Origin of the sequence: Catenulispora yoronensis, assembly GCF_039531695.1 — a bacterium.
In the GTDB taxonomy this organism is placed as follows: Bacteria; Actinomycetota; Actinomycetes; order Streptomycetales; family Catenulisporaceae; genus Catenulispora; species Catenulispora yoronensis.
In genome coordinates, this window is sequence record NZ_BAAAQN010000027.1 from 1 (window position 1) to 115343 (window position 115343).

General features: G+C 70.5%; 90 protein-coding genes and 1 tRNA gene (1 of these 91 running past the window's edge). 47 read left to right on the forward strand and 44 right to left on the reverse strand.

Features of this window, described 5'->3' with window-relative positions; genetic code table 11:
• Positions 1–84: 84 nt before the first annotated feature.
• A tRNA-Arg gene (locus ABD481_RS22090) sits at positions 85–157 on the forward strand.
• Positions 158–622: 465 nt separating this feature from the next.
• Here the strand turns inward: ABD481_RS22090 and ABD481_RS22095 are convergent.
• From ABD481_RS22095 to ABD481_RS22110, 4 genes are all read right to left on the reverse strand, one after another.
• The gene (locus tag ABD481_RS22095; protein ID WP_344667624.1) at positions 623–1405 is read right to left on the reverse strand and encodes a hypothetical protein; all 783 of its coding nucleotides are present in this window, start codon (positions 1403–1405) and stop codon (positions 623–625) included.
• Between the two features lie 1118 nt (positions 1406–2523).
• On the reverse strand, positions 2524–3165 hold the full coding sequence (locus ABD481_RS22100; protein WP_344667625.1) for a hypothetical protein: 642 nt from the start codon (positions 3163–3165) through the stop codon (positions 2524–2526).
• A 29-nt stretch (positions 3166–3194) separates the two neighbouring features.
• The gene (locus ABD481_RS22105; protein WP_344667626.1) at positions 3195–3362 is read right to left on the reverse strand and encodes a hypothetical protein; all 168 of its coding nucleotides are present in this window, start codon (positions 3360–3362) and stop codon (positions 3195–3197) included.
• A gap of 713 nt (positions 3363–4075) precedes the next feature.
• A complete protein-coding gene (locus tag ABD481_RS22110) occupies positions 4076–4795 on the reverse strand; it encodes a GDSL-type esterase/lipase family protein (protein ID WP_344667627.1) in 720 nt (239 codons plus the stop codon).
• A 68-nt stretch (positions 4796–4863) separates the two neighbouring features.
• Between ABD481_RS22110 and ABD481_RS22115 the strand changes: the two genes are divergently transcribed.
• A complete protein-coding gene (locus ABD481_RS22115) occupies positions 4864–5346 on the forward strand; it encodes a MarR family winged helix-turn-helix transcriptional regulator (RefSeq protein ID WP_344667628.1) in 483 nt (160 codons plus the stop codon).
• Positions 5347–5444: 98 nt separating this feature from the next.
• On the opposite strand, the gene ABD481_RS22120 is transcribed toward ABD481_RS22115, so the two are convergent.
• A complete protein-coding gene (locus ABD481_RS22120) occupies positions 5445–6431 on the reverse strand; it encodes an RNA polymerase subunit sigma-70 (RefSeq protein WP_344667629.1) in 987 nt (328 codons plus the stop codon).
• 201 nt (positions 6432–6632) lie between these two features.
• On the opposite strand from ABD481_RS22120, the gene ABD481_RS22125 reads away from it, so the two are divergent.
• The gene (locus ABD481_RS22125; protein WP_344667630.1) at positions 6633–8153 is read left to right on the forward strand and encodes an MFS transporter; all 1521 of its coding nucleotides are present in this window, start codon (positions 6633–6635) and stop codon (positions 8151–8153) included.
• A gap of 425 nt (positions 8154–8578) precedes the next feature.
• On the opposite strand, the gene ABD481_RS22130 is transcribed toward ABD481_RS22125, so the two are convergent.
• Positions 8579–12124, reverse strand: coding sequence for a lectin (locus tag ABD481_RS22130; protein WP_344667631.1), 3546 nt, complete (start codon positions 12122–12124; stop codon positions 8579–8581).
• 1039 nt (positions 12125–13163) lie between these two features.
• Here ABD481_RS22130 and ABD481_RS22135 point away from each other — a divergent pair.
• A complete protein-coding gene (locus ABD481_RS22135; RefSeq protein ID WP_344667632.1) occupies positions 13164–14870 on the forward strand; it encodes a S53 family peptidase in 1707 nt (568 codons plus the stop codon).
• Between the two features lie 182 nt (positions 14871–15052).
• Here ABD481_RS22135 and ABD481_RS22140 read toward each other — a convergent pair whose 3' ends face one another.
• A complete protein-coding gene (locus ABD481_RS22140; RefSeq protein WP_344667633.1) occupies positions 15053–18856 on the reverse strand; it encodes a nidogen-like domain-containing protein in 3804 nt (1267 codons plus the stop codon).
• A gap of 680 nt (positions 18857–19536) precedes the next feature.
• Between ABD481_RS22140 and ABD481_RS22145 the strand changes: the two genes are divergently transcribed.
• The 3 genes from ABD481_RS22145 (at position 19537) to ABD481_RS22155 (ending at position 23846) form a co-directional block, all read left to right on the forward strand.
• Positions 19537–21405 carry a M28 family peptidase gene (locus ABD481_RS22145; protein WP_344667634.1) on the forward strand — a complete coding sequence of 623 codons (1869 nt, stop codon included), beginning with the start codon at positions 19537–19539 and terminating at the stop codon, positions 21403–21405.
• A 123-nt stretch (positions 21406–21528) separates the two neighbouring features.
• Complete coding sequence (locus ABD481_RS22150) at positions 21529–22509, forward strand: N-acetylglucosamine kinase (protein ID WP_344667635.1); 981 nt, start codon at positions 21529–21531, stop codon at positions 22507–22509.
• Entirely contained in the window at positions 22506–23846 is a 1341-nt protein-coding gene (locus tag ABD481_RS22155; RefSeq protein WP_344667636.1) for a hypothetical protein, read from the forward strand. Before ABD481_RS22150 ends, ABD481_RS22155 begins: the two co-directional genes overlap by 4 nt.
• On the opposite strand, the gene ABD481_RS22160 is transcribed toward ABD481_RS22155, so the two are convergent.
• The 5 genes from ABD481_RS22160 to ABD481_RS22180 form a co-directional block, all read right to left on the reverse strand.
• Complete coding sequence (locus ABD481_RS22160) at positions 23832–25130, reverse strand: magnesium transporter MgtE N-terminal domain-containing protein (protein WP_344667637.1); 1299 nt, start codon at positions 25128–25130, stop codon at positions 23832–23834. The two genes, ABD481_RS22155 and ABD481_RS22160, sit on opposite strands and share 15 nt — an antisense overlap.
• Positions 25131–25647: 517 nt before the next feature.
• Positions 25648–27018, reverse strand: a complete 1371-nt coding sequence (locus ABD481_RS22165; protein WP_344667638.1) for a DUF4407 domain-containing protein — start codon at positions 27016–27018, stop codon at positions 25648–25650.
• On the reverse strand, positions 27008–28483 hold the full coding sequence (locus tag ABD481_RS22170) for a hypothetical protein (RefSeq protein WP_344667639.1): 1476 nt from the start codon (positions 28481–28483) through the stop codon (positions 27008–27010). The genes ABD481_RS22165 and ABD481_RS22170 overlap by 11 nt, the downstream gene beginning before the upstream one ends.
• Positions 28476–30563, reverse strand: a complete 2088-nt coding sequence (locus ABD481_RS22175; protein ID WP_344667640.1) for a hypothetical protein — start codon at positions 30561–30563, stop codon at positions 28476–28478. The genes ABD481_RS22170 and ABD481_RS22175 overlap by 8 nt, the downstream gene beginning before the upstream one ends.
• A gap of 7 nt (positions 30564–30570) precedes the next feature.
• Positions 30571–31380 (reverse strand): nucleotidyl cyclase domain-containing protein, encoded by an 810-nt coding sequence (locus ABD481_RS22180; protein ID WP_344667641.1) that lies wholly within the window; start codon positions 31378–31380, stop codon positions 30571–30573.
• A 287-nt stretch (positions 31381–31667) separates the two neighbouring features.
• On the opposite strand from ABD481_RS22180, the gene ABD481_RS22185 reads away from it, so the two are divergent.
• Complete coding sequence (locus tag ABD481_RS22185; protein ID WP_344667642.1) at positions 31668–32339, forward strand: Pycsar system effector family protein; 672 nt, start codon at positions 31668–31670, stop codon at positions 32337–32339.
• 71 nt (positions 32340–32410) lie between these two features.
• On the opposite strand, the gene ABD481_RS22190 is transcribed toward ABD481_RS22185, so the two are convergent.
• The 3 genes from ABD481_RS22190 to ABD481_RS22200 form a co-directional block, all read right to left on the reverse strand.
• Positions 32411–33112, reverse strand: coding sequence for a Crp/Fnr family transcriptional regulator (locus ABD481_RS22190; protein ID WP_344667643.1), 702 nt, complete (start codon positions 33110–33112; stop codon positions 32411–32413).
• Positions 33113–33203: 91 nt separating this feature from the next.
• On the reverse strand, positions 33204–33674 hold the full coding sequence (locus ABD481_RS22195) for a toll/interleukin-1 receptor domain-containing protein (RefSeq protein WP_344667644.1): 471 nt from the start codon (positions 33672–33674) through the stop codon (positions 33204–33206).
• Between the two features lie 4 nt (positions 33675–33678).
• Entirely contained in the window at positions 33679–34962 is a 1284-nt protein-coding gene (locus tag ABD481_RS22200; RefSeq protein WP_344667645.1) for a helix-turn-helix domain-containing protein, read from the reverse strand.
• A gap of 172 nt (positions 34963–35134) precedes the next feature.
• On the opposite strand from ABD481_RS22200, the gene ABD481_RS22205 reads away from it, so the two are divergent.
• Complete coding sequence (locus ABD481_RS22205) at positions 35135–35332, forward strand: hypothetical protein (protein ID WP_344667646.1); 198 nt, start codon at positions 35135–35137, stop codon at positions 35330–35332.
• A gap of 18 nt (positions 35333–35350) precedes the next feature.
• Here the strand turns inward: ABD481_RS22205 and ABD481_RS22210 are convergent, their stop codons facing one another.
• The 6 genes from ABD481_RS22210 to ABD481_RS22235 form a co-directional block, all read right to left on the reverse strand.
• Entirely contained in the window at positions 35351–36889 is a 1539-nt protein-coding gene (locus ABD481_RS22210) for a GMC family oxidoreductase (RefSeq protein WP_344667647.1), read from the reverse strand.
• Between the two features lie 77 nt (positions 36890–36966).
• Positions 36967–37437 (reverse strand): effector-associated constant component EACC1, encoded by a 471-nt coding sequence (locus ABD481_RS22215; RefSeq protein ID WP_344667648.1) that lies wholly within the window; start codon positions 37435–37437, stop codon positions 36967–36969.
• Positions 37434–39539 (reverse strand): SPFH domain-containing protein, encoded by a 2106-nt coding sequence (locus ABD481_RS22220; protein WP_344667649.1) that lies wholly within the window; start codon positions 39537–39539, stop codon positions 37434–37436. Before ABD481_RS22220 ends, ABD481_RS22215 begins: the two co-directional genes overlap by 4 nt.
• 11 nt (positions 39540–39550) lie before the next feature.
• Positions 39551–40924, reverse strand: coding sequence for a caspase, EACC1-associated type (locus ABD481_RS22225; protein WP_344667650.1), 1374 nt, complete (start codon positions 40922–40924; stop codon positions 39551–39553).
• A gap of 101 nt (positions 40925–41025) precedes the next feature.
• Positions 41026–42309: a sensor histidine kinase gene (locus ABD481_RS22230; protein ID WP_344667651.1), complete on the reverse strand. Its 1284-nt coding sequence runs from the start codon at positions 42307–42309 to the stop codon at positions 41026–41028.
• On the reverse strand, positions 42306–42956 hold the full coding sequence (locus tag ABD481_RS22235; protein WP_344667652.1) for a response regulator transcription factor: 651 nt from the start codon (positions 42954–42956) through the stop codon (positions 42306–42308). Before ABD481_RS22235 ends, ABD481_RS22230 begins: the two co-directional genes overlap by 4 nt.
• An 86-nt stretch (positions 42957–43042) precedes the next feature.
• Between ABD481_RS22235 and ABD481_RS22240 the strand changes: the two genes are divergently transcribed.
• The 8 genes from ABD481_RS22240 to ABD481_RS22275 all read left to right on the forward strand — a co-directional run bounded on the left by ABD481_RS22240 (position 43043) and on the right by ABD481_RS22275 (position 54567).
• A complete protein-coding gene (locus tag ABD481_RS22240) occupies positions 43043–44518 on the forward strand; it encodes a S41 family peptidase (RefSeq protein WP_344667653.1) in 1476 nt (491 codons plus the stop codon).
• 130 nt (positions 44519–44648) lie between these two features.
• Positions 44649–45002: an effector-associated constant component EACC1 gene (locus tag ABD481_RS22245; protein WP_344667654.1), complete on the forward strand. Its 354-nt coding sequence runs from the start codon at positions 44649–44651 to the stop codon at positions 45000–45002.
• Between the two features lie 155 nt (positions 45003–45157).
• Positions 45158–46570, forward strand: a complete 1413-nt coding sequence (locus ABD481_RS22250; RefSeq protein ID WP_344667655.1) for a hypothetical protein — start codon at positions 45158–45160, stop codon at positions 46568–46570.
• 88 nt (positions 46571–46658) lie between these two features.
• A complete protein-coding gene (locus ABD481_RS22255; RefSeq protein ID WP_344667656.1) occupies positions 46659–47846 on the forward strand; it encodes an acyltransferase family protein in 1188 nt (395 codons plus the stop codon).
• A gap of 147 nt (positions 47847–47993) precedes the next feature.
• Entirely contained in the window at positions 47994–48905 is a 912-nt protein-coding gene (locus tag ABD481_RS22260) for a glycosyltransferase (RefSeq protein ID WP_344667657.1), read from the forward strand.
• Complete coding sequence (locus ABD481_RS22265) at positions 48902–50737, forward strand: DUF6798 domain-containing protein (protein WP_344667658.1); 1836 nt, start codon at positions 48902–48904, stop codon at positions 50735–50737. Before ABD481_RS22260 ends, ABD481_RS22265 begins: the two co-directional genes overlap by 4 nt.
• A gap of 107 nt (positions 50738–50844) precedes the next feature.
• A complete protein-coding gene (locus ABD481_RS22270) occupies positions 50845–53604 on the forward strand; it encodes a cell wall-binding repeat-containing protein (RefSeq protein ID WP_344667659.1) in 2760 nt (919 codons plus the stop codon).
• Positions 53605–53646: 42 nt separating this feature from the next.
• Entirely contained in the window at positions 53647–54567 is a 921-nt protein-coding gene (locus ABD481_RS22275; protein WP_344667660.1) for an NAD-dependent epimerase/dehydratase family protein, read from the forward strand.
• A gap of 8 nt (positions 54568–54575) precedes the next feature.
• Here the strand turns inward: ABD481_RS22275 and ABD481_RS22280 are convergent, their stop codons facing one another.
• From ABD481_RS22280 to ABD481_RS22300, 5 genes are all read right to left on the reverse strand, one after another.
• On the reverse strand, positions 54576–55358 hold the full coding sequence (locus tag ABD481_RS22280; RefSeq protein WP_344667661.1) for a response regulator: 783 nt from the start codon (positions 55356–55358) through the stop codon (positions 54576–54578).
• A gap of 47 nt (positions 55359–55405) precedes the next feature.
• A complete protein-coding gene (locus ABD481_RS22285; protein WP_344667662.1) occupies positions 55406–56626 on the reverse strand; it encodes a sensor histidine kinase in 1221 nt (406 codons plus the stop codon).
• A 139-nt stretch (positions 56627–56765) separates the two neighbouring features.
• On the reverse strand, positions 56766–57095 hold the full coding sequence (locus ABD481_RS22290; protein ID WP_344667663.1) for a hypothetical protein: 330 nt from the start codon (positions 57093–57095) through the stop codon (positions 56766–56768).
• 154 nt (positions 57096–57249) lie between these two features.
• Complete coding sequence (locus ABD481_RS22295; protein ID WP_344667664.1) at positions 57250–58098, reverse strand: GDSL-type esterase/lipase family protein; 849 nt, start codon at positions 58096–58098, stop codon at positions 57250–57252.
• Between the two features lie 161 nt (positions 58099–58259).
• Complete coding sequence (locus tag ABD481_RS22300; RefSeq protein ID WP_344667665.1) at positions 58260–58838, reverse strand: hypothetical protein; 579 nt, start codon at positions 58836–58838, stop codon at positions 58260–58262.
• A 226-nt stretch (positions 58839–59064) separates the two neighbouring features.
• On the opposite strand from ABD481_RS22300, the gene ABD481_RS22305 reads away from it, so the two are divergent.
• The 4 genes from ABD481_RS22305 (at position 59065) to pgm (ending at position 63483) form a co-directional block, all read left to right on the forward strand.
• The gene (locus ABD481_RS22305; protein WP_344667666.1) at positions 59065–59760 is read left to right on the forward strand and encodes a TetR/AcrR family transcriptional regulator; all 696 of its coding nucleotides are present in this window, start codon (positions 59065–59067) and stop codon (positions 59758–59760) included.
• Between the two features lie 40 nt (positions 59761–59800).
• A complete protein-coding gene (locus tag ABD481_RS22310) occupies positions 59801–60739 on the forward strand; it encodes a beta-ketoacyl-ACP synthase III (protein ID WP_344667667.1) in 939 nt (312 codons plus the stop codon).
• A 255-nt stretch (positions 60740–60994) separates the two neighbouring features.
• Positions 60995–61831, forward strand: a complete 837-nt coding sequence (locus tag ABD481_RS22315; protein WP_344667668.1) for an HAD-IIB family hydrolase — start codon at positions 60995–60997, stop codon at positions 61829–61831.
• A gap of 5 nt (positions 61832–61836) precedes the next feature.
• Positions 61837–63483: a phosphoglucomutase (alpha-D-glucose-1,6-bisphosphate-dependent) gene (gene pgm, locus ABD481_RS22320; protein WP_344667669.1), complete on the forward strand. Its 1647-nt coding sequence runs from the start codon at positions 61837–61839 to the stop codon at positions 63481–63483.
• Positions 63484–63614: 131 nt separating this feature from the next.
• On the opposite strand, the gene ABD481_RS22325 is transcribed toward pgm, so the two are convergent.
• The 3 genes from ABD481_RS22325 to ABD481_RS22335 all read right to left on the reverse strand — a co-directional run bounded on the left by ABD481_RS22325 (position 63615) and on the right by ABD481_RS22335 (position 70361).
• Positions 63615–65306, reverse strand: a complete 1692-nt coding sequence (locus ABD481_RS22325; RefSeq protein ID WP_344667670.1) for a methyltransferase — start codon at positions 65304–65306, stop codon at positions 63615–63617.
• 95 nt (positions 65307–65401) lie between these two features.
• The gene (locus ABD481_RS22330) at positions 65402–66610 is read right to left on the reverse strand and encodes a 4-hydroxybenzoate 3-monooxygenase (RefSeq protein WP_344667671.1); all 1209 of its coding nucleotides are present in this window, start codon (positions 66608–66610) and stop codon (positions 65402–65404) included.
• A 349-nt stretch (positions 66611–66959) separates the two neighbouring features.
• A complete protein-coding gene (locus ABD481_RS22335) occupies positions 66960–70361 on the reverse strand; it encodes a DUF4132 domain-containing protein (RefSeq protein ID WP_344667672.1) in 3402 nt (1133 codons plus the stop codon).
• Positions 70362–70899: 538 nt separating this feature from the next.
• Here ABD481_RS22335 and ABD481_RS22340 point away from each other — a divergent pair.
• The 12 genes from ABD481_RS22340 to ABD481_RS22395 all read left to right on the forward strand — a co-directional run bounded on the left by ABD481_RS22340 (position 70900) and on the right by ABD481_RS22395 (position 86511).
• Complete coding sequence (locus ABD481_RS22340) at positions 70900–71181, forward strand: hypothetical protein (protein WP_344667673.1); 282 nt, start codon at positions 70900–70902, stop codon at positions 71179–71181.
• 340 nt (positions 71182–71521) lie between these two features.
• Complete coding sequence (pstC, locus tag ABD481_RS22345) at positions 71522–72571, forward strand: phosphate ABC transporter permease subunit PstC (protein WP_425559250.1); 1050 nt, start codon at positions 71522–71524, stop codon at positions 72569–72571.
• 1 nt (position 72572) lies between these two features.
• Entirely contained in the window at positions 72573–73754 is a 1182-nt protein-coding gene (locus tag ABD481_RS22350) for a PstA family ABC transporter permease (protein ID WP_344667674.1), read from the forward strand.
• Complete coding sequence (locus ABD481_RS22355; RefSeq protein ID WP_344667675.1) at positions 73751–75751, forward strand: substrate-binding domain-containing protein; 2001 nt, start codon at positions 73751–73753, stop codon at positions 75749–75751. The genes ABD481_RS22350 and ABD481_RS22355 overlap by 4 nt, the downstream gene beginning before the upstream one ends.
• Positions 75748–78393 (forward strand): hypothetical protein, encoded by a 2646-nt coding sequence (locus ABD481_RS22360; RefSeq protein WP_344667676.1) that lies wholly within the window; start codon positions 75748–75750, stop codon positions 78391–78393. Before ABD481_RS22355 ends, ABD481_RS22360 begins: the two co-directional genes overlap by 4 nt.
• 16 nt (positions 78394–78409) lie before the next feature.
• Positions 78410–79402, forward strand: coding sequence for a hypothetical protein (locus ABD481_RS22365; RefSeq protein ID WP_344667677.1), 993 nt, complete (start codon positions 78410–78412; stop codon positions 79400–79402).
• A 29-nt stretch (positions 79403–79431) separates the two neighbouring features.
• Positions 79432–81021 carry an Ig-like domain repeat protein gene (locus ABD481_RS22370; protein WP_344667678.1) on the forward strand — a complete coding sequence of 530 codons (1590 nt, stop codon included), beginning with the start codon at positions 79432–79434 and terminating at the stop codon, positions 81019–81021.
• 187 nt (positions 81022–81208) lie between these two features.
• On the forward strand, positions 81209–82531 hold the full coding sequence (locus tag ABD481_RS22375) for a WxL protein peptidoglycan domain-containing protein (protein WP_344667679.1): 1323 nt from the start codon (positions 81209–81211) through the stop codon (positions 82529–82531).
• Complete coding sequence (locus ABD481_RS22380; protein WP_344667680.1) at positions 82528–83604, forward strand: sortase; 1077 nt, start codon at positions 82528–82530, stop codon at positions 83602–83604. Before ABD481_RS22375 ends, ABD481_RS22380 begins: the two co-directional genes overlap by 4 nt.
• A 9-nt stretch (positions 83605–83613) precedes the next feature.
• A complete protein-coding gene (locus ABD481_RS22385; protein WP_344667681.1) occupies positions 83614–84528 on the forward strand; it encodes a phosphate ABC transporter ATP-binding protein in 915 nt (304 codons plus the stop codon).
• 31 nt (positions 84529–84559) lie between these two features.
• Positions 84560–84799 carry a hypothetical protein gene (locus ABD481_RS22390; RefSeq protein ID WP_344667682.1) on the forward strand — a complete coding sequence of 80 codons (240 nt, stop codon included), beginning with the start codon at positions 84560–84562 and terminating at the stop codon, positions 84797–84799.
• Positions 84800–85278: 479 nt separating this feature from the next.
• A complete protein-coding gene (locus ABD481_RS22395; RefSeq protein ID WP_344667683.1) occupies positions 85279–86511 on the forward strand; it encodes a porin PorA family protein in 1233 nt (410 codons plus the stop codon).
• Positions 86512–86562: 51 nt separating this feature from the next.
• Here the strand turns inward: ABD481_RS22395 and ABD481_RS22400 are convergent, their stop codons facing one another.
• Together ABD481_RS22400 and ABD481_RS22405 are read right to left on the reverse strand one after the other, a co-directional pair.
• Positions 86563–86877, reverse strand: a complete 315-nt coding sequence (locus tag ABD481_RS22400; RefSeq protein ID WP_344667684.1) for a DMT family transporter — start codon at positions 86875–86877, stop codon at positions 86563–86565.
• A 28-nt stretch (positions 86878–86905) separates the two neighbouring features.
• Complete coding sequence (locus tag ABD481_RS22405) at positions 86906–87241, reverse strand: DMT family transporter (RefSeq protein ID WP_344667685.1); 336 nt, start codon at positions 87239–87241, stop codon at positions 86906–86908.
• A 108-nt stretch (positions 87242–87349) separates the two neighbouring features.
• Between ABD481_RS22405 and ABD481_RS22410 the strand changes: the two genes are divergently transcribed.
• Positions 87350–87847, forward strand: coding sequence for a GNAT family N-acetyltransferase (locus ABD481_RS22410; protein ID WP_344667686.1), 498 nt, complete (start codon positions 87350–87352; stop codon positions 87845–87847).
• Between the two features lie 68 nt (positions 87848–87915).
• Here ABD481_RS22410 and ABD481_RS22415 read toward each other — a convergent pair whose 3' ends face one another.
• From ABD481_RS22415 to ABD481_RS22430, 4 genes are all read right to left on the reverse strand, one after another.
• Entirely contained in the window at positions 87916–90330 is a 2415-nt protein-coding gene (locus tag ABD481_RS22415) for a lamin tail domain-containing protein (protein WP_344667687.1), read from the reverse strand.
• Positions 90331–90481: 151 nt separating this feature from the next.
• Positions 90482–90970 carry a hypothetical protein gene (locus ABD481_RS22420; protein WP_344667688.1) on the reverse strand — a complete coding sequence of 163 codons (489 nt, stop codon included), beginning with the start codon at positions 90968–90970 and terminating at the stop codon, positions 90482–90484.
• An 87-nt stretch (positions 90971–91057) separates the two neighbouring features.
• Positions 91058–93436: an ATP-binding protein gene (locus ABD481_RS22425; protein WP_344667689.1), complete on the reverse strand. Its 2379-nt coding sequence runs from the start codon at positions 93434–93436 to the stop codon at positions 91058–91060.
• A gap of 211 nt (positions 93437–93647) precedes the next feature.
• Complete coding sequence (locus ABD481_RS22430; RefSeq protein ID WP_344667690.1) at positions 93648–93881, reverse strand: hypothetical protein; 234 nt, start codon at positions 93879–93881, stop codon at positions 93648–93650.
• 226 nt (positions 93882–94107) lie between these two features.
• Here ABD481_RS22430 and ABD481_RS22435 point away from each other — a divergent pair, with 226 nt between their 5' ends.
• Positions 94108–95781: an NsdA family TPR-like regulatory protein gene (locus tag ABD481_RS22435; protein WP_344667691.1), complete on the forward strand. Its 1674-nt coding sequence runs from the start codon at positions 94108–94110 to the stop codon at positions 95779–95781.
• 211 nt (positions 95782–95992) lie between these two features.
• The gene (locus ABD481_RS22440; protein WP_344667692.1) at positions 95993–96853 is read left to right on the forward strand and encodes an SAM-dependent methyltransferase; all 861 of its coding nucleotides are present in this window, start codon (positions 95993–95995) and stop codon (positions 96851–96853) included.
• Here the strand turns inward: ABD481_RS22440 and ABD481_RS22445 are convergent.
• Positions 96823–99150, reverse strand: a complete 2328-nt coding sequence (locus ABD481_RS22445) for a ThiF family adenylyltransferase (protein ID WP_344667693.1) — start codon at positions 99148–99150, stop codon at positions 96823–96825. The two genes, ABD481_RS22440 and ABD481_RS22445, sit on opposite strands and share 31 nt — an antisense overlap.
• Positions 99151–99265: 115 nt before the next feature.
• On the opposite strand from ABD481_RS22445, the gene ABD481_RS22450 reads away from it, so the two are divergent.
• On the forward strand, positions 99266–100273 hold the full coding sequence (locus ABD481_RS22450; protein WP_344667694.1) for a beta-ketoacyl-ACP synthase III: 1008 nt from the start codon (positions 99266–99268) through the stop codon (positions 100271–100273).
• A gap of 27 nt (positions 100274–100300) precedes the next feature.
• Here ABD481_RS22450 and ABD481_RS22455 read toward each other — a convergent pair whose 3' ends face one another.
• Both ABD481_RS22455 and ABD481_RS22460 read right to left on the reverse strand, forming a co-directional pair.
• Positions 100301–100969: an FMN reductase gene (locus tag ABD481_RS22455; protein WP_344667726.1), complete on the reverse strand. Its 669-nt coding sequence runs from the start codon at positions 100967–100969 to the stop codon at positions 100301–100303.
• Between the two features lie 380 nt (positions 100970–101349).
• Positions 101350–102534, reverse strand: a complete 1185-nt coding sequence (locus tag ABD481_RS22460) for an LLM class flavin-dependent oxidoreductase (protein WP_344667727.1) — start codon at positions 102532–102534, stop codon at positions 101350–101352.
• A gap of 268 nt (positions 102535–102802) precedes the next feature.
• On the opposite strand from ABD481_RS22460, the gene ABD481_RS22465 reads away from it, so the two are divergent.
• The 4 genes from ABD481_RS22465 to ABD481_RS22480 all read left to right on the forward strand — a co-directional run bounded on the left by ABD481_RS22465 (position 102803) and on the right by ABD481_RS22480 (position 104813).
• Positions 102803–103051, forward strand: coding sequence for a hypothetical protein (locus tag ABD481_RS22465; protein WP_344667695.1), 249 nt, complete (start codon positions 102803–102805; stop codon positions 103049–103051).
• Positions 103048–103560, forward strand: coding sequence for a DUF6879 family protein (locus ABD481_RS22470; protein ID WP_344667696.1), 513 nt, complete (start codon positions 103048–103050; stop codon positions 103558–103560). The genes ABD481_RS22465 and ABD481_RS22470 overlap by 4 nt, the downstream gene beginning before the upstream one ends.
• Positions 103561–103627: 67 nt before the next feature.
• Positions 103628–104422, forward strand: a complete 795-nt coding sequence (locus ABD481_RS22475) for a helix-turn-helix domain-containing protein (protein ID WP_344667728.1) — start codon at positions 103628–103630, stop codon at positions 104420–104422.
• A gap of 64 nt (positions 104423–104486) precedes the next feature.
• Positions 104487–104813: a hypothetical protein gene (locus ABD481_RS22480; RefSeq protein ID WP_344667697.1), complete on the forward strand. Its 327-nt coding sequence runs from the start codon at positions 104487–104489 to the stop codon at positions 104811–104813.
• On the opposite strand, the gene ABD481_RS22485 is transcribed toward ABD481_RS22480, so the two are convergent.
• Positions 104808–105866, reverse strand: coding sequence for an FUSC family protein (locus tag ABD481_RS22485; RefSeq protein WP_344667698.1), 1059 nt, complete (start codon positions 105864–105866; stop codon positions 104808–104810). The two genes, ABD481_RS22480 and ABD481_RS22485, sit on opposite strands and share 6 nt — an antisense overlap.
• Before the next feature lie 181 nt (positions 105867–106047).
• On the opposite strand from ABD481_RS22485, the gene ABD481_RS22490 reads away from it, so the two are divergent.
• From ABD481_RS22490 to ABD481_RS22510, 5 genes are all read left to right on the forward strand, one after another.
• Positions 106048–106362, forward strand: coding sequence for an L-rhamnose mutarotase (locus tag ABD481_RS22490; protein ID WP_344667699.1), 315 nt, complete (start codon positions 106048–106050; stop codon positions 106360–106362).
• Between the two features lie 3 nt (positions 106363–106365).
• On the forward strand, positions 106366–107205 hold the full coding sequence (locus ABD481_RS22495; protein WP_344667700.1) for an amidohydrolase family protein: 840 nt from the start codon (positions 106366–106368) through the stop codon (positions 107203–107205).
• A gap of 31 nt (positions 107206–107236) precedes the next feature.
• On the forward strand, positions 107237–108196 hold the full coding sequence (locus ABD481_RS22500; protein WP_344667701.1) for an ABC transporter ATP-binding protein: 960 nt from the start codon (positions 107237–107239) through the stop codon (positions 108194–108196).
• Positions 108193–109278, forward strand: coding sequence for an ABC transporter permease (locus tag ABD481_RS22505; protein ID WP_344667702.1), 1086 nt, complete (start codon positions 108193–108195; stop codon positions 109276–109278). Before ABD481_RS22500 ends, ABD481_RS22505 begins: the two co-directional genes overlap by 4 nt.
• Positions 109279–109698: 420 nt before the next feature.
• Positions 109699–110082 (forward strand): hypothetical protein, encoded by a 384-nt coding sequence (locus tag ABD481_RS22510; RefSeq protein ID WP_344667729.1) that lies wholly within the window; start codon positions 109699–109701, stop codon positions 110080–110082.
• Position 110083: 1 nt separating this feature from the next.
• Here ABD481_RS22510 and ABD481_RS22515 read toward each other — a convergent pair whose 3' ends face one another.
• Positions 110084–110854 (reverse strand): VOC family protein, encoded by a 771-nt coding sequence (locus ABD481_RS22515; RefSeq protein ID WP_344667703.1) that lies wholly within the window; start codon positions 110852–110854, stop codon positions 110084–110086.
• A gap of 9 nt (positions 110855–110863) precedes the next feature.
• Positions 110864–111733, reverse strand: a complete 870-nt coding sequence (locus tag ABD481_RS22520) for a TrmH family RNA methyltransferase (RefSeq protein ID WP_344667704.1) — start codon at positions 111731–111733, stop codon at positions 110864–110866.
• A gap of 17 nt (positions 111734–111750) precedes the next feature.
• Here ABD481_RS22520 and ABD481_RS22525 point away from each other — a divergent pair, with 17 nt between their 5' ends.
• A complete protein-coding gene (locus ABD481_RS22525) occupies positions 111751–112632 on the forward strand; it encodes a class I SAM-dependent methyltransferase (protein ID WP_344667705.1) in 882 nt (293 codons plus the stop codon).
• Between the two features lie 72 nt (positions 112633–112704).
• Here ABD481_RS22525 and ABD481_RS22530 read toward each other — a convergent pair whose 3' ends face one another.
• The 3 genes from ABD481_RS22530 to ABD481_RS22540 form a co-directional block, all read right to left on the reverse strand.
• Entirely contained in the window at positions 112705–113511 is an 807-nt protein-coding gene (locus ABD481_RS22530) for an NAD(P)-dependent oxidoreductase (protein WP_344667706.1), read from the reverse strand.
• An 84-nt stretch (positions 113512–113595) separates the two neighbouring features.
• Positions 113596–114381, reverse strand: coding sequence for a hypothetical protein (locus ABD481_RS22535; protein WP_344667707.1), 786 nt, complete (start codon positions 114379–114381; stop codon positions 113596–113598).
• A protein-coding gene (locus ABD481_RS22540) for a globin domain-containing protein (protein ID WP_344667708.1) crosses the window boundary here: on the reverse strand, positions 114378–115343 show its 3' portion. It continues 156 nt past the right edge of the window; the window shows 966 of its 1122 coding nt (coding positions 157–1122); its start codon lies off the right edge, out of view; its stop codon occupies positions 114378–114380. Before ABD481_RS22540 ends, ABD481_RS22535 begins: the two co-directional genes overlap by 4 nt.

Genomic DNA, 115343 nt, shown 5'->3' on the forward strand with positions numbered 1-115343 from the left:
CCCAACGACCCCCCAACGACCCCTCTCCCGCAATACCGATTTTCGACCAGAGCCCCCGGGCGTGTACTATCGAGGACGTCGCAAGCGCGCGTAGCTCAACGGATAGAGCATCTGACTACGGATCAGAAGGTTAGGGGTTCGAATCCCTTCGTGCGCACTCGATAGAACCCCAGTTCACCCTCGGTGAGCTGGGGTTTTTCGTTGCAGCGAGTCGAGGTCGGGCGACTCGTGGAGCAGACGTTCGAACTTCGGGCCCGGAAGGCGGGAAAATTCCCTGAGTCCGGGCACGAACCGGGCACGCCCGTACCGACTCCGTACATGATCTTGGTTTTGGGGCCGATTTCAATGCCGGGTTCTGTCGCACTGTCTTCAGTAGCTCGGCACCCGGGCATCGCAGGCCGGCTGCGCCCTGCAGCCCAGGTAGTCGTTTGTCCGGGCTGGTGTCAGGCTGCTGCGGACCGACGGTGGGGGTCTGCATAACGCGGCTCCGAACCACCTTTGTTTGCGCGGAGGTGGGTCGGTCGGCTCGACGCGCAAGACGCTGGACGAGCTGTTCTCTGAGCAGAGTCTCCGATCAGCCCCGACCCTTCATTGCGCCTAACGGATCTTTGTCTGGAATCTGTCAGCCGGGAAGATTCTCGAACAACTTCCAGTCTCTCCGCCTCAGTTGGCCCTCGACCTGGAACCGCCGACGCCAGACCGGTTTGGACTGCGCGCGAACCGTGTCTGCGACGGCTGACGGCCAGATGGTGTTCAAGTTCCAGACGGCGCCAGCCGCAGCCCCGGCGTCCGGGATAGACATTCCAGACAGATCGAGATCGCGGACATCAAGCACGATTACGCGCAGCCAGCACTCGATGGCCCGCGCGAAGTGAGCGCTCATTGCGATCACGGCGGCTAGCGTGGGCCGGGTGAACAGTGGGGCGATTCCGACTCGCGCCAGGGCCATGGCTGCGCGGACGTCATCGTGGGGGGAGAGTGCGCCGAGTACCTCGAGGTGTCGTTTGTACAGTGCAACAGCCGAATCCACGGTGTCCCGCGGATCGTCGCTCTCGGCAGGGTTCATCGCAAGGCTGTCCCGAGTTGCCTCGTCCAGTTCCGCCCACCGATCGGGTGGCAGGAGAGGATGGTCGATACCAGCGTGTTTGATTGTGTATATCAGGGTTTGGCCGTACAGGTTCGCCACCTGACTCGCCCCGTGGATCTCCTTCTTCGGGGCGAGTAGTCCGCCTCCGTCCGGCGCGAACTTCTCCGCCTCGCCCATCGCCGCTCGTACTGCCGACTCGTGCGCGAAGACGTGGACGATGTTTTCCTCGTGTACTGCGGCTCGAAGGTGTGTACGAGCAGTAAACACCGCAGCTGCCAAGCAGGCCCGCCGTTGCGGGTCGTCGGGGACGAGTCTCACTTGCGCCTCCCACAGCGATCAGCCGACGCCAACCCAACGTGGCCGCCCAATATATCAGGGCTCGAATTCAGGCGGCGCTGTCCGGCCGCGGTTCGTCGCAGCTGGTAGAGGTGGGCGTCGCCGATGAACGGCAGGTGGGGTCGACCAGCACCATGCTGTCGCCGGCGGCGGCGAAAGCGGCGGCGGTGGCTTTGGCGTGGCAAACGATAGCGACAAGGCTGAGCGTCGGAGTGGCGGCTCTTGGAAAGAGGTACAGCAGTGGGGGAGAGCCCTCCCTGAGGGAGCTATGCGAGGCGTAGGATTCAAGCTCGGCACCACAGCAATCGGCCTATTGATTGTCTGGTGGCAGTCAAGGCACTAATGCATCGCGCCTCGCACGCAACCCACGAGATGGTGAAAGCGATCACACTCTGTCCGACCCTGCGCAACTCGCCCCGGGGGCGAACGACACCCCAGGTGGAGTTCTCGGTGGCGAGCCGAATGATCAGTGCCACTACGTAGTCTGGGGTCGACGGCGTCCCAGTAGCTTGCGCCGGCGCCACTCCGCTCAAAGGGGCGACGGCGCCAACGCAGGCGTGGCAAGAAATGACGGTGCTGCACGCAGCCGTTAGGCAGCAGCCGAGACACCATGGCGTGCACCCCGGTCCGTCCACCCGATCCGCAGCGCCGCGACCAGTGACCTACCAGAACCCGTCCGGTTGGTCGAGGCGGTGATCAAACAACGGCGCGACCACCTCCATTCATGCGGAGAGAAGGTCTCCCGTCGGGATCTTCGGCGCGGCCTTCTCGAACAACCTCCGCGCAGGCGGGGGTGGATCGGTTACACCGGTGGCTACGCGAAGCGTCTTACGGTTCTCATCGTGCCAGTGGCGGTGGCTCGATCCCCAGGGCCAGGGCGGGGAAGGCTGCGCGGGCCTGTCCTCGCTGAAAACGCTGGTATCGACACTGGCTTGGGCCTCCGTGCTGCGGGATGGTAACTCGTTGAGCAGCCCTCCGAGGTGTCCCATTCGCTGAATTTGGTCGATCTGGGTGGGAAATCGAGGTATCGCAGTGTCATCGTCGGGTAAGCGTAGTGTGCCATGCCGTGACCTTGGTGGGATCGGCCGTTGTCCGCCGTCTCAGCGACGGCGGCCGGCCCACAGGCGAACCCATTCGATGAAGTTGTCCTCCGGCGAGTATTCCTCCACGTCTGTCAGTAGGGCCTCGATGTCGTCGGGTGCTGTGTCGTCGACGAGCAGGATGGCTTCGAGGCGCGCTTTACCGCTCATGCCGGGGATGTAGTCGGCGTCTGGGTCGCGGACTTCGGCAAGTAGTTCCTGGCGGTTCAGCAGACGTGTCGCCTTCGGTACGACCTCCTCGATGAGGACTTGGGCGAGGACTTGGCCGCACTTGTCGGCGCTGGAATCATCGTTGTATGACCACCGCTGGTTCATGGGTGCGATGTCGTCCGGCCGGTGTGCAACGGCTCGCGGTGCGGCGATCGGGTATCTGACGAGGCCGCCTGACATGTCGGGGTGGCCGATGTCGTCGGCCCGCCGCATCACCCACTGCCAGTAGGGGGCCGGGCAGACAGCCAGGCTTGCTGTGAAGACCACGCTCGCGTCGAGTGGATACGGCCGGATGCCGATAAGGGATGAGTCGCCGCGTGGCGAGGTCAGGCAGAACAGGCCGTCCACGATCTCGAATCCGGATGATTCCAGGACCGGCTGGGCGTGTTTCGCAATGAACTGAGGCAGCGTGTCGATGATCGGTCTCCTCATCTGGGAACCAACTGCGCCGGCGGGCGGGGCTAGGCCGCCAAACCGTATTTGTCCTGAAGGCGGACGACGGTTGTGGCCCCTATGACCACGACTTCGACCGTGGCGCCCTCGGCCGCCGCCCCGACGACCGCGGTCGCCAACAGCGCGGCCCCGACCCCGAGCCCGATGCCGAGCATCACCTTGTCTTTCGTCGACAACGGTCCGAGTGGGAATGTGCCATAGCCGACTTGGTAGCCCGTCCCAGGGTATTCCCCCGCCGCCGGGCCAGGCTGCGCGTTCGGAGTCGCGGTCGGCTGGGGTTGAGGAACCGCTGTGGGGCCACCGGTGGGCGTAGGAGCAGGCGGAGGAGCCTGCGTCTTCACCTTCCGGTACCGGGAATCGCCATATGCGACGACGCCTTCGCCTTCACCCCATACTGCGTTGCCGTCGACAACCGGGTACGGTCCACCGATGTTCCATCCCAGAACGGCCCGACCGAAGGTACGGTCCAGTGGCTGTCGACGTCCGAACACGGCCGGGAACCACTGCCCGGAATGACACGACGCGACATGGTCTAGGGGCGGTCCGGGAACGGACGTCCCGGCAGAGATCAACAGTGGACGATCTCCAAGAAGGACCTAGCATTTTTACGTCATAAAAGACCTGACACCGATAGTCACACGGAGGCATAATTTAACCCTTATATAAAGGTCCTGGTTGGCCGCTACGGATCAGAAGGTTAGGGGTTCGAATCCCTTCGTGCGCACATAGGAAAGGCCCCAGGTTGGTTCACTGACCTGGGGCCTTTCGTTTTCCGTAGAGACGCTGGAGCGTCACCGCACAGTCCACGTGAGGGAAGTTTGTTGTCAGGATCGTCTCTGCGTGGGCGCACTCCTCGCTGATCGGCGGCCGATCCCTGCTGGTTCAAGACTCACGCGCTAAAGCTCGAAGGAGTCTCACAGAGCACTGGTTCCCGGCCGGCCTCGTCGAGGGCCGTCGCGTCGAGGACCGTCGCATCGAAGGCCCCGGCGATGGCCTGGTGCCCAGCGTCGTTGGGGTGCAGGCCATCTCCGTAGTCGAAGGCGGGAGCGATACGGTCGGCATGCTCTGAATCGCGCAGCGCCAGATCGATGTCCAAAACCGCCGCGAAGCACCCCGTGTTCCGGATCCAGGCGTTGACCGCCTGGCGGGTCCGTTCGCCGTCCTCCGAGAAGAAGCCGGGGTAGCGCGTGCCGCGGTTCGGTGTGAGTGTCGCCCCGATAGCGACGATCCCGGCCGCCGTGGCCTGATCAGCCAGAGCGCCGAGTCCCTCGATGATCGTCTCAGCAGTGGGGGCGGTGGTTCCCTCGACGCCTGCCAGTCCGATGTCGTTGACGCCGAGTTCGAGGATGACGTGGGTGATGTCGGGATCGGCGAGGACGTCGGCGGCGAACCGGGACAGGCCGGATGGCCCGTATCCGTCGCACAGGAGCCGGTTGCCGCTGATCCCGCGATTGCGGATTGGGATCCCGAGGCGGCGTGCGAGCACGTCGACGTAGGCGGACGAGGTCTCCGGCGTGCTGCCGTCGCCCCTGGTCAGGGAGTCGCCGAAGGCGGCGATCACGGGGTTCTTGGCGGAGGGGGAAGCGGAGCGCGAGGCCGTCTCTGTCATAAGGCAGTTATACCAACGATTGGCATTGCCAGTAAATAGGTGATCCAGCTATGGGGTACGCTCCCGGTATGACGACCCCCGCTCCCAAGCCCCTCGCCCTGCGACGGCGCCTGCCGTTCGCGCTGGTCACCCTGGCCACGGCCGCGCGCAGGGACACCACGCAGGCCTTGGCCGGCAGCGATCTGGGCATCTTTCAGCACGCGGTGCTGTGCGTCCTGGCGGAGTCCGGGCCGCTGATCCAGAAGGACGCGGCGGCGCGCCTGGGCATCGACAGCGGCGACATGGTCGCCTACGTCGACGACCTGCTCGCGTCAGGGAGCGTCGACAAGCAGCGCGATCCGGCCGACCGGCGTCGGCAGATCCTGGAGATCACCCCGAAGGGCCGGCGCGTTCTGGCCAAGGCGGAACGCGACCTCGACGCTTCGACGGAGGAGACGTTCGGGGCCTTGAGCCCTGAGGAACGTGAGGTGTTGTACGGGCTCCTCGTTCGGGTGCTTGCTCAGCGTGATCCGGAAGGCTGGCCTGATGAGGACCAGCCGCCGGCATCCTGAAGTTCTCCGCGCCGGACAGGAAGGAAGATCCTTCGCGTGTTGGGTCACGATGTTGCGGTTGGGGACGTGGCCCGAAGGTGCGCTTGAGGCTGTGCCGGCTAGTCGCGCGGCAACGTCCGCGGGAAGCCGAAGCGGGCGAGAACGCTTACGCCTGCGAAGCGGGTGAGCGACTGGACCTGGTTGCCTCGCAGGCCGAGGACGATGAGGCCGCTGGCTCGCCAGATGGGGGCGTTGGGGTCGGGGAGGTAGAGCACGAGGGCTGGTTGGCCGTTGGCCCGGGTCGAGAGGAACTTGGTCTCCTGGCCTACGTGGGTTTCCAGGAGGAAGCGGGCGATCGGCTCGGGGCCGCGGTGTTCGGTCGGCTCCGGTGGCATCGTCGCCCTGGCGTCGTCGGTCAGCAGGGCGATCAGTGCCTGCACGTCGAAGCGCTGGAAGGCGTTGACGAAGCGGTCGACGATCGCGGCTTCGCCGGGTGACCTGGGGACGGGGATCTCGTGCGGATTCTGGTCGCGGGGGAGGGCCGCTCGGGTGCGTAGCAGGGCGCTGTTGACGGCTGCCTGGCTGGTGCCGAGCATGCCCGCGGCCTCGGAGGCGGGGAAGCCGAGCACGTCGCGGAGCAGGAGGACGGCGCGTTGTTGGGGTGGGAGGCGTTGCAGGCCCGCGATGAACGACAGGGCGATCGACTCCCGGGCGTCGTAGCGGGCTTCGGGGCCGGGGACCGCGTCGTCGGGGCTGCCGGGGAAGGGCTCCAGCCACCACGGATCGTCGGACCGGCCCGGTCCGGACTGGGCCGCTCCGTGGTCCGGCAGGCCGGCCGGCTGCGGGCGTCGGGATTCGCCGCGCAGGAAGTTGAGGCAGCGGTTGGTCGCGATGCGGTACAGCCAGGCCCGCAGTGACCTGCCGTCGAAGCGGCCGATCGAACGCCATGCTGCCAACAGAGCCTCCTGAAGCACGTCCTCGGCGTCCTGCAAGGACCCGAGGATCCGGTAGCAGTGCACGTGGAGCTCGCGGCGGTGGGGGTCGATGAGTTCGCGGAAGGCCTCGCCGTCGCCGGCCTGGGCCAGGGCGAGTGTCGCCTCGGTCATGGGTGGGTCCTGTCCTGGTCTCGGCGTGTGGTGCGTGGTGCGTGGTGCGTGGTGCGTGGTGCGTGGCGCGTGGACGATGTCGTCCCTGTCCAGTGCAACACCGGTGGCGGCCCGGATTCATCGCCGGTGCGGCGGCGAATCGACGGGGCGGGTGGTGCTTCAACGGGTGTCGACCTCACCAGCGAAGACCCGGAGGCACCCATGAACTCAGCGGATCCCAGGAGCGACCTCGCCGACGGGGCGCTCGACTCGGCACCCGACTCGGCACCCGAACCGGCACCGGAGCCAGTGCACCGATGGCGGGCGTTCTCGTTGCTCGCTGTGGCGTTGTTCATGACGGCGGTCGACATGCTCGTCGTCAACGTCGCACTGCCGACGATCGGCGTGAAGCTCCACTTCGCCCAGTCGGACCTGCAATGGGTCGTGACCGCGTACGCGATCACCTTCGGCGGCTTCCTGCTGCTCGGCGGCCGGACCGCCGACCTGATCGGCCGCCGCCGGACGTTCATGGCAGGGCTGGCGGTGTTCACCGCAGCCTCGCTCGCCTGTGCCCTGGCGCCCAGCGCGACGTTCCTGATCGCCATGCGCGGTGTCCAAGGGCTGGGTGCCGCCGCTGTGCTGCCGTCCGCGCTGTCGATCGTGACGAACCTGTTCCCCGAAGGCCCGGAACGCAACAAGGCGCTCGGAATCTGGGGCGCCGTCGGAGCGAGCGGTGCGACCTTCGGCGTGCTGGCGGGCGGCTTGCTCACGCGCTTCGCGGGCTGGCCGTACATCTTTTATCTGAACGTTGTGATCGGCGGCGTCGCGCTACTGCTGGCCAGGCGGGTGCTACCGGAGAGCCGGCAGTCCGCTGTGCGCCGCAGCTACGACCCACTCGGCGCCGTCACGGTCACCGGCGCGCTCGTTCTGGCGGTCTACGCGATCTCGCAGGCGCCGAACGTCGGGTGGACGGCGGCCCGGACGCAGGCATTGCTCGCGACTGCGGCGGTGTTGCTGATCGCGTTCGTGGTCGTCGAGGCCCGGGCAACCGCGCCGCTGCTGCCGATGCGGTTGTTCCGGTTGAAGACGCTTGCCGGCTCGAACGGGGTGGGCTTCCTGCTCGGAGCGAGCTTCTACGGCTACATCTTCATCGGCACTCTGTACATGCAACAGGTGCTCCAGTACTCCGCGCTGACGACCGGCCTCGCGTGGCTGACCGTCGGTGTGACCGGTGTGGCGTTCGCCGGCCCGGCTCAGATGCTGGTGACCCGCGCGTCGGTCCGGCTGGTGATGGCGGTCGGCATGACGCTGACGGGATCGGGAATCCTGTGGGCGACCCAGGCGCCCGTACACGGCACCTTCTGGGCGAACCTGGCCGGCCCGTTCTTCCTCACCGGAGCCGTGACCTGGGTGTTCATCCCCGTCTCGATCGGCGCCCTGGTCGGCGTGACCGAACGCGACGCAGGTGTCGCCTCCGGCCTCATCGACTCCTCGCAGCAATTGGGCGGCGCGATCGGCATCGCCATAGCCTCAACTGTGGCAGCCGCACGCTCTAACTCTCTGCTCACCCACGGACATCCGGCAGCCGAAGCGCTCACCAGCGGCTTCCACCAGGGTCTGTGGGTCTGCGGACTCATCGGCCTGAGCGCCGTCCCGATCGCGCTGCTGCTCGTTCAGCGCGGAGACGCGGCGCAGACGGCGGCCACTGCCGAGCAGGGCGATCTCGCCTCCATGCCCACGTGAGCAGATAGGGCAGGAGCTTGTGGCGGATCCCGGCCGACCTGGATTACGGCGGCCGGGCACCATCGCTGCGATGACGCAGGTGGAGTGGTTGTCTTCGGTACGCCGACACCCCCGAAGCCCATTAGACCGCCGGATGGATCATGTCCGACACGTCCGCAGCTTCGCCAACATGATCCAAGCCTGGGCGGGGACAGGTTGCCGACCTGGATCGACGCAGTCCGGGCCGACCGCGGCCTCCTACGCCGACATGCCTTGGCCGAGACCGGCACGGACCACCTCGCCGCGCCACGGAGCACGCGGGAGATCGGAGCACTGCGGGCTGGTCGCACGCACCAAAAAACCCCAGCTCCCGGGCTCCAGCCCCGGTACTTTCGCACCGGCGCTGAAGCCCGACCTGGAGCTGGGGCGCGCATCCGCCTCTACGGCTACGGCAGCGTCCAGCGCTGGTTGGCGCCGCCGTTGCACGTCCAGAGCTCCAGCTGCGTCCCGGCCGTGGTGCTGTAGCCCGGGTCGTCGAGGCAGAGTCCGGAGTTGGTGTTGACCAGGGAGCCGTTGGCGCCGGCGGTCCACTTCTGGGCGCCGGTGCCGTTGCAGGTCCAGTACTGGATCAGTGTGCCGTTGGTGGTGCCGGAGCCGTTGGCGTCGAGGCAGCCGCCGAGGACCTGGATGGAGTTGTCGGACTCCACGGTCCAGGACTGGGCCGCGGTGTTGTTGCAGCCCCAGATCTGGATGTGGCTGCCGTTGGTTGTCGACCCGCCGTTGTCGTCCAGGCACAGGCTGGCGGAGACGCCCGAGACGATCGGACCGGTGTTGCCGGGCGGTGTGCCGCCGGTGCCGCCCGCGAAGCCGATCGCGAAGATGTGCAGGTCGCCGCCGCTGGCTGTGGGCAGCGTGACGCTGGCGACGGTCTTGCCGCTGGTCAGGGTGGCGTCCGTGGAGAACACGTACGTGTTCAGCGTCTGGGAGCCGCCGCCGGAGTTGCGGTAGGCCGCGGTCGCGACCGTGCGGTTGGAAGCCGGTGGCTGGTAGGCGCCGGCGTCCAGGGTCCAGTCGCCGAACGCCACCGGGATCTGCTGCGTGCTGCCGTCGGTGTACTTCACCGTCAGGGTTCCGGTCGCTCCGGCGCTGCCGGCGTTGGACGCGCTGCCCAGCAGGCCGATCTTGGTCGCGCCGGTGATGTTGGGCTCCGCGATGGTCTGCCCCGCGGCCTCGACGTTGTCGAGCTGCCCGGGCGCCGCGGACGGCCAGGTGTAGGTCACGCCGTCGGAGGTGACCGTGCTGCCCGCGTTGAGGCCGGCGTTCGCCAGCGCCGTGGCCGAGTAGCTGAAGCCGACGCCGTCGTAGTTCGCCCCGCTCTGGTTCGAGTCGGCGGAGATACCGATGTTGGAGAAGTACGGCGCGAGTTCGCCCGCCTTGGCCACCGCCACGTTCAACGTGGCCGCGGGCAGGCCGGTCCCGCCGGAGGACAGGGCGAAGGTGACCGGGAAGCTGCCCTCGGTCTGCCCGGCGGTGACCGTCACCGACTGGCTGCCGCTGGCGCCGGCCGCGACGCTGAACGAACCGCTGGTCGGGCTGACCGTGACGCCGCTCGGCGCGCTCGCGGTCCAGGTGACCGTGATCGCGGAGGCGGTGAGGTTGGTCGCGACGACGGCACCGGTGCCGGTCGCGCCCGGTGCGACGACCAGGCCGGACGCGGGCGTGGTGGACGTGATCGCGATCTTGGAGCCGGTCTGGTCCGACGGCGGGGCCTGGTTGGGAGCGCTGGCCCAGCCGGTGTTGGCGGTGGTGCCCAGGACCTCGGTGAAGGTTCCGCCGCTGGTGAGAGCGGTGGTCGGCGCGTAGGCGTTGTTCCAGGCCGTGCCGTTCCAGGTGGCGGACTGCACGTACGGCGCGTTGTCGGCGGCGTTGGTGCCGTTGATCGTCAGGGTGTTGCCACTGGGCAGGGCGACCACGGCCTGGGTGAACAGGGAGCTGCCCAGGGCCAGGGCCGGGCTGCCCGGGGTCTCCGGGTACATGCCCAGGGCCGACCAGACGAACCAGGAGCTCATCTCGCCGAGGTCGTCGTTGCCGGCGATCCCGCTCGGCGAGTTGGTCCAGATCTGGTCCTGGACCTGGCGCACGATGTGCTGGGTCTGGTACGGCTCACCGGTGTAGTCGTACTCCCAGGGCAGCTCCAGGCTCGGCTCGTTGCTCAGGTCGGACACGGCGCCGTTGGCCCCGTCGAAGGCGGACAGCACCGGGTTCAGGTACTTGGTGTTGTAGCTCGCCAGACCGCCGTCGGCGCGGGCGAGGCCCGCGATGTTGAAGGGGACCATGCCGGTGTACTGCCAGGACGTGCCCTCGACGAAGTCGTTGCCGTTCGTCGGGTCGAACGCGGGTACCCACGCGCCGTTGGCCTGCCGCGGCTGCATGAAGCCGGAGGACGGGTTGAAGATGTTCTGCCAGTTCTGGGCCCGCGTGGCGAAGGTCGTGTAGTCGGCGGTGTCGCCCAGCTGCTGGGCGAAGGACGCGATCGCGTAGTCGGCGCTGTCGTATTCCAGCTGGGTGGCGGACGGGCCGTAGAAGTTGCAGCAGCCGTAGTTGCCGTCAGAGGGCAGATATCCCGGGCTGCCGGTGAGGTAGTTCAGGCCGGGGCGGTTGTTGTTCGTGTTCGTCCCCTCGGCGACCATGTCCCGCAGGGCGGTGGCGGTGTCGAAGTTCCGGGCCCCGAACGAGTAGTAGTCCGCCAGGATCTCGTCGGCGGGATCGCCGACCATCACGTAGCTCTCGCCGTTGTCCTCGGACCACTTGGGGAACTGCCCGGTCTGGGCGTAGTCGTCGACGATCGACTGCGCGGTGTCCGAGGCGACAGCCGGGGCCACCAGTGCCTCGAGCTGGGCCTGGGAGCGGTAGATGTCCCAGCCGGAGTAGTTCGCGTACGCGGCGCTGTGCCCGGAGTCGACGGTGTGGGTCTTGCCGTCGAAACCGTAGTACTGGCCGTTGGTGTCGCTGATGATGTTCGGGTGCAGCAGCGAGTGGTAGAGGGCGGAGTAGAACACAGTCTGCTGCGACGCGGTCCCGCCGGCTATCTGGATCTTGCCGAGCGCGGAGTTCCAGGAGGCCTGCGCGGCGGCCTGGGTCGTCGCGAAGTTGAACCCTGAGTCCTCGGCCGCGAGATTGCCCGTGGCGTTGGCGACTGACACGTACGACAGGCCGACCTTCGCCAGCACCGTCGCGGTGCTCGTGGTGTTGAACGTGACGTAGTCGCCGCCGGAGAAGGTGCCGGAGGACGCGAACGGCGTGTTGAACTTGAGGTCGAAGTACACCGTGTAGGTGTTGCCGGCCCCGCAGAACTGGCCGTCGGTCACCTGCCCGGTCACCTCGGTGTTGGACACGACGGTGAAGTGCTGGTTGGACGTGCCGTTCTGGCTGCTGTTCATCTTGAACAGCAGGTTCGCCTGAGTCGTGGAGGGGAACGTGAACTGGCCCAGCCCGGTACGCGGCGTGGCGGTCAGCTTCACCCCGACCCCGTTGCCGAGCGTCACGGAATACTGCCCCGCACTGGCCGATTCGTTGCTGTGCGAGAACGAGTCGGTCGCCGAGCCGTTGACCGCGCCGACGGTCGGCAGGATCGGGATGTCCCCGGCCGCGCCGCACCCCGGCCCCGCGATGTGGGTGAGGCTGAACCCGGTGATGGACGAGTCGTTGTACTCGTAGCCGCCGCCGGAGGGAGCGGAGGGAGTGTCCGGGGACCACTGGACCATCCCGAAGGGGACGTCGGCGCCGGGGAAGTCGTCGCCGAGGTTCGTGGTGCCGATGAACGGATTGACCAGCGACGCCGGATTCGACACGAGGGCGGCGGCCTGAGCGGAGGAAGTGAACGCGGGCAGATACGTGCCGGCGCACACCAGCGCGCCGATCACCGCGGCCCGTCGGCCGGTTCCGGCGCGTGGGCTGGAGGACGAGGGTCGTCTCCAGAGGGCTGATCTCATCGTGATTCCATTCCGATAGATGGGGATGGCGAGGTGGGAACGGCCGCTCGCCCGGGTCACGGCAGAACCCGGCTGCACTGTGCTGTGCGAGGATGTGCGTTTTCGGTGCCCTGTGGTGCGGTGGACGGGACGACACAGGGCTGCGCCACTTCTCCCGGCGTGCCGCAGCCCCGCGTCGCGGAGTCGCGGAAACTCCCGGCGGAGCAGCTTCCGCCGCTGACCCCGCAGGGTGCTGGTGGATCTCCATCGACGTGGTAACGTTCACATGAAGTGCTGTGGTGAGTAGAGTACGAACTGAGGGCTCTGTCAAGGATCGGGCTCGTCGGCAGAAGTTCCTGAGCTCGTGGGCGGGCCCCGTAATCGTTGAAAAATGTGCTCTGAACAGTGAGGATTGCGGCGAGGCGGGAAGCGGGAAGCCAATAGCCCCGCGCCGAAGATCGCAGCACCTTGTATCACTGGATGGAAGGTAACGATCCCACTGATTGAGAGCTCGCCGACCGGATCGAGCCCCTCCGCGCCGAGCCACGTATGACGTTCCGCGACGTGGAATGACCGTCGGACGGCGCCACCGGAATGTGGGCGTTCACCCCAGTCCCGGTGGGCTCAGGTCCGGGTCTCGGCCGCTCCGCAGCACAGTGCCGCCTATCGATTCTGTTTGAATCATGGCGGAAACGATCTCGTCGCGGCGTGCCGATGTTCGTCCGATCGTTGCTGACGACCGCTCGCCACCCGTCAGGAGCCCGCCGGCAGTCCCTTGACACAGCCGTCCGGCAGTACTTTCATTCACTTCGCTGACCGGCTGAAGTGCTGTCACACCGCCGGGTGGGCCCACCCGGCACCGCGCACCCTTCGGCAGGTGCGCCTTCTCTCGCCGCATCGCGACGCCCTGCGCCATGCCCGCGAGCCTTGTGTTGTCGCACATGGATTATCAGGATCACACATTCTCGATCAGTCCTGTGCCGCACCGCGCCGCACCGCCGTGTCACCACACCCCCGCCTCGGCGCCGTCGAGGCGTCGAACCTCGGAAACGGAGGAGCTGTGAAGATATCCGTGCGAGGAGTCCTCGGACTCTTGGCAGCGGGCGGGATCGCGTTGGGACTCCCGACCACGGCCGGCGCGACGCCGGTCCCGCAGAGCGTGGCGGCGAACACCGTGGCCGCGAACACCATGGCGTCGAACACCATGGCGTCGAACACCATGGCGTCGAACACCGTGGCGGCGAACACCGTGGCGCAGACGCCCTCGGTCGCCACGAAACACGCCTGCGCCCAGCCCGCGCACCCCGGCGGGCCTGTCTGCCACGCCCTGGTCCGAACCGATATCAGACCCCTGAGAGCCGACGCCCTGAGACCGGACGCGGCTCCGTCCGGCTACGGTCCGTCCAGCCTGCGCAGCGCGTACAACATCGCCTCCGCCGCCGCGTCCAACGGGGGCGGCGCGACGGTCGCGGTGATCGAGCTGGCCGACGATCCCAACCTGGAGTCCGACCTGGGGACGTACCGGTCCCAGTTCGGCATCCCGGCCTGCACCACGGCGAACGGCTGCTTCCGGAAGGTCAACCTCAGCGGCCAGCAGGGCCCGTACCCCGGGCCGGACCCCGGCTGGGGCACCGAGTCGTCCCTGGACATCGACATGGTCTCGGCCATCTGCCCGAACTGCCACATCCTCGTCGTCGAGGCCGACGACCTGGACTCCGCCCAGAACACCGCCGTATCCCTGGGCGCGCACTTCATCTCCAACAGCTGGGGCACCGGCGACAACTCCGGCGACTCCGGCGGCGACAGCGACTACAACCACGCGGGCGTGGTCGACGTGGCGAGCTCCGGCGACGACGGCTACGGAGTGAGCTTCCCCGCGACCTCCCGATACGTCGTCGCGGCGGGCGGCACGACCCTCACCCAGAACTCGGGTATGTCCCGCGGCTGGGCGGAAACCGCGTGGTCCGGCGCGGGCGCGGGCTGCTCCTCATGGGAGACCAAACCGTCGTGGCAACACGACACCGGCTGCTCACGCCGCACCGTCTCCGACATATCCGCCGTCGCCGACCCCGGCACCGGCGTCGCGGTCTACGACACCTACGGCGAAGGCGGCTGGTTCGTCGTCGGCGGTACCAGCGTCTCCTCCCCGATCATCGCATCGATGTACGCCCTCGCCGGCGCACCCACCACTGCCGCCGCCGCAACGATCTACGCCAACGCCAGCAGCCTCAACGACGTCACCTCAGGCTCCGACGGCTCCTGCAACCCGGCCTACCTCTGCACCGCCGGCGCCGGCTACGACGGCCCGACCGGCCTGGGCACACCCAACGGCCTCGGCGCCTTCAACGGCACGACAACTCCTCCCCCGCCACCCACGACCCACGTAGGCCAGATCATCTCAGGTGTCTCGTCCAGCCTGTGCTTGGACGACAACGGAGGAAGCACCACCAACGGCAGCCACATCCAACTGTGGGGCTGCAACGGCACCCCCGCCCAACAATGGACGGTCGCCACCAACGGCACCCTGACCGTGCAGGGCGGCTGCCTCGACATCAACGCCAACGCCACCACCTCCGGCACCAAGGTCCAACTCTGGACCTGCAACGGCGGCGGCAACCAACAATGGACCCCAGGCGCCAACGGCTCCCTGGTCAACCCGCAATCCGGACTCTGCCTCGACGACCCCGGCTCCAGCACGAGCACCGGCATCCAGCTGCAGATCTGGAGCTGTAATGGGACTAATGCACAGCGATGGACGCTGCCCTGAGCGGCGGAGCCTGTGCCTAGTCCCTCCCGCACTCTGACGAAGTGACGGGCCGCACGCGGGTTGGGTGCGGTAGCCGGTCCGGCCCTTGGCCGATAAGGCAGTGCCGTCGCCTGTGATGGGTAACCACCGGCGACGGCACCGTCATTTCTGCGGCTTTACTGCTCTTGCCGCTCCTACCGCTGCTACTGCTTCCGGATCGGGTACACGTGCAGGCCCGCCTGCGAGCTGTTCGTGGACGAGGTCACGAGGCTGCCCGGCGCACCGTCGAGGAACGATCCCGGCACCCGGGAGCCGGGCACCTCCAGGAACGTGCCCGGCGTGGCCGTCCCGTTCGTGTAGCCCACCGCCGCCGACGTGCCGCCGACGCCGCCGGTGCCGTTGCTGGCGTCACCGGTCTCCCATTGCAGCTGGGAGTCGTGGAAGACGATGTCGAAGGCGCCCGGTGCCACGTCGCCGCGGTCGACGATGAACAGCTCGAACGAGTTCAGCTTGTCGTCGTGGCCGCTGTAGTAGCCGACGTGGTCGTAGTCGACGCAGATCGCCTGGCGGCCGCCCACGTCACCGAGGCCGTAGCGGACCGGCATGGACAGTGCGCCTCGGGTGTCGACGTCGGCCCACCAGGCCGCGATCGTCGGCCGGGTGAAGGTCTTCAGGTCCGAGGGGGTGTAGTCGCCCATCGGACCGTCGAAGGTCACGTTGCCGTTGTTGTTGACCCACAGCGACTGGAACTGCTTGCCGTAGAAGTCGATGGCGAACGGCATCGGGATCTCCGGAGAGGAACCGTCGTCGTTCGGTGCCACCTGGCTGGCCTGGCAGGTCGTGCCGAGTGCGTCGCGGTCGAGTTCGACCTGGTAGGCGCCGGTGAAGCCGCCGGTGTCGTTGACGCGGAGCTGGTACTGGCCGGTCTCGGTCAGCCCGGTGACCGCGAAGGTGCCGCAGCCAGGACCCTGATTCGTGGTGATCACGCGGCCGCTCGGGGCGACGAACGTGACCGCGAACGTGCCCTGATTCACGCACGGTCCGGGCGTCGACAGGTGCACGGCGTCGTTCGCGCCGAGGTTCACCGTGTAGACGTCGACCGCGCCCGGCGAGTCCAGCGAGCCGTTGATCAGCGTGCCCAGTTGGAGCGCCGCGGTGTTCTCGACGTGGTCGGTCAGCGCCCCCAGGTCCGCCGTGCCGCCCAGGCGGCCGCCCACGCTCGCCGCGTCGTCGGCGAACTGTGCGTCGCCGGTCAGCGCGACGTCCAGGACGCACTGGTTGAACGCCGGGCCGGCGGTCAGGCCGTGGGCCCGGCAGACCGCCTCGGCGGCCGCGCGCTGCTCGGGAGTGAGGTCGGCCAGGGTGGCCGTGCCGGGCGGCAGGACGGGCAGTTCGCCGCCGGCCGGGATGGGGGTGCGGAAGAAGTCGGCGGCGCCGGTGCGCTGCCAGCTCGGAGCGAAGGCGGTGTACTCGGTCTGCGGCGTGGCCAGTGTGCCGTCGGCCGCCGTGAGGTCGTTCGACGGGTTGCGGTCGGCGTTGCCGTACAGGCCGTGCACGTGGCCCCAGCGCGCGGGCGCCAGCGTGATGGACATCGGCCCGGCCACTACGGATCCGGCGGCGAGCTGGGTGCCGTCCGGCCAGCTGACGACGGGATTGCCGCCCTGGAGCTTGACCGTCGCCCCGCCGGGCAGCGCCGTGGCGGTGTCGGTGAGGGTCAGCGGCTGGCCGTCCAGCGTCGCCGTGACCGGTCCGCCGAAGGCCGCCTGCTGGTTGTCGTTGAAGGCGATGACGGACGTGCCGACCTTCGCCGCGACGCCCCGGTTGAACGCGACCGACTGGTTCTGGGTGGGCACCCGGACGTACCGGGCCTGCACTTCGAAGTCGTCGGAGTCGCTCTTGGCGAGGACGTAGTCGCCGACCGCCTGGAAGTCGTACCGGCCGCCGTCGAAGGTCACCAGGTGCGGGTCACCGGAGGAGCCGCCGGGGCCCGGGTCGGGCGGGGAGCCGGGATCGGGGGTCGGGGTCGGCGTGGGCGGCGGCTGGTTGTCGTCGGAGTCGCAGGCGTCGCCGATGCCGTCATGGTCGGAGTCCGCCTGGTCCGGATTCGGCGTCGTCGGGCAGTTGTCCAGCGTGAAGGTGGCGCCGGACCACGGCTCCCGGTCCGGGATGCCGTCGCCGTCGCTGTCATTGCCGGGGAACAGCGAGGTGACGTCGCGCTTCTCCGGGTCGAAGGTGGGGTTCACCTCGAACAGGAACGGCCGTGCGTACTTGCCCGCGCCGTCGGGGGTGACCTCCAGCCGGCTCAGCGGGACGGTGGCCAGCTGCTCGATGAACGAACCGGGGTCGCCGGGGCAGAAGTCCAGGCCGTCCGAGACCTTGAGCTTCAGATCCGCTTCCAGATCGACCTTGCTGAGCACGCCGCGGTCCGTCGCCGTCGGCACGAACTTGACGTCGCCGGAGAAGGAGCGGTCGTCGGGCTGGGAGCCGGTCGCCGGCGACGACTCGCCGACGCCGCCCGCGGTGTTGCCGGGCAGGGTGAACGGCTGGGCGTAGTTGATGTCGACGTGCTGGCCCAGCCCGGAGAAGTCGGAGAGCTGCTCGGTGGTCGGGTTGTCCGGCGCCGACAGGTTCGGCGGGGCCGCCGCCGTCACGCGTTGCACCAGCTGGTCGACGACGGTCTTCATCGCGTTCTGACTCTCCGGGGCGTCCCGGTACTTCGTCAGGAACTCGTCGTCGCCCTCGACCTCGCGGGCGGAGGTCGGGACGCCGCCGTCCAGGTACTCGCCCCACAGCCGGGCCGAGCCGGCGCCGATCTCCAGCCGCAGGAACGGCAGCAGCGTCGCCTTCATGGACAGCCGGGCCACGATGGCCTCCGACGCCGATCCGTAGGGCGTGCAGAAGCTGCCCGGGTCCTCGGTGGGGCTCCGCCGGCGCGCGTAGACCTTCTCGCCGTCGAACGTGGAGAGCGTGGTGACCAGTTGGGAGCCCGAGACCCTGCTCGGAAGCACGGTGGCCGCGCCGGTGTCGGGGTTCACGCCCACCAGTTCGGCGGCCGCGGCGCTCACGCCGAGCGCGGCCGGGTCGATCGCGACGGTGACCGGCCGCGCCAAGCGCTTGCCGGACGGCGACAGGTCGACGAACGGCAGGCCGTAGCTGTCCTCGGTGCCGGTGAAGACCAACTGCGTGAACACCAGATCGGTCGGCTGGCGGACGGCGTCCCGCGGCACGTCGACTTCCCAGCCGGGCCCGGTGAACTTGCCGCCCGCGGAGGTCACCGTGGTCGGCGAACCGAGCTTCTGCACGAGGACGTTGGCCGCGGGCGCCGCGCCCTGGCTGAGCGTCGCCGTCGCCTTTCCGGACAGGAATCCGGGCGCGCTGACCGTCGCGACGACCAGGCCGTCGGGCAGCCCGGTCACCTGGAAGCCGCCCTGGGCGTCGGTGGTGGCCTTCTTGGCGCCGTAGGCGACGGTCGCGCCGGCGACGGCCAGGCCGGTGCCGACATCGCGGACCGTGCCCTTCAGCGTGCCGACGGCGGCCGGGGAGTGCTGGGCGACGGTGACGGTGACGCAGTTGGTGTGCGCGCCGGTCGCGGTGACGGTCAGCCGGTTGGCCTTCTCAGGGTTGAGCGCCACTTCGACGGTGTAGGTGCCGTCCGCGCCGGCGGTCGTGCGTGCGGGCAGCAGACCGCCCTGCACGGAGATCACGGCCGATGCGGGTGCGGTGCCCTCCAGGACGATGCTGGCCCGGTCGGTGGTGTCCGGGGCGACGACGGTCAGGTCGTGGTCGCTGTGGCCGTGACAGGCCTTGGGGAAGTGATCGTGGTCCTTGCGGCAGGCCCGGAACGGCGGCGCGGGCCTGGCGGGTTCGGATCTCGTCGGCTTGGCCGGCGGCTTGGGCGCCTTCGCCGGGTGCGACGCCTCGGTGGCGGGACGGCCGGCGGCGGTCGCGCCGGAAGCCGAGGTCGCGCCGAGCACCGGCGTCATTGCCAGGAGGAGGATTGACGCCACCGCGGGTGACGATCTGCGTCGCAATCGGTGACTTCGGACTTTCACCATGACGGTTGTCCTTTTACAGATATGCGGTTGTGACTGACGGCTCCAATTTCGGGCACCGCATCAGGTCGCGGGAAGTAGGTGCTACCGCCTAGTGGTTCGTATCGTGGCTGGCTGATGCCTCAATGACGCTTGCGCGGCAATGGTGAACGAGGAAGTGCTGATCAGCATCGTGACAAGCGTATGAATGTCGAGAATGCTGTCCGGCCGAGGTGGCGGTGCCTGCCGAATGGCGTCATCAAGCCATTCCGGCGCCGTATGGACCGGGGTTGCCAAGGTGCCATACGCCGCCGGCAACCCGGAACTGAGGCGGCAGTGTTCAAGAGTTCGAGAATCGTTTTTCGGCGATGTGAAGGCGGGTGGTTCGGCGACGTGAGCAGGGACCCCGCTGATTCAGTGACTCCGCTGTTTCAGTGAGCACGCCTGCTTGTGCGTCACTCGCTCGTCAGTCAGTCGCCTCGGCTCCCTATGGCGCTGACGTCCTATCACAGGACCCTGGGCTACTTGCGCAGGCGCAGAGCGAGGGGATTGGCCTGGTAAATCAAGGTTCACGCAAGGGATTCGTTCATTGACCGGGGACTTCGCCCCTGCGAACCTACGAATCATGTCACCCTCCGCTCACAAGGAGCCACCGCATGATACGTAGAGCATTGGCGACCGGCCTAGCCGTCACCGTCATCTCCGCGATGTCGGTCGTGCTGGCGCTGCCGGCCGCCCAGGCCAGCCAGACCGGCACGGCCACCCCCACCGTCCCGCAGGGACCGGCGACCCCGGACTCCCGCGCGCAGGCGGTCGACGACGGCAAGGTGCGGCTGCCGAAGACGCCCGGCCGCGTGTTCTCGGCCAGCACTGACGCGGTCAATGTTCTGGCGACGCCGCCGAACATCGACGTCAACAACGTCAAGGCGCATCTGTCGCAGTTCCAGACCTTCGCGAACAGCAACGGCGGGAACCGGGCCACCGGGACCGGCGGCCACACCCAGACTGCTCAGTACCTCAAGAGCAAACTGGAGGCCGCGGGCTTCACCGTCACCATGCAGAGCTGCACCCGCTGCAACGGCTCGGCGCAGAACGTGATCGCCGACTGGCCGGGCGGCGACACCAACAACACCTACATGTTCGGCGCGCACGCCGACAGCGTGAGTGCGGGCCCGGGCATCAATGACGACGGCTCCGGGATCGCGTCGATCCTGGAGGTCGCGCTGCAACTGGCCGCGGCCCATCCGACCATGCAGAACCACGTCCGGTTCGGTTTCTGGACCGGCGAGGAGCAGGGCGAGGTCGGGTCGGCCTTCTATGTCAGCTCTCTGTCGAGCGCGCAGCGGGCCGCGATCAAGGGGTACGGGACGTTCGACATGGTGGCCTCGCCGAACGCGGGCTACTTCATCAACGGCAGCGAGACCATCGCGACCAACCTCCGGGCGTACTTCACCAGCATCGGCGTCTCGACCGAGACGTCGACCGAGTGCTGCTCGGACGACGGCTCGTTCCGTGACGCGGGCATCCCGGCCGCGCTCGGGTCCACCGGGGCCAGCGCGGTCAAGACCAGCGCGCAGGCCGGCAAGTGGGGCGGCTCGGCGGGCGCGGCGTACGACTCGTGCTACCACCGGTCGTGCGACAGCTACCCGTCGAACATCAACAGCACCAGCCTGGACCGGTTCGCCGACAGCATCGCCTATGCGGTGTGGGGCGTGGCGGTGGGCTCGTCGACACCGACGAACGACTTCTCGATCGGCGTCTCACCGGCGTCGGGCAGCGTCGCTCAAGGCGGAACAGTCAGTACCACCGTGAGTACGGCGGTCACCCAGGGGAGCGCTCAGCAGGTCACCCTGGCGGTGTCCGGCCTGCCCGGCGGCGTGACGGCGTCGTTCAACCCGGCCACCGTCACGGCCGGCCAGAGCAGCACCCTGACTCTGACCGCGTCCGCGACGGCCACGACCGGGTCGAAGGCGATCACCGTCACCGGCACGGCGCCGTCGGGGGCCCACACGGCCACCTACACCGCGACCGTGACGTCGACCAGCCCCGGGAACGACTTCTCGGTGAGCGTGTCTCCGGGGTCGGCGTCGGTACCCGCGGGTTCCTCGACGACCGCGACCGTCTCCACCGCGACGGTGTCCGGGACCGCACAGACCGTGGCTCTGTCGGTTTCCGGTAGTCCGACTGGCGTCACCGCTTCGGTGAGCCCGTCCTCGGTGACCTCCGGTGGCTCGGCCACGCTGAGCATCGCGGTCGCCGCGACCGCGGCCGCCGGCACCTACACCCTGACGGTGACGGGATCCGGCTCCGCGACTCATAGCGCCTCGTTCACCCTCACGGTGACCGGTGGTGGAGGCGGCGGCAACTGCGCCGGAGTGTCGGCCTGGTCCGCGAGCACCTCGTACGCACCTGGCGACAAGGTGACCTACAACGGCCACCTGTACAAGTCCACGTGGTACTCGACCGGGGCGGTTCCGACCGACCCGCAGTCGTGGGCCGTGTGGAGTGACGGCGGAGCCTGCTGAGTAAAGCAGTCTCCATCACGAGGCGGGCCTCTCTGGGACAGAGGTCCGCCTCTTGGCGTCGTCATTGACGCTGGTCCAGGCCAGTATTAGTCTCCCGCCGTCGGCGACAAGGAGAACTGCCACGTGAGCTCGCTACCGGTGGCCGCAGTCGACGGCGGGAAGTCCGGACTGCGCATAGCAGTGCTCTGTGAACATGGTCGGAGCGAAGGGACAGGACCCGGATACTCCTTCGAACAGGACGATTCCGCAGCGGGCCGTGACGGAGCCAGTGGGCATCTCGCCGAGGCCGTCCGCGTCGCCTGGTCCACGGTCGGCGCGGATCCTTGCCTGGCCGGAGCCCGGCTCGACGGAATCTGCCTCGGGCTCACCGGCCTTCCGGCCTCGGCCGACACGCGGGCGGCTTTGGCGGGCAGACTGGACAAGCTCTTTCCCGGCGCCGCGATCATGATCGCCACCGACGGCGTTCTCGCCCACGCCGGCGCGCTCGCCGGGCCCGGTGTCACGATCGCGGCCGGGACCGGCACAGCGGTGCTCGCGCTGAACGCCCAGGGACGCTCGGCGAGCCGCGATGGATGGGGACCGCTCGTCGGGGACCGTGGCAGCGCCTATGCCGTCGGCCTCGCGGGATTGCAGGCCGCAGGGCGCGCGCTCGACGAGGCCGGGCCTGCCACGGCGCTCGCGGCAGCGCTGGAACGGCATCTCGGCGGCCGGGACCTGGCTGCGCTTCGTCGGCTCTACAGCAACCCGGTCGCCGTGACAGAGGTTGCGGCGTTCGCACGGGACGTCGCGGAGGCGGCGCGCGATGGTGATGCGGTGGCCGTGGCCATCTTTCGGGACGCCGCTGGCGACCTGGCAGCGACGGCTGCGGCGGCGGCGCGAGCTGTCGGGCTCGCGGGTGACGACGCTGCGGCGGCGCTGACCGGTGGGTTGGCCGGCGCCGGGGATGTCCTGGTCGAGCCGTTGCGGACGGCGCTGGCTGGTTATGGGCTGGCCTTGGTGCCCGCCGCAGGTGATGTGTTGGACGGGGGTCTTCGGTTGGCGAACTGGACGAGCGCGCCGGCCTATCGCCAACTCGTCGAGCTGTATCCCAAGGTGCTGCGATGATGCGAGTCGGTCACGGCCGGACGGCTCTGGCCCCGCGTTTCGGCGAGCCGATGGGTGGCTACGTCGACCGGCAGGGCGGGGTCGCCGGAATTCACGATCTGCTGGAGGTCCATGCCGTGACCTTCGCTGACGGCGAACGTCGGTTCGCGCTGGTCACGGTTGATCTGATCTGCGTCAACGCCGATCTGGCGGGCAGCGTAAGGCGAATGCTGGCTCGTCAGGGCATTGATGCGTGCTGGCTGACAGCTACGCATACCCACGCGGGCCCGGAGGCGGGATGCCGGCCGGGTGGCACGGTGACGCCGGAGGACCTTGCGGGCCGTGTGCGGGACGCCGTCGCGACAGCTGTGGGCGACGCCGTTCGGAGTGAACAGTTCGCGCAGCTGACGCTCGGTCGCGTCGAGGTGCCTGGAATCGCGGGCCGGCGGAGTCTGGCTGCTGCCGGGGATGGCGAACGGATGCCGATTGACGTGGTCGCCGTGCGATGCGCCGGCGAGCTGCGCGGTGTGGTCGCGGTCTCGCCGATCCACCCGACCGTGCTGGGAGCCGCGAATCGGCAGTGCAGCGCGGACCTCAACGGTGGGATCCGATCGGCTCTCGGCCGGATGATGGCTGATGGGAGCCGTGCGCCGTGGGCTGTTGTTGCGACCGGGGCAGCCGGAGATATCAGTACCCGACATACAAGGCGTGCCGCGAGCTGGGATGAAGTCGACCGGCTTGGCGCCCTGGCGGCTGAGGCCGTCGTGGCCGAGCTCAATCAGGAACAGGAACCTGAGGCGGTCGCGTCGGATGGTAACGGCATCATCGGGCCGTTGAAGGCTGACGTGACGCTGGCGGCCAAAACGAGGGCCAACTGGGCACTGCCGGAACTCTACGGTCCTTCTCGGATTTCTGATGGATCGAGCACATCGGACACCAATGATCGCAGCGCGGAGACCTTTGGCCAGGGTCTCCGCATCGCTGCCGAGCTGCTCGATTCCGGCTGTGGCGCTCCGCATGACGTGTCGCTGGAGGGGGTCTGCCTGGGTGGCATCACGCTGCTCGCGATTCCTGGCGAACCCTTTCTGGCGCTGGGCGAGGCTGTTCGGGCCGGCGCGCCCGAGCCGGACCGCTGCGTGGTCATCGGCTATGCCAACGGGTACCTCGGATACATCCCGGACGAGGCTTCGTATGCGGCTCCCGCCTATGAGGTGCTGGCGAGCCCGCTCGCGATCGGGGGTGGGGAAGCGGTGGTGGCTGCCGCCTCGGATCTGGTTGCGCGTCTTGCGGGTCTCGCGGGTCTGGCGCGTCTTGCACGTCTTGCACGTCTGGCGAGTGAGACGTCAAGCGCCGAATGAGCCGCGTTGGCGCATGGAGGAGCCGGAGTTGTAATACGAGGGATAGGCGATCTTCGCAGCGAGAACCGGATCCATCTGCTGCATGATGGTTCTGGCTCGAACCGGGCTCATGCAGTGAAGCATCGCCCCGGCCTGGGCCGGAGCCATCAGGTTCAGCATCGCGGCGACCCGTGCCGGATCCATTCGGTCCAGGAACATGCCGGCGACGGTCTCGGGTGCGAACTGCAATACGTGGGCGACGTGGCCCAGGTTCATCTCGTTCAGCAGGCGGGCCGCGCGGCCCGGCAACTCCTCGTCCAGCAGGACCACGACTTGGTGGGGGTCCATCCGGTCCAGCGTGCGGGCGACCTTGGTGGTGTCCATCCGGTCCAGCACCAGGACGGCCTGCTTCGGGTTCATGTGGACCAGGGCGGCGTCCGCCTGGTCCACGTCCATCCGGGCCAGGACCAGGACGGCCCGGCTCGGCGCCAGCTCGTCCAGAATCTCGGCGACCCAGGCCACTGATATGCGGCTCAGGATACTGAGCATCTGATCGGGATCCATGTCGTCCAGCGTGCCGTCCCGACGCCGGGCCACCAGCTCCGACAGGGCGTCCGGGCTCCGCTCCGGTTCCGGGTCGCCGGCCGCCTCGTGCTCGGCCCGGTCCAGCTGCCGTTCCAGGTCCTCGGCACGGGCCTCGGCGGCCAGCCGTTGCCGATGGGCCTGGTCCAGCTCGCGTTTCAGCCGTTCGATCTCGTCCAGGAGAGCCTGCCGGTCGTCCTGGACCCGGTAGTGATACCGCTCCACCTGGTAGGCGTGGCCTGTGGGCTGCCGGCCACCGTCGTCGCCCGGCCTCCACAGATCGACGTCGAACTTCGCGATGTGCTGTTGGGCGGCGTGCAACGCGGCCGTCAGGGCTTGCTCCTTGCGCCGGGCCTGTTGGGCGACGTTGTCGGCGGCCGCGAGCTGTTCGCGCAGCAGCACGATCTGTTGCTGCGGCGTTCCGCCGGACCTGAGAGCGGCCTGATGCAGAGTTCGCAGATGGGTGACCACGTATTGGGTGGGCGGAGCCGTTTCGCAGCGCCGCGTCGACAACATCAGCAGATCCTCGATGACCCGGAAGTCCGGAATCCGTTCACCGCTCAAATATCTGGACAAGGTGCCCTTGTCCATATGCAGCTGTGCCGCGCACAGTGTCATCGATATCCCCAAGGCATTGACGAGCATGCGCAGCTCGCCGGCCAGCGTGGTTGCCTCCGGTGTGAGGTTCTGGCCCAAGGGCTTCAGTTCTTTCGAGCCAGGCACGGCCTCACAGCCCTTCTTCTCTTCTGTTGCAAGGGGTCGGCAACGTTGCCCCGTTGCGCAACGTCACGGACCCATTCCATCGTGGATTCATCGGGTCAGTGGCCTGAATCGCACAACGATCTCCAGGAAGACGAGGGTTTTCGTGATGGGTGAGAACGGCAAGCGCGGCAGGGCGAAGAGTGATCGGGACGAGGGCGGCTGGGGCCGGGCCGCGGTCGTGGCCGCATGCACCGGAGCACTGGTGCAGCTGGCTCGGCTGGTTGTCAGCATGCTGCGTTGAGCGCGCGGGCCGTCGCGGGTGAGGAGGCGCGCGTGGGAGACCCGGACGAGGGCCGGGGGTAGGTGTCACGTGGTGGTGCGGATCGTGGGGAGGGATGGTGCGGCGACGGCCGGGACGCGGGCCCGAGGGCGCGTCCCGGCCGTCCACGGATGGCTCGGCTCCGCAGGGTTCCGAGCTCCGCAGGGTTCCGAGCTCCGTAGGGTTTCGAGCTCCGCAGGGCTCTGAGCCCCGTGAGGCTCAGCTCCGTGAGCGAAGGATCCGTTCCGTCCTGGCGTCCAGCTCGGCCCGGAACTGGTGGGCCAGCTCGGCTTCCTGGAGCCGCAGGTCGTGGTCGACTCGTCGCTTGCCGGTCTCGGCCCGCTGCGTCCGCACATGCTTCTCGAACTCGTAGCCCGCGTGCGCGCAGACCTTCTCGACGTCGAGGTGCAGCAAGTGGAGTTCCTGATTCGCGGTCTGCCGGCGAGCCAGCGCGCGGTCGTACCGGGTGGGGCCGCTCATCAGCTTCGCCAGGACCGGCATGGCGTCCACGACCACGAGGATCAGGTGGATCAGGATCGTGACGAAGCCCGCGTACCACGTCGACCAGGCCACTACGGACAGTGCGTCCGCCCTGGTCAGCAAGCCTCCGCTGTCCAGCGTCGCGGTGTGGTCGGCGATCGCTTTGTCGAGCGCGGATTGCCGCGCTGCCTGGTAGGCGGAGCCGGCGGTGCGTTCCTGGGTGGCGAGCGTCGCGGCGGTGTCCTTGACGGACTTCAGGCGGGCGTTGAGCGCGTTGATGTCTGTGCCAGCGCGGAAGGCGACGATGTCCTTCCGGATGTTCTCGCACGTCGTCGTGGTGTCCCAGTACGCGCCGCGCCTGATCCAGCGCTCCGGCGCGCACTCTTTCTGCTCGTCCTTCAGCTTGACGTTGAGCGCCGCGTTGAAGTCGTCGACGCTTTTCTGGGCGACGGTGACGTCGGCGGCGTTCGACGCGATCTGGCGCTGTACCTCGGTCGGCGAACCGGCGACGTGCAACTGGAAGCCCAAGCAGTCCGCGGCGGTGTTCACCGTGCCGTCGGTCGGGTTGCAGCGGACGATCTGGCCGGCGTAGGCCTGCTCACTGCTCAGGTTGACCGCCGCGATCTGGTGCTTGATCTCCTTGTCGAAGATCTGGAGCAGCAGCGGTTCGGCGACGAACAGGCTCAGCAGCACCGACAGCATGAGCCGGGGCAGCAGCGCGAGCAACCGGGCCCGGCTCACCCCGTGCGTGCTGGAGACCAGCCAGCTGTCCAGACCGAGCACGATCCAGAACCAGACCACCGCGATCAGCACCTTGGCCGCCGTGGGCAGCTCCGACCGCACGGTGCTCAGCGCCACCGCCATCGAGATGCCGCCCTGGAGCGCGGTGTTGAACACGATGACGCCGAACCAGGCGTACTTCGTGCGGTCCTCCGGCTCCCAGTCCATGACGTCCTCGCGGACTCCGATGAGCCGCCGCATCCAGGACGCCGGACCGCGCCGTCGGGGCGCCGGACGGGCCAGCCGGTCGTCGTCGCCGAAGGCGCCGCCGGCGCGCGGCGGCACCGGGTCCTCGTAGGACACCGGGCGGACGGTGGCATCAGTTGCCACTGCGCTCCTCCCGTCCGGCCTCTCCGTAGTCGTCCTCTCCGTACTTGTCGTCGCTGTAGCCGTCGCCGCTGTAGTCGTCCGCCGCGTACTCGTTGCTGTCGGACTCCACGTTCAGCTCGACGTCGATCACGGTGCCGTTCTCGCCCGGCGCGCCGGGAGGCTCCGCGCCTTCGACCGCCGCCACGGCGTCGGCGCCCGTCGACGCGGGCAGCTCCCCGATCTGCCGGATGAGTTCGCCGATGTCCAGCGGGAGCTCGTCGCCGGCGCCTCGGCTGATGGCCAGCTTCAACAAGCTGTCCTGGATCTGGAGCACCTGCTGCCGCCAGACGCGGTCGTGGTCGCGCTCGGACAGCCGGTCCTCGCGATCCTGGCTGATCCGCCGCTGCTCCTCGATGAACTTCAGCTCCCACCGCCTGGTCTCCTCCGCGCGCACCGCTTCGACCTCGGAACGGGTCTTGAGGTACTCGAACTCCTTGAACCGGTCCTCACGGTCGATCTGGAAGCGCCAGTCCTCGCGGTCGAGGTCCCGGTCGTAGCGACGGCGCTCCACCTCCCGGTCCTGGTTGCTGCGCACCTGGTCGGCGTAGTGGGCGGCGTCCATCGCCCCGCGGTGGAAGGCCGCGGTGTAGGCGGCGACCGGGTCCCGGCCGTACTGCCGCAGGTCCTCGGCGGTCTCGCCGCGCACGAAGTCGTTCTGCTTGGCCCGCGCGAGCAGCTCGTGCTCCTGCTGCCGGGTGCTGAGCAGCTGCTCGTACTCGGTCCTGACCCGCTCGAGGTCCTGACGGTGGCGCTCGTCCTGCACCTTGCGGAGCTGGATCGCGTCGCGGCGCTCCTCGTCCAGCTCGTCGCGGAACCGGTCGCGCTCCCGCTGCCATTCGGCCTGTTCCCGCTCCCGCAGATGTTCTTGCAGTTCCTCGGGCGAGAACACGGCGACCACGGAAAGCTGGATCTCCAGTCCCGACAGGGCCGGGGGCCGCATCTCCAGGAAGGCGATCAACCGGGCCTCCACCTGTCGCCGGACCTGGGCGGTCCGGGTGGTCGGCAGGTTCGAGCCCTCCTCGTTGAGCCCCGGGATCTCGCGGACGTAGCCCTCCAGCAGGCCGGCGACGTCGGTCACGCCGTCCTGGACCACGACGGCGGGGTCGCGGACCGTGCACAGGAAGGTCACTCGCAGGGTGAAGACCCCGACCCCGCTGGAGGGGATCGCGAGTTCGGCGACGACCGGGACCCGCTTGCGGCAGTCGACGACCGTGACCGAGCTGGCCTTGACCACGACCTCGTCGCGCGCACTCGCCAGGCCGTGCTCCGCCACGTACCGCTCGCCCACGCGGAACACCCGCACCTGGTGGGCTTCCAGGCGCGGCAGGTCGCCGGATTCCCGGACCGGCCTTCGCAGCAGGGTGCCGCGGTTCGCCGCCGGCCCCAGGGTCCGCTGGTCGACCAGCGGATAACGCGTCTCACTCATGGTTGGGTTCGTCCTCCGGTTTCCGGACGGCGAGCAGGAAGACGCCGGCCAGATCGTCGTTGCGGGGGTCCCGGCGGGGATGCAGCGCGTCAAAGAGCAGCTGGCGTTCCTGGGCCGGCAGCGCGAGCCCGAGGGCTCGCCCGAAGCGCTGCGCGGTGAGCCGGGGCTCGGAGCAGGTCTCCGGTAGGGCTTTCACGATCTTCATCAGCGCGGCCTTGGCTTCGGTCCGGTGCGGCCGGAAGACCAGCACCCGGGCGCACAGTTCGGCTAGCTCCGAGGTCACGGCCGGCTGCTGGGCCAGCGCTATCGCGCAGACCGGCTTCTCGCTCTCCCAGTCGAGGAGCTCGAGAAGCCCGATCACGGTCTGGAACGTCAGTTCCTTGATCTTGCTGGTGACGGCGGTCCGGCGCTGGAGCCGCATCCGGTGCCTGAGCAGCTCGGTGACCACGGTCGCGTCCTCGTCGCATTCGATCAGCGCCGCGAACAAGTACCCCAGATGCTCCTGGGCCGCGGCGCTCACCGAGCCGCCGAACTCCACCTGGTGCCACAGCCGCTTCACGGCGTCGTGGGGGAAGCGGACGCCGAGCATGCCGCCGAAGGCCACCACCGCTGTGGACCGCTGCACCACCGAGCCGTTGGCGATCCAGTCGCGGGCGACCGACACGGCCGCGCCCGCGAGGTCCTCGTCCAGGCACATGCACCACAGCACCTGCACGGCGAATGTCTGGCAGGCGCGGCGGCCTCGGCCGGAGGCCCAGGGCACCAGATAGCTGTGCATCACCTCGTCGAAGGTCGTCCGGGCCAGCTGGGCCAGGCCGGTGGCGATGGCCAGTTCCAGGAGTTCGTCGGTGTTCTCGGCGACGACGTCGGTGAGCCAGTCGCGGACCGCGTCCCAGAACGGCGTCCCGCAGGTCTCCCACAACTCGTCCAGCACCCACTGGCGGTAGCGGGGGTCGGCGAAGACCAGCACCGAGCGGGTGATCGTGCCGGCCGGCAGCTCCTGGGTGGCGACCAGCGGGTTGTCCTTCAGGACCCGCCGCCGGTCGTAGACCGGCGCGAATGCGGGCTCTGGCTTGGGCTTGGCCTCCTGCGCCGCCAGCTCCGCGGGCTCTGCGGCCTTGGGCTCGGGCGGTGCCAGGCGGTCGTCCAGCTGCTTCTGGAGTGTCTCGAACGTGCGGCGGTTCGAGCCCACGGCGAAGGCCATGGTGGTGATGGCGCTGTAGTCCGACAGGGTTCGCGCCTCGGTGAACCACTTCCGGACGACCTGGACGGCGTTGCCGCCCTGCCGCTCCCAGGCCTCCGCCGGAGTGACGCCGGAGATGAGCAGGTCGGCCACCGCCACGGCGTCCCGGAGCGTGCAGTCGCCGGGAAGCCCGGCGAGGGCTTCGTCGATCAGCGTGGGCTCGCACCCCCGCAACCGCGCTTCCAGCACCTGCTTGGGCTCCGGCGTGCGCCACTCGATGTGCTGGACGGTCTCCGGGTTCGCCGGGAGGTCGTGGACGGTGGTGACCACCAGGAAGGCCTTGTCGGCCCGGAGCCGGTCCCGGACCTGGCGCCAGGCGAAGTCCGGCTCGGCGAGGGGCTCGTTCCTCCGGTCCAGCAGGACGTAGCCGAGCCCGGTCTGGAACTCGCGTTTGGCCAGTTCGTCCAGGGTGCTGTCGGGCGAGAGGACGACGCAGCGGTCGTCCTCGATGAAGCCCCGGATCAGCGCGAGCGCGCCGGCCCGCTTGCCGCTGCCGCTCGGCGCGGTCAGCACGACCACCTTGTCGTCCTCCAGGGCGGCGGCCGCCCGGTCGAAGCACGGGCGCGGGTGGACGTAGCACTTCAGCGTGGAGTCCATCTCGGCGGCGTCCACCCAGCCGGTGGCCTTGCGCCGGGTGGTCGTCTGCTGGCCGCCCACGCCGAACATCGCGTCCGGCGCGGTGAAGTTGGAATTGAACTGCGCGAAGTTGATGATCCGGCCTTGGAGCAGGCCGTCGTCCTCCGGGGCCCCGAAAGCCTCGGCGTCGGACTTTGCGCCGCCCTTCTTGTCGTCGGCGTGCGGGGGCAGGTCGTCACCCGTGGGTTCGCGTTCAACCATGGCAGCCTCAGAGCTTGATCCCGATGACGGCCCCGCGGGCGTCGAAGTCGTGGTTGTGCACGGAGACGTACATCGGCGCGCCCGCGTGCGCGGGGGTGCCAGAGTTCGCGGCATCGGAGTTCGCGGCATCGGAGCTCGCGGCGGCGCCGGAGTTCCCGGGCGGCAGGGCGGCGGGCGACGGCGACGGCGAGGACGAGGACCCGGCGTCCGGGGTTCCGGCGGCGTGCGGCACCCAGATCCAGGCCGCGCCGCGGTACTCCTTCTCGACGACCTCGGCCTGCCGGAACTGCACAGGACGCAGCGTCGTGTAGCCGGGACGGATGACGTCGCCGTAGATGGGCGCCGTGACACCGACCGCGAGATGGGCTTCCGGGGCCTCGGCGAGCGCGGTGCGCAACGCCTCGCAGCCGTTGACCCGGGCCAGCTCCACCGGCCCCGGGCCGACGAAGCCCAGGTCGCCGCCGGAGACCGGGCCGTAATGGATGGCGACGCGCAGCCGCAGCCACGCTTCCACCAGCCGGCTCTCGTTGTAGTTGCGCAGGCCGGCCTCCAACGCCCGGGTGAAGGTGTCGACCAGCGCCGGTTCGGACGTTCCCTCCGGCAGCACGGCGAACAGCGCGTCCCCCTGCGCCTGGATCTCCCAGTCCGCGTAGCGCAGCGCGGCGGCGTGCGCGGCCGCGTTCACCAGGCGGGGTATGGCTTCCTGGAACTCGCGCTGGCGGATCTGACTGCCGGCGCCGTAGCCCTTGGCGTCGACCAGCAGCAACAGCCGCCGCCCGAACTGACGGCCCCCGTCGGCGCCGAGCGGATCACCCACGATGAATACCTTCCGTTTCCGGTTGATGACACGGAGAGAATCAGGATGCAGTATTAGTCGCGCATGGCGCAGCAGAACTCTGCGATGCTCCCCGTCCGTGTGGAATTCGTCCGACGGCGCATCCCCTCCCCGCGCCGCCGGTGGAACCGTCCTACACCCGGGTCCGGCGCCGAACCCCCTCGAAATACGGGTTACGGCAAACCCGTAGAACTGCCTGGTCCGGGCGGGGGAGCTCTGGCCTACTCGTCATCAGGGCACATCAACGCCGAGTGATGGAGGGGGTACCCATGGCGTCCAGGGGACCGGTCGGGGCGAGGCTGCCGGAACCGACCGCACCGGACCGGCTGATGCTCGCGGCGCTGCAGAGCACGCATGAGCATGCCGATACCAAGGCCGGGATCCTGGTCGCCGCGCAGGGGGCGCTCGTCGGTACGGCGGGGGCGTGGAACCGGCAGGCGGTGCGGGCCTGGGAGCACGGGGGGTGGGCCGGGGTGGTCGGTGGGGGGCTGTTGGTGGTGTTCGCGGTGGGGTTGGCCGGTGGGGTGGCTTGTCTGGCGCTGGCCTTGTGGCCGCGGTTGTTGCGGCCGACCGGGCCGAATCGGTTCAGCTATATCGATCTTGCGCGGTCGAGTACTGCAAGGACTTCGAGTCCATCGAGTCCTTCGAGTACTCCAACCCCTTCGAGTCCATTGAGTCCTCCAAGCCCTCCAAGCCCCTCGAACCCTTCGGCTCCTGCGAAGCCGGCGAAGACTGCGAAGCCCGTCCGGTCCGCGAGCGATCCGGCGGCGGATTCCGAGTCCGACCGCCTGGCCGAGCGGCTGGAGTTGGCCGAGACCGTGCGATTCCTGGCGCGGGTCGCGGTGATCAAGCACCGGTCGCTGATGGGTGCCGTGTTGTTCACGACGGTCATGGGGCTGAGTGCGGGTCTGTTCCTGGTGCTGCGGCCGGTGCTGGTGTGATGGGCGGCGGAGGGGGTCTCGGCCCGTGCCCCGGTTGGTGTCTCGGCTCGTGCCCCGGGCCGCGCGGTGGCTCAGCCGTCGATCAGTTCACCGACCTGCCGGAGGCGCGGCAGGTCCCGGATCACGGTCGAGCGGTAGCCGGTCTCCAGCAGGCCCAGCTCGCGGAGTTCGCGCAGGGCTTTGTGGATCGTCGTCTCGGCCGCGCCGGTCAGCGTCGCGATCTCCGGCTGGGTCAGGCGGCAGCCGACTACTACGCCGTGCGGTTCGGGCCGCCCGTAGACCTCGGCCAGCTCCACCAGTAGGCGGGCCAGGCGGACTTTCGCGGAGTATCCGCCGAAGTCCAGTCGGCGCCGGTTTGCCCAGCGCAGCTGTTCCGAGACGCTGCGGGTGAGGGCCATCGCCACTTCGGGGCGGCGGGCCATCAGGTCCGCCATCATCGCGGGTTGGAAGACGCGGGCCGCCAACGGGCCGCAGGCGGTCACCGTCGCCGAGCGCGGGGCGCCGTCCACCGCGGCCATCTCGCCGACCATGTCGCCGCCGACCCGGACCGAGAGCAGGGACTCCTGGCCGTTCTCCAGGGTCGCCGTCACCTTCACGAACCCGGACATCAGCAGGAAGACGTGGCGGTCCCGCGCGCCCTCGGACAGCAGTACGTCGCCGGGTCCGAACGACACTCCGGTGCCGGCCCGGAGCAACTCCTCGCGGATCGGCGGGGGCAGCACGCCGAGCAGGCTGCGGTGCGGCCAGACGGCCGCGGCCGGGGGTCCTCCCACGGTGGCCTCCTGAATCAGGGGTCTGTTCCACCATGGTGCCCTGGAATCGGTCGTCCGGTTCGGGAAATCGCCGTGCCGGGGCTTCTCGTGCCTAGCGCCGGGCCCGGTCGCCGGTCTGCAGCGCCGCGATGATCTGGTTCAGGCTGCCGGAGACGTTCCTGTGGTCGAAGGTCAGATATTTGTAGTCCGCCAGGGCGGCGATGTCCGACGGCAGGAGATGGGGATCCAGGCGGGGCGTCCTGCTCAGCAGGAGCGGGATCACGCGGGTGCCGTTGGCGAACGCGGTCGAGATCTCGTGCCGGACCCAGTCGACGGTGCCGGCGGCGGCGTCCGCCTCGTTCTCCTGGAGCGTGTCGACCCATCGGGGGCCGATCAGCACGAGCATCGTCTCGCACTCCTTGAGGGCCCGCTCGATCACCGCCGAGTAGATCTCGCCGGGCTCGATGGACCTGCTCGCCATGAACACCTCGTCCGGGCCGAAGGCGCCGGACAGCTTCTCGTCCAGCAGGACCGCCGCGAAGCCGTCGTCCCTGGATCGGTAGCACAGAAAGACCTTTGCCATGCAGTCACTCCTCGGGGAGTTGCCGGAGCTCGACTGCTGGCCTGTGCACAGCAGGCGTCAGCGCCGATGATAGATCCGGCATGATCTTTCTTACCACGGGATCGGCGCGGCGCCGGTTGAGGATACGCGCGAGTTGGCGCAAGTCCGAGCGAATGGTGGCCGAACGGGTGGCGATGCCCTGGACGAGAACGGGGTGGATGACCTCGCAGGAGCGCCGAACATCGTTGACGGTGGCCAACGCCAGCGCCAGACGGGCGCCGATGCGGCCCCAAGCCCGTAGCGACGTCGGTTCGGTGGTGTCGAGCAGGCGGGTCAGGATCTCCACTGCTTCGGCGCTGCGTCCCAGATCGTGCAGGGCCCAGCCTTCCGCGAAGCTGCCCGTGTCGCGGACCTTGGTCGACCCGAGCACCAAGCCCTCGGGCGTCTGTATCTGCACACTGCGTGCGAGAAGGTCGGCCGACAGCGAGAGGGAACGGTGGAAGGCGATGTAGTCGCCCGCCAATGCGTGCCCCTGAGCCTCTCGCTCAGCAGCCAGTCCTTTCACACGGTTGCTGCAGTCCATGGTCTGAACTCGCCGCGCGTACGACACCGTGCCGTAAGCATCCTGCTGATACAGCGCGATATTGGCTCGGCGGACGTTCGCGTACGCGACAAGGTCCAGGTTCCCGGCCGTTCGGCCCAGGTCCACGGCATCATCCAACCATCTGAGCGCGGCCACGTCGTCGCCCATTTCTTGGGCCATCCACCCTGCGTACTCGGCGAAGTGGGAAGCGACGAGCGCGGCTTTGCGGGCGTCCGCGGGCCCGGAGGTCTGCGCCAGATGGCGGAGGACGGCGATCTGAGGGCGGAGCATCGCCAAGACCTGGGACGGCTCCAACACCTGCCCGAGGTCGCGCAGGTTCTTCAGGATCTGGTGAAAGACCTTCAAGGGCGCGTCGCCTTCCAGGCCGATGGCCGCCGGCGAGTTGTGGCCGGCCGGCACGACGACTCCATCAGCACCCTGCGTCGCCAGCTCATGGCGGCGGATCATGCCGGCGACCGGGACCAGCGGTTGTGCGGGGGTGCGCGGTGCGAACATGGCGATGAACTCGCCGCCGGCGTCGAGTGCCGCGTCGGCGACACGGACGAAATCAAGGCTCGGAGAGCGTGCCCCGGTCTCGACCTTGCTGATGAACCCTCTGCTGAACTCGATCCGTTCGGCCAACACGCTGATGCTCATCCCCGCGGCGAGCCGACGCCGACGCAGCTCGGCGCCGAACGATGTCGGCACCGGGTTGTGTTCAGCCATCTCAGCCTTCTTCTGTACTCGGGTTGTACTCGGGTGGCGCCTCGGGGGCGCCGACCTGTTTCCAGCCCTGTTTCCTGGCTGTTTCCTCATATGGTAGACGTGGCAACGGGAAACGTATACTCGCTCGCAGGGGCAAGCCGGGGCCGGGCCCCGTCGGAGGCAGGGGCAGGCGATGGACAGCGTTATCAGCTCACTGATCGGCGCGGTCGGGTCGATCCTCGCGGCGCTGATCGCGACCGGATGGCGTCCGCGGAAGCCGCGCGGACCAGTACCGCCGCTCGACACGGGAGCCGGTGCCGAGCCGCGGACGGAGCTCAAGCTCAAGGAGGAGCCGACCGACTCGGTCGAGGTCTCCGAGGTAGGGCACTGACTTCGTCGCGAACAGTCCCTACGCCCGCTCTCCCACAAGGAAATCGGCGCAGCGTTCGCCGATCATGACCGCGGGTGCGTGCGTGTTGCCCGAGGGAACGGTCGGCATCACGGAGGCGTCCGCCACTCGCAGGCCGGTGACGCCGCGCACCCGCAGTCGCGGATCGACGACCGCGGTGGCGTCGTCGGCCGCGCCCATGCGGCAGGTGCCGACCTGGTGGTGGTAGCTGAGCAGGGTCTGCTTGATGTAGGCCGCGAGCTCGTCGTCGGTACGGACGCCGGGCCCGGGGGCGATTTCGCGGGAACGCCACGTGCTCAGGGCCGGTCGGGCACCGATCTCGCGGACGAGCTTGACCGCTGCGACCATGGTGGCGAGGTCGGTCGGGTCGGCGAGGTACTGCGGATCCAGGGCCGGCGGCCGGGCCGGGTCGGTCGAGCGGAGCCAGAGGCGGCCGCGGCTCAGGGGCCTGATGTCACCGGCCAGCACGGTGTATCCGTGTCCCTCCTCCGGGACGGTGTAGCCGTTCACGGGCAGCGGGGCGTGCGACATCAGCGGTTGCAGGTCCGGGGCCGGGAGCGACGGATCGGTCTTGGCGAAGAACTGCGCCTCCAGCTTGTTGGCCGTGCCCGGGGGGACGGGGAGCGCCGACTCGAACACGATCGGGGCGAGCAGGTGGTCGTGGAGGTTGGCGCCGACGCCGGGCAGGTCGGCTTCGACGGCGATTCCCAGGCGGCGCAAGTCGTCCGCGGGGCCCATGCCGCTGAGCATCAGCAGCTGCGGCGAGCCGATCGCGCCGGCGGACAGGACCACTTCGGTGCCGCAGCGGATCGTGGTGTGCTTGCCGTTGCGCGCGACCTCGACGCCGACGGCGCGGCCCCGGTCGAGCACCACGCGGGTGACCAGGGTGGAGGTGAGCACCGTCAGCAGCGGGTTGCCGATGATCGGCTGGACGAAGGCGACCCAGGCGCTGACGCGCCGGCCGTCGCGGATGTTCCGGTGGAGCAGGCCCGCGCCGAGGATCTCCGTGCCGTTGCAGTCGTCGTTGTGGGGGATGCCGGCCTCGGTGCAGGCCTCGACGAAGGCCGTGCTGACCGGGTTCGGGGCATGGTTGCGGGTGACGGGAAGCGGCCCGCCGACTCCGTGATGCGGCGACGTCCCGCCCTCGAAGTCCTCCGAGCGCTTGAAGTACGGCAGGACCTCGTCGAAGGACCAGCCGGCCGCTCCCTGCCGGGCCCAGGCGTCGTAGTCGGAACGATGGCCTCGGACATAGATCATCCCGTTGAGCGCGCTGGACCCGCCGAGCACCTTGCCGCGCGGCCAGAAGACCTGCGTGCCGGCCGCGTCCCGCTGGGGCTCGGTGCGGTAGGCGTAGTCGTCGGGGGACTCCCACAGCTCCCACATCCGGCCGGGATCGTGGATCGCGGGGTTGTGGTCCTCACGGCCGTTCTCGATGAGAAGGACACAATGGCCCGCGTCGACGAGCCGGCGGGCGACGACGCAGCCCGCCGAACCGGCGCCGACCACGATGTAGTCGTATTCGCTGGGTGTGGTTCTCATACCGGAAGCATCCGGCGTGGCGTCCGCCAAGCGCTTGTGACTGCGGGCACAGGCGCTTGACGGTTTGCGTACTGTCGCTAGGAACTGGAACTGGAACTGGAACTGGAACTGGAACCGGAACCGGGGAGCGCCGGAGATTCGCCGTCGCTGTCCCCGCCGCCGTTTCGCTCCAACGCCGCGATGAACGCGTCGATCGCCTGCTGCTGCTGTTGCCCGGTCGCCCCGGTCACCTCCAACGTCAGGTCGCCGACGCGTACCGACACGTTCCTCGCCGGCCGGTGCTGGAGCCAGGTCTCGATGGCATGAAGCATCGGCCGCACAAGCGTGGGGCCCAAGGTCACCAACACCGCGGCCGTGGACAGCGCCGCGCCGCTTTTCGCATGCTCCGGCACCGCGTCCGACGGCGCCAGGACCGCGTTGTCCACCTCCGTGGCGCCGAGCAGCTCCTGCCGGAGGCTCAGCGCCAGGTCGTGGGCCTCCTCCTGGTCGGCCTGCGCGTCGGGCCAGGGCCGCACCTCGATGTGGGCTCGCAAACGGCTCTCCGTCATTCGTCGTCCTCTGCTTCCGGCTCGTCGTCGGGCTGCCCCAGCCTCTGCAACCGCTCCAACGCGGCCTGGGGATCGGCCATCAGCTCCTGGTTCATGTCGAACGCGCGGAGTTGGGACACGGTCAGCGTCGCGGCGTGGATGCTCGCCCCGGTCACCAGCGAGGTCGTCTTCACGAGGACCAGCTGGCCGATCGCTATGACAGCGCTCTCGATGCCCTCCAGGGCCCGGACGAGTTTCGCCGCGGCGTCCGCGTGCTTGGCCGCGCCGGGTTCGACCAAGGCCGGCGGAACCGAGCGGATCGCGACGTCGATCGCGGTCTCGACGGCGCGGATCCGGGCAGCGGCCTCATGGTTGGGCAGCCCGCGCGCCATCCGGAACCTGTACTGCGCGAACCACGACGAGCGCCTCGGCCCGAAGGTCAGGTCCAGGCCGATCCCCTCGGCGGCGAGCAGATCGTTCAGCGCGGTGACCACGCTGCTCACCTGCTGCTCGTCGTCGGTACCGAGGTAGACGCTGACGTCGAAGGGAGCAGTGGGCAGCCGGGGCGTTCCCTGCGCCGGAAGGCTGTCGTGGACCTCGGACGGCATGACTTGCCGGGCGCTCGTCGACGCCGGAACACTGCGCGCGCCGAAGGCGTAGTCGAGCAGTTCGTGGGCCCGATAGGCGGGCATCTGGCGCAGCATCTCGCTGATGTCCCCGCCCACCACGACGCCGGGCACGGGCGCCTTGGCCAGCAGTTCCGTGATGTGCGCGATGGCCACGTAGTCGTGGCCCAGCAGCCGGATCCGCTCCTCCAGCCCGGCCTGCCCGGCCTTGAGGCGTTCCCGGTCCGTGCCGATCTGGACGCGGTCGATCTCGGACTGGCCCATGGCCACGTCCAGTTCCGCGCGCTTGAGCACCGCGTCCTGGTGGGCCATGGCGGTGCGGCGCACGGCCTCGTCCACGCCGGTCTGGTCGACGCGGAACTTGGACAGCGTGGTGCGGACCGCCTGGACGTCCCATTCGTGCAGGGCCTGTTCGAGCTGGTCCTGGAGCACCAGCCGGACGTCGTCGTAGTTCTCGACGAACTCCCGGTACGTGTACCGGGCCGCGGCCGAGCGCAGGTAGCCCTCCACGGTGCTGCCGATGACGTCCCGGACGAAGCGCTGGACCACCACGCGGTCCTGCGCGTGGCTGGCCCCGAACCGGTCGGTGCCCTCCTCCCCGAACCGGCTCACCAGCCGGGGGAGCGCGGACGCCGGGATCCGGATCACCTGCTTCATACCGAGCACCACGTCGTGGCCCTCGATGTTGACGGCGAGCTCGTCCAGCGGCGTGTCGTAGCGGCCGGAGGACTCCTTGCGCCGGTGGTCCGACCACTCCAGGATCAGATCCCTGGTCGGGATCACCTGGATCCGCGCGAACCACGGGTTGATGTGGTAGATCCCCGGGCTGATGGTCTGCTCCTGCACGCCGCGGCGACCGCCGTTCCGGAGGAACACGTTGGGCAGGAGGAAGTTCTGGTGCCCCGGCACCACCGGGCCCGGTTCGCCGTCGCCCAGCGGATCCATGCCGTCGCGGGCGATGACGACGCCGGCCTCCCCGGCCGGGATGTGGATCTCGCGCAGGTCCTCGGCGGTGAGGTCGTAGCGGCCGGCGCCGATGGTCTCGACGGTCAGCACCTCGAAGATGTGCGGGTTGATCGAGTACGTGCCGGCCCCGAGGACCCCCGGCTGCCGGCCCATCTGGCCGCCGCCGAGCAGGAACGCGGCGCCGTCCTGGAAGCTGTCGCACTCGATGTGCTCGGTCAGGACCCGGTCCCCGGCGAAGCGGGCGCCGACGCGGGCCACCACGACGCCGAACGTGCCCGGCGGGACCACCACCCGCGGCACCTCGGTGACGCGGTAGATCATCGAGGGGCGGAAGTAGAGCCGGTCGGCCTCCAGCGTCGCGGCCTGGACGCCCTGGGAGCCGAAGACCCGCACCTCGAACACGTCGAGCGGATTGTGGCCGCCGGCCGAGGGCACCTTGCGCTCCACGATGCCGATGTTGCCGGCGCGCACCGTGACGCTGGACTTGAGCAGGACGGTGCCCGCCACGACGATCAGCACGACCAGTATCAACAGTGCGAGTATCAACGGTTCGCCCTCCAGTCACGGAGTCGGAGATGCACGGTCAGGACGGTGCGCTCCCACAGCTCGGGCCAGTTCGCGCGGGTCTCGCCCGCCGCGTGCCGCAGCGTCGGGAAGAACCCCGGGGCGGTTCCCGCCGCCGCCACGAACGCCTCGAACTTCTGGTGGCGGGCCTCGTCCCAGCCCAGCGCCTGCGCCAGGACCAAGAAGTCGGCGTGCCCCTTGGCCGGGACGCCGTCACCGGGGCCCGAGTACTTGGCCAGTTGGGCGGTGAAGCCGTGGACGCCGTCCGTGTGGTGCGTCCAGCACCGGTCGAGATCGTCCAGGAGGGGCCCGGGGATCGAGTCGGCGTCGGAGATTTGGAGGAAGGCGCGGGGCCGGGAGCTGGTGCGAGGGCCGCGCCCGGCCGTCGTCGCGGATGCGACAGCTTGGAGGATCGCGTCCGTTGTCGCCTGGTCGGCGGCTGCGAACCGGCCGGCGACGAGGAGGTCTTGCAGGCCGGCCAGCGCCTGACTCCACGGCGCCGCCGTGTTCACCCGCATATGAGATGACTGACGGACGGTCGGGGGCGGCGCTGGCGCTTCCTCAAGTTTTCGACCAGGGCGTGCAGCCTCCTGTGCGAGCGCGAGCACGATCGTGCCTTGGGCGCCGTACAGCCACCGCTGCGGAGTCTGCGGACTTCCGGATTCCTTGACGCGGTCGAAGACATAGTCGGCGACATCGTCCACGGAGATGCGGCCGTCCCCGTTCACATCAGCCGCTCCGGTGCGCAGCCCCTCCACCAGAGCGGCAGTGAACACCGATCCGGCCTCCGCGCCGAGGCCGGTGCCTTCGAACGAGTACTCATAGGCCGTGGAGGCCGTGAGGACCACTCGGCCTCGGCCGCCGCCGTGGAAACGGACCCTCAGCTGGAGGGCGTCGTCCTCGCCTTTGGCGCCGGCCCGGGTGAACGCGCCGCTGAAGCACGAATCAAGGATGAGGACCTGCTGACGGGCCCGGCATTGCTCCAGCCGCTGAAGGATCCACTCCGCCTCGACGCCGGTGGCCGCCAGCCTGCCCTTCTGGGTGTCGGCGGCGGCGAAGTACAAACGGCCCTGTTCGTCGAGCAGCCCGTGACAGGACACGTAGACCAGCAACAGGTCGGCCGGGTCGGCATCGGCGACAAGATCCTCGATCGCCATCCGGATGTCCCGGTCCGAGCCGTCCAGGACCGTGACGACCTCGAACCCGCCGATGTGCGGCGCGGCCAGAACCTCGGCCAAAGCCACCGCGTCCTTCGCCGGGGCGCGCAGTCTGCGAAGGTCCCTATCGGTATATGTGCCGGTCGCGACGATGAGAGCACGCCGTCGGCCCGTCGGCGCGGACGCCCCGGACACCCCACCTCCTCCGTCGGCCGCCGCGCGGGGTTCCCTCTCCGTGCGGGCGGATCGGTGACTGTGCGTTGGGACTTTGGCTCTGGTGGCAGTTGTCCATCGTTTCAGCGGGTGGTGGTTCCGTGAAGGCCGAGGTCGTGTGGATTTGAGGCAGCAGGAGCGCGCGGTGGCAACGCCACGCTGACTGTCAGCCCGCCTCCCACGTTCGCCGCGGCCCGGACCTGCGCACCATGCGCCTGCGCCACAGCGGCGACGATGGACAGCCCCAAGCCGGCGCCCCGCACCGGGCCGGTCCGGGGCGGGTGGAGGCGCCGGAAGGGTTCGAAGAGGTCGGGGACCCGGTCGGGGGGAACATCGGGGCCGGTGTTGGTGACGGTCAGGGTCGCGTCCGGGGAGGTGTGGACCCGGACGGTGCCGCCGGGGTGGTTGTGGCGGATGGCGTTCTCGACCAGGTTGGCCGCGAGGCGGGTGAGCAGGACGGGGTCACCGGCGGTGGGGGCCGGATGGAGCGCGAGGGTCAGGGCGACGCCGGCGGCGGTGGCGGCCGGGCGCTGCTGGTCGGTGGCGTCGCGGGCCAGGACGGCCAGGTCCACCGGCTCCGGGGCGTCCGGGGCGCGTTCGCCCTGGGCCAGGATCATCAGGCCGTCGATGAGGCGTTCGGTGCGGGCCGTGGTCCGGAGGAGCTCGGTGCGCATGCGGGCTACCTGCTCGGGCGCCGCGTCCTGCAGCCCGATCTCGATCGCCGCGCGCTGGATGGCCAGCGGCGTGCGCAGTTCGTGGGAGGCGTTGGCCACGAAGCGGCGTTGGCTGTCCGCCGCGCGTTCCAGGCGGTCCAGCATGGCGTCGAAGGTGTCCGCCAGTTCCCTGAGCTCGTCCATCGGGCCGGTCAGAGCGATCCGTTCGTGGAGGTTCGACAGCGACAGGCGCCTGGCGGTCGCGGTGATGCGGTGCACGGGGCGCAGGACCCGGCCGGCGAGCCACCAGCCGGTGGTGGCGCCGGTGACCGCCAGGAGCGCCACGACGATCCAGGTGGCGGTCCACTGGTAGGCCAGGACGCTGTCTCCCAGGTCCTTGGCGAGGTTCATCGACGCGCCGTGGCGGGGAGCGGGGAGCTGCCGCGGGTCGGGCGTCGGCGCCGCCGTCAGCGTCGTCACTGCCGGCCCGCTCGGCATCGTCCCGGCCGGCGGTCCGGCAGGCGGTCCGGTCGGCGGTCCGGACACCGGCGTGACGTCGCTCTTGATGTCCGCGCCGGTCAGGGCGAACTTGTCGCGCAGGACTCGTTGGAGCAGCACGTTGACCGTGAGGACCAGCGCGGCGGCCGTGACGAAGAACAAGCCGGCGTAGAGCAGGGCGAGGCGCGCGCGGACGGTGGAGAACCGCCGTCTCATAGCCGGTACCCGCCGGGCACGGTCACGATGACCCGCGGCTCGCCGAGTTTGGCCCGCAGCTTGCTGACCGTGGCCTTCACCACGGTGGTGAACGGATCGGCGCGCTCGTCCCATGCGCGCTCCAGCAGTTCCTCCGTCGTGACGACCGCGCCCTGAGCGCGCATCAGGACTTCGAGGACGCTGTACTCCTTGCGCGACAAGGGCAGATAGCGGCCGTCGCGGAAGGCTTGGCGGCGCGGCGCGTCCAGCGTGATGCCGGCCCGGTTCAGGACCGGTGGCAGCGGCGGGACGCGGCGGCGGGCCAGGGCCTGGACCCGGGCGACCAGTTCGGCGTAGGCGAAGGGCTTGGGGAGGTAGTCGTCGGCGCCGAGACCGAGGCCCTCGACGCGGTCGCCGACGGTGACGGCCGCGGTCAGCATCAGGATCCGTACCGACGCCCCCTGCGCGACGAGCTCGCGGCACACGTCGTCGCCGTGCACCTCCGGAAGGTCGCGGTCCAGGACCAGCACGTCGTAGTCGTTGACGGACAAGCATTCCAGGGCCGCCGCGCCGTCATGGACGACATCGACCGCCATGGCCTGCCGGCGCAGGCCCTCCGCCACGAGATCCGCGAGAACGGGTTCGTCCTCGACCACGAGTATCCGCACAGCTCGTTCTAACACGCGGCCGGTCACCGCGCGGTCACCGTTTCCGATCACCGTCGCGTGACCGGGCCGCTGCCATCTTCGGCGTCATGAACCGATTCCGATCCGCCCGCCGAGCCGCTGTGCGGCGACCCGCGCTGATGGCCGGGCTGACGGTGCTCGTCGCCGCCGGCCTCGCGATCTCCGAGATGACCGCCTCCGCCGACCCGGCGGCTCGTCCCACGGCCCGCCCGTCGGCCGCCGCGTCCTGCGCGCCGGCGGCCGACGGCCCGTCCGGCCCGCCGGGAACGCCCAAGCCGACCACGGTCGCCACGCTGCGCATGGCCTACCAGTGCATTCTGGACCACACCTACATCGGCCCCGTCATCGACGACCGCGTGCTGTTCGCGGCGGCCTTCAAGAACGTCACCGCCGAACTCGCGAAGCGCGGCCTGGACCGCTCGGTCGCCACCCTTCCCGCGCTCACCGGGCGCCGGGGCGCCGACTGGGACGCGTTCGCCACGACCTACCAGACCTTGCTCGACGCCCTGCCGAACGATCCCGCGTTGCGGCAGGCGCTCGCCGAAGCGGTGATCGGGGGCATGATCGCCGCCATCGGCGACGACCATGACGTCTGGACCGGCTCGTTCCACGGCTCGCCGGCCGGTTACACCCTGGGGATCCTGCCCGGCTCGTCGGGCCGCGCGACCCCGAACATCCGCGACGCACAGCCGCCGTTCTATGTCTTGAAGGTGGAACCCGGGTCGCCCGCCGAACAGGCCGGGCTCAAGCCCGGTGACGTCATCGAGGCGGTCAACGGGGTGCCGCTGGTGGTCAACGGCATGGTCAGCCCCGGTGTGCTGGGCTGGCTCCAGCCCACGACCGCCGACCCGGTGAAGGTCACGCTCCACCGGCCGGCCACGGACCGGACCTGGACGGCCGAGCTGCGACCGGCGTCCCCGACCCCTGCGGGCCCGCGGACTCCGCCGCCGGTCACGGTGACGCTGATCGACGGCGGCGTGGCCGACGTCGTCCTGCCCGACTTCATGCCCGGCCGCGCGGACGAGGTGCTCCAGAAGCTGGCCGCGCTGCGCAAGACCTCGGACGTGCGCGGTGTCGTCCTCGATCTGCGCAGCAACGGCGGCGGCCGGGCCGAGGAGGTCGCCAAGCTGCTCGGGGCCTTCGCCCACAACAAGATCACCGGATGGAGCTGCCCGTTGCACGGCCCCTGCACCCCGGACCGCACCGACGACACCACGCCGTTGCTGAACCTGCCGATGGTGGAGCTGACGAACAGCATGTGCGCCTCGGCGTGCGACGCGTTCAGCAGCGCGGTCCGGGACCTGAAGCTCGGGAAGCTGGTGGGTGAGCGGACCTCGGGCATCGTCGCCGGGAAGCCTTCCGCCTACGTGCTCGACGACAACACGAGCCTGGTGCTGGTCGGTCAGCATCAGCTCGGCGCCGACCGCGAGATCCTCGACGGGATCGGGGTGGCGGTGGACTACAACGCTCCGCTGACGGCGGAAGCCCTCTCGAAGGGGACCGATCCGGCTGTGCAGCGTGCCGTGGCGCTACTGACTTCCTGAGGCTCGTCGCCGCGTGTCGTCCGAAGGCCGGGTCGCTCCGACCCGCCCTTCGGACCCTCGCCTTTGACTCGCAGTCACGAACGCATAACGTGCATGGCGTCCTTCGCCGCGCTGGGTGAATCTGGTAACTGTGACCCTCAACGTGCAGATCACCATGGCTGACGGCTCCAGCGCGGATCTTCTCGACCTCTACCGATGGCTGGCCGACACCAGAAGCGTGGCGACGAACTCCTCGTTGGGCGTGTCCACCAGCAGCGAGGACGGCATGGCCTCGGCCGGCAACGTGATCGGCCTCGCCGCGGACGAGGTGTCGTCGGTGAGCGCCGTGGTGCAGGCCTATGGCGCGTGGCGGGAGACCCGGACGTCCGCGCCGGCCATCACCGTCGTCGTGGCCGGCGGGGCGCCGCTGACGGTGGCCACCGGCTCCGAGGCGGAGTTCGACGCGGTCACCGAGGCCGCCGAGGCGGCGCGCGGCGCGCGGTAGCGCTGATCGTCCCCCGCGGCGTGGTTCATTTCGTCGGTGATCGTGGACGGCGGCTGATACCGCGAAGCGACTTTTCCTGTTGCTGACATGATCGACGTCGGCGGGTGGAACGATCCGGTGCGGAAGCCGGATCGAGTCGGACTGTGGAGGTCGTCGTGACCAGGTATGCGGTCGATGCCGAACGCTCGGCACTCATCGGGTTGTATTCCACCGGCATCGGGGACGTCGCGTTCACCGTGGCGGTGCTGCCGGCCGAGGTCGGCGTGGACGTGGCGCTGCAGGTCGCCAGCACGTCGGACGGGCTGGCCCGGGCGCTGTGGCGCTGCTACACGCATCCGGCGGCCGCCGCCGACGACGACATGAGCACCAACACGGAGGGCTGGCGCCGGAACAGCGAGCGCGAGGACTTCGACCGGGTGCCGGCGATCCTTGAGGATCCGCACCTGCCCGACGCGAGCGGCGCGCTGGTGATGGAGTACGGGATCGTCGCGGAGAGCGCGCACCGGCTCGGCCGGGCCCTGCACGAGATCGGCGACGAGGAGTTCGCCGCCGCCGTGCGGGCCGACGTGGCCGCCGAGATCGACGCGGTGAGCCGGGCCGAGCTCGGGGACCTGTCCGGCCGGGCGGTGCAGGCGGTGGTGCTGTCGCGGACCTCGGCGTCCCCGGTGCAGGTCGCCGCGGCCGACGCGCTGCTGCGCGAGCAGCCCCTGGGCGGCATCGAGCTGTTCACGGCGGTGGACCCGACGTCGGCGGCCGTGGCCGTGGCGCACTGGCTGCACGCCGCGGCGCGGGTCACCGCCGCAGCCTCCGGTTACGACGTGGCACAGGTGATCGTGGTGGCCGACGACATCGAAGCGGTGCCGACCGCGGCCCCCACGGTGGTGCTGCAGATGATGGAGAGCGGCGCCGGGCCCGACGAGGCGGTCACCGCGCTGGTCCGCGAAGCGATCGAGATCGCGGAGGGCAAGCTGCCGAACCTGCCCGAGCTGCTGGAGGCGCTGACCGAGGCCACCGAGAACGCCGAGCAGTTCGACACCGACACCGAAGGACTGCTGGAGAAGCTGGTCCGCGAGATCCGGACCACGCCGCTGGACACCTCCCGGCCCGCGCTCGACCTGCTGGAAGACCTGCTGACCGGGATCTACGCCTGCGCCCTGCTGTATCGGGAGTACGAGTCCGGCATCGAGGACGACGAGACGGTCGAGGCCTTCGACCTGGACGGCATCGACGACGTCGTCGGGGCGGTGATGGCCGAGGAGCGGGCGCGCGCCGCCGACCGCGCCGAGATCGCTGATGAGGACGGCGTTGTGGACGCCGTCGTGGACGGCGTCGTGGACAGCGCCGTCGACGAGGACGACGAGGACGAAGACTTCGAGTTCGACATCGACGATGACGCCGCCGAGGACGACGACGATCAAGACGACTATGACGAGGACGAGGACGACGACGACGAGGACGACGACGAGGACGACGACGACGACGAGTCCGACTGGCCGGCCCTGGCCTCGAACCGGTTCCTGGACGCCGTCCGCGCCCAGGCCGCGGCGACCGCCGACCGCCTGCTGTGAGCGTCGTAGTGTGTCGCACCGGAACATAACGGTACATGCGGTAGCTTGAGCGCAATCTGCTACAACCGGATCGCGTAAAGGCTGGTGGATGGGGCCGTCCAACTCATCGATCGCCGCGTCGAGGCTGCCGTCGCTCACCGGGCTGCGCTGGCTGGCAGCGCTCATGGTCTTCGCCGGACACATCGGTACTGAGCATGTCTTCCAGTCGCCGACCCACAACCGCGACTGGACCATGGCGTTCGGCGAAGCCTCCTCCGGCGTGTCGTTCTTCTTCGTGCTGAGCGGCTTCGTGCTGGTCTGGTCGGCGCGCTCCGGCGACAGTCCTCTGCGGTTCTGGCGACGTCGCGTTGCGAAGATCTATCCGAGCCACGTGGTCATGTGGGGTGTCGCGGTCCTGGTCGCGATGCTGTGCTGGCACGACGCGGTGCGGCCCGACTACGCAGTGGGCAACCTGTTCCTGCTCCAGCCGTGGATCAACGTCGTCAAGTTCTCCTACAGCTTCGACAAGCCCAGCTGGTCGCTGGGCTGCGAGGCGTTCTTCTATCTGCTTTTCCCCTTCCTGCTGCCGCTTGTGAAGCGTGCTTCGGCAAGGGTCGTGCAGCTGATCGCCATCGCCATTCCGGTACTGATGGAGTTGTCGACCGTCTGGGCCACGGATCACATGTCCTATCTCGACGGGGCTTGGTTCACCTATATGTTCCCACCGGTCCGGAGTTTGGAATTCCTACTGGGCATGCTCGTGGCCGAGTTGGCCCTGCGGGGACGATGGCGTGGTCCGAAACTCGGCGCGGCGACCGTCATCGTCGTGGCCGCCTACCTGGCCACGCGGAGCTTGGGCTGGTTCCCGCTCTCCATGCCGGAAAGGTGGTGGATGGCGGGGCTGGCGGCGGCCTATGCCGTGCTCATCGCTGCCGCCGCGCAGGCGGATATGGCGGGTACGAGGTCGCTGTGGCGCCATCCGGTTCTTGTCTGGCTCGGCGAGGTCTCGTTCGGGTTCTACCTGGTCCACGCCTTCTTCATCAACGGTGTGATGCGCGCGTTCGGCCGTGAGAACACGGGATGGAGCACCGGGGTGGCCGTTGCGATGATCCCCGTGTTTCTCGCGGTGTCGATCTTCTTGGCCTCGTTGCTCCATCGCTACGTGGAGCTGCCTATGATGCGATGGATCGGGCCTAAGCGTGCTCGTGGCAAGCGGCCTGCCCCCGCCGCTGCACGAAGGCGCGAGGTACCGGTGTCGCGCGGCGAACGCATTCCCATTGAGGATACAAAAATCTGATCGGAACTCTTCCGATATCAGAACCTCTTAGGTTGAGCTCGTCGCACGCGTGGCATCCCGGGTTCACGCGTGGAGCGCTGTTATCGTGCCTTTGTTGTTCATGGCTGAGGTCCTGTTCTGGATCCGCGACAAAGGTAACCGTGTATCGTGAATCTGGATCGTGACCTCAGCGTCAGCTATGTCATCGCCGCTCATAACAGCGCGGTGGTGATCGCCCGGACTCTGGCCGATGTCGAGCAGCGCCTGGCCGGGCGGCAGTCGGAGATCATCGTCGTCGAGAACGGCTCGACCGACGATACGTACGACGTTCTGGAGCGGTGTGCCAAGGACTGGGAATCCGTGGACACCGCGCTACGAATCGTGGTCTCCGAGAAGGGGCTCGGCCACGCTTGGCGGACCGGTATCGCGATCTCGGCGGGGGACATCGTGGTGCTCACGGCGGACGATCTGCCGTTCGGCTTCGACGACCTCGATGCTTCAGAGCACCGGGTCCTTGAACACTGTCCGGTACTCATCGGGTCGAAGGCCCACAAGGACTCGGTCATCCACCGTGGCGCCGTCCGGCAAACGGCGTCGCGGGGATACCAGCTCCTTCGCCGGATCGTCCTGGGGATAAGGACCGGTGACCCCCAAGGCACCTATGTGCTGCACGGCCCCTGGGCCAGGTCCGTGAACCACACGCTGTGCGAGCCCGGGTTCCTGATGTCAACGGAACTGGCGTACGCCGCCGAGTCCTGCGGACTGGTCCCTTTCGAGGTCCCGGTCCGGCTCCGACGGCCCGCGGCCGAGGCCCGCAGCCGGGTCGGGATCGCCGACGCCTGGGTGATAGGACGCGGGCTGTGGCGTCTGCGCCGGCGGCGGGCCGAGCTCGCGGCCGCCGGGGCGGCCGCCGCTGTGGTCGGCGCCGCCGCCACCGCCAACTCCGCCGGCACCGGCACCGGCACCGGCACCGGCACCGCCAACTCCGCCGCCACCGCCAACTCCGCCGCCACCTCCGGAAGCGTCGGTCTGCCCACGCGCGGGCCGGGGCAAGAGATCGGATACGGGGTGGTGGCGTGAAGGCGGCCGAGCCGCTCGTCCTGCCGGGTGCCCGCAAGCCGGTCAGGCTGCGGGGCCCGGTGCGGCATCCCGCCCCGCCGGCGCGGCCGCGGACGCGGCGGCCGGCACGCACCTTCCTGGTGCCGGCTGCGCAGGCCGCTCTCTGCGCGGCAGTCCTCGGCACGCTGCTGGACCTGCGATACGGCTACGCGGCCGGACGCATGGACCACTTCGTGCTGTCGACCGTCGGACTGCACTGGGTGCACCCCGACTGGTTCGCCGGCGACTGGGCCATGACCCACGCGCCGCAGCCGCACTGGTTCTTCGACGTCGAGACGTGGTTCGGCGCCTCGCTGGGGATCCTCGCGGGCGTCTACCTGCTGCACTGGTTCGCGAGTCTGATCGTGTTCGGACTCGGCACGGTGCTGCTCGCCCGTTCCTGGGCCCCGGGCTACGCGCTGCCGGTTGCGCTGTCCGTATCGGCGATGACCGCGCTGACCCCCGGCCTGCTGATGGGCACCGGGTCGCCGGTCCTCGCGATCGCGCTGCCCGAGATGCTCGGCGGATTCCTGGTCTACCTGTTCGTCGCGGCGATCCTGACCGGACGGCGCGAGATCGCGTGGGTGGTGGCTCCGGTCACCGCGATCGTCCATGTGCAGCAGGGCTCGATCGTGGCGGTGCTGATCGGGCTGGTCCTCGCGATCGACCTTCTCCGGCGCAGGGCGGGCCACTCGCTGCCACCCGGTTTGCTGAAGCCCGCCGTGGTCTCCCTGACGGTGACCGGCGTGCTGGTGATCGGCGGACTCGCGGCCCGGCCGGTCGCCGGCTCCATCGGCGATTTCGCAGACATCTGCGAAACGCTGATTCCGTACCACTGCGCTGCTGACAAGTGGGGTTCGCACGACGTCCACACGGCTTTGGCGTCGCTGGGGCTCGCCGGACTGACGGGTTTCCTTGTGCCGCGGGCGCGCCGTGCGCTGTGGTTCGTGGTGTTCTTCCTTCCCGCACTGGTGCTGGTCGCGGGGGTCTTCGCGGTGCGGTGGAGAGTGCCCGAGCTGGGACTTCTCGCGCAGGGCATCAACGTCTTCCGGCTGGACGCGTTCCTGGCCGCGTTCGCGCCGTGGGGGCTCCTCGTCCCGTTGCTTCGGAGCAAGGGCAGGCATCCTCGGTTGCTGCTGGCCGTGACGTTGGTGCTCGGCTACCTCGCGGTCGGTCCCGCGACCTGGGGCTCGTGGCTGATCGCGCCGCATCGCGGTGGCCTGGCGATGCTGATCGGGGCTGTGGCGCTGGTCGTGGGTGCGCGCGCGGTGTATTCCGGTACTGCTTCCCAGCGACTGCTGTGGAGCTGCACCCTGCTGGTCGGCGCCGAGTTCGTCGCGTCGGCGGCGTCCGCCGGGCTGCTGACCGCCAGGTCGGCGGGAGTGGCGTCGCCGGGACTACGTACGGACGTCACCAGCGACTTCGACAGGTGGGGACGCGCGGTCGAGCAGATCGTGCCGGTGGGCGCGCAGCTGGTCTCGCCGCCGACCGATCAGCGGATCCGGATGGCGACGCACCGCGGGATCGTCGTGGACTGCAAGTACGTGCCTTACGGAGGTGAGCCCTGGCACGAGTTCCGCCGGCGCCTCGATGCGCTCGGCGGTATCGCGCAGTGCCATGGAGACCCGCACGGGTACGCGGATCTGAACCCTGATCAGCTGTGGCAGGCGGCTCGGACCTACGGTGCTTCGTACGCGGTGTTGGCGATGCCGAAGGTGCCGGTGATGCGGAGACTGGTCGCGCAGGGCTGGGTCCAAGTGATGGGCCCTGAGAACCGGATTCCCTATGTGGTGATGCGGATTCCGGGCGGGTAGCGGAAGCCGTTCACGGGGACTGCCCGGAAGCGGTTGAACAGGCTGGGACGCGGTTGGAGGGCGTTGCTAGGATCACGGCGCTGTGTCCGGTCTGAAATGGGGGGACGATGTCTCAGGCTCGTCGGATCACCACGCTCGCCTTGTCGACGCTGGCAGTGTCGGCCGGGCTGCTTCCGGCCTCCGCGCACGCGGATGCGCCGAGCAAGATCTACGTCGACCACACACCCGGTCTGGGATGCTCCGACACCGGTACAGGTGTCGGGAGCAAGGCGAAGCCCTTCTGCTCGATCAACGCCGCGGTCGCCGTGGCGGGTCCCGGCAGCCACGTCATCGTCAGCGGGCAGACCAACGCTTTCAGCGTGAACGTCGACGCCGTGGGCTATTGGCTGACGGCGCCGATCGCGCCGCCCTCGGGCGAGCCGGGGAATCCGGTGACGATCGAGGCCGCCGCGCCCGGGCTGGAGATCGACGCGCCGCCCGGAGGGCCTTCGTTCCAGTTGGACAACGTGCACGACGTGGTCATCAAGGGATTCGACCTGTCGGGGCCGACCGCCACCGCGCATCAGCCGAGCCGGGTCTCGTTCGTCGGCAACACCTTCGTCGAGAGCGGCGTGGAGCTGACCGGGGCGTCGGACTGCTCGTTCATCGGGAACTGGGGCGGGGCGACGATCGACGGGGGCTCCACCAACACGCTGATCGCGAACAACCTCATCGAGGACAGCTACGGCGCGTTCACCATCGAGGACTCGACGGGGACGAAGATCGTCAACAACACCATGCCCTACAGCGAGTTGTGGCTGCAGGGGGCGTCGACGGGGACGACGATCGAGAACAACCTCATCGACCATCTGATCGTTCCGCCGACGGCGGTGGCGGGGACTGTCGAGGACTACAACCACGTCACCGCGACCTATTCCGGCGGCCCGCAGGCCTATTTCTGGGACAACGGGATCTACGACCACGCCGATTTCGTGGCGCACACCGGTCAGGGTGTGCACGACAGCGGCGGGCCGATCACCGATGCCCCCGCGCCCACGGGCAACGGGTTCGGTGCGCATGTGCCGACGCTGCCGGTGCTGATCGATTCGGCTGATTCGGCGGCGCCGGGGATTCCGGCCACGGACGCGCTGGGCCAAGCGCCGCTTGACGATCCGGCGGTGGCGGACACCGGCGCCGGGACGGTCGCGGTGCGGGACCGGGGCGCCGTGGAGAACACGGGACTGGGGACCGTCCAGATCAGCATGGCGCATGTGACGGACCACGCCGCGTACAAGACGCGGACGTTCAACGTGGCTCGGGCCGGCGACACCTGGGCCGGGGACGTCACGTACACGTTCGATTTCGGGGACGGGCAGGTGTCGCCCGCGCAGTCGTCGCCGAGTGCGACGCACACGTATGCCGCTGACGGCGACTACACAGTGACGGTCACGGCGAAGGCCGCGAACGGTCGGAGCACGACCAGCTCCACGGGCGTCGTCGTGCTGCCGCGGTCCCGGCCGGACATCGTGATGGCGTCGAATCCCATTGCGGCTGACGGAACGCTGTACATGGAAGCGCAGCCGGTGGACGGATGGCAGACGGGATATCTGCCGCAGGGGTGGTACACGTTCGACTGGGGGGACGGCACGTCGTGGAACGGCGGAGCCAACGGGAAGCACGTGCTCGGGGCCGCGCACACGTATAAGGACCCGAACGCGAACCCCACGACCACGGTGACGTTGCTCGACAACGCGGGCTGGGAGTGGAAGTGGACCTACACGCCGCGGACCGATCAGCAGGTGCCGGCGGTCTCGAGCCCGCCTTCGCCGGGCGGCTGGGTCGCCGGCGGGTCCGGCGGCGGGACCACGCCTCCGCCCGGAGGCGGAACGACGCCGCCTCCGCCCGGCGGCGGGACCACGCCACCCCCGACCGGCGGCGGGTCCGGGCAGCCGGTCGTGACGCGGCTCGGCGGATCGGACCGCTACGCGACGGCTCAGACCGTCTCGGCGGCGCAGTGGCAGGCCGGGCGTGCGGCGGCCGTGGTGCTGGCGCGGGGGGACCAGGCGCCGGACGCGTTGGCGGGAGTGCCGTTGGCGGCGCTGAAGGGCGGGCCGTTGTTGTTGACGGACCCGGCGGCGCTGGATCGAGGGACGCGGTCCGAGATCGACCGGGTCCTGGGTGGGCCGGGGTCGAAGAAGACCATCTACATCCTGGGCGGTTCCAGCGCGGTTTCGCCGAGTGTCGAGCAGGAGTTGCAGCGGGCCGGGTACACGGTGAAGCGGCTGTTCGGCAGCGCCCGGTACAGCACGGCCTTGGCGGTGGCCGGGGAGTTCCCGGCGGGGAAGGAAGCCGTCGTGGCCACCGGGTTGGACTTCCCGGACGCCTTGGCGGCGGGGCCGCTGGCGGCGCAGCGCAGCGCGCCGATCGTCCTGTCGGAGGGGAACGTCGTCAGCGGTGCGACAGCGGCCTTCCTGCGGGGGAAGGGGACCGTCGACGCGGTGGGAGGCGCGGCGGTGAAGGCTGTGAAGGGGTTGGTGGGGTCGGGTGGTTCCGGGCCGGTGGTGAACACGTACGCCGGGGCTGACCGGTTCGCGACGGCCCTTGATGTTGCGGGGGCTCTGGCCAAGGGGCTGGGGCGGCCGGTGACCGGAGTGGGAGTCGCGTACGCGTTCAACTTCCCGGATGCCTTGACCGGCGGTGCTTTTGCGGCGACGGCGGGGCAGCCTCTGTTGCTGACGGACCGGGGAACCGCGGACCCGGGGCTGGTGGCGGCTTTGAAGGGCTTCGGGACCGGGCTGAAGGGCGTCGAGATCTTCGGCGGAACGTCCGTCGTTTCGCAGGGGGTTGAGGACCAGATCGCCCGGACGATCGGCGGGATCGAGAGGTAGGGGGCGGAGAAGGGGCCTCCGAGATCTGGGAGAGGACGGGCCGTGGCGATTCTCGTGACCGGTGCGACGGGCTTTGTCGGCTACGCCGCTGTGCACCGGTTGCTGGGCGCGGGGCACGACGTCATCGCCACGAGCCGAAGCGCCGAGGCCCAGTGGCCCGGCGGCGCCGTGAAGCTGGTGCACGGCGATCTTCGCGATCGCGAGTTCGCTCGGCAACTGGTACGGGACGCGGACGCGGTGGTTCATCTGGCGGCGCTTACGCGCGTGCGCGAGAGCTTCGACCAGCCGGAGGACTACGCGGCCGTCAACGTGACCGGTACCGAGAACCTGCTCGCGGCGATCGAGGAGGGCGGCCGGTCGTGTCCGTTCGTGAACCTGTCGACGGCAGTCGTCTACGGCACTCCTGAGCGGCAGCCGATCTCGGAGGACTTCGCGACGGCGCCATCGAATCCGTATGGCGTCACGAAGCTCGCCGGCGAGCAGGCCGTGCGGCGTGCTGCCGAGGCGGGAGTGGTGGCGGGCGTGTCGTTGCGTGGGTTCAACATCTGCGGCGCGGTGGAGAACCGCGCCGACAGTGATCTGAGTCGCATCGTCCCGAAGGCTGTCGCCGTGGCGGCGGGCCGGTTCCCGGAGCTGGCCGTCAACGGGGACGGGAGGGCGATCCGGGACTTCGTCCATGTCGCCGACGTGGCCGAGGCCGTCGTGCTGGCGTTGGGGCACGCGGCGCCGGGCCGGTTCGACGTCTACAACGTCGGCGCGACCCCGGCGACGGTCGCTGGGATCGTCGCTGTCGTGGAGCAGGTCGCGGGCGTCCGCCTGCCGGTGCGCCACAACCCGCCCGCGCCGGAGGCGCCCGAGCTGCGCGCGGATACCTCGCGGATCCGCCGCGAGCTCGGATGGCGGCCGAGGTTCTCCTCGCTTGAGCGGATCGTCGGTGACGCGTGGGCTGCCGAACGCCGATGACGGTGCGGTCAACCGGCGAGGGTGATGAGGCCGCTCTGGTAGGCGTAGGCGACGGCCTGGGCCCGGCTGGTGAGGCCTAGTTTGTTCATGCCCCGGTAGAGGTGGGTCTTCACGGTCACCTCGGCCAGATGGAGCCGGGCGGCGATGTCGGCGTTGGACAGGCCGTGGGCGGCCAGGCGGAAGACGTCGCGTTCGCGGTTGGTGAGGCAGGTGGCCGTGCGTCGGGCGGCGACGTGGACCGGCGCGGCCAGGGGCAGGGCGGGAACGGTGGAGCGGGGGACTGGCGGGCCGCTGATGGCCGGGCCGCCGCTGGCCAGGTCGCCGATGACCGGGCCGCCGACGGCCGGGTCCCGGACGGTCGGCGGGGCGTGGGTGTAGGCGTCGATCAGGCGATGGGTGATCTCGGGCGTGAACGGGAGGTCCCCGTCGCAGACGGCTTCCACCGCGGCGAACAGCCGGCGGGCCGGGATGGTCTTCAGCAGGAACCCGCTGGCACCGGCGCGGAGGGCGGCGTGGAGGTACTCGTCGTGGTCGAAGGTGGTCAGGATCAGGACGCGGGGCGGCGGCGGGGCGGCCTCGGCGAGGACCCGTTCCATGGCGGCGATGCCGTCCATGCCGGGCATCCTGATGTCCATCAGGATGAGGTCGGGCCGGTCCCTGGCCGCGGCCTCGACGGCTTGCTCGCCGTCGGCGGCTTCGGAGACGGTGTGTCCGGCGGGGGCCGCGCGCAGCAGCGCGACGAGCCCTTCGCGGACGAGGTCTTGGTCGTCGACGATCAGAATCCGGGCCACGATTGGCTTCCCCCGTTGAGTGTCCCCGTGGTCGCACCGGGCGGGTGCTAGCGGTGCGCTGTTCCGGTGGTGTCGGGCGTCGGCAGGTCGAGACGGACGCGGAAGCCGCCGTCCGCGGTGCGTTCGGCGGTCAGGGTGCCTCCATAGATCCTGGCGCGCTCGGCCATGCCGATCAACCCGTATCTGACCCCTGATGCGGGGCGGGGTTCGAGGTCGCCGTCGTTCTCCACGGTGACGCGCAGGGCGTGGGGAAGGTATTCCAGGGTCAGCTCCGCGCGGGTCGGCCTGGCGTGCTTGACGATGTTGGTCAGGGACTCCTGCACGATGCGGTAGGCGCAGACCTCCAGGCCGGTGCCCAGCGGGCGACGGTGTCCGGTGACGGTGACGTGCAGCGGGACGCCGGCGGCCTGGACGCGTCCGGTCAGTTCCGACAGCCGGCCCAGGCCCGGGGCCGGGGTGCGGCCGCGGCCCGGGTCCTGGTCGGGGTCCAGGCGCAGGGCGTCGAGCAGGTGGTGCAGATCGGTGACGGCGTCGCGGCCGGCGTCGGCGATGGCGGCCAGGGCGCGCCGGGCCGTGCCGGTGTCGGCGTCGATGACGTAGCCGCCGAGCTCGGCCTGGACGGTGATCACCGACAGGTGGTGGGACACCAGGTCGTGCAGCTCGCGCGCGATCCGGACCCGCTCGACGGTCAGGGCCTGCCGGGCGTTGTCGGCGTTGAGGCGGGCCAGTTCGACGGCGAGCTCGGCCAGCTGCCGGTTCCGGAGCTGGAGCTTGCGGTAGCCGGCGCCGGTCACCCACAGCATGCCGACCCAGGCCACGGTCTGGATGACGGTGTCGACATGGGGGTTCGGCCAGCTGGCGAGCCCCGAGGCGGTCAGGTAGCCGGAGAGCGCCATCGCACAGCCTCCGGTCAGTGGCGTCGGGCGGGTGCCCGCGACGGTGAGGAAGGCCAGCTGCGGTGCCAAGCGGTTCAGGTCCGGGCCGTAGCCGGCCACCTGGGACAGGGCGGCCAGGGCGCAGCTGACGGCGAACACGGCGACCGGGGCGTGGCGGCGGGCCGCCACCGGGAGCTGGGACAGGACCGTCAGCGCGATGCCGGCCGAGTCGTAGGGGCGGTGGCCGGTGGATTCGCCCAGGCCCACGCGGACGGTCAGGACGGCGCACGACGCCGCGAGGAGCCAGTCCACCGCCTGGGCCCAGCCGTGCACCATGGACGACCACTCCGGGCGGGGCGCGAGGGGCCGTTCGGTGCTTTTCGCCAGCTCCACATGCGCAGGTTAGGAGGAAACGGGCGCGCCGCACATCCCACTGGAGTCTCAGTTTCCTGCTACGTGGGTAGTAGGCGCGCCGCCGGAGCGGGCGCGCCCCCGCCGGAGAACCGGGGGAGGGGACGCGCCCGCCGGGCTGTCAGGCGTGGGCCGCGTACCAGTTGGCCGAGCTGTTGTTCCAGTGCGAGTTCACCGAGGTGCAGTAGGCGTAGGAAGTGGTGTTGGCGTGCGCGCTCGCGCCGATCACCGTTTTGCCGTTCGCGCACTTGGCGACGGCCACGAACGGGCCCCAATTGCACTTCACGCCGATGGTGTTGCTGTCGTGCCACGCCAGGGTGCAGCCGCTGGTGGACGCCGGCTGGACCACGCCGGCCGGCGCGACGGTGGCGGCTGAGGCCGAGGTGGCGATCCCGAGCGGGGCGATGAGCGCGCCGCCGGCCAGCATTGCCGCCACGATGGTCTTCTTCATGGGATTGCCTTTCTTCGCAGATCGCGGCCCCGCGGAATGAGGGCCGCGATCTGAAAGCTAGGATCCGTGAATTCATCGGGCAAGCAATGGAGGGAAAGAGTATACGAGGGTGGTATCGAATGGATTCAGGAATGGTAGTTGTGAATCAGGATCCTCATCCGGTGGTCGTCGTCTCGTCGGCGGTCGGCTCGGCCTGCCGGTACAGGCCGCCGACCGGGGCGGTGAGGTGGATGTCGGCCTGGGCGTGGCGCTTCAGCTCGCCGTCGACGTCGGCGACCGCCGGGAGCGGCCGGGGGTAGGGGCGGCCGACGGCGAAGCGGAGGGCCAGCATGTCGGCGAAGGCCGCCGCGACGCGGAGCTCGCCGCGGGCGTTGGGGTGCGTGCCGTCCCACGTGTGGTCGGGCGCGAAGAACTCGCGGCTGCTGTCGGCCACGGCGATCGGGGAGCGCAGGGTGTCGAGTTCGGCGCAGACGTTGCGGATGACCTCGTTGCACCGGAAGACGCGGCGGCCGAAGTCGAGTTCCTCGTGGGCGCGGTTGGTGTCCAGGACGGTGCCGATGATCAGGCGGACGTCGCGGCGCGCGGCCCGGGCGTTGGCGATGAAGGCGCGCAGGTCGGCCTCGAACTCCTCGGGGCCGACGCCGCGCCAGACGATGTCGTTGATGCCGAGCAGGACGAGGACGAAGTCGGGGTCGTGGGTGCTGACCAGCTCGGCGATCTCGTCCTTGGCCGCGGCGTACATCAGGCCCCACTGGCAGGCGTGGTCGCGGTCGAACTCCGGGTCGGCGTAGGTGAAGTCCTCGTCGCCCATCCGCCCGGTCGCGACCGTGTCCAGGGTCTTCTTCGGGCCGACGAAATCGACGGCGACCGCCATGTCCCGCAGGTGCCGCCAGAAGCGGTAACGCCAGGTGTAGTCGCCGGTGGAGCCGTGGCTGATCGAGTCCCCCACCATCATCATGGTCACGGTGACGAGGTCGGGGTTGTCGAAGTCCGAGGTGGTCATGGGCGGTCCCTGGGGTTCGGTCGCACGGCGACGCGTGCGTTATGGGGCTTATGTCAGTTTTTTACCATCCAGTCGGTCGGGGAAAAGGAAAACCGGGCATTCGTCGCGAATGCCCGGCGGGGAGTTGCGCTGAACGAGTGGCGGACCGGGATCCAGGGGAGCTAGTGGAGATCCGCCTCGGTGCGGCAGATGACCACGTACTGCATGTTGGTGGCCGACTGGTTGAAGACGGCGCCGTAGGGCGACATCTCCCAGCGGATGCCGTGCTGGCGGCCCAGCCAGTTGACGTAGGACCAGACGCCGCTGACCCAGTAGGCGTTCTCACTGTTGGCGGAGCGCAGGTTGGACGCCAGGCCGTAGTCGCCGAGGTACATGGAGCCCTCGCCGGCCGGGAGTTCGTTGTCGCACCACAGCGAGGAGGTCTGGAGCTGGATGCTGCCCATGGAGCCGTCGCTGGACAGGCAGACGTTGCCGGAGGGGCACTGCACGAAGTCGGGTGTGACGGCGGCGCCGGCGGTGTGGGCCGAGTAGACCAGCTTCACGCCGTTGGCATAGGTGATGGTGTTGTCCTGGACCGTGCCGCCGGCCTTGCGGTGGAGCTGGGCGCCGATCTGGCCCTGGGTCCAGGCCTTGGCCGTGGCGGCGTCGGTCGCGGCGGCGTTCGCGCTTCCCGCGAGAGCCGCCGTGGACAGTGCGGTGACCGCGACTGCGAGCAGCGCGGCGAGTTTTCTGGACAGCATGAGTCCCCGATTCCCTCGTGAAATTTGTCGCTGTCCTGCGACGTCGTCCATCGAAGCAACGCGCTCGGGGCGACGGCAACTCAGAGTCCTTATTCACACTATGGCGGCGCGCCACAGTGTGAACAATCTCTTGGCGATCGCTGCGGTCACAGCCGCGCGGCGGCCGTGGCCCGACTGTCCAGTGCGGCAGTAGACAGTGTCTATGGCGCGGTGGTAGACACTGTCTATGCCGGAGGGTTCCCTGCGAGAGCGTCTGATCGACGTCGGGGTGGAGCTCGTGCTCACCGAGGGCACCGCGTCGGTGGGCCTGCGGGAGATCGCCCGCCGGGCCGGGGTTTCGCACGGCGCGCCGCGCCGGTACTTCTCCACGCACCACGCCTTGTTGTCGGCGATCGCCGCCCGCGGCTTCGACGACCTCGGGGCCCGGTTCGCGGAAGCGACGGCCGACCTGTCCCCGCCGCGCGCCCGCATCGAGGCCTTGGCCAAGGTGTATGTCCGGTTCGCGCTGGAGCGCCGCGGGATGTTCGAGTTGATGTTCCGGCACGACCTGCTGGACAGCGGACAGCAGGTGTCGGGCCGGCCATGGCTGCGGGCGGCGGCCCTGCCGCTGTTCGAGCGGGTCGTCGATCTGGTCGCGCGATGCCGGGCTGTCGATTCCGCCGATCCCGCCGATCCCGCCGGCCCCGCCGATCCCGCCGCCGCCCCGGCCGTCCCCTCCCCCCAAGCCGGCAGCGCCCCGGCCACCCCCTCCCCCCACGCCGTCACCGCCGCCGCGATCTGGACCAACCTGCACGGCCTCGCCCAACTCTGGGGCTGGGGCAGCTTGCAGCTCGCGCTCGGCGTCCCGGAAGCGAGTGACGACCACCTCGACCGCCTCGTGGCGGCGGTGATGGACGCCCACCTCGGCCCGGCGGCCCCGTGATCGTGCTCGCCACGTACTCCATGTAGAGGAGACAGAGTTGATGACAGGCTCACGCGTTCTGGCCTTCGGCCACTACCAGCCGCGCAAGGTGCTGACCAACGCCGACCTGGAGAAGATCGTCGACACCAGCGACGAGTGGATCCAGAGCCGCGTCGGGATCAGGACGCGCCACGTGGCGAGCGAGGACGAGACCGTCCCGTTCATGGCCGCGCGGGCCGCGGAGATGGCGCTGGCCAACGCCGGCCTCGCCGGGGCGGACATCGACCTCGTCATCGTGGCCACCTGCACCGCCGTCGACCGGTCCCCGAACATGGCCGCGCGGGTCGCCGCCGAGATCGGCGCCCCGGCGCCGGCCGCGCTCGACGTCAACACCGCCTGCTCCGGCTTCCCGCACGCGATGGCGCTCGCCGACGCCACCATCAAGGCCGGATCCGCGACGAAGGCGCTCGTCATCGGCGTCGAGCGGCTGACCGACTTCACGGACTGGACCGACCGGACCACCTGCGTGCTCGTCGCGGACGGTGCCGGCGCGGCCGTGGTGGTGGCGTCCGAGGAGGCGGAGATCAGCCCGGTGGTGTGGGGCTCGGTCCCGGAGATGGGGAACGCGGTGCGGATCGAGGCGCCGGGCAACACCTTCGCGCAGGAGGGGCAGACCGTCTACCGCTGGGCGACCTCGACCCTGCCGGAGGTCGCGCTGAAGGTCTGCGAGCGGGCCGGGGTGCTGCCCGAGGACCTGGGCGGCGTCGTGCTGCACCAGGCCAACCTGCGGATCATCGAGCCGCTGGCGCGCAAGATCGGAGCGGTCAACGCCGTCGTGGCCCAGGACGTCGTGGAATCGGGCAACACCTCGGCGGCCAGCATCCCGCTGGCCCTGTCCAAGCTGATCGAGCGCGGGGAGATCAAGCAGGGCTCGCCGGTGCTGCTTTTCGCCTTCGGCGGCGGGCTCTCCTACGCCGGGCAGATCATCCGCTGTCCGTGATCGGTCGCGGGACTCCGATCCCGGTCCGATCCCGGTCCGGATCCCGGTCCGGAACGCGGCACGCCACCCGGTGATGGCTTCGACCGATCGGCGGGCGATTGGATAGTCTTGGGCGCGATCGTCCCGCCGGCGCCGCCGACGCGGGCAGCCCGGAACGGCGCGGGGGCGAGGTCGTCGCGTTCCCAGGCCGAGGCCGCCGAACACGACTTCGGCCCGATGACACCACCCCGACCCGATACCGGAACCACGCATGCCATGTCCGACCCGCGCAACGGAGGTCCGTCGTTGAAGTACCGGCTCGTCACTTTCGATCTCGACGACACGCTGGCCGTATCCAAATCGGCCATCGCGCCCCGCATGGCCTCCCTGCTGGTGCGGCTCCTCGACGAAGTGAAGGTGTGCATCATCTCCGGGGGCCGGTTCGAGCAGTTCGACACCCAGGTGCTCCAGCACCTGGAACTGACGGACGCGGCCCGTGAGCGGCTGCACCTGATGCCGACCTGCGGCACCCGCTACTACCGGTGGGAGGCCGACCGCTGGGATCTGGTCTACGCCGAGGACTTCGGGCCCGAGGAGAAGGCCAAGATCCTGGACACCCTGGAGACCGGGGCCAAGGAGCTCGGCCTGTGGGAGGACGTCACCTGGGGCGACATCCTCGAAGACCGCGGCAGCCAGATCACCTTCTCGGCGCTGGGCCAGAGCGCCCCGGCCGAGAACAAGTACAAGTGGGACCCGGACGGGACGAAGAAGGAGCGGCTGCGCGCCTACGCCGCCGAGCGCCTGCCCGACCTCGAAGTGCGCGGCGGCGGCTCGACCTCCGTCGACATCACGAAGAAGGGCGTCGACAAGGCCTACGGCATGCGCAAGATGCTCGGCTTCCTCCAGCTGGACCAGGAGGACGTCCTGTTCATCGGCGACCGCCTCGACCCGGGCGGCAACGACTACCCCGTCAAGGCCATGGGCATCGACTGCGTCGCGGTCCACGGCTGGGAGGACACCGCCGACCGGGTGGCCGCGCTGCTCGACACCGGGACCGTCGAGGAGGGGGCCGTCGAGCGCGCGGCCGCCACCGACGATTCCGCGGCGGGGTGACGGCGATGGCGTTGCATCCCCGCGCCGGACAGCCGGCCGAGGCCGCCGACCTGGTCGACGTGCCGCGTCTGATCGACGCCTACTACGCGGAGCAGCCCGATCCCGGGATCCGCGACCAGCGGGTCGCCTTCGGCACCTCGGGGCACCGGGGATCGAGCCTGCGGGTGTCCTTCAACGAGAACCACGTGCTCGCCGCCAGCCAGGCGGTCTGCGACTACCGGCGTGCGCAGGGCATCGACGGCCCGCTGTATCTGGGCCGGGACACCCACGCGCTGTCCGAGCCGGCCATGATGAGCACGCTGGAGGTCTTCGCCGCCAACGACGTGACCGTGCTGATCGACGACCAGGACGGTTACACGCCGACCCCGACCGTGTCGCACGCGATCCTCGCTCACAACCGGGGGCGGACCACGGGTCTGGCCGATGGTGTGGTGATCACCCCGTCGCACAACCCGCCGGACGACGGCGGCTACAAGTACAACGGGACCGACGGGGGCCCGGCCGCCGAGGACGTCACCGCCTGGATCCAGGAGCGGGCCAACGCGCTGCTGGCCGAGGGCCTGCGCTCGGTGCGCCGGATCCCCTACGCCCGGGCCCTGGCCGCCGACACGACGGTCCGGCACGACTACACCGACACCTACGTCGGCGACCTGATCGAGGTCGTGGACCTGGAGGCGATCCGCCGCTCCGGGGTGCGGATCGGTGTGGACCCGCTCGGCGGCGCCAGCACCGCGTACTGGGACCGGATCGGCAACCGGTACGGGCTGGACCTGACCGTCGTCGGCGCCAAGGTGGACCCCACGTTCGGCTTCATGACGCTGGACTGGGACGGCAAGATCCGGATGGACTGCTCCTCGCCCTACGCGATGGCCTCGCTGATCACCCAGCGCGACCACTTCGACGTGGCCTGCGGCAACGACGCGGACTCCGACCGCCACGGCATCGTCACGCCCGACAGCGGCCTGATGAACCCCAACCACTACCTGGCGGTGGCGATCGACTTCCTGTGCGGGAACCGGCCCGGCTGGCCGCCGGCGGCCGCCATCGGCAAGACGCTGGTGACCTCGACGATGGTCGACAAGGTGGTGGCGGCCCACGGCCGGCCGCTGTACGAGACGCCCGTCGGCTTCAAGTGGTTCGTGGCCGGGCTCCTGGACAGCACGATCGCCGTGGGGGTGGAGGAGAGCGCCGGCGCGTCGTTCCTCCGCAAGGACGGGACGGTGTGGAGCACCGACAAGGACGGCCTCATCCTCGACCTGCTCGCGGCCGAGATCATCGCGGTCACCGGCCAGAGCCCCAGCCGCTGCTACGAGAGCCTCACCGAGCGGTTCGGCAACCCCGCGTACCGGCGTATCGACGTCCCGGCGACTCCGGACCAGAAGGCCGCTCTCGGGCGGCTCTCGGCGGACGACGTGACCGCGACGACGCTGGCCGGCGAGCCGATCACCGCGCGGCGCACCACCGCCCCCGGCAACGGGGCCGCCATCGGCGGGCTCAAGGTGACGACCGAGTCCGGATGGTTCGCGGCCCGGCCGTCGGGCACGGAGGACGTCTACAAGATCTACGGCGAGTCGCTCAAGGGCGAGGAGCATCTCGCCGAGATCCACGCGGAGGCGGAGCGGATCGTGGCGGAGTCGCTGAACTCGGCGTGAGCCGGCCTGCTTGAGCCAGCCTGCTTGAGCCGCTTGAGCCGCTTGAGCCACTTGAGCCGACACGCCGACACGACGACGCCGATGTCCCCGCGCCCCTTGCGCGCGGCGGACATCGGCGTCGCCGTGACCGGCTAACTCAGCCCACTGCTTTTCCGCACGTGCATCAGGGTGGCGTCCAGCGGCAGCGGCGAGGTGGCGACGAGCTCCAGCCCGGCGGCCGCGAACAGCCGCTGATAGTGCCCGAGGCCGCGCTCCCGTCCGCCGACGTTGCACATCATGTGCAGGTCCCAGGCGGTGGCCAGGGCGGCGGGTCCGTGGTCGGCCAGCACCCGCTCGACGACCAGCAGATCGGCATCGGCCGCCATCGCGCGCGAACAGGCGCCGAGGATCTCGTGGCAGCGGTCGTCCTCCCAGTCGTGCAGAACCCGCGACAGGACGTAGACGTCGCCCCCGGAGGGGACGTCCGCGAACCCGCCCGATACGTAGTCGCACCGTTCGGCACAGTCCGCGTCCCGCATCGTCCGCCGGGCCGACTCGACGACGTGCGGCTGTTCCAGCAGCGTGCCGCGCAGATGCGGATGCGCCGTCAGGATCCGCGCCAGCAGTTCGCCGTTGCCGCCCGCGACGTCGACGACCACCCGCCGGGCGGCCGCCCGCGCGAACACGGGATGGTCCGGGACCGGGTCGAACATGCGGGAACTGGCCGCCATGGAACGCTGGAACAGGTCCGCGAGCTCGGGCCGGCCGGCGAAGTGCGCGAAGTGGTTCTCGCCGAAGCGGTGCTCGAACGCCTCCTGCCCGGTACGGACGGTATGTGCGAGGTCTGAGAAGGACTCGTAGAACGGCCCTCCGTACATCAACGCCAGCGGACGCATCGAGTACTGGCCGTCCTCGCGCAGCAGCGCGCCGGCCTCGGTGAGCCGGAACCCGTTCCGGTGCCCGGTGACGATGCCCAGCGCCGCGAGGTAGCGCAGGAGCCGGGCGAGCCGGTCCGGATGGGTTCCGGTGACCTGGGCGAGCGTCGCGGTGTCGGTGCCGGCGTGGGCGGACATGGCGTCCGGGATCCGCAGTTCGGCGAAGGCCGCCAGCGCCTGGGTCGTCCAGGCGCCGGTGAACAGGGTGAGCAGCGTGTTCCCGGCCTGCCCGGCCCGGTGCTCGGCGAGGTGGACGTCGAGCACGTCCTGGTGGTCGCCGCGGACGAACAGCTCCATCCGGCGGTAACCGGCCTTCGAATCGGCCGGCGCGGCGTAGTAGAAGACCGTGCCGTCCTCGTGCGGGTTGTAGCCGCCGCCGTCGGGCGTCGCGCCGTGGCGGGCCAGGATGCTGCGCAAACCGTGCAGGACCAACGGATCCGGCCAGTCCACTTCGAAGGCGACGTGCGCCTCGTTCCGCTCCCACCGTTCGAGCGCCGCGATCGCGCGCAGATCGGAGTCGGGCGGCGTGGTCAGCGCGAAGACCTCGACCATCCGGCGGTTCCCGTCCAGGCCCAGCACCTCCGGACGCAGGATCCGCACGTCCAGGTCCGCCGGGTCGCGCCGGTACCGGGCCGCCAGGCGGGCGCGGACGACGACGCTGGGCTGGGGTTCGGCGTCGATGGCCAGACCGCAGGCGGCCAGGTCGCGGCGCAGGGCGTCCGGATCCTCGGGGAAGACCAGCAACGCGGCGTGGGAGAAGCGGCAGCGATCGGTCAGGGCCCGGGTCTCCGGGCCGTCGAGCCCCGGCAGCAGCAGGCGCAGCAGGGTGTCGGTCTCGTGGTCCCGGACGAACTCGGCCGCGTCCCGTAAGCAGGCGGCGTCGTCGTCGGGCAGGGCGGCAGGAGTCATCGTGGGTGTCCTCGTTCGGTTCGGGGATGCGATGGCTGTGGGCGGTGGTGAGTGGCGAGGGGACGGTGGCGTCGGTGACCGGCGGCGAGCGGCGCTCAGAGCCCGACGTAGTTCTCGGCGAACCAGTCCTGGTGGCTGCGCGACGTGCGCAGGGACTCCAGGCGGGCGTACCGCAGCGAGTCGTGGAAGCCCGACGATTCCTGCGGGGCGGTGGGGGCGTGCAGCAGGCGGATCATCCAGTGGGAGAACTCCTGTGCGCGCCAGATGTGGGACAAGCACCGGTCCGAGTAGCGGAGCAGCGGCCGGGGATCGCCGCGCAGGACGGCGGCGGCCAGGGCCTGCGCCAGGATCTCCGCCTCCAGCACCGCGAGGTTGGCGCCCTTCGCGGCCGACGGACTGACCAGGCTGGCGGCGTCGCCGACCAGGAACAGCGAGCCGTGGCGCAGCGGCCGCAGGACGTCGGACTCGAGGTGGACGATGCCCCGCTCCAGCACCGGGCCCTCCCGGAGCGGCCCGTACTCGTCGGCGCGCAGGCGGTGGGCGAGCGCGCTCCAGATCCGGTCCTCGGACCAGGAATCCGTTGCTGTGCCACGGTCGCATTGGAGGTAGTAGCGGGTCGTCTCCGGACCGCGGGACATGTGGCCGGCGAAGCCCTCCCGGTGCACGGCGTATCCGACCGCGTCCATGCTGGCCGGCGCCGCGACCAGTACCGCGAGCCAGGAAACGCCGTGGTCGCTGTGCCGCCGCCGGGCGTCCGCCGCCGGGATCGCGCGCCGGGCCGCGCCGTGGCGCCCGTCGCATCCGGCGACATAGCTCGCCGGCCACTGGGTCGGACGGCCGTCGAGGTCGTGGGTCAGCACGGTGGGCCGGTCGCCGTCGACGCCGGTCACGCTGCGCGCCTCGGTCTCGAACGCGATCCGTCCGCCGGCCGCGGTGAACTCCGCGATGAGGTCGCTGACCAGTGATTGTTGGGGATAGACGGTGTGCGGCTCGCCCCGGCCGAGGCCGCCGTACCGCAGCCGGAAGCGGCCCTCGGGAGTGCGGAACTCGCAGACGTCGTGCTCGCGGCCGCGGGCCCGCAAGCCGTCGGCGAGCCCGTGCCGTTCCAGGATCCGCACTGTTTCGGGGGCGAGGTATCCGGCGCGGGCCCTGGTCTCCACGTGCTCCCGGCTCGCGCGCTCCAGGACGACGCAGTCGATTCCGCTCTGGTGCAGGAGATTGGCCAGCACCAAGCCGGCCGGCCCCGCGCCGAGGATGACCACGTCGCTTCCGGGCCGCGCCGTCTCAGTGCGTCGAGGATTCATAACGACTCATAGTGAAGCATCGTAAATCTGTCATCCACCGCTATTGTTGCAGATTCACCTATTTGCACGCGGACTCGGATTCACGTGATGATGCGCTGATGCGCTCAAGGAGCGTGGTCCGGGCCGACCGATGATCAGCTTCTACGTTCACAGAATTCCGGGCCGCGGGACGGCCGCGGGACGCTCGTGGGCGGGGTGGAAGCGGACGGCTCGGATCCGGACCGGGATCCGGACTCGGCCGCGGGCACGCCATCCGACGTGGGTTCCGCCTCGCAGGACGAATCCGGTCGCGCGCCGAGCCGGCCGTCGGGGGCGCTCCAGGACTTGGAGCCGGCGCCGGCTGTGCGGGCTATCGCGCGGTCACCTCGGTGAGGTCGCGAAGGAGCTCGGAAGCCGCGACATCATCGAGGACTGAGAAAGGCTGATACGTCGCGTACTGCGGGACGAAGTCGCCGCCCTCAGTGCCGGGGTCGATGAAAACCGCGTTGAGCTGCTGAGTCTCGCCGAGTCCCAGGACCCAGCCGACCACGATGCCGGGATCGAGCCCGATGCTGATCGAGCCGCCGTGCGGCAGCGTCCGGTAGATCCAGCGCTGGACGCCTCCGTCCTGCGGGGTGCCGCGTCGCCAGCCGCGGCGCTCCAGGCCGAGGAGGCGTCCCACGGGGACGTCGGCCGCGAGGAAACGCGTCAGATTGGTGGCTGCCTTCTCGGCATCGGTGAGGGCGGCCGTCGCGCGTCCGAGCTGGGGGAAGGGCTGGAGCAGTTCGTAGTCGGCGAAGAGGTCGGACCACGTGGCGAGGGCGGTGCCCAGGTGCAAGGGGTGGGGAATGCCGATCACCGCTGTGGCGGCCAGGTGGTATTCGTCGTCCGCGATGCCGGCGAGGGTCCCGTCCTCGGCGACGCGGAAGGTGTCGGCGGGCCGGCCGTCCTCGTCGAACGTGGCCCAGACCAGGCGGCGGACCAGGTGTCGGAGCAGTGGGTGCGCCACGAAGTAGTCGGTGAACTCCCCGGCCGTCCAGCGGCGCTGCGTCACCATCGCCAGCTCGAAGCGGGAGATCTGGTCCCCGGCGACGGTGCGGACGTCCTTCTTGAGGCCGGAGAACAGCTGGTGAGCGGCCGGGGCCAGGACCGCGTCGTCCTTGGCGCCCGGCTTCGGCAGGGCCTTGAGACGCTTGCCGGCGGCGTCCGCGACGAACGGCTTCAGCTGCTCGTCGAAGCCGACGGTGAAGGTCCGCGCCCCGTAGTCGAGGACCAGCGTTCCGGCCCGGTCCAGGCCGAGCTCCGGCACCAGGCGGTCGCCCAGCTGCTCGGCGGACAGGCCGAGTCCGTCGGCGATCTCGGTGACGCGCCGGGCGGCGCGCTCCTTGAGGCCCTTGAACTTGGCCTTCTGCGAGATGCCGTACAGCTGGGTCAGGGCCGCGTCCCCGCCGATGGCCGCGAGGATGTCCAGGCCGGCGACGGCGCGGTGGTGGCCGTTCTCGCCGGGCCACAGCCGGATCATCGGGGCGAGGCGGCGGACGGTCCCGTCGTCGCCGAACCAGCGGAGCGTCTCGAAGGCCCAGCTGTCCTTCGGCGGGTGGTCGGCGGCGCGCCAGTTCTCGAAAAGCAGCCAGCCGAAGTTCGCCAGGGACGACGGATCGCAGATCTCCTTGGCCAGGCGGACGCCGGGATAGGCCTCGGCCGGTGTGGAGATGGCCAGCATGCTGAGAAGGTGTGTCACGGACTGCTCGGGCAGGGCGTGCTCGCCGTCCTTGAGGAGAATCTGGGGGAGCACGCGGGGATCGGCCCACGACGGGAGCGGGGGCATCACCCTGGGGAGGCCGAGGGTGCCGTCGTCGGCGACGAGTGCGGCGACGGCCTGCGCCGGCGCCGGGCCGTAGCCGGCCGCCGCGGCCGCGACCTGGTCCGCGTGGTCCGACGCGGCGAGGGCGCGCAAGGCCACTTCGGCGGCGGCGCGGGCCTTTCCGGGTTTGCCCAGCGCGACGGGTATCAGGGTATTGGCTGCGACGTCGGGGTGGCGGTCGAGCCAGGCCAGGGCGAACGGGCGAGCGGTCTTCGAGCGCGTGAGCCAGTCGGCGGCGAGGAGCGCCGCTTCGGGGGCGGCGAACGGGGCGAGCAGTTCCGCGAAGGGGGCCGGTTGGCGGCGGGCCAGGTGGAGGACCGGCGGCAGGGCGTCGGCGCCGAGGCGCAGGACAAGGTGGCGGACCCAGGTCTCGGCGCGCCAGGTGTCGGGCTGCCAGGCCGGGAGGACGGAGCGGACGAGGTCTTCCGAAGCTTCCGCGGCGAACTGGCTGTCGGCGTACCAGTGTGCTGATCCGGTGTCGCGGATCCGGTCGGCGATCTCTGCCCAGCTTTCGAGGTTCCAGCCGGGATTCGCGGGGATGGGCGTCGTGTCCCAGGACTCCCTTTCCCCTTCTCGCCAGGCCAGCGTGGCGCCGGTCGGGGCGGTGAGGTTCTTGATGACCGTGGGCTTGGTGCCTGTTTGCGCGGCCTTGAGCCACGGCGGCGCGGTGAACAGCGCCGGGAGCGAGTCCGGGGCGGCCTCCGGCCTGCGGGTGTTGGCGGCCAGGGCCTGATCGAGGACGGTGCGGGCGGCCGGGCCCAGAACCAAGGACTCGCTTCGGGCGAGCTCGTTGTGGGCGAGGACCTGGATGCGCAGGACGTTGGCGATCGCCAGACCGCGAGGAGTGCCGGCGGAGCGGACGGCGGCTTCGGCGAGGATCCGGAGGGCGCGGCGGGGGAAACGTCCGGCGGCGGCGATGGTGGCGGCCGGGAAGTGCTTCTTGTCGATGCCGTCGACGAGGAACTGGAAGGCCGCTTCGGACGGCAGGCAGCCGATGATGCCGAGCATCAGCTGGACGCTGTCGGAGTCGGAGGCCTGGGTCAGCCAGGTGGCGAGGCAGGGAAGGACGCCGCTGCCGACGCCGGCGACGGCCGTCCAGAGCACGTGGGGCCGCTGCGACATCCACCACCAGCTGCAATAAGCGGCCGGGAAGTCCGCTGCCTGCTCCTCGGTGGTGAGGGAGCAGATCAGGAGCCAGTGGGAGAGATGGTCGCCGCGATTGACGGGAAAGGACGCGAGGTTGGCGTCGACCCAGTCGGTGTGCTCCGGCATGAGGAACCCCATGAGGGCGCGCTGCTGGATGGTGGCGAGGTCGCGGGCGGGGAGCTCGGAGTGGTACGCGGTGAGGACTTCGCGGGCCAGGGCGTAGTCGGCGTCGGAAGCGGCGGCGAGGAAGTGGCGGAGGCGCGCGGCGATGGCGAAGCGGAGGTCCGCGAAGAGATCGAGGGACGACCGGTCCCGGTCGCGGCGGAGATGGGGCGGGACCTGGCGGGCGCCGGAGACGCTGCCGGAGACGGTGATGCCGAAGAGTTCGACGGTCGCCGCGGTGGCGAAGGGAAGGTCGTGAGCGGTGAGCCAGGCATCGATGATGGCGGCCGGGTTGGGATATGCCGCCGTGGCGGGGGTGATGGCCAGAGCGGCGTTCACGGCTGCCGCCAAAGGCGTGCTGGTATCGAGGGCTTTGGCGAGATCGGGATCGGTTTCGGCGGTTCCGATGATGATGTCGATGTCTGCCGAGTGCGCTGTGAGCCAGGTCTGGTGGGCGGTGAGGGCTTCGGGGTCGGGAGCGATGGGGTCGGCGGCGGGCAGGGGAACGACGGTCGGGTGGCGGCGCGGGATGACGAGATGCCGGCTGGAGATGGGGATTTCGCAGGTGTCTTCGGACAAGGGGGTGGTGGCGCTGGTCATATGGGCTCCCCCGAGGCTGGATCGTTCGCGCTGGACAGTGGGACGACTGTAGTGAGGCGCGGTGACATGAGGAGCGGCGAAGGCAAAGATCCAGTCAAGGACCGAAGGCAACCGTCAAAAGGGCGGTAGATTCGTGGATCTGCGCCTGTGGTTCGTCTGCGGAACCCGGCGCGCGGGGGCCGTTTCGCGGCCTGCGGTTGTGCGATCGGCGACGGAACTCCCGCTTCGCCATTACCCGCCAGGGCGCGCGCCACCCCTCTCAGACCGGCCGAATCTCCGCGAATCACCAATCTACTATTCACGTTCACCTGCGCCATGTCCGGCGTTAACCCAAGCGCGGGCGGTCGGACGTGCCGACCTCCGAAGTTCCTTGTTGTCACTCTTCAGGGTGATGGGGGTCTACGTGGCAGTACCGCTTGGGGAAGCGAAGGAGCGGTCGGTTATGGCACGTGCACGATTTATCTGTCGATCCGCGCGGCCGGGACCGGCGCGGATCGGGGCTCCGCTCTGGCGTCTGGTCGGAGCGAACAATCGGGAGTTGGGGCGGGCGCCCGAGGCGCTCGTCATGGAGTCGAACTGCTGCGGGGCCGTGGCGCGCCTGCAGTCCCGGCTGCCGGAGTCCTCCGGCCGGGTGAAGCTCGCCGGGACGGCCAACACCTGGAGTTGGACGGTCGAGTGCGACGGCGAACTGCTCGCCGTCTCCGGGCGGGCCTATCTGCGGCAGCGGGAGTGCCAGTACAGCCTGTGGCAGTTCCTGGCGGCGGCGGAGGTCGCCACAGTCGTGGCCGCGGAGCGCGGTCCGCATCTGTGCGCGCAGTGAGTGTTCGTTTTCTGCGGCGCAATTCCAAAGTTCCTTATAAAGGCGGCCCCGGTAAAGCGGTTGGTATTCCATTGCCGTTCACGCTGGGTGACCGGTCTGTGATCGGGCGACGTCAACGCGATGGCCGAAAGTCGTCAGACTTCTGATTTGGGACCTTTGGAACCCGGCGTTCACCCGCACCATGTCCGGCCTTAACGCGGGATGGGGCGGCTGGACGTGCCGGGCCGCGAGCTTTCTCGTGGCCGGGGAAAAGAACGAAGTCGGTCGGCTGGAATCGGGCGAAGGGTAATGCGGTAATGGCAGAAGTCTGTTCTCCGTCCGGTCTCCTCCGGGTGGACCGGTGAGCGGCCTGGCGGCGGGCCCGGCGGCCACGACCGTCGTGGTGCCGGAGACGGCTGCCGCGCCCGAGGTGCGGGTGCGTCCGGCCCATGTGCGGCCGCCGGCCGACCGGTTGTTCCGGGGCGCCGCGCGGGGCAGCGGGTTCGTGGTGCTGACGATGATGACCATGGTCGGCCTGTTCCTGGCGCTGCGGGCGCAGAGCGCCCTGGCCGCGGACGGGAGCAAGTTCCTCACCACGCAGGCCTGGGATCCGGAGTCGCACGACTTCGGGATCGCCGGCGTGCTGACCGGCTCGGTGCTGATCGCGCTGACCGCGATCTTCTTCGCGCTGCCGCTGGCCCTGGGGACCTCGCTGTTCATCTCGGAGTACGCGCCGGTGAAGATGAAGAAGGCGCTGATCGCCGTCGTCGACCTGATGGCCGCGATCCCCAGCGTGGTGTTCGGCCTGTGGGGGTTCTTCTTCTTCGAGCACTCCTCGGTCGGGGTCACCCGCTGGATCTCCAAGTACCTGGGCTGGGTGCCGCTGCTGCACCTGCGGGTGGACACCGGTGAGGACTCCGCCAACCCGCTCGCCTCGACGTCGTACTACACCGGGTCCACCTTCATCGCGGGGGTGGTGGTGGCCCTGATGGTCACGCCGATCGCGTGCTCGGTGATGCGGGAGGCGTTCTCGCAGGCGCCGCTGGGGGAGCGCGAGGGCGCGTACGCGCTGGGCGCCACCCGCTGGGGCATGGTGCGCAACGTGGTGCTGCCCTTCGGGCGCGGCGGCATCATCGGCGGCACGATGCTCGGGCTGGGCCGGGCGCTCGGCGAGACGATCGCCGTCTACATGGTGATCTCCATGACCTTCAAGATCCAGGGCCACATCCTGGGCAAGGGCGGGAGTTCGGTGTCCTCGCTCATCGCCCAGCGCTACGGGGCGTCGTCGTCCTTCGCCATCTCGGCCCTGATGGCCGCCGGCCTGGCGCTGTTCCTGATGACCCTGGTCGTGAACTTCGGAGCGAGCATGATCGTGGCGCGCAGCCGGTCCGGCGCCGAGAGCGAGGCCTGAGATGACCGCGTCGGCCACCACCACCGTCACCACCGTCACCACCGCGGCCGGCACCACAGCCGGCACCGCGGGCACCACCACGGTCGTCCCGCCGGTCGAGCCGGAGGTCGCGGTACAGCCCGAAGCCCGTCGGGGGGTCCACGCCATCCTGCGCGAGGACATGTTCGCCCTGTTCGGCTCGCTGGCCGCGGCGGTCGCGGCCACGTCCGTGATCTTCGTGTGGCTGGCGCCGTTCAACGGCCTGGTGGGTTTCGTCTTCTGCGCCTACGCGCTGTTCCTGCTGATCTACCGCATCACCCTGAGCCAGGACCACGACAAGCCGGCGGTCCGGGACCGGATGGTGGCCGCCGTGGTCTCCAGCCTGGCGCTGGTGCTGTTCGGCGCGATGGCGCACATCATCGGCTTCGCGCTGTGGAACGGCCGGTCCGCGCTGCCGCACGGGAACTTCTACACGCAGGACATCCACCTCACCGGCCCGCAGGATCCGCTGACCAAGGGCGGCATCGTCCACGCGATCATCGGCACGCTGATCGAGATCACCATCGCCCTGGCCATCGTGGTGCCGCTCGGGGTGCTGACCGCGGTCATGCTCAACGAGCTCCCGGGGCGGATGTCGCGGCTGGTGCGGACCATCACCGAGGCGGCGACCGCGCTGCCCTCGATCGTGGCCGGCCTGTTCGTCTACGCCACGCTGCTGGTGCCGTTCGGGCACCGCACCTCCGGCCTGCTGCACCTGGGCGGGCTGGCGGCGGCCATCGCCATCAGCGTGATGATGCTGCCGATCATCATCCGGGCCGCCGACGTGGTGCTGCGCCTGACGCCGGGCTCGCTCAAGGAGGCGTCCTACGCCCTGGGCGCCTCGCAGTGGGCCACGGTGTGGCGGGTCACGCTGCCCACCACGCGCTCCGGCCTGACCACCGCGGTCATCCTGGGCACCGCGCGCGGCCTCGGCGAGACCTCGCCGGTGCTGCTGTGCGCGGGCCTGGCCCGCGCCACCAACTGGAACCCGCTGCAGAACCCGATGACCTCGCTGCCGCTGTTCGTCTTCTCCGCGGTCCGCTCGCCGGAACTGGTGATGGTGCAGCGCGGCTACGGCGCGGCGGCGGTCCTGCTGGGCATCGTCTTCGTCCTCTTCACCACCGCTCGCCTGCTGGCTCGTCGGAACAGGAACCTGACGCCATGAGAAGCCCCCTGCCCCGCCGCCTGGCCGCGTTGCTGCTGGCGGCCGCCGCGGCGGTGCTGCCGGTCGCGGCGCCGCTTCCGGCCCACGCCGACGACTACGTGCCGATCAGCGGCGACGGCTCCAGCTGGAGCCAGAACGCGATCAACCAGTGGCAGGCCGACGTGGCCGCCTCGAAGAACATGTCGGTGAACTACCCCGGCGGCGGCTCGACCGTGGGCCGGCAGTCCTTCGCGGCCGGCACCGTCGACTTCGCGGTCTCGGAGATCCCGTACGGGGTCAAGGACAACGGCTCCGCCGACGTCCCGCCGACCGGTCCGCACCCGTTCAAGTACCTGCCGATCGTGGCCGGCGGCACGGCGTTCATGTACCACCTGGACTCCGGCGGCAAGCGCATCACCAACCTGCGCCTGGACGGCATCACCATCGTCAAGATCTTCACCGGCAACCTGAAGTTCTGGGACGACCCGTCCATCAAGGCCCAGAACCCGGGCATCTCGCTGCCGCACCGGGAGATCGTCCCGGTGGTGCGCTCCGACGGCTCCGGGACCACGGCCCAGCTCACCACCTGGTTCGACACCGAGCCCGAGCTCTCGCCGATCTGGGCCGCCTACTGCCAGGCCAACGGCCGGCAGGTGGAGGGCGGCAAGTGCGGGACCACCTCGTTCTTCCCGACCTCCGGCAAGTTCCTGTCGCTGAACGCCTCCATCGGGGTCTCCGGCTACGTGGCCTCCGAGCCCGGCGAGGGCGCGATCACCTACGTCGAGTACTCCTACGCCCAGAACAAGGGCTTCCCGACGGTGCGGGTGCTCAACAAGGCCGGGTACTACATCCAGCCCAGCGCGCTGAACGTCGCGGTGGCGCTGACCTCGGTGATCATCGATCCGGTCACGCTGCTCCAGAAGCTCGACAACGTCTACAACTCGACGGACCCGCGCGCCTACCCGCTGTCCAGCTACAGCTACATGATCGTGCCGACGTCGACGAACTCGCCGTTCTCGACGGCGAAGGGGCACACACTAGGGGCCTTCGTCCAATACTTCTTGTGCGAGGGCCAACAACACGTCGACCTGCTCGGCTATTCACCCTTGCCGTACAACCTGGTCGCCTCCGGCCTGAACGTCGTGAAGGCGATCCCGGGCGCGGTCGTGACCATCACGCCGAGCTCCTGCAACAACCCGACGGTGGCCGCGGACGGCGGCAACAAGCTGGCCGAGATCGCGCCGCAGCCGCTGGCCTGTGACAAGTCCGGCCCGCAGCAGTGCGGCGGCGCGGACAACAAGCAGGCGGTCCCGGCCGGGGTCGGCGGCTCCAGCGGCGGCACCGCCGGAAAGAGCACCGGCACCACCGGCGGCACCGGCGGCAAGACCGGCAGCGGCACGAAGACCGGCAGCGCGTCGGGTGGCACCTCCGGCGGATCCACCGGGGGGAACTCGGGCGGCACCACCGGGGGTTCGGCCGCCGGCGGCACCACCGGAGGCGCGGCCGCGGCCGGCGGGACCGGCCTGAGCCCCAGCGCCGACCCCGTCACCCTCGGCTCGGACCCGGACGCCGGCGGGGACAACAGCTCCACCGGCGGCACCGGCGGCTCCGTCGGCGGTGCGCAGCCGGTCGCCAACCCGCTGGTCCTCGGCGCCGGCATCAGCGGCTCGTTCCAGACCGTGCTGATGGCGCTGGCGGTCGTGCTCCTGCTGCTGATGATCGCGGTACCGCCGATCATGTCGCGGCGCCTGTCGCGGGTCGGTGCGGGCGTCGGCGGGGCCGCGGCCGCGGGTCCGCTGGTGACCGTTCCGATCGCCGCGTCGAGCACTGGGCCGGCGACGACCGGATCCGGCGCGGATCCGGACGCTGATGCGGACGAGGACGCCGACGCCGACGCCGACGAGGACTCCGACTCGGAGACCGGGACCGGCACGGGTACCGCCGGCGACCCGGACGACGGCCCCGACCCGGACGACGGCTCCGAGCCCGGGCCCGGCACGGATCGGAGCGCTTCGTGAAGCGACGCGGAACCGGAAAGCCGGCCCCGCTCGTGCTCCCGGAGCCCGGCCGGCGCGCGTCGGCCCGCCGCGCCGCGGCCCGGACCATCGGCACCAGGCTGCGGATCCTGGTCGGCACGGTGTGCGTGCTGACCGGCCTGACCGGCCTGGCCGCCCCGATGTTCAACGGCCCGGTGCACGCCGAGGACGCCGGCTCGGCCGTCGTCGTGCACGGCACCGGCGACTTCGCGGGCATGACCGTGACCATCGACCAGACCAAGGACCTGGTCGACCAGCGCGTGCACCTGAGCTGGACCGGCGCTCCGCCCACCCGGTTCAAGAACTCCGCGGAGTTCGCGGCCAACTTCCTGCAGATCATGCAGTGCTGGGGCGACCCGGCCACCGGGCCGGACCGCACGCAGTGCCAGTTCGGTGTCGCGAACGACGGCCGCAACGCCGCGTTCGGCCCGGACACCCGGCGGCTGGACACCCAGTACAAGCCGACCCCGCCGGACCCGATCACCGCGGCCAACGTGCCGTTCCGGGGCTCCGACGGGACCCTGGCCACGGTCTACAACGTGCTGGAAACCGACCCGAAGGACACCACGTCCTTCACCCAGCTGTTCGACCGCCAGACCACCAACGAGGTGGCCTACGCGCAGTCCGCCTCGGACGGCACCGGACAGGCCGACTTCGAGACCGAGACCGTCCAGGAGGCCCCGCACCTGGGCTGCGGGAAGACCGTGATGACCGACGACAAGGGGCACCCGTACCAGTGCTACCTGGTCATCGTCCCGCGCGGCGAGACCGAGGTCGACGGCCATATGTACAACGATCCCACGCGCCCGGAGAAGGAGCTGGTCAGCTCCCCGCTGGCGGCCGCGAACTGGGCCAACCACATCTCGGTGCCGATCAGCTTCATGCCGCAGAACGACGCCTGCCCCACGGGGCAGAAGACCTACCCGATCGCCGGCAGCGAGCAGATGGCCGAGGCCATGCGGCTGTGGGCGCCGGAGGTCTGCCACCTCACCTCGGCCCAGTACAACCTGATCCGGCTGTCCGACGACCAGTCGCGGGCGCTGCTGGCCAACGACGACCCGGGGCTGTCGTTCGTGGGGCGCGCGCTGAACACGGACGACACCGCGCCGAGCGGACCGGTGGTCTACGCCCCGGTCGCGCTGTCCGGACTGACCATCACCTACGAGATCGACCAGATCTCGGCGTACAGCGCCAAACCCGACGTCAAGGTGCACGACGGCACTCCGCTGACCGGGATGCGGCTGACGCCCAAACTGGTCGCCAAGCTGCTCACCCAGTCCTACCGCAACGCGGTGCACGTGTACGCCCCGGAGATGACGACCGGCGGCGCGCTGGCGGACAACCCCACCGACATCAGCGAGGACCCGGAGTTCCAGGCGCTGAACCCGCAGTTCAACGGCCTGCTGTACCAGCTGTGGATCAGCAACAGCGTCCTGACCCCGGCCAGCGGTGCCGACGCCATCAGCCAGCTGTGGGCCTGGATCAACGGCGACGCCGACGCCCGGGCCTTCCTGGACGGCGTGCCGGACAAGACCGCCGACGGCAAGCCGGGCATGGTGGTGAACCCCGCCTACAAGAACCTGACGCTGCCGCTGTCGATCTTCCCGAAGCAGGACCCGTTCTGCTACGTCTCGGCGCCGCTGGCCACGCCGCCGTCGCCGCCGCTGTGCGCCGCGGACCTGCACCCCTGGGCCGCCTCGATGCTGATCGCCGGCCGCAGCATCGCGCGCGGCAACGGCCTGGCCAAGACCGTGTGGAACACGGCGAACACTCCGCCGAGCTTCGACGGGGCCACGCAGGACACCGGCAAACACGCGCTGATGGGCGTCATCGACACCGCCACCGCGCAGCGCTTCGGCCTGCAGACCGCCTACCTGGAGAACGCCTCCGGCGGGTTCGCCGGCCCGGACGAGGACGGGCTGACCGCCGCGGCGACCAGCATGCCGGTGGTCGACAGCATCCCGGTCCCGGACCCGCGGACCAAGACCCCCGGCGCCTATCCGCTGGCCCAGGTGACCTACGCCGCCACCGTGCCCGGCAAGCTGACCAAGGACGAGGGCAACGCCTACGCGGACTTCCTGTCCTTCGCGGTCTCCGGCGGCCAGACCCCCGGCTCCTCGATCGGCAAGCTCGCGCCCGGCTACGTCCCGCTGCCGCTGAACCTGAAGTTCAACGCGGAGAACGCGATCACCGCGATCCGCGCGCTGGCCGGGACCGCGCGGACGGCCGGCGGGCCGTCCGGCTCCGGGCCGTCCGGATCCCCGGGGCCGGGGCAGGTGATCAACGTCGTCGTCCCGCCGCTGACCACCAGCAGCGCCGCCGGCGGGGCCGCGACCGGCAACCCGGGCCAGCAGAACTCGCCGCCCGCCGGCAGCACCGGGACCGTCCCGCCCACCTCCGCGGCCAAGCCGACCGGCGGCGGCGTGATCACGCCCACCCCCCAGACCTCCGTCACGCCCCTGCCCCCGAGCCTCACGCCGGCGAGCAGATTCGGGGCGATCCGGATGGTGCTGCTGGTGCTGCTGGTCGCCGGCGGCGGGCTGCTGCTCGCCGGGCCGGCCCTGCGCACCTGGGCAGCCAAGATCCCACGCCGGGCAATCCCGTCCGGCGTGCATCTCGAATGAGAGGGAAACCAGTACCGTGACGAGGAAGCGCAACCTCATCGCCGCGGTGGCCATGGGCCTGCTTACCGCCGCGATCAGTGTCTCCGCGGCCACAGCCGACCCGTCTGGCGCACCGTCCCCCCGCCCGTTGAACGGCGTGGGCTCCGACACCGTCCAGGGCGTGGAGAACGCTCTGGCCAACAGCATCACCGACAGCTCGGGCAAGAAGGTGCTCGGCTCCTGGGACGCCACCGGCTCGGCCACGATCACCACCGTGCCCGGCACCGCGGCGTGCACCATCACGCGGCCGAACGGCTCCAACGCCGGCCGCACCGCCCTGGAGACGTCCCTGCAGGCCAACGACGGCTGCGTGCAGTACGCCCGGTCCTCCAAGCTGGACCTGACGACCGCCGCTCCCGTGCCGCTGACCTACGTGCCGTTCGCGATCGACGCCGTGACCTACGCGATCACGTCGAACAGCAACCTGCCGCGGCAGTTCGCCCTGACCGACATCCAGGCGATCTACCACTGCGACGCGAACTACGTCGGCACCGGCCCGAACTACGCCATCAAGGTCCTGCTGCCGCAGGCCGGCTCGGGCACCCGCAGCTTCTGGGAGTCGGTCGTCGGCATCCAGGACTCCGACGTGGTGGCCGGCCACTACCCGTGCATCAGCGACACCGCCAACGGCGCTCCGATCGAGGAGCACGACGGCCGCGTCCTGGACGCCAACTCCATCGCCCCGTTCTCGATCGCGCAGTACATCGCGCAGTCCTCGAACACCATCACCGACCACCGCGGCCGCGCCGTGCTGGGCACCATCGACGGTCTGACCCCGGTCGTGGAGAACAACGGCTTCGGCATCACCCGCGAGGTCTACAACGTGATCCCGTCCTCCAAGGTCGGTGACCCGTCCTACAGCTCGGTCTTCGTCGGCCCGACCTCCAAGGTCTGCACCAGCCAGACGATCATCAACCAGTACGGGTTCGCCACCGACCCGAACTGCGGCAGCACCTCCAGCCACACCTGATCCGCGTTCCTCAAAGGAGAAGAACCGCAGTGAACACCGTTCTTAAGCGCGCAGCCGCGCTGAGCACCATGGGCGCCGTCGCCCTGGGTGCCGCGCTGCTGGCCGCTCCGGCCGCCAACGCGGCCGCGACCGGCTCGCTGAGCTTCACGCCCTCCTCGGGCAACGACACCACGTCGTTCAGCGTCACCACCTCCGCTGCCTGCTCCGGCGGCAGCTACGTGCAGGAGTACATCAGCGGCGGCAACTTCACCGCGCTGACCGGCGTCTCGCCGAACACCCCGCAGGCGCAGTTCTCGACCGACCCGGTCAGCGGCGGCCTGGTGCTGAACAACATCGCCGACAACCTGGCCGGTCTGGCCCAGGCCAACGGCGTGCAGCTGGCGGTCGGCACGTACACCTTCGACGCCATCTGCAAGAACGCGGTCGGCCCGGCGGTCTTCGACGACTTCCAGGGCAAGATCAACGTGACCCAGGTGACCCCGACCGTGGTCTGGTCGGCGGCCGTCGTGGGCCACGCCACCACCACGACCGTCACCCCGAGCCCGGCCTCCCCGGCCGACGCCGGCACCCCGGTCACCTTCACCGCGTCCGTCACCGTGGACAACGGCACCACCGCCACCGGCTCGGTGCAGTTCCTCGACAACGGCGCGAACTCCGGCGCCCCGGTCACGCTGGCCAACGGCAAGGCGGCCTACACGACCTCGACGCTGGCCAAGGGCACGCACCAGATCACCGCCCGCTACACCCCGGACGCGGCCTCCTCGGCCGACCAGCCGTCGGTGTCGGCGGCCGTGGCCTACACGGTCAACGGTGTCAAGGTCTCGACGACGACGGCCCTGGCCGTCTCCCCGTCGGGCACCGCGGTGCAGAACACCCCGGTGGCGCTGACCGCGACGGTCCTGCCGAACACGGCGACCGGCTCGGTGCAGTTCACCGACAACGGCCTGCCGGTCGGCGCGCCGGTGGCGGTCACCGCGGGCACCGCGACGCTGACCAACAGCACCTTCGCGGTCGGCGCGCACTCCTTCGCCGCCAAGTTCACCTCCTCGGACCAGTCCTCGTACGGCGACTCGACCACCCAGACGCCGCTGGCGTACCAGGTGACCGCGCCGGTCTCGCAGGCCACCGGCACCGAGACCATCTCCACCACCGTCACCGCCGGCTCGCTGACCATCAGCGTCCCGGACAGCCAGGTCACCCTGCCCTCGCCGGTGCTGAACAACAACGGTGACCTGTTCACCACCTCGGGCGCGCTCAAGCCGGTGACCATCACCGACAACCGCGCGGGCAACCCGGGCTGGACCCTGAGCGGCCAGGTCTCGGACTTCTCCGACGGTGCCACCCACGGCATCAACGGCGAGAACCTGGGCTGGTCCCCGAACGTCGTGGACCACTCCACCGCGCAGACCCTGACCCTGGGCGCGGTCGTGAACCCGGCCAACGGCGTGCCGCTGACCGACGTGAATGCCAACGGCCTCAAGGGCTCGCAGGTCCTGGCCACCGCCGCCTCCGGCGCCGGCCTGGGCACCGCGCACCTCGCCGCGGGTCTGGCCCTGAACGTCCCCACCACCACCGTCGCCGGCACCTACGTGGCGACCCTGACCCTGACCGCGATCTGATCGGCTCCACCGATCGCGGTCGGCTGACGGCCGGAGCGTGCGCTGTCACCACGGTCATTCGTGACCGAGGAAGCCGAACGGCCGTCGCGTAAAGAGAGAGAAGGTCAGCCGGGCACTCCAATTGCTCGGCTGACCCCTCTTCACCATAGAACATCCCCGAGAAAGACCTCAGGAACAGGAGGGCGAAGTGGCTTCCCGGATCACCACTCTTCTCACGGCGGCGGGCCTGGCCGTCCTGATCCCGCTCAGCACCGCCGCCGCGGCGGCTGCGCCGTCCGCGTCGTCGCAGTCCGCGTTGTCGCAGTCCGCGTCGTCGGCGAGCACCGCGCTGCCGGCCGTCGCGCACGCCCCCGGCACCTCGACGTTCGGCATCCAGCCCAAGCCCAACCCGAACGAGCGCGCGGCGTTCAGCTACAACGCCAACGCCGGCGCCAGCGTGAAGGACACCGTGGTGGTGTCCAACTTCGGCGACCAGCCGCTGACCCTGCACGTCTACGCCAACGACGCGATCAACACCTCCGACGGCGGCTTCGACCTGCGGCCCAGCGCCGAACCCCCGAAGGACTCCGGCGCCTGGGTGAAGTTCGACGACCCCAAGCCGTTCCAGATCGTGCCGCCCAAGTCCAAGGTCGAGCTGCCGTTCACGCTCTCCGTGCCGGCCAACGCCACCCCCGGCGACCACGCGGCCGGCATCGTGGCGGCCCTGACCATGCCGAGCACCGACGGCAAGGGCAACCGGGTGAACGTCGAGCAGCGCGTCGGCAGCCGCATCTACCTGCGGGTGGCCGGCGACCTGAAGGCGCAGCTGGCCGTGACCCACGCCGTCGCGACCTACCACGGCACCTGGAACCCGCTGGGCTCGGGCACCGCCGACATCACGTACCTGATCACCAACACCGGCAACGTGCGGCTCGGCGCCGCGCAGTCGGTGCACGTCACCTCCCCGCTCGGCGGCACCGTGAAGGCCGACGGGCTCAAGGACTTCGAGCAGCTGCTGCCGGGCAACTCGGTGCGGGTGACCACCAAGGTCAAGGGCATCTTCCCGGCGTTCAGCGCCACCGCGCACATCGACGTGGACCCCAAGGCGCTGCCCGGCGACCTGGACCCGAAGGCGATCGGCAGCTCCGGCACGGCCGACATGACGCCGGTCCCGTGGTCCCAGCTGCTGGTGCTGGTGGTCGTCATCGGCCTGTTCTACCTGTGGCTGCGCGGCAAGCGCCGGGCCCGGCTGATCGCCTCCGGCGCGCCGCTCCCGGTGAGCAAGGCCGCCGCCAAGTCCGCCGCCGCGCGGGCGCAGAAGGCTGAGAAGCTGGCCGCCGAGGCCGCGGCGAAGCAGGCCACTGAGAAGGCGGCGAAGGCCGATCCGGCGGCGGCTTCCGAGGCGTCCGAGGTTTCCGAGGCTTCCGAGGCTTCGGCCGACGGCGACGGCGATGGCGACGGCGAGGCCGGTGCCGACACCGCGGCCGGGGCCGGGACCGGGCCGGTGGCCCAGAAGGCTGCGAAGGCGTGAGCGCACCGACCACCGCGGCCTCCCCGGAGACCGATCTGCCGCCCCCGCCGGAGGAGCCCGAGGTTCCGCCCGGCCGGTGGCGCCGCGGCCGCCGCTCGGCCGGGGTCAGCCTCGGGGTCAGCGCCGGACTCAACCCGGCCATCGGCCCGTTCGCCGCGCGGCAGCCCGGGTCCGGCCGCTTCGGCCTGGCGTCGCTGCGCGGGATCTATCCGGCGCTGCGCGACTCCAAGCGGCGCGCCTCCTTCCTCGGCGTCGGCACCGCGCTGACCATCCTCGGCGCGGTGATGGTCGGCTTCCTGGCCGACGCCACGGTGGTCGGCAAGCTGCGGCACGACCGCGACCGCCAGGTCGGCTACGCCGCGCTGCGCTACAACCTGGCCAACGGCACCACGCCGACCGGCGCCCTGGACGTCGACGGCAAGCCGGTCGCCGAGGGCGCCCCGGTGGCGCTGCTCCAGATCAGCAGCATCGGCCTGCGCGAGGTGGTGCGCTACGGCTCCACCCCCGGCGACCTGATGGCCGGCCCCGGGCTGCGGCGCGACACGGTGCTGCCCGGGCAGGTCGGCGGCAGCGTCATCCTGGGCCGGCGCGCGCTCTACGGCGGGCCGTTCCAGTACCTGAACCAGCTCCAGGCCGGGATCCAGTTCAAGGTCACGACCGCGCAGGGCGAGAACGAGTTCAAGGTGGTGGACGTCCGCAAGCCCGGCGACCCGATCCCGCCGGAGTTCCTGCGGGCCCCGGTCCGGCTGGTGCTGATCACCACCTCCGGGAACCCGTACCTGCCGCAGGACCTGCTGCGGGTGGACGCGGTGCTGGTAGACGACGGGAAGGCGCAGCCGACCGGCGACGTGGCCAAGCGCCAGCCCGGCGACGACGCCTCCTCCACCGACCGCTCGGCCTGGGTGCCGCTGGTGCTCTGGGGCCAGGCGCTGGTGCTGGTCGCCGTCGTCGTGACCTGGCTGCGCGCGCGCTGGGGCGGGCGCCAGGCCTGGCTGGTCGGCAGCCCGGTCCTGCTGGCCCTGGGCCTGGCCGTCGCCGACACCGCCGCCCGCCTCCTGCCCAACGTGATGTAGGGAACGAACATGCCTGACCAGATCCTGTCCCCGGGCGCGCCGGCGTCCTCGCTGGCCGACACCGTGCAGCTGGACCCGGCGCCCGCCGAGAACTCGCTGGTGCCGCACCTGGCGGTGCGCGAGACCGGGCACCCCGGCCGGCCGCCGGCCGGCGGGCACCTGCACGCCGACGCCATCTCGGCCTGGTTCGGCGACCGCAAGGTCCTGGACCGGGTGTCGCTGGACATGCCGCCCGGCATGGTGACCGCGCTGATCGGCCCGTCGGGCTGCGGCAAGTCCACCTTCCTGCGGATCCTGAACCGGATGCACGAGCTGGTGCCGAAGGCCACGCTGGCCGGCCGGGTGCTGCTGGACGGCTCCGACGTCTACGACCCGCAGCGCCGGCTCACCGAGGCCCGCTCGGCGATCGGCATGGTGTTCCAGAAGCCGAACCCGTTCCCGGCCATGTCCATCTACGACAACGTGGTCGCCGGCCTGAAGCTCACCGGCCGTCGCGCGGGCCGGGAGGAGAAGGACCGGCTGGTGGAGGAGTCGCTGACCCGGGCCGGCCTGTGGCGCGAGGTCAGCGGCCGCCTGGACCAGCCCGGCGGCGCGCTGTCCGGCGGCCAGCAGCAGCGCCTGTGCATCGCCCGCTCGCTGGCGGTGCGCCCCCGCGTGCTGCTGATGGACGAGCCCTGCTCCGCGCTGGACCCGACCTCCACCCGCCGGATCGAGGAGACCATCGGCGAGCTGGCACTGGACGTGACGATCGTGATCGTCACGCACAACATGCAGCAGGCCGCCCGAGTGTCCGACCAGTGCGCGTTCTTCCTCGCCGAGCAGGGCACCCCGGGCCGGATCGTCGAGTACGGACCGACCTCGGCGATGTTCGACAACCCCCAGGACCACCGTACCTCGGACTACGTGAACGGACGCTTCGGGTAGCGCCCCACGCCGGGGCCCGTTGGGAAGGCAGGTGAACACCACCGTGACGACGACGGGCCCGGCGATCGCATCCGGCACCTGCTCCGGCACCTGCCGGTTCTTCGGCAGCGCCCGCACGGCGACCGCGCGACTGGCCGCGAACGCCGAGGGACGCTGCGGACGCGGCGCGGCGAGAACGCTGGACGGCGGGGCGCCGGGGGCGGGGGGCGCGACCGGCGCGACCGGGCCGCCGGGCTGGGGTACCGGCGTCATGAGACTCACCGGCTGGTGACGGACCTCGCGGTCAGCCCGGGACGGCCGTTTCCGGGCCTGGCTGGTTGAGCGAGAACCCGGCTGCGGCGACCCCGGCTCGACTCGGCTCCGGCTCGACTCGCTCCGGCTCCGGCTCCGGCCGGGCTCGGCCCGACTCGGCCGACAGCTCGACGGCTTGCTTCGGTGGTTCGCGGCGATGGTGAGGATCGGGGGATCGGTGTTTGGGGCGGGCGGTTCGGGGTGTCGGTGCCGCCGACCCCCGCCGCCGACCCCAGCCGCCGACCCCCGCCGTCAAGCCTCTCAGCGTGTCCCGGCTGGTGCGGCGCCCCGGATGATCGAAGTGGGTCATCTGACTGGGACGGTGCTTCGAATTTACGCCGGGTTTGCGTAACCTTCACCCGTCTTGGCTTCGGCGGATCTTGCTCCTACCGTTGACACCTGCTGTGCATGGCGCTTGAGTCTGCGCATGATGCGAACCGACAGCACTGGTAGAGCTTGATGCGCAAGGCAGCCATCGCCCTCACGGCAGGTGCCGTCGTATGCGCGGCCGCAGCGGCCTACATCCGTTTCGTCGTGGTTCCGGACGCCGAACAGGCGCAGTCCGACACCCACACGGTCAACCACTACTCCGGTACCGCGAGCTTCCTGAATCCGCAGGCGCTCGGGAGCGGCGATCTGGCGAACGCCTTCCAGAAGGATGTGCCGTTCACCGCGGTCGAGGACTTCAAGACCTCGTCGATGCACGGGTCGACGGCGGTCATCGCCGACGTCACCACGACCAGCGGTCCGGCCGCCCCCGCGCTGGGCAACTCCAGCGTGAACTGGGCCGTGGACCGCAAGACGCTGCTCCCGGCCGCCACGCCGGCCGGCGTGACGGCCGTGGATCACAAGGGCCTCGCGGTCGGTTTCCCCTTCGCCCCGAAGGCCGCCGACTACCCCTACTGGGACGGCGGGACCGGCAAGCAGGCGACCGCGAAGTACGTCCGTACCGAGAAGCACGCGGGCCGCACCGCCTACGTCTACACGGTGGACGTCACCGGCCCCCTCGCGGACCAGGGCATAGCGGCCAAGCTGCCGCCGTCGATCAGCCAGGACGTGCTGAAGGGCCTGGCCGCGGCGGTCGCCCCGGACCAGGCCTCGGCGCTGTCCCTGATCCTGCCGAAGGACGGCACCGACGTCCCGCTGATCTACACGTCGACCACCAAGAGCACGATGTGGATCGACAAGTTCGACGGGACCACGCTCGACGCCGACAACGAGCAGACGGTGACCGCGCAGCTGAAGTCCAAGCTGGGCGCGGTGCCGCTGACGGCGGTGCTGGACGTGCACACCAAGTACTCGCCCGAAGGCGTGGCGGACTCGGTGAAGCAGTCCAAGGACAACCAGTCGCGGATGCTGTGGGAGGGCGACCTCGCCCCGGCGGCGCTGGCCGTGATCGCGCTCGCGCTGCTGGTCGGCGCGGTCGTGCTGGGGCGCCGTCGCGGCGCGCCCGTCGTGGCCGCCGCCGCTCCGAGTACGGACTCCGCGACGGTCGAGGCCCCGGCGGCGGATGCCGGTGAGGCGGCGAGCACGGAGGCCGAGAGCGCCGAGAGCGCCGAGAGCGCTGAGGATGCCGAGAGCGCCGAAGACGCCGAGAGCGCCGAGGAAGCCGAAGACGCTGAAGACGCCGAGGAAGCCGAAGACGCCGACCAGCCCGAGAGCGAAGAGAAGCCCAAGAGCACCGACGCCTAGCATCACAACCCCAAACGGTCCGGGCCGATCGATTCGGCCCGGACCGCGGCCTCACCCCGCAAGGCGCAACAGGATCGCCCCCGCGATGATCGCCCCGAACGAGACCACCTTGGGCAGCGTGATCCGCTCCTTGTAGATCAGAGCACTGAGCACCACCGTGCCGATCGATCCGATCCCGGTCCATATGGTGTAGGCGACGCCGACGTCCAGCGTCCGCAGCGCCAGGCTGAGCGTGTAGATCCCGCCCGCCGCCGCCAGCAACGTCAGCACCGAGGGCCGCAGCCGGGTGAAGCCTTCGGTGGCGTTGGTCCCCAAGGCGAAGGCCACCTCGAAGACGGCGGCGATCAACAGATACATCCAGGCCATGTCGGTCTCCTTTTCCCCTTCTCCGGCCTCAGGCCTTCGCCGTGGCGAGCTTGTCCGCCATCTTCAGCCCCAGCACGCCGCCGATGATCAGCACGAAGGCGGCCACCTTCGCGGCCGTGATCGTCTCGTGAAAGAGCACTGATCCGAACGTCACCGTCCCGACCGAGCCGATCCCGGTCCACACGGTGTAGCCGACCCCGACGTCCAGGGACCTCAAAGCCAGGCTGAGAAAGAAGATGCCGCCGGCGGCCGCGGCGGCCGTCAGCAGCGACGGCCCCAGCTCGGTGAAACCGTGGGTGGCGTTGGTCGCGAGAGCGAATACGACCTCGAAGACCGAGGCGACGAGCAGGTAGGTCCAGGCCATGAGAGCTCCATCAATTTGCATGTACGTACAAATATCTTGGACTAAGATCTTGCGCGTGCAAGTACTTCGCTGTCAAGCGGCCGGCTCCGGCGCTGCGATGATGGATCCGTGGACGTCGACGTTCGTTTCGTGGGCCCCGATGACAAACCCGTCATCGCCAGCCTGATGCAGCTGTACCTGCATGACTCTTCGGAGTTTGAACCGTTGGAGCTGTCGACCCACGGGTTGTTCGACTTCCCCTGGCTGGACAGCTACTTCTCCGCCCTGGGCCGCGAGGCCTATCTCGTCACGGTCGGCGGCCGGCCCGCGGGGTTCGCCCTCGTGCGCAACGACGTGCCCGGCGACGAGGGCGCCTGGAATCTCGCCGAGTTCTTCATCGTGCGCGGGTACCGGGGCAAGGGCGTCGCGGCCCAGGCCGTCCGTATGGTCCTGGCCCGGCATCCGGGCCGGTGGACGCTGTCCTGGCTGGTCGCGAACACGCCGGCGGCGCGGTTCTGGCCGCGCCTGGTCGACGCCGTCGCGGTCGGGCCGGTGGTGCGGGCCGAGGGGCGTCCGCCGGACGTCCCGGCCCCCACGGTGCGGGTCCGGTTCCGGTTCGAGAACTGAGGACGGGGCCGCCCGGTGACAACCACCGGGCGGCCCCGCGCCGGCCCCCGCCGGCCCCGCCGTTCGGGTCAGACCTTGATCCGCACCACCTGCGGGTCGTGGTCGCTGGCCTGGTCGGCGTACTCGGCGTTGACGTGCACCACCTGGTAGCTCAGGTCCTTGATCCCCTTGCTCACCAGGATGTGGTCCAGCACCTCCGACACGCCCTCGTACACGTACGTGTACTGCTCGTTCGTCGGCAGCGTGCTGATCAGGTCGGTCAGGATCGAGGGCCCGGTGCCGTCCGAGGTCCCGGTCCGCAGCGAGTTCAGCGCCGGGCTGAACTGGTAGTCGTTCAGGTCGCCGAGCACCACCACGTCGGCCTTCTTGTCCGCGTCGAGCAGCTTCTGCACGAAGTCGTGCTCGACCTGGGCCTGCCCGGACCGCTGCAGCGCCGAGGACTGGGCCGGGAACTGGAAGCGCCCGTCCTGGTTCTGGTCGCCGAGCTTGGCGTCGAAGTGGTTGGCGATGACGAACACGTCGTGGTCCCGGAAGCGGAACTGCCCGACCAGCGGCTTGCGGCTGGAGTTCCAGACCGGGTTCCCCGGGTCGATCCGCCCGGGCGAGAGCGTCAGCGCCGGGTCCCCGTGCTGGGTCGTCACCTGGGTGCTCGTCGTGGTCCGGTTGACGTCCGCCGCGCCGGCGTCGACGAAGCTCACCCGCGCCGGGTTGTAGAGGAAGACCGTCCGGATGTTCCCGCCGGGCTGCCCGCCGTCCTTGTCGTTGGCCGGGTCGATCTCCCGCCACGCGTACTGCGGGCCGCCGGCCGCCACGATGGCCGCGGTCAGCTTGGTCAGCGTCTGGTCGGCGGCCACGGTGCCGTCGTCGGTCGCGCCGCTGTTGTCCTGGACCTCCTCCAGCGACACGACGTCCGGCGTGGCGAGGTTCGTGACGATCCCGCTGCCCAGGCGCTGGAACTTCGCGTCCGGGTCGGACGGCGCCAGGTTCTCGACGTTGTACGTGGCCACCGACAGCTGCTTCACCGGATCGGCCGCGGCCACCACCGGGGCCAGGTGGTTGTTCTGCACCGTGCCCAGGGCGGAGGCGGCGATCAGGAAGCCGCCGTACTGCGAGTAGTCGATCGGGCCCACCGTCGCGCCGGTCAGCACGTCCCCGACGTTGACCTGCGGGTTGCTGCCGTCGGCCGCCACGACCTCCAGGCGCCCGGACGGCGTCTGGTTCTCGCCCAGCAGCTCCGAGCCGCCGCGGTAGGTGGCGGCCTCGTCCGGCTTCACGGTCACGTACTGCTCGCCGTACTTGTCCGACGGGCCGACCACCCGGGCGTCGTCGACCTCGACCCGCATGCCCTGGATCGAGCGGTAGAAGTCCAGCACCGACCGCGTCGGCGTGACCGGCGTGCTCTCGATGTTCGCGCCGCCGAGGTCCGGGGCGTAGGTCGCCGGCACGTTCGCCGCCGACAGCACGATCGGGGCCGGCAGGGCGTTGCCGCTGCTCACCTTGGTCACCGTCGCGGTGCCGATCTCGGTCACCGACAGGTTCGAGGTGCTGGCCACGGTGTCGCCGCTGGCCAGCGGGTAGTAGGACTGCGCCTTGCCGGAGACCAGCACCGAGTCGCCGACCGCGACGGTCGGCGTCGAGCTGGTGTACACGAACAAGCCCTCGCTGGTGGCCGGGTTCGCGTCCGGGGTCGGGTCCTGGATCCAGAAGCCCTTGGAACCGCTGGTGCGCAGCGCGGTCACGATGCCGGGGACGTTCGTCACCGTCTGGCCGTTCACCGGGGACACCCAGCCGGCGCCCTGGATGTCGTGGATGCGCAGCGGACCGGGCTCGGGGGTGCCGCCGGTGCCGGAGCCGCCGGGGGTCGGCGTCGGGGCGCCGGCGGTGAAGTCCGCGCCGTTCTGGTCGGTGTCGGCGCCGGCGGCGCCGCGCGCCACCGAGGTGGTGTTGGTGGCGGCCGGGGCGTCGGCGGTGCCCTCGTGGACCACGGCGGTGCCGTAGCCGACCAGGTCCTTGATGCTCGCGTCGGCCGCGCAGTCGGCGGCGGTCTTGCAGGTCAGCGCGGTCTGCGAGGTGACCAGCGCGACGGTGCCGGCGGTGCCGCTCATGTTGATGGCGCCGGTGGCGTCGGGCGTCGGCAGGTCCGCGGTGCCGCCGGCGCCCGCCGCCTCGCCGATCAGGTACGTGGCGCCGGGCGCGATGCTCCCGGACAGGTTCGTGACCTGCCAGGTGGTGGTGGCGCCCGGTGCGGCCGAGATGTACTGCACCGACCACGAGGCCAGCGACACCGGGGCGGAGCCGGTGTTGCGCAGCTCGATGAAGTCGTTCTTCAAGGTGGCGCCGGAGTTGCCGCCGCCACCGTAGACCTCGTTCACCACAACGTCGGTGGATACTGTCGCCTGCGCGGATGGCAGCGCGAGCAGGGCGGCGATGGTGCCGGCCGAGATCGCGGCGGCGGTCAGTGCACGAGCACGAGTCCTGTACACGGGTTCTCCTCGTCAGGGGTCTGGATCGGCACACAGTGTTCGGCATCTTCGCGAACCGTGCGCATCCAGGACAAGGACAACAGGTGCTGATGTGCGGTCCTGACGTTGCAAGTTCTCACCTAGATTGGGGCGGCCCTCCGGCCCCCGCGCCTCACGGCCGGGCCAGGACGAACGACTCCAGATGGTCCGGTCCCACCAGCACGGTCCCGGTGATCCGGGTGACCCGGGTGGCGCTGCCCGGCGCCGGGGTGGCGCACTCCAGGCTGTCGCTCTCGGCCGCGCCGCGCGGCGTGTTGAAGACGAACATCGGCGATCCGTTCCACGCCTTCTCGACCGCCGCGGTCGAGACCACCGCGGTGACGCTGTCCGGATCGGCGTCCGGCGGCTGGATCTCGGCCCGGACGGCTCCGTCCACGTCGAGCGGTGTGACGGTCAGCGGGGTGCGGACGCCGTAGTCGTCGACGTAGCCGGTGAAGGCGGTGTCCGGCGCGTCGACGCCGACGTAGTCCGACAGGGTGCCGCCGCACTGGCTCGGGGCCGGGGAGGGGTCGGCGGACGCCGGAGCGGCCACGGCGAGCGGGGCGGCGACGCACAGCAGCGCGGAGGCGAGCAGGGCGGCCGGACGGGTGGGAGCGCGCACGCAGGGTCCTTCCTCGAAGGGAGAGTCGGTACCGAGGAGGTTTCCAGCCCGGGGGCGCGGTATCCGCGGATACGGCCGAACGGGGAGTCAGGAGGTTGACGGAGTAGGGCCGGGGTCCGGATCCGGAGGCGGCGCCGAAGCCGGATCCGAAGCCGTGGCCGAAGCAAGGCCCTGAGCCGTGCCGGCAGCCGCGGCCGCCGCGCGCTTCGCCGCCTCGGACTCCCCGAGCATGCTCAGCGCCTCCACGAGCACCTCGTACGCGCGACTGCGCGCCAACGTCTCGCCGACCGCCTCCGCGGCCGCCACCGCCAGCAGCGCCGACTCCCGGGCCCGCGCCGGCGCCCCACCCGCCAGCTGCGCCTGGGCCAGCCGGTACCGGAACACCGGCTCGCCGTCGGCGAGGGCGGGGTCCTCGGCGCTCTCCGCCAGGCATTCCTGCTGCTCCAGCTCGGCCTCGGCGAAGCGGCCCCGCGCGTACAGCAGGTCGCCGAGCGCCGACCGGGCCGCCGTCAGCCCGCGCCGCTCGCCCAGCAGGTCCATCCCGGCCACGGCCGCGCGAAGCTCCGCCTCGGCCTCCGTCCACTGCTCCAGCCCCCGATGCGCCTCGGCCAGCAGCAGCCGGCTCCACGTCGCCATCGGCCGGTCGTCGGTCGCGGCGGCCAGCTCGGCGACCCGGGACGCGGCGTCCAGGGCCCGGTCGTGGTCGTCGACCGAGATGGCGGAGTCCGCGGACTGGAGCAGGAGACAGCTCAACAGCCCCGCGCACTGCGCTCCCGCCGCCGCGCACGCTTCTTCCCCGAGAGTGCCGAACTGTTCCGCCTCCTTGTACCGGTGGGTGAAGTTCAGCGCCTGGGTCAGCGCGTAGCACAGCCAGGCCCGCGCCACTTGGTCGTCCGCCGCGTCGGCCGCCGCGAGCAGGGCCCTGAGAGTCTCCTCGGCTTCGAGCCAGCGCACGGTCGGTGCCAGGTATGCCGACGCCGCCACCGCCACCTCGGCCGCGCGGGCCAACGAATTCGGGAACGCGACAGCCTGACGGAGCAGGCTCGCGATTCCCGCGTATTCGGTCGCGAACCAGTTGAATGCCTCTGTCGCGTCGGCGAAGGAAATCGGGGGCGGCGCCGCGAACGAGGCCGTACACGCCGTGTACGAGGCGAAGACCGTGAACTTCCCCACCAGCATGTCGCCGGGCAGCAGCCGTTCGTACGCCGCCACCGCCCCACCGCGCAGATACTCGGTCGCCGCCGTCACTGTTCGTTGGGCGTCGGGGGCTGGAGTACTCGGGTCCTCGATCGCGCGCGCGTACTGCCGCATCAAATCGTGGTACGCGTACCGGCCCGGCCGCGCCGAGCCCAGCAACCCCAGGTCGACCAGACCTTCCAGCAGCTCCTCGGCCTCGACGGCCGGACATCGCAGCACCGCCGCCGCGAGCCCGGTGTCGAAGTCCGGGACGTCCGGCACCGCGCAGACCCGGAACGCCCGCTGCCGCGCCGCGTCCAGCTGGCGATAGCTCACCGCGAACGCCGCCTCCACCGACTCCCCGCCGGTCCGCAGCATCCGCAGCGACCGGCGCTCGTCGGCCAGCCGCTCCGCCATCGTCGCCACCGGCCAGGCCGGCCGGGCCGCCAGCCGCGCCCCCGCGATCCGCAGGGCCAGCGGCAGCCGTCCGCATTCGCCCGCCAGCTCCGCCAGCGCCTGGGGCTCGGCCTGTGCGCGTTCGGCCCCGATCAGGGCGCCCAGCAGCAGTTCCGCCTCCTGGGCGCTCAGGCAGTCGAGCAGCCGCACCTCCGTACCGGGCAGGCCGAACGCCCGGTTGCGGCTGGTGATCAGCACCGCGCAGCCGCCGGTGCCGGGCAGCAGCGGCCGGACGTGCTCGGCGTCGGCGGCGTCGTCCAGCAGGATCAGGACTCGGGAATCAGCGATCGACGACCGGAAGAGTGCGGCTCGCTCCTCGGCCGCCGCGGGGATCCGCGCCGGGTCGACGCCCAGCGCCGCGAGGAACGCGGCCAGCACCGGGGCCGGATCGAGCGGGTCGTCGCCGGCCCCGCGCAGGTTCACATACAGCCGACCGTCCGGATAGTGCGCGGCGACCCGGTGCGCGACGTGTACCGCCAGCGCCGACTTGCCGATCCCGGCCATCCCGGCCAGCAGCACGATCGGCGGGGCCGCCCCGGCCGGCCGGGTCAGCGCCTCGGACACCGCGGCCACGTCCTCGGCCCGGCCGGTGAAGTCCGGGAGGTCCCTGGGCAGCCAGGCGGGTGGTGCGGGTGGTGCGGTCGGTGCCATGGCCGAGGATACCCCGGAGCCGATCAAGGCGCCGATCATCCGGCCGGCCGCGGGGCTCGTCCCGGGGCTCGTGTCAGGGCCCGACTCAGGACCGATGTCAGGGCCCGTCTCCGGGCCGGTGTCGGGGCCGGTCCCGATGTCGGTCCCGGTGTCGGTCTCAGTGCCGATCTCCGTGCCGGTCACAGTACCGACCTATCGCAGGGATCGAAGTCGCAAGGAAGGGCGGGTCGCGCCTCCGGGCCGGAACGCCTTCGGACCCGGCCGGGCCGCCCCGGTGTGGCGGGCGGAGGTCCGGCCGGGCCCGAAGGCCCGTGAACCACCTGGCAAGCCCTGAACACTGCGGTGGGCAGCGCCTGCGCAGGCGGAGATCAGACCGGCCGCCCGTCACCGATCGTCAGAGTCGGATCCCCCCGCACACCGAGGCCGGCGAGACCGCCTGCCAGTTCCCCCGGGGCAGCTGCCGCACTCGCACTTCCTCGATACCGCGCCCGTTCGGGCCGGCCCACGTGCACTGTCCGAAGTACTCCGCGTCCCCCTGGGTGGCGAAGCCCTCGCGGACCGACCGCTTCTCCCCGTCGGCCTGGATGAACTCGACGGCCCAGTTCTCCAACCCCTGCGTCGACAACACGTCGAGTCCTCCTGAAGTCCGCCGACGATTTCGCTGACTGCACCACATCATCACGCTGTGCAGTGTCAGAATGCGGGATGCGACGGTTTCTCCCGGCGGATCGGGGAGGAACCGGTTCCGATCCCGTCATCGCCACCGGGGCGCGGCACAGTCGAGTAGGCACGGGGAGTGTGACGGGTCCGGACGGCGCGGGGGACGACCGCCGAGGCAGGGATCGCCGGAGAAGATGAGCAGGAAACCCAGGAGCCTGAAGCAGATCCAGGCCCAGCTCGCCGACCAGATGCGGGCCACCGACCACTCCTGGGCCGAGATCGGCCGGGAGTTCCAGCGCCGGTTCCACGTGAACGCGCGCGTGGCGCTGCGCCAGGCCCGCGGCTGGACCCAGCCGGAGGCCGCCGACCGCTGGACCCGGCGCTGGCCCGAGGATCCGAAGACGTTCAAGAACTTCTCCTACTGGGAGGCCTGGCCCAGCTCCACCGGCTACGCGCCGTCGCTGGAGGTCCTGGACCGGATGGCCCAGCTCTACGAGTGCAGCGTCGCGGACCTGCTCTCGGACTCGAACGACTACGGGGCCCAACGGCATCCGGCGTTCAGCCAGGTCCGCGAGTCCGGCTCGGGGCCCGGTCCGCTGGCGCCGCCGCCCCGCGCGAGCGCCGGGTCCGCTCCGCTGACGGCCGCGGGTGCGCCGGTCCCGGCCGGGTTCCGGTCCGGGATCCAGTCCGGGGTCAGGTCAGAGGCCCGATCCGAGGTCCGATCCGAGGTCGAGGACCCGGAGGACCTGCTCTCCTCGGTGTCCTCCGTCCCCGGAATCAGCTCTCTGATGACAATGCCGGACGGCGGGAACTCGCTGTCCCGGCGCTCGGCGCTGCTGAACCTGTCCAGCCTGATCGCGGTGGCCGCGGCCGCGCCCGTGGGCGCGGACCGGGCGATGGCGGCGCCGGCCGGACGGGTCGACGAGGCCATGGTCGCCAACACCGGAGTGATCGTCGGCGGCCTGCGCCAGCAGAACGCCGCCCTGGGACCGTCCGCGACAGTGCAGACAGGCATGGCGATGCGGTCCATGATGGAATCCGTGGTGAAGGACGCGCCGAACCAGCTCACCGGCCGCGCCTGGGTGGTCTACGGAGACCTGGCGCACCTGCTCGGCTGGATGATGTTCAACATGGGCCAGGACAAGCTGGCGGCCTTCTACTACGAGGACGCCCGCAAGGCCGCCTACCAGGCCGACGACTACGAGCTGGCGGCCAACGTGCTGGCCGCCCAGGCCCACCTGAGCATGTCCGCCGGCGACCACCAGGCCGCCATCGACCACGCCCAGGCCGCCGAGGAGGCCGCCCGGCGCACCACCAGCCGGCACGCCCGGGCCTACACCGCCGACATGACCGCCCGGGTCTACGCCTCGGCCGGCCAGGGCGCGCGCAGCCTGGCCGCGTTGGAGCGGGAACGCAAGCAGATGCAGCGCATCGACTGGAACGAGCCGGCCGCCGAGCGCTGGGGCTTCTACGGCCCTTCGTTCTACTGGGCCCGGGAGAGCGAGTGCCACCTGCTGCTCGGGCACCCGGTGGAGGCCGCCGACGCCGGGGTGCTGGCGCAGGCCCGCTTCAACCCGGCCTACCTGCACAACAACGCCATGACCATGGCCCGCCGGGCCCAGGCCCAGGCGCAGTTCGGCGACGTGCCCTTGGCCTGCCAGGCGCTCTCCGAGGCGGCCCGGATGGCCACGATCGCCGGATCGCAGCGCCTGGGCACCGAGATGAAGCGGGCCCGCGACCTGCTGGTCCCGTACCAGAGCGAACCGGTGGTGCAGGCCCTGGACGTCCGGATGGGCCGCTACCGCAGGCAGCGCGGCGCGGCCGACCTCGGCGGGATCCGGCCGCCGGACGCCGCCGAGCAGGCCTGAGCGGGTGGGAGGGGTCCGAGTCCGTGCCGGCCCGGGTCCGAACAAGTCCGGGTCCGAACAAGTCCGAGTCCGAAACCAGCCCGAGTCCGAAACCGGCCCGAATCCGAACCGGCCGGAAAGGTCTGACCAGGACTGAACAGGACTGACCAGGACTGCATCGGCCCGCGCCGTCCGACCAGTGCCCGCCTTCTTCCCCGAGGAGCACGAACCGATGACCGACCGCACCGGAGCGCACCGAGTGACCGGCGCCGCGCACGAGGCCGAGCCGTTGTTCGACGACCTGCCGCCGAACATCGACACCGACGTGTTCAGCGTGGCCCGGCTCTACGACTTCCTGCTCGGGGGCAAGCACAACTTCGCCCCGGACCGGGAGTTCGGGCGGCGGCTGCTGGCCATCGAGCCCAACGGCCGGATGATCCTGCAGCAGAACCGGCTGTGGCTGGCCCGGGCCATGCGGGTGCTGCTGGCCGCCGGCGTCCGGCAGTTCCTGGACCTGGGCAGCGGCATCCCGACCCAGCACTACGTGCACGAACTCGCGCACGCGGTGGACCCGGGCGCCAAGGTGGTCTACGTCGACAACGACCCGCCGGCGGTCAGCCACAGCAACTACATCCTGCGGGACAGCCCGAACGCCGGCGCGGCGCACGCCGACATGGCCGAGTCCGAGCGGGTGCTCGCCCACCCGACCGTCACCTCCCTGATCGACTTCGGGCAGCCGGTGGCGATCACCGCGCTGGCCGCCTGGCACTTCGTGGAGGACAAGCAGGACCCGAAGGGCGTCCTGGCCGAGTACCGCCGGGTGCTGGCGCCGGGCAGCTATCTGGCGCTGACCCACGCCACCATCGACGGTGCCACCGGCGATCTGGTCCGGGACGTGCAGAGCCAGTACCAGTCGGTGATGAAGAACCCGTCCCCGCGGACCCGGGAGCAGATCGCCGATTTCTTCGAGGGCTTCGACATCCTGGATCCCGGCATCGTGAACCTGCCGGCCTGGCGGCCGGACAAGCCGCAGGACGCCGAGAACGCCCAGGACGTCTGGTTCTACGGCGCGCTGGGCAGGCTCGCGGCCTGACCCGGGCCGGCCGGTCCGGCGCCGGCCGGTCTCGGGCCGGGCCGGCCGAGTCCGAGCCGGTCCAGCCCGGGGCGCTTGAGCCCGGTCCGGTCCGAGCCGGGGCGGCCCATCTCCGCCGTGCAGTCCCGGTCCGGGGCGATCAGCACCTCCAGGTCGACGTAGAAGCGGCCGGACTCGCAGCGCTCGCCCAGCAGGATCCGGCGCGCCGCCTCGGTCACCAGCGCCCCGCCCAGCGCCACCCCGGAGGCCAGCTGCGGCCAGCTGCTCAGGGTCCGGCCGATCTCCGGGAAGCTGGCGGCCAGCGCCGGGGAGATCCGGTCGGCGTCCACCATGTCCAGCACCATCTGGACCCGCTCGGCCGGGGTCAGGCCGTGGCAGTCCTCGGCGGTCAGCGGGCCGAGCCGGCCGTGCAGCAGCGGCCGGTGCGGCTCGTGGTCGAACCGCTCGATGTCCAGCAGCCCGCGGTCGTTGGCGTCCATCACCACCGGCACCCCGAGGTCGCGCGCGGCCTCCCGGGCGGCCAGCTTCACCCACGGCGTGTCGCACTCCTCGACCAGCAGGTCGATCGGCCCGTGCCCGCCGAGGAAGAACTCCTTCATATTCTCCTCGGTCAGCCCGGCCGGGAAGATCTCGATGTCCAGGTAGGGGTCGATCTCGTACATCTGCCGGGCGGCCAGCACCGCCTTGTTCACGCCGACCTGGTGCAGCCCGGCGCGCAGCCGGTTCAGGTTGGAGACGCTGAGGGTGTCGAAGTCGGCCAGCTTGAAGGCCCCGGCGACGCCCTCCTGGGCCAGCGTCACCGCCGCGCTGTTGCCGACCGACAGGCCGATCACGCCGACCCGCCGGTCCAGCAGCCGCCGCTGCTCGGGGCGGTCGATCTTGCCGCGGTTGCGGTCGGTGCGGACCAGCCGGTACTCCTCGCGGGGCAGCACGTGCACCAGCCGCCCGGACCACGGGTACCAGGCCCACGAGCCGTAGTCCCAGGGCTGCGCCCCGGCCAGCTGGTCGGCGCGGGCCGCGGCCAGCTCCCCGGCGTCGAAGACCCGGCCCGGCTCCCGCGACCGGATCAGCTCCTCCACCTGGCTCTCGACGGTGTCCACGACCTCGCGGACGGCGCCGGTGTTCAGCAGGGCGGCGAGCGCGACCCGGTCGTCGGGGCGCGCGGGGCGGAACAGCACCGGCTTCCAGCGGTGCGGATCGGAGGAGCCGATCGCGGCCAGGCGCGGGGGCGGCCCGGAGGGGGCGGGGGTGTGGCGGTGCGGGTTCCGGTGCTGATGGGCGGCCTCGGCGCGGGCGGTCCGGCCGGGCGCCACCGCGGCCACGGCCCGAGCCGCCTCCTCGGCACCCCAGAGGCGGGAGATGGCGTGGCCCCCGGAGAAGCCACGGCCGAGGGAGGCGAGGTCGGCGTCGGTGGCCGGGGACGTGGCGGGATGGCTCAGGCCGTCGGCCGAGTGCGACGCCGCATCGGCGGGTGTTGCGGCAGCGGGTGTCGCATCAGCGGGTGTTGCGGCAGCAGGTGTCGCGGCGCTTCCGGTGCCGGCCAGGCCTCCGGCCGGATCGCCGGTCAGGCCTCTGCCTCTGGTGGCCAGGCTCTCAGTCAGGCCACCGGCCAGGTCTTCGGCCAGCGCCTCGGCCATCAGCTCGCGGAACAGCAGGCGGTAGCCCTCGACCAGGGTGGTGTGCTCGCCGGCGCCCTCGACGGTCCGGTGCAGCAGGATGACGACGTCCTCGGTGTACTTCTCGACGTAGCGCCGGGTGCTCGGCACCGGGTGGAAGCCGAACCGGCCGTGGAAGCGGTCCTGGCCGTCGGCGGTCCCGGAGGTGCCGATCATCGCGGCCGCGCCGAGCTCGTGCGCCGCGGCGATCGCCAGGGCGTTGAGATGCAGGCCCAGGCCGAGCTTGCGGGCCCGGTGCTCCACCACCAGGCGGCTGTGCTCGAACACGGTCTCGTCGGTCAGGCCCTCGGCCGCCAGCACTTCCGCGTACTGCCGCTCGCCGAGGTATTCGCGGGACTGGTAGCGGGCGGATGTGGCCGGGGTCAGGAGCCGGACATAGCCCAGCGGCGGGCCGTGCATGCCGTCCAGGCCGCGCCGGGCCGTGAAGTGCCAGGCGCCGAGGTCCTGCACCTGGTCGTCGGGCTCGAGGAAGGCCGGCCGGCGGCCGCCGTCGAACAGGATGCGGCCGCGCAGTGCTCTGATCTGCCGCAGTTGCTCGGTGCCGGCGGGGTCGGTGCCGCCGGCGGTTCCGGGGTCGCCGGCCGGCGCCAGGAACGCGGAGAAGATCCAGGGAGATTCCATGATCAGCACCTTGGGACGGCGAGGCGGCAGGAAACAAGCCCGAGTTACACCTTACGGGTGAATTAATGGCGAAAGTCCTATGTGAGTCCTCTTCGCACCCCGGAGAATCAAGCGGGTGAACCAGCGTGCGGCCGTCGTCCAAGGCGTGGGCGGGGCTGTGCCCGCACGCCGTGTCCCCAACAGCGAACTCGCCGAGCGCCTGGACACCACCGACGACTGGATCCGCACCCGGCTCGGCATCGGCGCGCGGCACGTCACCCGGGACAGCTCGACCGTCGACCTGGCCACCGAGGCCGGGGCCCGGGCCCTGGAGATGGCCGGCTTCGGCCCGCTGGACGTCGTGGTGCTGGCCACCACCACCCCGGACCGGCTCTGCCCGGCCTCCGCGCCGGAGGTGACGGCCCGCCTGGGCTACACCGGCATCGCGGCGTTCGACGTCAACGCCGTCTGCGCCGGCTTCGTGCACGCGCTGGCCACCGGCAACGCCCTGATCCGCGGCCAGATGGCGGACCGGGTGCTGGTGCTCGGCGCGGACGTGTTCACCACCCTGGTGGACCCCGGCGACCGGCTCACCGCCTCGATCTTCGGCGACGGCGCCGGGGCGCTGGTGCTGCGGGCCGGCCACGCCGACGAGCCCGGCGCGCTCCGGTCCTTCGACCTCGGCAGCGACGGCACCCAGGTGGCGACGGTCGAGGTGCCCGGCGGCGGCGCGCGCGACCGCCTCGGCCTTCCGGTCGCCAACCACGACCCCTACCTGGTGATGGACGGCCCGGCGGTGTTCGAGCGCGCGGTGCGGGAGATGACCGGCTCGTCGCGCCGGGTGCTGGACCGCGCCGGCTGGGAGGCGGCCTCGGTGGACCGGTTCGCGCCGCACCAGGCCAACATCCGGATCATCCATGGCGTGGCGCGGGAGCTGGGGATCGCGGCCGACCGCGTGGTCACCAACCTGGAGCACGTGGGGAACACGGTCGCGGCCTCGATCCCGCTGGCGCTGGCCGACGCGCACGACGCGGGACGGCTCGCGGTGGGCCAGCGGGTGCTGGTGACGTCGATCGGGGCCGGGCTGGCGTGGGGCTCGGCGGTGTTCACGTGGCCGGAGCTGGATGGCAAGGCCCGGTTGTAGGGGGACGGAGTCAGAGCCCTGCGCGTCTCAGAGCCCTGCGCGCAGCGCCGCCATCCGCTGCTCGAACGGGACGACGTCCTCGAACTCGTCCCGCGGCTTGCGGACCGCGGCCGGAGCCCCGGCCATCAGCCCCGCGAGCTCCGCCCCGGCCCGGTCGACCCGCTCGTTCAGGCCCTCGCCGCCCGCCGACGCCCAGTCCTCCGACGCCGCGAACACCGCGGTCGGGACCACGAACGCCCGCAGGTAGGCGAACATCGGGCGCAGCGAGTGGTCCAGCGCCAGCGAGTGGCGGGCGGTGCCGCCGGTCGCGGCTATCAGCGTCGGCTTGCCGGTGAGGGCGTCCTTGTCCAGCACGTCGAAGAACGACTTGAACAGACCGCTGTAGCTGGCCGTGTAGATCGGACTGACCGCGATCAGGCCGTCGGCGGCCTCCACCGCGTCCAGCGCCGCGCGCAGCTTCGCCCCCGGGAACCCGGCGACCATCGCGCCGGCGATGTCCAGCGCCAGGTCGCGCAGCTCCAGCACCTCGACCTCGACCGCGCGCCCGGCCACGCGGGCGCGCGTGGCATCGGCCAGACGGTCGGCCAGGATCCGCGCGGTCGACGGCTGGCCGAGGCCGGCGCTGACGACCACCAGGCGCAGGGCGTCGGGACCGTCGGCCGCGGTGCGCTGCGGCGTGCCGCCGAAAGCGGGCAGGCCGGCCTCGGCGCCGAAGACCGAGTCGATGAACAGTTCGCCGGGGCCGTCGTACTCGGGGTCGCCGAAGACGTTGCGGTCGAGGGCGGACTGGTCGAAGCCGGAGCGGTCGAGGGCGGAGCGGTCGAGGGCGGGCCGGTCGAGGGCGTCGAAGCCGGCTGCCTCCAGTCCGTTCAGCGCGGACCTGTTCAGCGTGGACCCGTTCATTGCGGACCCGTTCGGCAGCGGTCCCGGGCCCGACGTGAAGTCCGTCGTCCCGGCGGCCGGCTGCTCCTCGCTCAGCCGCGTGTGGAACCACGCGCTGCCGCCGGTCATGCCGCCGCCCGACCCGGCCGCCGGGTTCTCGTCCCGGTAGCGGGCCTCCGCCGCCTCGTAAGCACTCACGGTGCGATGGCCTCCTTCGTGTCGAACTGAGCCAGCCGTTCATCATCCCGCGTCGAGCCGTCCGCCGCTGAGCCGTCCGCCGCCGAGCCGGTCCTTGCCGACCCGCTCCCGCCGGCCTTCGCGACCAGCGCGGCGTGCGTCGGGGCGTCCGGCACCTCGGCCGGCCGGCCGATCGCGAACTCCTTGCGCAGCACCGGCACGACCTCCTCGCCGAGCAGATCGATCTGCTCCAGCACGCTCTTGAGCGGCAGCCCGGCGTGGTCCAGCAGGAACAGCTGGCGCTGGTAGTCGCCGACGTAGTCGCGGGCCGCCAGAGTGCGCTCGATCACCTGCTCGGGCGAACCCACGGTCAGCGGCGTCTCGGCCATGAACTCCTCCAGCGAGGGGCCGTGGCCGTACACCGGGGCGTTGTCGAAGTACGGCCGGAACTCCCGCACCGCGTCCTGCGAGTTCCGCCGCATGAACACCTGTCCGCCGAGCCCCACGATCGCCTGCTGCTCGGTGCCGTGACCGTAGTGCGCGAAGCGCCTCCGGTACAGCGCCACCATCCGCTGCGTGTGCTCCTTCGGCCAGAAGATGTGGTTGTGGAAGAAACCGTCGCCGTAATAAGCGGCCTGCTCAGCGATCTCGGGGGACCGGATCGAGCCGTGCCAGACGAACGGCGCCACACCGTCCATCGGCCGCGGAGTAGCGGTGAAGCCCTGCAGCGGAGTCCGGAACCGACCACTCCAGTCGACGACATCCTCCTCCCACAGCCGGCGCAGCAACGCATAGTTCTCCAGCGCCAGATCGATGCCGTCCCGGATGTCCTTCCCGAACCACGGATAAACCGGCCCGGTGTTGCCCCGCCCCATGATGAGGTCCACCCGGCCATCAGCCAGATGCTGAAGCATCGCGTAATCCTCAGCGATCTTCACCGGATCATTGGTGGTGATCAGCGTGGTGGCGGTACTCAACAACAGCCGCGACGTCCGAGCGGCGATCCACCCCAACATCGTGGTCGGCGACGACGGCACGAACGGCGGATTGTGATGCTCCCCGGTCGCGAAGACGTCCAACCCGGCCTGCTCGGCATGCTCAGCGATGGCCACCATGGCCTTGATGCGCTCACGTTCGGTCGCCGCCACACCCGTAGCGGGGTCGGGCGTCACGTCTCCCACGGTGAAGACGCCGAACTGCATCTGGCTCACTGCACCCTCCTCAAGTTGAAAGTTGAACAAACCCTTCAACCGCGTGCCGAATGATCATATTCCCCGGCGCACCCCGATCCCGGGCGTCGCGACTGTCTCGTTCGCCACATTGGGGTGGGGAGCGGGGCGCTCGGGGACGGCGCTGAGCATGGCTCGGGAACGCGTAGAAACTCGTAGAAGCTCCCTTTCGGCCGCTGCGCCCCGGCTGCAAGCTGGTAGGAACGGACACTCCGTTCGCGACGATTGCCGGAGGAGCATCATGTCGTTCACGTTCTTGGCGCAGATTCCGAACACGCCCGATGACGGGTCACCGACCGTGTGGCGGGACGATGAGTCGGGGGATCTGATCGTGCAGGGCTACGTGGGTTCGGAGGAGGACTACTGGATGGCGGACGCTGCCGGATCCACTCCGGGCCACCACCACGGCCCGGACACCATCCCCGGCCACGAGGCGATCGTGCGGGTTCCCGCGTCGATCATCCCGGCCCTGCGGGAGGCGCTGACGTGACCTTGATCCGGGACGCGCTGGCGCAGGCCACGCGCACGGCCTTCCATCTGGAGCACAGGGACGCCTACGCCCTGTCCGACGTCCACCGGGCCTCCTACGAGGCCTACACACAGCGCGGCGAAGTGGACACGTCGTTCATGGGCGGCTGGGCGGCTGTGGTCCGCGAGGCGGCGGCCCGGGGTGTGGAGTTCCGGCGGCTCCGGATCATCTCCGAGCCGGTCAGCGACTACATCCGGTGGGAGCATGCGCTGACGGCTGTGAACATCGAGGCCGGCGAACAGGTGCGGTGGCTGAGCCGTCGTGCGAGCCCGCCGGTGGCCGTGGTGCCGTTCGACTGCTGGATCATCGACTCCGGCGTCGTTCTGGTGAACCACTTTGCCGGAGACGGTACGTGGCCGGAGCCGGGCGTGGAGCGTCGGACTGATCCGGAGCTGGTGAAGGTCACGGTCGAGTCGTTCGACGCAGCGTGGATGTTGGCCGTCCCGCACGGCGACTACATCCCCGAGTAGGTCCTCGTTGCCCGCGTCGCCCTACTCCTCTGTCCAGCAGGCCCGTGAGCGCATCGCGGCCCGTCTCGTGGAGGTGATGAAGGACGCGGGCATCCGGACCGGCAGGGAGCTCGCCCGTCGGCTGGGTTGGCAGGAATCGAAGGTTTCCCGGATCGTCAACGCCGTGACGCCGCCGAGTGAGGACGACGTACGGGCATGGTGCGCCGCCTGCGATGTCCCTGGGGAGGTTCCAGGCTTGATCGCCGCGCTACAGATAGCGGAGGGTGCGTATGTCGAGTGGCGACGGCTTGAGCGCGCCGGGCTCCGCGCCGCGCAGGAGAAGGTGCTACCGGTCTATGAGCGGACCGCACGGTTCCGTGCCTACAGCCCTTCCCTGATCTCCGGGCTGCTCCAGACACGCGAGTACTGCGCTGCGGTGCTCCGTGCAGTTCAGGTTCGCCGGAGGCTCTCCGACGACGTGGAAGAAGCAGTACAGGTGCGCATGGAGCGTCAACGAATCCTGTCCGACCCAACCAAGACGTTCTCATTCATCCTGGAGGAACAGGTACTCAACTCCCGGGTAGCCGACAACGACGTGATGGCGGCTCAACTCCAGCACCTTCTGACGATTCTCGCGACGCACCCAAATGTCAGCCTGCGCGTCATCCCCTCCGGGTCGCGCCGTCAGCGGTGGGCCGCGGAGGGATTCTGGATCTACGGGACCGAGCAAGTGACGGTGGAACTGATCGGCGCATACCTCACGGTGACCCAGCCCAGTGAGATCGTCCTGTACGAACAGGCGTTCAGCGAGCTGGGCGCGTTGACCGTGACCGGAACGGGTGTCCGCTCACTGATCGCGGCCGCAGCCCACGCCCTCGGTTGATATTGGCGTAGAAACCCGTGGAAGGCTGTGGAGAGCTCGGCGGTGACTCCGCACAGTAGGGGACATGACCCTAGACGCCGCGGCCGCGATCGGCGACGCTGACCAGCAGGAAACCATGCGGGGGCAGGCCGAATGCCACCTCGGTGTTCGGTTCACTTGGGACGTGACCGGCGGGCATCACCACCCCCGCTACACGTACGCCTGTGTGCAGGACATCGAGAGGGCCGTGGCAGCGGCGGTCCGGGCGGCGGAGAATGCGCCGCTCAAGGCCATCACTCTCACCGGCGTGGATGTGTCCCCGTCATCAGGGCGGTTCCATTCGTGGGAGCCGCTGATGATCGAGTACTCCGAGGATCGCTCGTCCGGATGGTTGTCCGGGGCGTGCTCATGACCCCGGCCGCCGCCCCCGCCCCACCCGCCACGGCAAATACCCCACCCCCAGCCCGATCGCGCACCCCAGCAGTGTGTCCAGCACCCGCTCCCGCAGCACCGCCCACGACATGTCCTGGCCGAGCTCGTTCAGCATCGTGATCAGGGGTGTCATCACCGCCGCGTACGCCGTGTAGTTCGCGGCCTTCAGCCACGGGCGTACCGCGCCGATCGCGCCTATCAACGCGACCATGCCCCAGGTCGGCAGTACTCCCAGCAGCAGGCCGCCGATCAGTACGCCGATCGTGGTGCCGAGTCCGCGTTCGGCTGCTCGCATCGGTGCGGCGGCCTCGTCGCGCAGCACCACCAGTGACACGGTCAGTGCGATCCAGTACGTGTGTTCCCCGGGCCGGAAGTGCGCCACTACCTCGGCCACCGCCATCGCCGACCCCAGTCGGACCGGGAATTGCCAGCCCGGCCATGTGCGGAGTCCGGCTCGCCAGGTCGCCACGTTGCGTCGGAACGGCCACGCGAGTCCCGGCGGTCCCTCCAGGCCGGTGCGCCAAAGGGGTGACAATGCGCGGCTGGCGGCGTAGCTGCCCAGGGTCAGCACCGCGGTGGTCAGCATGCCCAGTGCGATGAACAGGAGGATGTGGCCCGGGGTGTCCGGGCCGGTGCCGAGGTGGGCGCCGATCACTGTGAACACCGTCGCGTTGGCGGCGATCCGTGCCTCCAGTGTTCCCATGCCGCCGAGCAGTGCGGCGGTGGACGCTACCGCCACGATCCACACTCCGGCCCAGGCTGCGGACGCGCCGATCACCGCGCCGAGCCACACCGTCAGGGCGCCAGCCGTTGCCGAGGCGGCGATGTCGGTCAGGCGGGCTCGCCAGCCGCCTTCGTGGCCGGCCGCGCTGAGCAGGAGGGCGCCCATCGTGGCGGTCAGGCCGTCGGCGAGGTGGTGGGTGAGCGCGCCCACGGCGACCGGCAGCGCCAGTGCCACGCCGGACAGCACCAGCCGGGTGACGTCGATCTCGATCCGCTGGAAGCGCAGCAAGCGGCCCGCATGCTCCCTCACCTCCGCCATTGGACGACGCGCCGCCCTGCCTCGCAACCACCGGCTGCCCCGACGCCGCGCCGACCCGCCTCGCAACCACCAACACCCCCCCGCGTTCACACCGCCCCCACCCCCACCCCACCCCCACCAGCTACACTCACGCCGACCGGACAAAGATCCGATGAATCCAAGGAGCATCGCCATGCGGGTCGCCATCCACACCCGCCTGAAGCCCGAGGGCGTAGCAGGCTACGAACAGGCGCACGACCACATCCCGCCCGCGATCCCGGAGCTGCTCCGGGCCGGCGGCTGCACCGGCTGGACCATCTGGCGCAACGGCGTCGACCTGTTCCACCTCGTCGAGTGCGAGGACTGGGAGGCGCTCACCGCGTTCCTGGCCGACCAGGAGGCGGACCACGCCTGGCAGGCCCAGGTCGGCGTCTTCCGGGACTTCACCCTGCTCGGCGGCGACACTCCGCTGCCGGTGATCTTCGAGCTGCCGGCGGCGGGGGCCTGACCGATGCGGATCATCGACGCGCACCACCACCTGTGGGATCTCGGTGTCCGCGACCAGGCCTGGACCGTCGGGCTGCCGGCCCTGCGCCGCAGCTTCCACCTCGCGGACCTCGAACCGCTGGTCGCCGCCGCCGGGGTCGCCGCCACCGTCCTGGTGCAGACCATCCATGCGGCCGAGGAGACGCCGGAGATGCTGGCGCTCGCCGAGACATCCGATCTGATCGCCGGGGTGGTGGGCTGGACCGATATCGCCGCGCCCGACTTCGCCGACCGTCTCGCCGCGCTGCGGGCCGGGCCCGGCGGCCGGTGGCTGGTCGGGCTCCGGCATCAGGTGCAGGATCTGCCGGACGGTGGCTGGCTCACCGCTCCCGCCACGCTGCGCGGCCTGCGTCACCTGGCGGCCGCCGGGCTCGCCTTCGACCTGATCGTGCGTGCCGACCAGCTCCCGGCCTGCGCCGCGGCGGCCCGGGCGGTGCCGGAGCTGCGCTTCGTCCTGGACCACCTCGGCAAGCCGGCGATCGCCGCCGGCGAGCTGTCCCCCTGGGCGGACGACGTGCGGACCCTGGCGGCGTCGCCCAACGTCGCCTGCAAGCTGTCCGGCATGGTCACCGAGGCCGACCTCGACCGGTGGACCGTCGCGGAACTGCGTCCCTACGCCGACGTCGTGCTGGAGGCCTTCGGTCCGGAGCGGGTGATGTTCGGCAGCGACTGGCCGGTGAGCAACCTGGCGGCGGACTACGCCCGTGTGCTGGAGGCCGCGCGGGAACTCACGGCCCACTTCACAGCCTCCGAACGCCAGTCCATATTTGAGGGAACCGCGACAGGGGTCTACGACATCCAATAGCGTGTCACATCCGTCGACCACGGGGGGTTCGTTGATCGAGGAAGCAGAGCTCGCCGAGCCGCGGGCCGAGGCCGGGATCGTCGTCGAGGACGTGACCCGGAGCTTCGGCGAGGTCTGGGCCGTCCGCGGCATGAGCCTGGTCGTGCCCTACGGCCGGGTCACCGCGCTGGTCGGTCCGAACGGCGCCGGCAAGACCACTCTCATGCTGATGCTGGCCACCCTCCTGGCCCCGACCGCCGGCCGCATCCGCATCGCCGGCGTCGACCCGGCGGCCGACCCGGTCGCGGTCCGCCGGGTCACCGGCTGGATGCCCGACACGCTGGGGATGTACGACCAGCTCAAGGTCCACGAGTACCTCGCGTTCTTCGCCGACGCGCACCGGCTCTCCAAGGCCGAGCGGGCCCAGGCGGTGCCGGCGCTGCTGGCCACCGTCCGGCTGGACGAGTTCGCCCTGGCCCCGGTCCACGTGCTGTCCCGGGGCCAGAAGCAGCGCCTCGCGCTGGCCCGGGCCCTGATCCACAAGCCGCGCGTGCTCCTGCTCGACGAGCCCGCCTCCGGCCTGGACCCGCGCTCCCGGATCGAGCTGCGCGATCTGCTGCGCCGCCTGGCCGCCGACGGCGTCGCGATCCTGGTCTCCAGCCACATCCTGTCCGAGCTCGCCGAGATGGCCGACCGTGCCGTCTTCGTCTCCGCCGGCCAGGTGGTTGCCTCCCGCGAGATGTCCGATCTGGCCGCCATCGGCTCCGACCAGCGGGTGCCGTGGCGCATCCGGGCCCGGGACCCGGAGGCCCTCGAAGCCGTGCTCACCGGGCGCGGCCTGGCCGGCACCGCCTCCCCGGCCGGCTTCGAACTGCCCCCGATGACCGAGGACCAGGCCTCCGACCTGCTGGCCGAGGCGGTCGGCGCCGGAGTCCGGATCCTCGCCTTCGGCCCGACCGGCACCCCGCTGGAGTCCGCCTACCTGGCCCTGACCGAGGAGGGCCGGCGATGAGCACCTCTGTGCACGCCGTCCGCCTCGTCGCGGCCCACGAGTTCCGCATGCGCCTGCGCACCGGCCGCTGGAAGTGGCTCCTCGGCGGCTTCACCGCCGTGATGCTGGCCTTCACCTGGTTCCTGGCGACGTCGCTGAACGCGAGCCGGGACAGCTACTACAACGGCGAGACGATGGTCCACGACACCACCTCCATCGGCCCGCAGATGTTCGGCATCCTGATGCTGTTCGTCCTGGGCCTGATGCTGATCATCAGCCCGACGCTGACGTCCCAGTCGATCAACGGCGACCGCGAGCGCGGCACCCTGGCCACCCTCCAGGTGACCCTGCTGTCCCCGACCGACATCGCCATCGGCAAACTCCTGGCCGGCTGGTCGGTCGGCCTGGTCGCCCTGGCGCTGTCGGTGCCCTTCGTGCTGTTCTCCGTGGCCCAGGGCGGCGTCGGATTCCTCAGCGCGGTGGCGACGCTGACCGTGGTGGCGCTGCTGATCGGCGTGATCTGCGCGGTCGCCCAGGCGCTGTCCGCCCTGATGTCCCGCAGCATCAGCTCCGGCCTGCTGTCCTACCTGGCCACCGCGGCCCTGACCATCGGCACCCTGATCACCTACTTCCTGGCGCTGTCGGCCACGTCCGAGCAGAAGCCGATCCTCATCGGCAGCGACTACATGACCCAGGGTGTCGTCCGGCATCCGGAAGAGGTGTGGTGGCTGCTGTCCCCGAACCCGTTCGTGATCCTGGCCGACGCCGCGCCCGCGCTGCCTCCCCTGCGCGCCGACAACGGCGACGTCGTCCAGCGCTCCGACGATCCGCTGGGGAGCATCCGCCGCAGCGTGCGCGACGCCACCCTGCCCGACTCCTCGCTGCCGTGCGGCGGCACCGTCTATTCCTCCTCCGACCAGCCGATCGGCGACCGGCTGACGCCCACGATCCCGCAATGCCCGGCCCATCCCGCCGACCCGTCCCCGGTGTGGCCCTGGGGCCTCGGCTTCGACCTGCTGCTGGGCGCCTTCGCCGTGACCGTGACGATCCGCAGACTCCGCACACCGGCCACCCGCCTGGGACGTGGGGTGCGCGTCGCTTAGCCCGGGAACCGATCGTCTAGCGTGGAGCGCGTGACTGAGCGCTGGGAGACGATCGACGCGATCAACGAGGTCCGCACCGCCATGGAGGCGGCCCTCGGCTGGGAGCGCCCCGCCGTGTGGGGGCTGCTGACGCCGGACGGCGCGGTGGTCCGCACCAACGTGCGCGGGGCCTACCTGCCGGGCGTGGTGCTGGCGGACGGGGTCGGGCATCGAGGCGGCAGCAAGGCCTACCCGTTGAGCGCGGAGCAGATCAGCCGGGCCATCGCCCGGGTGGAGCCGGCGGAAGCCTGCACCGACGTCGAGCACCCGAACATCGCCGCGCTGCGTCTGATCGGCGACAGCGCGGTGGTGGCGTTCGTGTCCGAGGCCGACTACCTGGCCGATTTCGAGGACGCGCATCTCGCGGCGTTGGTCGCGGATCTGCGCCGGGGCCGCCAGGAGAACGCGGACGGGACGACCACGCTGTGGCGGCCGGTCGGGCCGGACGAACTGAGCCTGCTGCGCGACGCCGGTTTCCAGGCCTGGCCGCCGCGCCTGCCGGAGCAGCCGATCTTCTATCCGGTGCTCAACGAGGAGTACGCGACCACGATCGCCCGCGACTGGAACACGACCGCGTCCGGCACCGGATCCGTGACCCGGTTCCGGGTCGCGACGGCGACCGCGCGCCGGTACCCGACGCAGTCCGCAGGCGGGGCCGCGCACTTGGAGTTGTGGGTTCCGGCGGAGGAGCTGGACGCTTTCAACGCCGCGATCGTCGGCGAGATCGAGGTCGTGGCGGAGTATTCGGCCGACCAGCCGTCGTAGCTCAGGAAGCCGCCGGTTCCCCGACGATCCTCTCGCCGCGTGAGCGCAGAACGCAGAACTCATTTCCCGCCGGATCGGCGAGCACAGCCCACGACACGTCGCCCTGCCCCAGGTCGACGTCCGTGGCGCCCAGGCCGCGCAGCCGGTCCACCTCCGTGCCCTGATCGTCTCCGGCGTAGGGCATCACATCGAGGTGGATCCGGCCCCGGCGGAGCTCCTCCCCGTCCCGGCGTCGGAATTCCAGGTACGGCCCGACGCCCTGCCCGGACCGGAACCGTGCCAGGTCGTCGCTTACCTCGTGCAGCGTCCAGTCCATGGCCGCGTCCCAGAACTCTGCCAGCGCGCGCGGGTCCTCGCATTCGACGACCACCGCGCCGATCGGTCCGGTGTCCTGGTACAGCGACCGCGGCCCCAGCACGGAGAACACATTGCCTTCGGGATCAGCCAGCGCCACGTCTCCCGGATGCGCCCGTCCCGTGTCGACAGCCCTGGCCCCGAGCTCGGTGAGCCGCGCGACCAGCTTCTCCTGCTCTGTCGCGGACGCCGTGGCGAGCTCAAGACGCACGCGATAGTCGACAGTCTCCGGGTCCGGAACCCGCACCAGGTCGATGCAGACGGCACTCGGATCCGGCCACGTGAAGTTCTCGGGCACGAGGTTGGTCACCCCGGGCTCCTCGCTGTCGAGGCTCCACCCGAGCGCGTCGGCCCAGAACCGGCCGAGGGCCGCGTCGTCTCCGGCCTTGATGTTCACCTGAACGAGTCGTAGTGCCACGCCGCGATCCTAAAACGCCGACTTGCCGCCGCGCCTCTGGCGCGCCGCCTCGTACAGCACGACCGTCCCCGCGTTCGCGGCGTTCAGGGAGCTGGCGATCCCGCCCATGGGGATGCTCAGCACCCGGTCGCACGCGTCGCGCCACGCCGTGCTCATCCCCACCGTCTCGTTGCCGACCACGATCAGCGTCGGCGCGCAGAAGTCGTAGTCCTCGATGTCGGTGTCGCCGTCCTCGTCGGTCCCGACGATGGTCACCTGGATTCCGGCCTCGGTCGCTGCCCCAGCACCAGCCTCAGCCCCAGCCCCGGCCCCCGCCAGCCAGTCCACCACCTCCCGCTGCGACTGCGTCCGGACCGTCGGCACGCCGAACAGCGAACCCGTGCTCGCCCGCACCGCGCGCGGGTCGTACACATCCGCGGCGTGCCCGGTGACGACGACCCCGTGCGCCCCGAAGGCGTCGGCCGAGCGAATCAGGGTGCCGACGTTCCCGGGCTGCGACGGCCGGTCGAAGGCCACGCCGAGGAAGTCGGCCTTGATCGGGATCCGTGCGAGGTCGTCCGCCGGCATCTCCACCACCGCCACGATCTCCGGCGCCGCCTCCACCTCCTTCTCGCCGAGCTCGGCGATCAGCTCGCCGGGCAGCGCGACGATCTCCGCGTCCGTCACCCGCAGCAGGTCCTCGGCCCACCGGGACAGCCGCCGATCGCCGTCCACCAGCAGCTCGCGCACCGGCCAGCCCTGCTCGACCGCCAGCGTGATGGGCCGCACGCCCTGGACCACGAACAGGCCGGCCCGCTGCCGCTTCGTCCGATTGCCCAGCAGCGTCTGCCACTGTTGAAAACGTGCGTTCCGCGAACCGACCCGCTGCCATCCGTGCATCCGGCTAGGCTACCCGCGTGTCCACGCCCGAAGACCCATCGACATCGACGGACGTTCCTTCGCCCGCGTCACCCACGACTCCGCCGCCGCTGACCTTCGACGAGGCCGAGCGCATCCTGTGGGCCGACGCCGGCCCCTCCTACGAGGCCGTCTACGCCGGCCTTTGCGCCCGCACGGTTCCCGACCTCCTCGACGCGGTGGCCGCCACCACCGGCACCACCTTGCTGGACGTCGGGACCGGCACCGGCAACACCGCCCGCGCCGCGGTCGCCCGCGGTGCCCAAGTCACCGCGATCGACGCCGAGCCGACGATGCTCGACCTCGCGCGCTCCAAGGTCCCCGAGGCGGACTTCCAGCTGGCGATCGTCCCCGACCTCCCGTTCGAGCCCGGGACGTTCGACGCCGTCGTCGGCAACTTCGTGCTCAACCACTTCGGCCGGCCGCGCGAAGCCCTGGCCGCGCTGCTCGCGGTGACCAAGCCCGAGGGCCGGGTGGCGCTCACGCTGTGGCCGGGGGAGCGCTCCGCCGGGCGCGCCGTCTTCCCCCGCGCGATGGAGGCGACGCCGGGCTGGGTGCATTGGGACCTGCCGAAGCTTCCCGAAGCCGACGACTACCCGCGCACCGAGGAAGGGCTCGCCGAGCTGTTCCGCGAGGCCGGCCTGGAGAACGTGTCGACGACCGTCATCGATTGGGAGCACCACACCACCGCCGACGAGTGGTGGATCTCGGTCGGCTCCGGCGTCGCCGGCTCCGGACGGGCCTACCTGATGCAGGAGCCTGAGGTGCGTGCGGCGTTCCACCAGAACTATCTGCGGGTCGCCGCTGAGATGAGCGACGAGGACGGCACCATGCGGCTGCCCTACCGGGCTTTGCTCGCCGTCGGGACAGTCAAGAGCTGAAAGGCCGGAGCCGCACCCTTATATAAAGATAGAGGGTGCGGCCCGCCGCTGATCAGTGCCGATCAGCGCCAATCAGTGCTTCTTGGCAAGATCGAGTGCTGCGACACCAAGATCAGCATCCTGATCCGCCGCGGATTCCAACGCCGCCCGCGCGGCCGCCATCACCGGCAGGTCCAGCAGTTCCCCGCCCAGCCGCAGATCCTTCACGGCCATCTCCACCGAGAAGTCCGCCGTCGTGGCGAACGCCCGCGCCACCAGCGGCGCCAACGGACTGGCCTCCAGCACGGCCCGCGGATCGGCGATCCCGAGCCGCTCCGCCAGGGCCACCGTCTCCCCGACCACGGCCACACCGGCGACGATCCCGTTGATCAGCACCAGTTTCCGCGCCGATCCGCTCCCCAGCTCCCCGCACTCGGTGACGCCGCCGAACCGGGCCAGCAGCTCCGACGCCCGGGCCAGGTCCGGCGCCGAACCCCCGGCCAGCACGATGAGCTCGCCGGTCTCGGCCCGGTCCACACTGCCCATCACCGGCGCGTCCACCAGGCCCACCGTCGCCGGAATCAGATCCCTGATCCGGCGCGTGGCGTCCGGCCCGACCGTCGACATCTCCACCAGCACCGCGTCGGCGCGCAGCGCGTCCGCGAACGCCTCGACCACCGCCTCGACCGCGGCCGGATCGGACAGCATCGTGACCACGAACTCCGCGTCGGCGACCGCCTCGGCCGGCGTCCCGGCCGCCACCGCGCCGAGTTCGGCCAACGGCTCGGTCCGCGCCGCGGTCCGGTTCCACACCGTCACGTCGTATCCGGCGCGGACCAGCCGCGCCGCCATCGGGGCACCCATCGCCCCGAGCCCCAGGAAAGCAACCCGTGTCGTCATGGTCGCCAGCCTAGGTCAGGGCTCGGGGCGGTGCCTGGTCGTGCTGTGCCTGGTTGTGCGGTGCCGGGTAGTCCCGATACCTCCTTACGCCATGCGCGGAAGCACGGCCCCGCCCCCGGCCGCCGCGGGCACCCCGTGCGCCGCGGGCACCGAGGTCCGACTCAGCGCGTCGTAGGCCGCGTGGATGCTGCCGATCATGCCGTGCACTTCCTCGCGGGCCTTCTCCAAGGCGCCCTCGACCTGCACGCCGAACGCGACCCCGAACGCCTTCAGGAACTCCAGCTGCGACTCCAGCTGCTTCAGGCTCGACGACAACTGCTCGCTGCGGCGCTGGAACGCCGACTCGGCGGCGAGCAGCCCCTGGCGGTGCCCCTCGTTGACCGTCACCTGATACTGGTTCCGCGCGTACTCGGTCACGTTGCGGACGTACTCCTCGGCGGCCCGGATCTGCTCCTCGGCCTGGCGCTGCGCCATCGAGATGGCGTTCACCGCGGCCGCCGTGACCCGCTGTTCCGGCGCGAACGCCGTCGCGGCGGCCGCGGCGCCCGCCGTGACCGCCGCACTGGATCCGCCCGGAGCGCCGGGGCCCCCCGGCCCGAGCGCTCCCGGTGCCGTCGGGTCGCCGACGCTGTAGGTCGCGCGCAGCTGCCCGGCCAGTTCGTCGTTCCGCTGCCGCAGCTCGGACTCGACCTGCCCGGCGGCCTGCAACTCGGCGAGCACCCGGCGCTTGAAGCGCAGCACGCTCTCCTCGTCGTACCCGCGATGGGTGATCCCGGCGCGGGCGAACTCCCAGCCGTCCACCTGTTCGGCGGTCAGCCGCTCCGGACGGCGCGCCGCGGCACCGCCGCCTTCGTAGTCGCTGAAGCTCACGGCTGACTCTCCTCCAGATGGATGGCCCCCGGGACCACTCCCGCTTCCTTCAACCTGGCCACGGTGTGCTCGCACATCCCGGCCGATCCGACGATGAACACCTCGTGCCCCGGCCAGCCGCCGCGGGCCGCCGCGACGTCCCCGACCAGGCCGCGCTCGCCTTCCCAGGCGTAGTCGTCGCTGACCACCGGGTGGATGCTCAGCCAGGACGTGTTGCGCTCGGCCAGCTGCCGCAGCCGCGGCAGGTCGTACAGGTCGCTGGCGATGCGGGCGCCGTAGTAGAGCGTGACGCGCCGGCCGTGGTCCGGCACCAGCGCCAGCTCCTCGATGACCGCCCGCAGCGGGGCGACGCCGGTGCTGCCGGCGATCAGCAGCAGGTCCGAGCCCGGCGTGGTGGAGGCCAGCGTGAGCTGGTGGCCCACCGGCGGGCCCAGGCGCAGCCGGTCGCCGACGCCCATGACGTTCACCAGCTGCCACGACACCGTGCCGATCAGCTTGACGTGCAGCTCGATCAGCCCGTCGGTGCGGGGCGGATGGGCCGGCGTGTAGAAGCGCCAGCGGGCCGGGGCCATCGCGCTCTCCAGCGTGAACGACTGCCCGGCCGCGTACGGGTACGGATGCCGGGTGGCGATGGTGAGGCGGGCGATGTCCCGCCGCCCGCCGAGCACCTCGTGGGCCACGATCTCGGCGTCCCACCACGGCGGCGAGGTGTGCTGCGCCTCGGCCGCGGCGTCGACCATGACCTGGGAGACGATGCCGTAGGCCTCGGTCCAGGACTCGGCGACCGGCGGGGTCCAGTCCGCGCCGAGGAAGTGCTCCAAAGTGGCCAGCAGGCTCGCGCCCACGGCCGGATAGTGGCCGGGCTCCACCGCGAACTTGCGGTGGTCCCGGCCCAGGCCCTGCAGGTACGGCACGGCCGAGCCGAGGTCGTCGACGTTGGCCACGACCGCGCCCAGGGCGGC

Coding starts and splice junctions, on each gene's coding strand:
- ABD481_RS22130 (WP_344667631.1), bottom strand. CDS start 12,124: ATGAGATCAGCCCTCTGGAGACGACCCTCGTCCTCCAGCCCACGCGCC.
- ABD481_RS22405 (WP_344667685.1), bottom strand. CDS start 87,241: ATGGCCTGGACCTACCTGCTCGTCGCCTCGGTCTTCGAGGTCGTATTC.
- ABD481_RS22210 (WP_344667647.1), bottom strand. CDS start 36,889: ATGAGAACCACACCCAGCGAATACGACTACATCGTGGTCGGCGCCGGT.
- ABD481_RS22170 (WP_344667639.1), bottom strand. CDS start 28,483: ATGAGTGAGACGCGTTATCCGCTGGTCGACCAGCGGACCCTGGGGCCG.
- ABD481_RS22310 (WP_344667667.1), top strand. CDS start 59,801: ATGACAGGCTCACGCGTTCTGGCCTTCGGCCACTACCAGCCGCGCAAG.
- ABD481_RS22200 (WP_344667645.1), bottom strand. CDS start 34,962: ATGGCTGAACACAACCCGGTGCCGACATCGTTCGGCGCCGAGCTGCGT.
- ABD481_RS22520 (WP_344667704.1), bottom strand. CDS start 111,733: ATGCACGGATGGCAGCGGGTCGGTTCGCGGAACGCACGTTTTCAACAG.
- ABD481_RS22335 (WP_344667672.1), bottom strand. CDS start 70,361: ATGACCAGCGCCACCACCCCCTTGTCCGAAGACACCTGCGAAATCCCC.
- ABD481_RS22215 (WP_344667648.1), bottom strand. CDS start 37,437: ATGACGGAGAGCCGTTTGCGAGCCCACATCGAGGTGCGGCCCTGGCCC.
- ABD481_RS22350 (WP_344667674.1), top strand. CDS start 72,573: ATGACCGCGTCGGCCACCACCACCGTCACCACCGTCACCACCGCGGCC.
- ABD481_RS22300 (WP_344667665.1), bottom strand. CDS start 58,838: ATGCTGTCCAGAAAACTCGCCGCGCTGCTCGCAGTCGCGGTCACCGCA.
- ABD481_RS22230 (WP_344667651.1), bottom strand. CDS start 42,309: ATGAGACGGCGGTTCTCCACCGTCCGCGCGCGCCTCGCCCTGCTCTAC.
- ABD481_RS22505 (WP_344667702.1), top strand. CDS start 108,193: ATGAGCACCTCTGTGCACGCCGTCCGCCTCGTCGCGGCCCACGAGTTC.
- ABD481_RS22460 (WP_344667727.1), bottom strand. CDS start 102,534: ATGCAGTTCGGCGTCTTCACCGTGGGAGACGTGACGCCCGACCCCGCT.
- ABD481_RS22145 (WP_344667634.1), top strand. CDS start 19,537: ATGATACGTAGAGCATTGGCGACCGGCCTAGCCGTCACCGTCATCTCC.
- ABD481_RS22330 (WP_344667671.1), bottom strand. CDS start 66,610: ATGAATCCTCGACGCACTGAGACGGCGCGGCCCGGAAGCGACGTGGTC.
- ABD481_RS22440 (WP_344667692.1), top strand. CDS start 95,993: ATGACCGACCGCACCGGAGCGCACCGAGTGACCGGCGCCGCGCACGAG.
- ABD481_RS22290 (WP_344667663.1), bottom strand. CDS start 57,095: ATGAAGAAGACCATCGTGGCGGCAATGCTGGCCGGCGGCGCGCTCATC.
- ABD481_RS22110 (WP_344667627.1), bottom strand. CDS start 4,795: ATGACAGAGACGGCCTCGCGCTCCGCTTCCCCCTCCGCCAAGAACCCC.
- ABD481_RS22325 (WP_344667670.1), bottom strand. CDS start 65,306: ATGACTCCTGCCGCCCTGCCCGACGACGACGCCGCCTGCTTACGGGAC.
- ABD481_RS22100 (WP_344667625.1), bottom strand. CDS start 3,165: ATGAGGAGACCGATCATCGACACGCTGCCTCAGTTCATTGCGAAACAC.
- ABD481_RS22480 (WP_344667697.1), top strand. CDS start 104,487: ATGACCCTAGACGCCGCGGCCGCGATCGGCGACGCTGACCAGCAGGAA.
- ABD481_RS22490 (WP_344667699.1), top strand. CDS start 106,048: ATGCGGGTCGCCATCCACACCCGCCTGAAGCCCGAGGGCGTAGCAGGC.
- ABD481_RS22195 (WP_344667644.1), bottom strand. CDS start 33,674: ATGGCAAAGGTCTTTCTGTGCTACCGATCCAGGGACGACGGCTTCGCG.
- ABD481_RS22205 (WP_344667646.1), top strand. CDS start 35,135: ATGGACAGCGTTATCAGCTCACTGATCGGCGCGGTCGGGTCGATCCTC.
- ABD481_RS22155 (WP_344667636.1), top strand. CDS start 22,506: ATGATGCGAGTCGGTCACGGCCGGACGGCTCTGGCCCCGCGTTTCGGC.
- ABD481_RS22120 (WP_344667629.1), bottom strand. CDS start 6,431: ATGACCGAGGCGACACTCGCCCTGGCCCAGGCCGGCGACGGCGAGGCC.
- ABD481_RS22240 (WP_344667653.1), top strand. CDS start 43,043: ATGAACCGATTCCGATCCGCCCGCCGAGCCGCTGTGCGGCGACCCGCG.
- ABD481_RS22125 (WP_344667630.1), top strand. CDS start 6,633: ATGAACTCAGCGGATCCCAGGAGCGACCTCGCCGACGGGGCGCTCGAC.
- ABD481_RS22435 (WP_344667691.1), top strand. CDS start 94,108: ATGAGCAGGAAACCCAGGAGCCTGAAGCAGATCCAGGCCCAGCTCGCC.
- ABD481_RS22255 (WP_344667656.1), top strand. CDS start 46,659: ATGGGGCCGTCCAACTCATCGATCGCCGCGTCGAGGCTGCCGTCGCTC.
- pgm (WP_344667669.1), top strand. CDS start 61,837: ATGGCGTTGCATCCCCGCGCCGGACAGCCGGCCGAGGCCGCCGACCTG.
- ABD481_RS22270 (WP_344667659.1), top strand. CDS start 50,845: ATGTCTCAGGCTCGTCGGATCACCACGCTCGCCTTGTCGACGCTGGCA.
- ABD481_RS22295 (WP_344667664.1), bottom strand. CDS start 58,098: ATGACCACCTCGGACTTCGACAACCCCGACCTCGTCACCGTGACCATG.
- ABD481_RS22400 (WP_344667684.1), bottom strand. CDS start 86,877: ATGGCCTGGATGTATCTGTTGATCGCCGCCGTCTTCGAGGTGGCCTTC.
- ABD481_RS22315 (WP_344667668.1), top strand. CDS start 60,995: ATGTCCGACCCGCGCAACGGAGGTCCGTCGTTGAAGTACCGGCTCGTC.
- ABD481_RS22445 (WP_344667693.1), bottom strand. CDS start 99,150: ATGGAATCTCCCTGGATCTTCTCCGCGTTCCTGGCGCCGGCCGGCGAC.
- ABD481_RS22465 (WP_344667695.1), top strand. CDS start 102,803: ATGTCGTTCACGTTCTTGGCGCAGATTCCGAACACGCCCGATGACGGG.
- ABD481_RS22355 (WP_344667675.1), top strand. CDS start 73,751: ATGAGAAGCCCCCTGCCCCGCCGCCTGGCCGCGTTGCTGCTGGCGGCC.
- ABD481_RS22530 (WP_344667706.1), bottom strand. CDS start 113,511: ATGACGACACGGGTTGCTTTCCTGGGGCTCGGGGCGATGGGTGCCCCG.
- ABD481_RS22305 (WP_344667666.1), top strand. CDS start 59,065: ATGCCGGAGGGTTCCCTGCGAGAGCGTCTGATCGACGTCGGGGTGGAG.
- ABD481_RS22175 (WP_344667640.1), bottom strand. CDS start 30,563: ATGGTTGAACGCGAACCCACGGGTGACGACCTGCCCCCGCACGCCGAC.
- ABD481_RS22185 (WP_344667642.1), top strand. CDS start 31,668: ATGGCGTCCAGGGGACCGGTCGGGGCGAGGCTGCCGGAACCGACCGCA.
- ABD481_RS22115 (WP_344667628.1), top strand. CDS start 4,864: ATGACGACCCCCGCTCCCAAGCCCCTCGCCCTGCGACGGCGCCTGCCG.
- ABD481_RS22495 (WP_344667700.1), top strand. CDS start 106,366: ATGCGGATCATCGACGCGCACCACCACCTGTGGGATCTCGGTGTCCGC.
- ABD481_RS22385 (WP_344667681.1), top strand. CDS start 83,614: ATGCCTGACCAGATCCTGTCCCCGGGCGCGCCGGCGTCCTCGCTGGCC.
- ABD481_RS22395 (WP_344667683.1), top strand. CDS start 85,279: ATGCGCAAGGCAGCCATCGCCCTCACGGCAGGTGCCGTCGTATGCGCG.